This is a genomic window from Pseudoalteromonas sp. NSLLW218, from assembly GCF_015864775.1.
Taxonomy (GTDB): Bacteria; Pseudomonadota; Gammaproteobacteria; order Enterobacterales; family Alteromonadaceae; genus Pseudoalteromonas.
This window is the reverse complement of record NZ_JADYWO010000001.1, coordinates 402,758-518,100: the sequence shown is the minus strand read 5'-3', so window position 1 is coordinate 518,100 and position 115,343 is coordinate 402,758. Positions and strand designations below refer to the sequence as shown.

The window sequence follows — 115,343 nt, the reverse complement described above, 5'->3', positions numbered from 1 at the left end:
CTGTATTTTGGCCAAAACCACCGTTTGGATTAACCTGAAAACCAACTCGCGTGCTTAACAAGGTTGGTAAATCGCGTACGTTGCTTGCTTCTATTTCAGCGCGTTCAATAACACTTACACTCGCTAAAACGTCATTGATTGATTGCTCAAATTTATTAGCAGTAACGGTTATTTTTTCAATTGAATTATCTGCAGCAGACACAGAAAATGAAAGCGCAGCAGAAATAGCAACGCCTAGAGTTGTTTTATTTAACATGATGTCCCCTACCTTTGCCCACCGCAAAGATTTAAGTAAGTAAGATTGCATCAAGGCCGGTCTCCGGACTCAGTAAGCACATAAAAATATGCAATACTTTACCGTTGCGGGGGCAGTGTTGGGCTTGTAGTCATCATGAAAACTCACCAACTTCCCGATTATCTTGCTGTTAGTTTCAATACCTTAAAACCAATGCATAAGCATTAAGCAAGCACCTCAAAAATATGCGGCTATTGTGAGCATTTTGTTTACAAATGTCAACGGACGTCTATACAGCTAAAACAGTTTAACTATAAGTATTACTCAATATTAAAACTTGAAGAAACACCGTATTTATTTAGCAGGCTTTTGATCTGGAACTTAATAGCTGAAGAATTAAGAATAGCATCAATTTTAGACGCTGATATTTTGCTTTGCTGAGTATTAACTAAAAAGTGAGTATCGAAAACGGCATCGGGGATTTCACTTTTGTATAGCAAACTCATATCGAAAGCTTTTTGGTCTTTAAAATACTGGTACGCAATGCTATTTAGTACGCCAATGTTGGCACGCTTTAGTAACAACATTTTTACCACGTTGTATTCGTCTATAGTAAGGCTAACACTGTGCTCCTCACTTAAGTAATATGCATCAGTATTGTAGCCAGCAAAGTGATACGAATAGCCTAAAACCCCTACTTTTGTTAGTGCTCGTAAATCATTAAAATAAGCTTGATTTATTGCATTTTCTTTAAGCGCATATAACTCATTTTTTGTAATCATATAAAAACTACTTTGCATCACATTCGAGCGCATAGATTGCGGGATCCATTGCAATGCCATTAAGAATAGAACATCAAAATGCCCCTGTTCAACAGACTTTGATAGCCTTTTAACAGGTAAGGAATTGAGTATAAAGTTAAATTCGCTCTGTGAGTCATTCAATATTTTTATAAACTCAGGTGCAAGCCCCCGTTGTGTTTGTGCATCAATAACAATCGGGAAATAGCCATCTTCAACCAATATATTAATATCAATTGCTTTTGATAAACTAGGCTGCGTAAATAGAGCTAACAGAAATAGCAAAAATAATTGATAGGCTTTCATTTAATACCTTGTATAAAAATCACATGTAATAAATATAGTAGCTTAAATACTAAAAAGCGGATCAATCGAAGAAAGGTCTTTAGAAGGGAATATATAAAGCGGCTTTAATCAAAAGTAAAAAATCAAAGCGCGCTTTATTACAAAGCTTATAAAGCTTTATTAATCGCGGAAATTTTTAAACTGAAAAGGCTGACCTAGTTCAGCGCTGCGTACTACTTGCATAGCCTCTTGAAGATCGTCACGTTTTTTACCCGTTACACGAACTTCTTCGCCTTGAATAGCAGCTTGAACTTTAACTTTAGAGTCTTTAATGGCTTTAACTACTTTTTTAGCCATATCTTTTTCGATGCCCTGTTTTAAGCCCACATTACGAAAAACATTTTTACCTGCGCGGCTAATATCTTGAAGTTCCAAGCTTGATACATCCATACCACGCTTAGATATCTTGCTTGCTAAAATATCAAATAATTGCATAACCTGAGAGTCTGCTTCAGCTTTAAGCTTAATTGTTTTATCATTTAGCTCAATAGATGCATCAACCCCTCTAAAGTCAAAGCGGGTCTCTAGCTCACGATTTGCATTATCAACTGCGTTTTTAGCTTCGTTCATTTCTACTTCAGATACAATATCAAATGAAGGCATTGGTTTGCTCCTAACTATTTAATCTTAATTTTATGTCGCAATTATAACGCTAAAATTATAAATATTTACATTTTTCTGCATCTTGTTCAGGTGCGATACTAATTTAGTTTGATATAATCCAGTTTCTTTTTTAAGCGATTTTAGGATTTGTCGTGACAAGGCGTGTTTATCAAGCAATTTTTTTAATCAGCATAGTAGCTTTTACCTTTTTATTTGCCAAAGAAGTAAAAGGTGGCGTTGTAAATTTATTTCCTCATGTTGATAAAGTCGCCCATTTTGGGATTTTTTTTATACTAGCCATAATAATGGATAAAGCGTTTAAGCTTCCTTTATATGCGCAAATACTTTTATTGGCTGGTTATGGCGCTTCTATAGAAATAATGCAAGATGCACTTCCATATAGGCAAGCATCACTCGGTGATTTTTTTGCTGATTTTGCAGGTGCTGCAAGCTACTTTTTACTTAGAGTAATTTTTACACCTCGAAAAAAGAACCCATATGGCTAATATTTTAATTGTTGGCGATGGTGCTATTGGCTTGTTACTTAGCCATTTTCTAAGCGCGTCGCATAATGTCAGTGTTTTAACTCGCAAGAGCCCAACAAATACCCGCTTTTATAGTCGAGGTAAAAGCGCATCTAAAAAAATTGACGCACAATTTATTTCATTAAATCAGCTAAATAAAGCAGCTGAATTTGATGTTGTTTTATTTACCGTTAAAGCCTTTCAAGTACTTGATGCATTTTCACAAATAAAGCCGCTTTTACCAAATCATTGCTCTGTTGTACTTTCGCATAATGGAATGGGTAATGTTGATGAGGTAAATAGCCAACTAAGCACTCACCAAGCGCTCTACTTTTTAACTACAAGTATAGCGGGCTTTAAATCAAACCAATACATTGTGCAGCACACTGGTGAAGGGCAAAGCGTTATTGGTGACTGTAATGAATTAGCTTTTCAAAATAGTGCGCCAATAGCTGATATTTTTAAAGTAATACCCAACCTAAAGTTTACTAATAACATTCAGCAGCTTCGTTTTGAAAAACTACTCGTAAATATTGCTATTAACCCATTAAGCGCCTTAAATAATGTAAAAAATGGTGATTTACGCGCACCTAAGTACAACGCTATAATTTTTAATGCACTCACTGAAGCATGCAATATAGCAAAGGTACAAGGGCTTAATATCCCATTGATTAAAGCACTTAATACCGCTTATAAAATAATGGAATTAACGTCTGACAATTACTCTTCAATGCAGCAAGACGTAGCGCATAGCAGAGAAACTGAAATATCAGCTATATGTGGCTATATTAGCCAACAAGGTAAACTCCACGGTGTTCCAACACCTTACAATGATGAGTTACTTGCTAAAATTCAGGCAAAAAAAAGCGTGGTGTAAACCACGCTTATATAAGTTTTTTACTTTACGGACGATAAACTTTTACAGTTTCAAAGCCCTGTTCGTGCAGCATAAGTGCCTGTAGTTGGCTCATTACACCTCTATCACAATATAAATAATAGTCAGTGTCTTTTGGTAAATCACCAAACTTAGTCGCCAGACGGAAGAACGGTAAATGCACCACTTCAATACCATCAATTTCTAAGGGCGCAGCTTCTTCTTCCTCAGGAGAGCGAATATCAACTACTACAGAGCCTATAGGTAAATCAGCAACCGACTCAGCTTCTTTAAGTTCTTGCTTGGCTTCTACATCAATATCACGCACGTCCATTATACGTGCATTATTTACAACAGTATCAAGCACATCAAAGTCGAATTTTTCTTCCTCACCAAGAATAACGTCTATTTTGGCTTTAACCGTTGGCTTTTTAGAAATAACACCACAGTATTCAGGCATTGTTTCTGCCATTTCGGCTGTACCAATTTGGCGAGCAATATTAATAATTTCTTGCTTATCGTGTTGAATAAGCGGACGTAAGATAAGTGTTTCAGTAACACGGTCAATCACGCTTAAATTCGCTAATGTTTGACTAGATACTTGGCCAATACTTTCACCAGTGACAAGTGCCTGAATGTTTAACTTTTCGGCAACTACACTACCCGCGCGCATCATCATACGTTTAAGTACAACACCCATTTGGCTGTTTTCAACGTTCTCTAATATTTCAGCAACAACAGGTTCAAAATCAACCGTTACAAATTTAACTTTATGTGTAGAGCTGTATTTTTTCCATAAGTAGTAACTTGCTTGCTTAACCCCAATTTCGTGGGCTGCGCCACCAAGGTTAAAGAATAAGAAGTGTGTGCGCGCGCCTTTACGAATCATTTGGTAACTTGCTACGCCAGAGTCAAAACCACCCGACATAAGCGAAAGCACATCTTCTTGCGTTGGCAGCGGAAAACCAGCCATGCCAAAATGGGTTTGCGAAACAATGTAAGCTTTATCATCTTTTACTTCTAAGCGTATTGTTACTTCTGGGCGGCTAAGCTTTACGCTTGCGCCTTCGATATGTTGATTTAATCCACCACCAACATAACGCTCTAAATCAGTTGAGGTAAAGTCGTGTTGACCTATACGCTTTGCACGAACACAAAAGGTTTTACCTACAATTGTATGACCAACTAACGCTATTGTTTTTTGGTAGATATCATCAAGAGTTTCGAATTGTGTTTCGGTTACTTCAATAAATTGAACAATGCCAGGGATGCGTTTAAGGCTATCGATAAAATCAAGACGAACTTGTGCGTCTTCAAGTTTCGTAACAACTGAAATGTTATCCCAGTTATTTCTTACTTGTACTTTTTCGTCAACACGTCGCAATACAATTTTAATGTTATTTTCTAACACTTTAGTAAAGCGTTTACGGACCGAACGGCTTTTAATGGCTATTTCAGGATGTAGTTTGACGATAAATTTAAGCATAGTTCACTCTTAGACTGCGGGAATTCGCGCTCCCAGGCATTTGGCGCGGGATTATAGCAAAAAATTCAGCGCCTAGGAAACAACCAAGAGCAAAGGCTAAACAACAGTTGGGGCTTGTTGTGCTAATTCAGTATATTTTTCACGTAGCAGGTTCATTTTATCAATGCTTTTATCGGTACTGTACGCTCTAAATAATGTAAGTACTTTTAAAATACCATGATATATATCTTGCTCAGCAAGCGTACCACTTGGCCTACGGGCTTTAATATAAGGTGTCCAAAAACTAACCGTTAACTTTAATGTATGTGCTAAATCAATGACATCTTGCTCATCAATAGCAATCATTTCACTGTCGCGAAGTCCTAAAATAATTTTACGAACTTGCTCTAGTAATTCGAGTTGAAAATCAATATAAGCTTGTTTTAAATCAGCATCTCTAGAGAGAATATCACCGAGATTGTCGTAAAAAAAATGATAGCGCCACATCAGCTCAAATAACGAATCTAGGTAAGCCGTTAAATGATTAAAAGCATCATCATCTTTATTTATTGGTTTAAAGTGAGTATTTAAATGATCGCGATACAACGCAAAAATATGACGGATAATGTCTTCTTTATTTTTAAAATGATAATAAAGATTACCCGGGCTCATCCCTAAGTTTGATGCAATATGATTTGTCGTTATTGCACGCTCACCATTTTCGTTAAACAACAAAATACTGGTGTGTATTATTTTATCCTTGGTATTCATATGCTAATACTCAAATTATCTATAGGCTACATTACACTCAAAAGAGGTAAACAGTATAAACAAATATGAATCATTAAAACACTCCCACCATGGACTGACCTGTTTATTAAAAGTAAGTGTTTATATGGTTTTTTAGCTAGGCTGCTTTGTGGCATAAACACTGTTAAACTAGCGCTAAAATAATAAACAGTGAATATTATGAAAGTTATTGCAATTTACCCAGGCACCTTTGATCCACTAACTAACGGGCACACAGACCTTATTCAACGTGCGGCTAAAATGTTTGATACCGTATTAGTTGCTGTTGCTAATAATCCAAGTAAAAAGCCCTGCTTTAGCCTTGAAGAACGTGTTGAGCTTGCAAACACTATTTTAAACCACTTAGATAATGTTAAGGTCATTGGTTTTTCTGGTTTATTGGCTGACCTTGCGCGCGATCACAATGCTAATGTGCTTATTCGCGGTATTAGAGCAGTCTCTGATTTTGACTATGAATTTCAATTAGCGAATATGAACCGCCGCCTAAACCCTGATTTAGAAAGCGTATTTTTAACACCCGCAGAGCAAAATTCATTTATTTCATCAACACTCGTTAAAGAGGTAGCCCGCCATAATGGTGACGTAAGCGAGTTTGTAAACCCTGTAATTGTTAAAGCTCTAAAAACTAAACTGGGCTGTGGTGCCCAATAACACTTCCCGAATTAGCACATAACTTGTATGCGCTAATTCGGCTTTTGTATAGATGATGATTTTAATTTTTCAATTAACCAAACAAGTTTTAGCAAATCTTTATTAATAATTAGTATTAGCGCCATAGTGATATCAATAACAGGCATAAGAAAACCATACAGCATCCACAACCACCAAAAATCCCAATTGCCATAAAGCGTATTATCAACATACATACCCATAAACAGTGAGGCATTGATAGCAAGCCCTACAATAAGATAATAAAATCCGTACGGTATTTTACGACCTAAAAAAATACGCCAAATAAAAATAACGGCAATTGTTAGTACATCAAATATAAATAACTTTAAATGCGGAGCCGCAGTAGTTATGTCCATGAATAAACTAAATGTATACGAAGCCATCATAATAAAAGAAAGGTGAACTCGGCTTTTATCTTGCTTATTAATAGCAGCTGATAAAGTGAATAAAAAAGCAAAAACAAAAAGCCATGTAATAAATATTCCAAAATATTCGTTAACTGAATTTAATTGCCAAAATAGCTCCTCCATTTTATTCAACCTTTTGATGAGTGTTTTTTCTACGATTAAGTAAATACCGTTTTAATGCAACCAAACCTAAAAAGTCTTTATTAATTAGGAGAACTAAAAGCATCATTAGATCAGAAATTATTTGCCCTATTGCATATAAGGCCCAAAACCACCAGTAATCTAAATTCCCTAAAACAATACTGTCGTAGTGCATTCCAAAAAAAACAAATGCGTTAAAGCTAAGTCCAACTAAAAGATAATAAAAGGCTACAGGGAGGTTTTTACCAAAATAGATCCGCCATAAAACCAGAAAAAATATAGTTATAATATCAAATATAAAAAGGGTCAAATGGGGTGTATTGCTCAAGGGATCCATAAAAATACTTGAGGTGTAAGATACCATCATAATGAATGCAAGCTGTGTGCAGCTATTGTCAGACTTGTTAATGCTTGCAGACAAATTATATAAAAAAGCGAGTACAAAAGACCATGTAATAAAAATAGTTATATAGTCGTATAAACCAGCCAGCTGCCATAAAAAATCAAGCATTGCGTGACCTTTTAAATTTTTCAGTTAAAAATTTAGTAAGCTTAACTAGACCTAAAAAATCTTTGTTAAAGATAAGCGCTAATGGCATTATCAAATCTGTAAAGTACATACCAAATACATAAACGTTCCAAAACCACCAATAATATAGAGTACCTAAAATCTCTATATCGTAATGCATAGCTAAAAATAAAGATGCATTAATACTCAGACCAAACACAAGATAATAAAATGCGTTAGGAATTGGGCTTTGGCTGTAGTACCTAAACGTAAAAATAATAATTAGAGTTACAATATCGAAGTAAAAATAGTTTAAGTGAGACACTATAACCATATCGAACAGTGTACTTAAGGTGTACGAAATCATCATAATACCAGAAAGGTACATTGTATTTTTATAGGGACTGTTTATGCTTGCTGACAAATTATAAAGAAATGCAATTACAAAGAACCATGTAATAAAAATACCTACATAATCTCTAATCGCTACCAGATCCCACAGTATGTCAGACACTAACTATCCTCTTCAAACTCGTAATCAAACCATTTCTAAATTTCATTAAGTATAAAAAATCTTTGTTTATAATAAATATAGCTACCATTATAAAATCAACAGCGTTGACCCCTATCGCGTAAGCATTACAAAGCCACCAGTAGCTTGTATTATTTGATATATAGATGTCGTAATGCATGAGAAAATGTAGAGTTGAGTTTATAGCTAAACCAGTAATAATATATAGATAGGTAATACCATCATGCCAGAGCCGCCTAAGGGAAATAATAACTAGGAGAGTTAAAATATCGGAAAACAAAAAATCTAGATAAGTTACCGTATCCATATTTGTAAATATACTAAATGAATATGAAACACTCATAACCAAAGACAAATACATTCTTTCTTTATTAGGCTTATTAATCGAATGAGCAAGGGAGTACAAAAAAGCCATAAGAAATCCCCATTGTACAAATGCACCTATGTACAGAGAAACTGTTGGGCTAATTAAAAGTTCATTCAATATTTTTCAACTTTTTAAAGTTCAATGCAACCCCTCTTTTAAAAATGGTATTTTTATTGAATACTAGTGACAGAATCATTAAAACGTCGAACATATTTACACCGATAGAGTAAACACTCCAATACCACCAAGGCTCATAGTTATATAAGACGTATAGATCGTAATGTAATATTAAGGTGAGTACGGCATTTATTATTAACGCAAAGATGATGAAGTGAAAAGCTATAGAGCGGTGAAGTACTTTAAAGTAATGTAAAGTTAACAGAGCTAAAATTGTAATGAAATCATAAAGCGCCCAACTTAAATATAAATTTTCTAATAAGTTTATATAACCACTGGAAATATATGAGCAGAGCATAAGCGCAGATAAATAAACAGGAGACTTATTTTCTTTATTTATCGCAGAGGTCAAACAATACAGGAAGGCCATTAAAAAACCCCACTGAGTGAAGGCTTTTACATAAACCATGAGGGGTTCAGTAACGTACATTTGAGCTAGGTTACTTTATAGGTATCGTTTGACTTGAAGTAGTTGAGAGTTTTATTTTTTAATTTATGAAGACCGAGAAAGTCTCTATCAACGATAAGAGCTACAACCATTAGTAAGTCATTTGCTGTTACAGTAAATGTATATATATCCCAAAAAAGCCAAGGTTGTTGGTTATTATATATAAATACATCTAAATACATAAATGCAGCTAAAATCATATTCATCGATAAGCCAAAAATTAAATACAAAAAAGAAGCTGTTGTTTTACTAAATATCTTTAAAGCAATTATAAGAGATAAAATAGTAATAAAATCATGTAATGCCCAATCAAGATATGTCGTATTATAGTAAGATATCCAAGTAAAAAAATAATCGGTGGCAGTATATGAAGCCATCATTATAAATGAGCTGAATAATAAAGTAGTTTCTCTTTTAACTCCCAAGCTATAAACAAATAAATTGAAGAAAAAAGCCATCAAAAAAGCCCACGTAACGAGGGCTGATAGAGAGAAGTAACCAAAAAATTCAGCTAAAAACATTTATCACCTTAATAATCATTTAGGGCGAGGTTTCAAAATTGTATTGCCACGCTCTAACTCAGCACCACTAACGGCTCTTGCTTCTTGAGAGATACTCACTGTATCAGATTGCAGGGTTTTAGGGCTAGCAGTTTGTTCCATTGCAGGCTTTAATTGTTGTGTTTTGTTGTATGCTTGCATTTGTATTTGGCTATTAGCTGAAACTTGCATGTGATTGATCCTCGTAAAAGTTTTAATTATATTTGGTGCAACTTTTAACCACATTATTATGTAGATAAATGCATTACCTGTTTTAAGCAGTGATAGCTATTTTGCTATCTACCCTACACAAAGCAAATAATGCGCCAACTTTTTTTGACACCTTAAAACTCACTCAAAACATACTTATATAATCAAACCAAACAGCTCCGACCAGTTTACTACAAACATAAAAAAACGCACAGGGATAACCGTACGTTTTTTGTATCCAGGGAGTTTAAGCTACGTATTTACACGGGATCTCCGCACGTGTACTTAGCTTCAAAATATATTCCATTGCTACTTCGTCACAATTTTCTTTACGAAGGCAAAGTTCACAATCTTTCATTACTTTTTCAGGCAAAGAGTCTTTGCTACAAAAAGTAAAACGTTGTTGTTCAAAAAAGTCTGGTACGCGTGTTAATACAATAACTCGGTTAAGTGCCAATTTTTTGGCTTTAGTAAGTAGGTGCTCTACAAGCTGTCTTCCCTGCCCCGACACTTTACTTTGTGGGTTTATGCCGAGTGAGCGTATTTCAGCAAGGCCGGTATCGTAAATGTATAACGACGCACAGCCCGACACTTTCCCATTTATTTCTGTTACTGCAAACTCGTTAATAGAGTGCACCATATCGCTTTTTGCACGAGGTAGGTTTTCACCTACCGTTGCCCAATGCTGTATAAGTGTGGCAATTGCTTCTACATCATCTAAATTTGCATCACGTACCGTTATTTGCTGTTTTTTTTTGGCTTCTTTAACAGCATTAGTTACTTGTTCAATAGACGTCCCACCAAGGGCCTTACGTGCTTTTATACACGCATCAATTTCAAGTACTGGGTAAACATCGTCTTCAAATACAGTGTTTACTGACTTGTACTGTTCAAGCGATAGCTCTTCAAGCGTTTTACCTTCGCTAATCGCAAGCTGTACAAGTACACCTACGATGTGATGCCCTTCTCTAAATGGCACTCCTTTAGCAACTAAGTAATCAGCAAGTTCGGTGGCATTTGCATGTCCTCCTTTTGCTGCAGCAAGTGTCTTATCACCGTTTACTTTGACGCCTTTAATACATGCTTGCGCCATATGAATACATGCAAGCCATGTTGGCATAGCATCGAATAAGCCTTCTTTGTCTTCTTGCATATCTTTATTGTACGCAAGTGGTAGCGCTTTTAACGTCATCATCATAGCGCTAAATGCACCAAATACACGTCCGGTTTTACCACGAATAAGCTCGAGTGCATCTGGATTTTTTTTCTGAGGCATGAGCGATGAGCCTGATGTTACGTTATCAGCAAGCTCTATAAATCCGGCTTCACCCGAATTATAAAAAATCAAATCCTCTGACATACGAGATAAGTGAATCATCGAAATAGACGCACAACTTAAAAGATCCAAAACAAAGTCACGATCAGATACACCATCAAGGCTGTTTTTTGTAGCCGCTGTAAAACCTAATCCGTGTGCTAATGCTTGGCGATCAATCGGATAAGCTGTACCGGCTAATGCACCGCTGCCTAATGGGCAAAAATTCATGCGCGCTTTAGCATCTTGCAGGCGGCTTTCATCACGCTCTAGCATTTCTACATATGCCATACACCAGTGGCTGAATAGTACTGGTTGTGCGCGTTGCAAGTGCGTGTAACCTGGTAATATTGTACCAAGCTCTCGCTCTGCAAGCGCTACAAACTCGCCTTTAAGCTGTGCAATAGCATCTAGTAAATGGTCAGCCGTATCACGGCACCATAATCTAAAGTCGGTGGCAACTTGGTCATTACGGCTTCGGCCTGTATGTAATTTTTTAGCTAAATCACCTACTTTTTCGATTAATGCAGCTTCAACATGTGAATGAATATCCTCTGCACCTGAAGTAGCTACCGCTTGTGGATCTGCTTTAACTTCTTCAAGCAGCTCATTTAATGCAGCCACTAATCTTGTGTGCTCATCACTTGAAAGTACACTTACCTGTTCAAGTGCACCAGCCCATGCCACAGAGCCAATAATATCTTGCTCTGCTAACTGGTAGTCAAAGGGAAGAGAGTCGTTAAATTGCTTAAACGCCTCATCTGGACCCGTAGAAAAACGTCCGCCCCATAATGCCATGAAATCTCTCCAAACCCTGTAGTGCCCCTTTTATAAGGGGCTATAAATAATTTACTTTTTAGCCAATGCTGAAATTCTGCTTGAAAGCGAAAATAAACGAATAAAGCCTTCAGCGTGTGATTGGTCGTACACATCATCTTCGCCAAATGTAGCAAATGCTTCGCTGTATAAGCTATTTGGTGACTGCTTTTGAACTGCAGTTACTTGGCCTTTGTATAGCTTAAGTACCACTTCACCTGTTGCCACTTTAGAAAGTGCTTCTGCACCGGCTAAAATAGAATCTTTAAGAGGCGTAAACCAACGGCCGTCGTATACTAAATGTGAAAACTCACCACCGAGTACTTCTTTCCACTTACGGCTTGCTTTATCAAGCACTAGCTCGTCAATGGCTTGAAGCGCTGCCATAATGACTGTGCCGCCTGGCGTTTCATAACAACCGCGTGACTTCATGCCAACTAAACGATTTTCTACAATATCAACACGTCCAACACCATGAGGCGATGCAATATCGTTTAATTTAACCAAACAATCATAAGGTTTAAGTTCTACGCCATTTACAGCAACCACTTCGCCTTCAACAACTTTTAATGTTACTAGTTCTGATTTATCTGGAGCTTGCTCTGGAGAATTAGTCCAAGTCCATACTTGTTCAGTTGGTTGACACCATGGGTCTTCAAGCTCACCACCTTCGTGCGAAATATGCCATGCGTTAGCATCACGGCTATAAATTTTTGTAGCAGATGCTGAACACGGAATGTCACGCTCTGCTAAGTAATCAAGTAATGATTCACGGCTCGATAAGTCCCACTCACGCCATGGCGCAATTACTTTTAAATCAGGGGCAAGGGCCGCAAAACATGATTCAAAACGAACTTGGTCATTACCTTTACCAGTACAACCATGAGAAAGTGCATCAGCACCTACTTTACGCGCAATTTCAACTTGTGCTTTAGCAATAATTGGGCGCGCCATAGACGTACCTAATAAATAAGTGCCTTCGTAAATTGAGCCTGTTTTAAGCGTTGGGTAAATGTAATCACTTACCATTTCATCTTTTAAGTCAACTACGTAACATTCAGATGCACCAGAGGCAATTGCTTTAGCTTCTACGCCTTCAAGTTCTTCAGCGCCTTGACCTACATCAGCAACAAACGCGATTACTTCACAGCCATAGTTTTCTTTTAACCATGGAACGATAGCCGACGTATCAAGACCACCAGAATAGGCTAAAACGACTTTTTTAATTGAACTCATAGGTGTTCCTTAACAAAATTTGGATTTAGTAATGTAACTAGCAGAGCATTTTGCGCATGCATGCGATTCTCTGCTTGTTGAATAATTTTAGATGCTGGACCATCCATTACCTCAGAGGTAATTTCAAATTCACGGTGTGCCGGTTGGCAATGTAATACCGTAGTCGCACCAGTTTGATCTAGCAATGCCTGATTTAATTGATAAGGCATGTATTTTTCTTTTACTTGCTCAAGCGGCGTTGTATCACCCATTGATACCCATGTATCTGCGTATACAACATTTGCACCAACCGCAGCTTCAACTCTATCGCTCACCATGACTGATGCGCCATTCATTGCTGCAATTTGTTCAGCTTTCTTAAGTATTTGCGAATCTGGCGAACATCCTTTTGGGGTTACAGCAACAAAGTCAGTACCTAGCGTTGCAGCAAGTAACATCAATGAATGAGTCACGTTATTGCCCTCTCCCAAGTAAGCTACTTTAAGCTCACTTACATCACCATGTACTTCTTGAAGTGTTAAAAAATCAGCAAGAGCTTGGCAAGGGTGGTACAAGTCACATAAGCTATTAACTACAGGTACTGATGCATATTCACCTAACGTAGTTAATGTACTGTGTTGATTAACACGCGCTACAATACCGTCGGCCCAAGTAGAAATATTAAGTGCAAAATCTTTAATTGATTCGCGTGCACCCATAGCACCATTTTGCTGATCTAAATAAACAGCATGGCCGCCAAGGCGATTAATGCCTATATCAAATGATAAACGTGTACGTAAACTTTGCTTTTCAAACAATGTTACGATTGATTTTCCTGATAATACTTGGCTGTATTTTTCTGGCTTTGCTTTAATATCGCGCGCTAACTTTAATAAATTAAGTGCGCCTTCTTTGTCTAACTCTAAACCCGTTAAAAAATTCTCAAACATAATAAACCTATGGTGTAATCTTTGTTCCGACATGCTCACCTTGTAGCAGAGCAGTTAAATTTTCTGGCTTTTGCCAGCTGGAAATATACACACCGCGTCGTAAGTGTTGGGCAGCGTGAAGACTGGTCTTAACTTTGACCTCCATCCCGCCCACAATTACTCCATCTGTAATTAAAGTATCAATGTGTTTTGTGTCAAGTTGATGTAACGGCTGTTTATTTGCATCAAGTACCGCTTCTACATCTGTCATAAAAATAAGTTCTGCATTTAAATCACTAGCAATAGCCGCTGCAGCTTCATCTGCATTTACGTTATACCAAAGCCCTTGTTCATCAAAGCCGATAGAGCTAACAATAGGTAAACGACCTATTTTAAGTAAATCACTAATTATAGAATCGTCGTTGCTTTTGCACTTACCTACTAAGCAAAGCGCTTTTAGCTTTTGAGTAGCAGTCACACCCGCTTCAAAAAGGCTTAAGCCAACAGGTTTATGCCCTGCATTAATCGCTTGAGTCATTAATTGTTTATTAGCACAACCTGCAAGTGCCCCAACTATATAAGGCATTTGCTCTGCTGGACTAATACGTAAGCCTTGGTGTTTAGCACTAGCAAAACCGGCTTGCTTTAGCCATGTATCAACTAAAGAGCCACCACCGTGCACAATGACAAACTCATTATTTTTTTGCTCATTGAGTACATCAAATAACGCTTTTGCTGCATTTTCTGTATTAAGTACTGCACCACCGAGTTTAATAACCCACGTTTTTTTACTCATTTAAAACGCCCCTTTTAAGCCGGTCGTGTGCTCTAAATTCATAGAAATATTAATACATTGCAAAGCTTGACCAGCAGCACCTTTTAATAAGTTATCAATCGCAGACATTACAATTAACTGCGTGCCTTGTTGTTGCCAACCAATATCAACAAATGGCTGCTTAGCTACACCTTTAATTGAAGGTATTTTATTGCCTAACAAACGAATTAATGGCTCGTTAGCAAGTACTTGATAAGCCGATGCAACGTTTTCCTTGGTAACGCCTGGCTTAAGTTGTACATAAATAGTTTCTAAAATACCGCGCGGGAAATTACCTAAATGCGGTGTAAATAACACTTTGTGGCCAAGGTGTTGTTCAATTTCAGGACCGTGGCGGTGGTTAAACAAACCATAAGGTGCAAGCGATACCTCACAAAAATGTGTTCCTACACTCGCTTTACGCCCGGCACCCGTAACACCCGATACGGCATTAATAATAATACTTTCACTGCTCAATAAGCCTGCTTTTTTAAGCGGTTTAAGTGCATTAAGTGCGGCAGTTGGGTAACAGCCTGCAACAGCAATTAGCTTTGCGTTAGCTATAGCATCACTGTTCCACTCTGCTAAACCGTAAGCCGCTTCATTTAAAAGCTCTGGGTGTTGATGCTCAAAACCATAGTAAGTAACGTAATCATCATTACTTGCTAGGCGATAACCACCAGACAAATCAAATACTTTTTTACCCATAGCTAAAAATTGAGGCGCTAAATCAACACTTACTTTATGATCGGTACATAAACATACATAGTCAGCATCATTTTGAATGTCATCAAAAGCTGATGCACTAAGAGGAAGTAAAGGACAATCTAGTAAGCCAAGGTGCTCTGGATATAAATCACTTAGTAATTTATTTTTATCTAAGCTACCCTCAGATACATAACAGCCTGTTAAGGTAAGGTTTGGATGATTAGCAACTAAGCTTGCTAACTCTGCGCCGCTGTAACCGCTTGCGCCAATAATAACTACATTCATTGATTACTCGTTATTTTTAAATTTACTGCTAAATATATATGTTGTTCGCTTAAACTAGCTAAAACGCTAAATTAAGACTTAATTTAATGAATTTGTAGATTATCGTCGCATTATTTTCATAGCTTTACTTTAATATATTTATGCTTAAAAAGTGAATTGATATTCATCATAAATACTTTTATATTGTTATGCAATTAAATTGAATAATAATTTTGGATTTTTTTATGCCTTTGCCTTCGTTTATTTCTATGTATCAACAATTGATTGCAGCCCCTTCTATTAGCGCAATTGAAGACAACCTGTGTATGAGCAATAAAAACGTAATCGAACTCCTTGCAAACTGGTGTGAAACACTTGGTTTTACGTGTGAAATTATTGAACTAGAAGGTAGTAAGGGCCGCTTTAATTTATTAGCAAAACGCGGGAAAGGCGATGGCGGATTAATGCTTGCGGGCCACACTGATACAGTGCCTTTTGATGACAGCCGCTGGAACCACAATCCGTTTAAACTTACCGAACTCGACAATAAATTGTACGGGCTAGGAAGCATTGATATGAAAGGCTTTTTTGCTTTTGTATTACATGCGATTAGTGAGCTTGATGAAAAGCAGCAAACTCAACCTATTTTAATACTCGCCACTGCCGATGAAGAAACAACTATGGCAGGTGCACAGCAAATATGTAAGCACCCTAATTTAAAACCTGCGCGCTGTATAATTGGCGAACCTACTGATATGACTCCAGTATTTATGCACAAGGGCCATATGAGTACAGCAATAAGAGTAGTTGGTCGCTCTGGGCATAGCTCAGATCCCGAACGTGGCCTTAACGCCATTGAAGTAATGCATAAAGTGATTACAAAATTGATGTTCTTAAAAGAGCAACTAAAGCATAAGTATTCAATAAATCACTTTGAAATTCCTTATCCAACATTAAATTTAGGTAATATTCATGGGGGCGATAACGCGAATAGAATTTGTGGTTGCTGTGAAATGCATATAGATATGCGCCCATTACCGGGTTTAAGCATTAAAGAACTACAAGCATTAGTGCACGATGCAACGAAAGAAATTAATGATCAATACCCTAACGCTGTGAGTGTTATTGATTTACACGAACCCATTCCGGCATTTAGTGGCAGCACCGACAGTGCTTTAGTAAAAATGGCTGAAAAAATAGCGGGGCAAAAAGCGGTCGCGGTAAATTACTGTACTGAAGCTCCTTTTATACAACAACTTGGCTGTGAAACAATTGTAATGGGTCCAGGCTCAATTAACCAAGCGCATCAACCTGATGAGTTTTTAGCGATGGAAAAAATAAAACCATCACAACAAATAATCACCGATATTATTAAAGCTAATTGCTTTAGCTATCAGGGTCACTAGCTGCTTATAACAACACAAATAATAAAGGCGCCAATTGGCGCCTTTATTAGATAATACCAATTCCATTAAGTATGTGATCTAAATTTTACGCCGAAAAAACAATTCAGTTCTAGGCGTAAATTGATGTAAATGGTTGTTCCCTTTGCGAAATTTACAACAAAGAAATGGGTTGTTTTAGCAAGTAAAATAGATCAGCTATTTATTGGAGTTGGTATAATTAAATACTAATATTTAATCACCTTTAACTTCTAAATTAATAAACTTAACTAGCTCTTCAGGTTGCCCTACTAGCATCATAACTTGTTGATTAATTTCCATCATGGTTTTACCTTCAGGTAGCTTTGCAGATACGCTAAATGAATTTAAACCTTTAGCAAAGCTAGTTAAAGCTGCGGCTATGTCTTCAGTAACAGGCGCTTGTTGCAACTGTTGCTCTAGCGTCATTTCCATCTGCTCAAGCGTCATACCTTGCTTTTCAAGCTCGCTTGATAATAAATCTTTTAGCTTACCTTGATTATTTAAAACAAAGCTAACATTACGTGGCTCTAACTTACTCATTGCTTGCACAACAAGTGTTTGCTGCTGCAACTCTTGCTCGTAAGTAAGTGGCTGGTTACCCGCTTCTTGCTGTGCTTTACTAATCGCCAATGAAGCATCCATTAATGCTTTTGAATTAGCCAAGCCCATATCCATATTAAAACTAACAATATCTTTTGCATCAAGCTTAACCACAACATCACTGTTGCCAGACTCTTCATCGTAATCAAGTGATGAATGTAAATCGTAACTTGCCGACGCTAGCATTTCGTTTGTATCTGCAGGTAATTTTGAAACAAAATCTTGATCAAACTGAAAGCTTTTTACATCAAATGATGTATGCGGTGATATTTTATCTGGCTCGTAACCAGTTATTTCAATGCTTTGAATATTAGCAACATTGTCACCCTCAGGGCTTATTACTTCCATGTTTGTTATTTCTACGCTTTTTGAAATAACACTTGCCGATAAACCAGCGTATTTAAATGTAGCGCCAGTTTGATCGCTTACTAAAGCAAGTTGCTTATCTACTTCTGCACGCACTTCTTGTGTAGCTACATAATTTGCATAGCTCACGCCACCAACGCCCGCAGCTACAATTGCTGCAACTATTACTAACTTTTTCATGTTATTTCCTTATTCTATTCTTTGTGTAAACCGAGTTTTCTTAAGAGTAACATTACACATTAACACCCGTAAGTGTTAATTAATTAAACTAAGCAACTCATGTACTGTTTTAACTGGCGTAATTTTAGCACCAAGCCCTTCCATTGATTTATGATAATTACGAAATGGAATATATATTTCAGTAAAACCATGTTGTGCAGCTTCTTTAACACGTGGTACACCACTGTCGATTGGGCGTACATCGCCGTTTAAGCTAAGCTCACCCATAATACACGTGGTACGAGGTACAACAAATTCGTTTAAGCTACTAAGTAATGCGGTAACCAATGCTAAATCAATACACGTTTCTGTTTCATCAATTCTTAAGCCGCCAACAATATTAAAAAAAGTATCGTGAAATATTTTAGTTTTAGTGTGTTTGCGTAATATACCAGTCAGCATTTTTATACGGTTCATATTTAAACCAACACAAACACGCTGCGGAAATTCTGCCTCGGTTTCGGTCGTTAAACACTGAATTTCGAGCAATAAATTACGATTGCCTTTACGAATACAGGTAATTGTAGACCCTGGTGAATCGGTTGTAGAACCCGATAAAAATATTTCACTTGGATTATCCACGCTCAACATCCCACGTTCACACATTTTAAAAATGCCCACAGTATCAATATCACCAAAGCGGTTTTTATTTGCCCTAAGGGTTCGAATTTGCCCATCATTGGTATCTATGTGTAAAAGCGCATCGACAATATGTACGAGTGTTTGAGGGCCTGCTATTTCGTTATTTTTATTTACGTGAGCAATAATGAACATGGTTACATCATTTTGCTTACAGTATTGAGTTAACGCTTGGGCGGCACTTTTTACTTGCGAAGGCGAACCTGGGCTACCATTTGCTGTATCGGTTACAACCGCTTGAATAGAGTCGATTACTGCAAACTTAATTTTATTTTTCTCGAGCTCTTCAATAATAGTTTCAACACTGGTTTCTGAAAGTAAATAAAGCTCGTCAGGGTTATAGTTTAACTTTAAACGATTTACCCTGTTTTTAAACTGAGATAAAGACTCTTCTGCCGTACAGTAAAGTGATGGCATACGTTGTGACATTCTCGCCACTAGGTCAGATAGCAATGTTGTTTTACCAGCACCTGGATCACCTGAAATTATATTAACAGAGCCGGTAGTTACACCACCGCTTAGCACACGATCGAGCTCGCCAATTTCTGTCAGCTGTTTTTCTGCCTCTGACGTAGCAATATCATTAATTTTTTTAGAGCCGCCACCAGCACCGCCAGCATAACCGCCTACATTTGCTCGAACTGACGCTTTTTTACTTTGTCCTGCTGAAGGTTTAAATTCTGCTAATGTGTTCCATGCACCGCAGCGGCACTGACCTTGCCAACGAGGGTAGTTCATGCCACATTCTGTACACACAAACTCTATTTTTGCCGCTTTAGTCATTTATAACTTTACCTACTATTCTTTAATTTTGAAAATACTTACCATTAAGCGCATATTTTGCCATTTCAAGCATTTACTTAGCAACAAACTCTTGCCTGCGTAAAAATCTACCGTCACAATCATTAAATACACATGGTGTTTCTTTTTAGCTATAATTTAGGGCATACTTTTTGCTTTGAAATAGTTTAAAGTAATTTGCCAATAAAATGGCAAATAACACATAAATAACAAGAGCTAAACGGTAGTTACTCAAATAATCGTACCTATATTAATAACATAGCGCGATTTAACGTTTATTGAATTTCTAATAAATGGACTTAACAGTATACCTACTTTTTCAATTAGACGGTGATGGTTTTATAAATGGCTGATGACATAATGCTCAAACACGAAGACCTCGTGAATGAGTTAAAAACATATTTAGGCAATGCTAAATTTGACCTGATTTTCAAATCAAAAACCGCTGGGTTAACCAAACCTGAGCAATTTTTGATGAAAATGGAAATGTCACGCTTATCTCAGCCAGTGGCACGTTTTGTTGATCTTCGTGGATTAGTAACAGGCCAAGTAAAACCGTATGAGCATAACGGCAAACAACACTTTATGGATGACACTGCCATTGAAGTGTTTGAAAAAGCGCTAAAACAGCATGGTGAATACACCTTAGCTGTTTACGAAGCTGTTATGAATACAGAAAATAATCACCGCGTATTACAAAAACAAGCCGCCGAAAAATCAGAATTACAAGAATTAGAAAATAACTTAAGCACTGAAGTCATTAAGTTTGCCTCTTACGAGAGCCGCCGTGAAGAGCGGATGAATTACTCAATAAAAGTAACTATTGATTACAAAGATAAAAAGAACATTGCAGCTAGCACCTCAGATATATCTTTGAGCGGCTGTAAAGTTAAGCTTGCAACACGCTACTCTATAAAAAAAGGCGAGCTAATTGCAATGCGCTTAGTTGGCCTTGAACAAGACTTTGAGCTTGGCTTAAAAAACGGTATTCAATACGAAGTTGTTGCCGTTGAAAATATTTCTCGTGAGTTTAATCATATTCGCTTAAAACGCACTTATATCGAAAATAACGATGCCTTTAATGACTTTTTAGAAAGCTTTATTCACGGTAATAAACGTCGTTATAAAGTGAATTTAGATAACACACTCGATGCTGTAGTATCAAAAGGATATGAACAATACTACATTCCTCGCGTAACGTCTTTATATGTATTTTTAAGCAAAAAAGATGATCAATATTATCCAAGTCTTAGCCTTACTACTGAAAATAATATTTTTATCCAACGCTATTTTACCGATGAAAGAAAAATACCGTGTTTGTACAATGTACTTAACCATCAACGCATTACACAATTACTAACCCAAATTACTGCGGTCAAAGAAGATTATCTTTATACATTTACTCATGTATCATCAGGTAAAATTTATTACTACTCAGCGACACGTACCGAACTAACTAATAGCCCCAAGTTACGTGATCTATTTTTAGGTTTTGGTAGCCAAAAAGAGAGCTGGAAGTGTTTTAAAATACAAATAATGCCAAGCCATCCTGATGACTCTTTTATACCCCTTTCACTACCTAATAGTGCTGGTGAAAATATAGAAAAACTCAATAAGCCGCCATCACCTCGCGTAAAGGGCCTTATAAAAGACGTTAAATATATTGTAGTACTAACAAGTATCGGCAATAAAACAGAGCAAGCGAGTTATAAACAACTTACTTTTGACAAAGCGTTAGTAAATCAGCTTAAGCATTTTGGCCACGCAAAACACAAAACGCCACCTTATTTAGACATTGTGCCACTTGAATACGTAAATTTACGCTCACATAAGCGCTACCTTTATAAGACACCAGTTAGCATCACAATTAATGGTGAAGTATTTAACGGTTATACACGTGATTTTTCAGTGATGGGTTTACAGTTAGAGTGCGAGCAACCTGCTACATTCAAAAAAGGGGATATAGTACTTTTAACATTTCCTGAGCTTCAAAAAATAACTAAAAAGCATAAACTTAGCGAACTAAAGTACGAAGTAATGGCTATTAGTAAGTCATTCACTACTATTAACCTAAAAGCGAATCGCATTGCTGAGTTACCCCATGCTGGCGTAACCTTTTTCACTCAGTTAATAGAAGGTAATAAAGACAAACTTAAAGTATCTGAAGAAGGCGCTAAAGTAGAAGGCTTATCTACCGCGCTTAGAAATATGGTGACGAAAAGTGTATGCCAATTTCCACTGTATTTACACAAGGAAGCTGCACACTTTAAAACGGGTGCAATTGGTTATGGTTTATACGCAAGCCCTCTGCATGTTATTTTACAAAACTTTGGTTTATTAAGTAACAAAACTGACTTTTCGAGTATTCTTACCGAAGAGCAAATTATTAATGTTATAACGCCTAATATAAAAGATCGCAGTCGCCAAGATGCACCGCTTGCTTTCACAATCGCGATTAACTTCGACCCTCGTAAGGGTAACATTGAAGAGGCCATTGTTAGCCAATGCACTTTAGGCGAAGACTACTCAAGCTTTTATAAACAAATTAGTAAAGACATTACATCGCAACTTATATTTGTAATGCGTTTATATATTTCGCGCACAGGTCGCCCTGACACTGACTACCTCTCTAATGAGCTAAAATACGTAAGCCAATACGCAATGCACAAAGCAAAAGATTTAGAAGAAGCCTTATGGGCTGTTGCGGGTGTGGGTGACGTAGTAGATATAACTGAAGAAGCTTTAAGCCATTTAGAACTTAAAAAAGAGCAAGTTGAACAAATGGGCCGCCGTAAGCTAATTTGGTTAAACCGCTTACGCTAAGCGGTTTAACTTAATTTATTTTAAAGTGTTGGTTGTTTTTCTAACGGAATAGCCAACATATACAGCAATTGCAATAATGACCCTTCACAAATAGCTGCTTGCGCTTGCTCAACTACTTTAGGTTTACCATGTACAGCAACACCAAGGCCTGCTTTTGCCATCATTACTAAATCGTTTGCGCCATCCCCAATAGCTACAGTTTGTGTTTTTTTAAGCCCTAGCTTTTGCTGAAGCGCCTCTAAAATAACCGCTTTTTGCTGCGCGTCTACAATTGTACCCAGTACCTTACCTGTTAATTTATCGTCTTTAAATTCAAGTACATTAGCGTGTACTTCATCTAAATTAATAAGCTCTTGTACGCGCTCTGCAAAAGGCACAAAACCTCCAGAAGCTATTGCTAAATACCAATTATGCTGCTTTAAAATTTGGCATAATGCTTTAATACCAGGCATTAAAGGCAATGCATTTTTTAGCTCTTCAATTAAGCTTTTTTCAATACCTGTAAGCTTCGCTACACGCTGATTTAAGCTCTCGCTAAAATCAAGCTTACCGGCCATAGCAAGTGCGGTTACAGAGGCAACTTCATCGTATACATCTGCAAGGCGTGCTATTTCGTCTATGCACTCAATAGTTATTGCAGTTGAATCCATATCCATAACCAATAAACCAGGCTCATATAAATTAGGTGGAGTAGCAACTTGCACTAATTGGCAATCTAGTGTGTTTGAAAACTCTTGTAGCACTAACGGGTTTATAGCTCGCTCTGCATTTTGCGCGTAAAAACACAATGCAGGTGCAAGCCCTAAATCTGGTTGATATTGGCATATAGCAGTGACGGTTTGGTTATGCGTAGCTAAAAAATCAATAATGCTAACAATGTGTTTTTCTTCAAAATCACCTGCAAACGCGATGCTGAATAACCCTAATGCTTTATTGGGAATATAATCAAGAAATGTAAATACACCATCACTAAAGCCAAACCATTTATTTAAAGTTAAGTGTTGTAATGGCTGCTCAGCAGTTGGCTGTGCCATGTTGATTTGCGACATGGGTTCTCCGTGTTTATTTTTATTTTCCTGATAGTTGGCATATCAAAACTGGTATTCTCAACACTAAATTCGCCATCAGGTGGGGTTTAAGGTTATAGTTAGTGTAGTTGTAACATCAAATCAAAATGCTGTCAGCAGCATAAACGGTGACTATGAAAAATAACCATATTAAAAACCCTATTACCGCTTCACAAAGAAAGCGACTTGTTCGCTTAATACTTGCGGCTGGCTGTTTTGTATTACTAAGCTGGGTAGGCGTTAATAGTAGTTTTCAAAGTCATCAATTGTTATACGATAGCGCCGATAGCACTGCAAAAAGCCTCACTCAATTTATGGCTTTAAATGTTAAAACGCCGCTCATAGAGAAAAATAAACCACAACTCAACGCCATTTGTAACGATATAAGTAAAGATGAGTTTGTGCTTTCTGCGACTATTTATGATCAACAGGGCATTTTAATTGCCAGTAGTGACAATTGGCAATCACACCATATTTATGGACAGCTTCCCGAATCAACACCGGGTATTAGTAAACTAAAAACACCTTTTATGGAACCAGTAATAAGCGATGATGACCGCCCTATAGGCTTTGTGTCTGTTACTTATTTAACTCGCGCTGCAATATCCGACAGCCATAATCATTTTCATGACTTAGGTCGGCAGGTACTATTAATGCTAGTGATTGCGTGTATTTTTACGTGGCAGCTAGGACGTGGATTAAAACGTTGGCAAGTAAATCGCTATATGCAAAAAACATCTGAACAAGAATCGTAAAGCTGCTTTGCAAGCGTCCCTCTTTCACTATATGGCTTTAAATCACATAACGCGTTAAATACATCAGGTATATGCAGCGGTGTGTTTATTTCACCTTGGTAGCCACTTAACGGCATTGAAGGTGAGTCGGTTTCAAGCACTAAGTTATCTGGCTCAATAGCAGCAATAACAGCGCGTGTTTTTACTGCGCGATCATAGGTAATAACACCGCCTACACCAAGTTTAAAGCCGTGTTTTATATAATACTGCGCTTGTTGGATTGATCCCGAAAATGCATGAATCACCCCGCCATTTTTTGGCTTACACCGTTTAAATGATTGCGCAATTAAATCGTGACTTTGTCTGTGATGTACAATAAGCGGTAAGCTTAGCTCGTTAGAAAGCCTTATTTGCTGTTCAAATAAATAAGTTTGTTTAGAGAGGTTTTCAATACTTCGATCAAGCCCGCACTCCCCAATAGCTACCAGTTGGCGCTTATTTTCAGTCGCAAAATCAAATAACGCTTCTATGTGCGATTCTTTATGTTGTTCTAAAAAATAAGGATGTAGCCCAGCGGCTATTTTTATACTTGGGTAAGTTGCTTTGAGTTTTATGAGGGTATGCGATTGAGCAAGCGTAATACCTGGCACAACAAACTGATTAACTCCCTTTGCTACACACTCGTTTATGAGCGACTCACGATTCGAATCAAACTCGCTAAAGTCGAGATGGCAATGAGAGTCAATAAATTGCACGGTTACTTACTCATCTATTTATTAAGGGTTTAAGCGCGTAACTTGCCAGCTGTTATCTGCTTGGCGCTGATACATAAAACGGTCGTGCAAACGATGCGCTCCGCCTTGCCAAAACTCAATTTTAGTGGGTACTACACAATATCCGCCCCAAAAATCAGGAAGTGGTATTTCACCTTTAGCAAACTTGTTTTTCATATTGGCAAAGGTTTCCATGAGTACTTTACGTGATGACACCGGACGACTTTGCGCTGATGCCCACGCGGCTAATTGGCTTTCTTTAGGACGGGATAAAAAGTACTTTGCCACAGCAGAAGTCGGTAAGGGTTTAGTCTCGCCATACACAATAACTTGGCGCTCCATGTGATGCCACGGAAAGTGCAAGGAAATTTTATTATTACCTTTAAGCTCTTGCGCTTTACGCGAGCCGGTATTAGTAAAAAACACAAACCCGTTATCATCTAAATGTTTTAAAAGCACAATACGCTGTGAAGGCTGACCGGTTTCATCAACGGTTGCTACAACCATTGCTGTTGGATCGGGTAGTTTGCTTGCTACCGCATGCTCAAGCCACGTTTCAAACTGCTTAAACGGATCATCTTGCAAATTATCTTCGCTTAACGCGTCTTGCAGGTATTCACGGCGGATATCTTCGAGTTTCATAACAAGTCCTTCTCTGTTTATTAAGCGTATGTGGGTAGGTAAGATCAGGCAATTAATCGTTATAAGAGCAAAAATAAAAGTGTTTTGTTTAATGTTGGGTTTCGTTTCACTCAACCCAACCTACAGTGCCAGAATATATATCTGCAAGTGTAGGAGTGCTAGCAAGGCGGTAAAACTATTTATGCCAAGGAGCATAAGGTTTGTATGTGACTTAGGCTAAATAGTTTTACCAACGCAGCTAAAGCGAACTACACGCAGCAGAAGGTTCACCAAAGTAGTTTAGCCTAAGACAAGACGTCCAACCCGACTTATCCCTATGAGCATACGGTTTGTATGCGATTAGGGTAAGTTGGGGTGGATAACGCAGTATTAGGTTAAAATACGACGGTGATTACATTTGCTCCATAACTTCAATGCCAAGTAAGTCTAATCCCGTCTCTAATGTTTTAGAAACCAAATTACACAGCACTAAACGGCTATCGCGCACGCTTGGCTCTACGCCTTCTTTAAGTACTGGGCAGGCTTCGTAAAATGTCATGTATAAGCTTGCTAACTCATATAAGTAACCACATAGTACGTGCGGTGTTGCCTCAGAAATCATTAAATCAAGTACTTCTTCAAGCTGTAGTAGCTTAAGTGCTAGTGCTTTTTCTTGAGGCTCAACAATTGCTACGTCTGAATTTAATGTAGCTGCATCAACGCCTGACTTACGGAAAATACTGCGGATACGTGTATAAGCATATTGTAAGTAAGGGGCTGTTGCGCCTTCAAAGCTTAGCATGCTGTCCCAGTTGAATATGTAATCGCTGGTACGGTGCTTAGAAAGGTCGGCGTATTTAACTGCGCCAATACCTACTTTACGGGCAATTTCGCTGCGATCGCTATCACTTAAATCCGATTCACGTTCAGCTAGTTTTGCAGCTGCACGGTTGATTGACTCTTCTAATAAGTCAGCAAGTTTTACTGTGCCGCCAGTACGTGTTTTAAATGGTTTGTTATCGGCGCCCATCATCGTGCCAAACGGGCAAAACTCGTAACTTGTTTCGTCTCGTAATAAACCTGCTTTACGCGCTGTTAGCTCTACTTGATTAAAGTGTAGGTTTTGACGTGCATCTACAAAAATTAAGATGCGATCGGCACCTAATTTATTTGAACGATAATCACATGCCGCTAAATCTGTTGTTGCATATAAAAAACCACCGCCAGATTTTTGTACGATAAACGCAGATGGTTCGCCATCTTTGTTAGCTAGCTCATCTAAAAACACAACTTGCGCGCCTTGCGACTCTACCGCAATATTTTTATCTTTAAGTAGGCTAATAATATCGTTAAGCTCTGCGTTGTACGCGCTTTCAGCCATAATATCGGCTTGCGTAAGCGTTACATTTAAACGTTTGTATACTTCTTCAGAGTGCTTAACTGAGGTTGCTATAAATAGTTTCCAAAGCTTTTCACAGTGCGCGTCGCCACCTTGTAATTTAACAACGTAATTACGGGCTTTATCTGCAAAGCCTTCTTCGTCGTCAAAACGTTTTTTAGCATCGCGGTAAAAGGTTTCTAAATCGGCAAGTGCAACAGTATCTAAATCTACACCTTGGCTAATTTGATCTTCTAAATGCGCGATTAACATACCAAATTGCGTGCCCCAATCACCCATGTGATTTTGACGTACAACCGTATCGCCTCTAAATTCAAGCGCACGTACAATTGAGTCACCAATAATGGTTGAACGTAAATGGCCTACGTGCATTTCTTTAGCAAGGTTTGGTGATGAGTAATCCACTACCACTTTTTGTGGGTTAGCGTGCTCGTTTACTGCAAGCTTTGCATCGCTATTAGCTGCTTTAACACTTTGCGCTAAAAACTCTGGCTTTAAATGAATGTTAATAAAACCTGGACCCGCAATTTCAGTTTTCTCTGCGATATCGCTTACATCAAGGTTATCTATAATTTTTTGTGCAAGCTCTCGTGGGTTGCTTTTCATTTTTTTAGCCGCGCCCATTGCTGCATTAATTTGGTAATCACCAAATTGTGGACGTGTGCTTTGCGTTACTGCTGGGTTTGTGTCTTCAGGTAAGCCTGCGCCAGCCATAGCGGCAATAGCTTTTTCGATTAAAATAGTACGAATGTTCATTATATTATTTACCTTTGTAAGCCCGCCTAAGCAGGCTTTCAGTTAACTTTAGTCGGTCAATTCTAGTTTTCGCGCGTGTGGTTAAACGTTACTTCTGGATAACGCTCTACCGATAAATTAAGGTTTACACGGCTCGGCGCTATGTAAGTTAAGTTATCGCCCCCATCGAGTGCTAAATTGCTTTCGCATTTGCGTTTAAAGTCTTCAAACTTTTTAACGTCACTGCACTCAACCCAGCGTGCTGTATTTACGTTTACACCTTCGTAAATAGCATCTACGTTATATTCAGCTTTTAAACGCGCTACAACCACATCAAACTGAAGTACACCTACCGCGCCCACAATTAAATCGTTGTTTATAAGCGGTCTAAATACCTGTACAGCACCTTCTTCAGAAAGCTGTACTAAGCCTTTTAATAATTGCTTTTGCTTAAGCGGATCGCGAAGACGAATACGACGAAATAGCTCAGGCGCGAAGTTAGGAATACCACTAAATTTAAGTTTTTCGCCTTGCGTAAACGTATCACCAATTTGAATTGTACCGTGGTTATGCAAGCCAATAATATCGCCAGCGTAAGCATCTTCTGCTCGCTCACGATCGCCCGCCATAAAGGTTACCGCATCAGAAATACTCACCTGCTTACCAATACGCACGTGGTTCATTTTCATGCCCTGGCTGTATTTACCCGATACAATACGCATAAATGCAATACGGTCACGGTGTTTAGGGTCCATGTTGGCCTGAATTTTAAATACAAAACCGGTAAAATTCTCTTCTGTTGCAACAATAAGTCTGTCTTCGGTTTCGCGTGGTAATGGCGTTGGCGCCCATTTAGTTAAACCATCTAAAACATGGTCAACACCAAAGTTACCAAGTGCAGTACCGTAATAAACTGGCGAAAGTTCACCGGCTAAAAACAGATCTAAATCAAATTCGTTTGATGCACCAATAACAAGCTCAAGCTCATCGCGTAATTGCGCAGCTAAATCTTCGCCAATCGCAATATCTAACTCTGGGTTATCAAGTCCTTTAATAGTGCGAACTTCTTGAATTTTATGACCTTGACCTGTTTTGTATAAAACAGCTTCGTCATTATGAATATGATAAACACCTTTAAACTCTTTACCACAACCAATTGGCCACGTAATTGGAGCACAGGCTATATTTAGCTCTGTTTCAACTTCGTCCAATACTTCCATTGGGTCACGAATATCACGGTCACACTTGTTCATAAACGTAACAATTGGTGTTGTACGCAGGCGCGTAACTTCCATGAGCTTACGGGTACGGTCTTCTACACCTTTTGCCGCATCAATAACCATTAAGCACGAATCTACCGCTGTTAGCGTTCGGTAAGTATCTTCCGAGAAATCTTCGTGTCCTGGCGTATCAAGTAAGTTAACAAGCGCATTGTTATACGGGAACTGCATTACAGAGGTAGTAACCGATATACCACGCTCTTTTTCCATTTCCATCCAGTCAGATTTAGCATGCTGATTAGAACCACGCCCTTTTACAGTACCGGCTCTTTGAATAGCTTGTCCGAACAACAATACTTTTTCGGTGATAGTTGTTTTACCAGCATCCGGGTGAGAGATGATAGCAAAAGTCCTTCGCTTGCTGATTTCATTGATAATAGTTTGGTCTGCCATTAATAAATTCTTTTAGTTTGATGCGGGGTTGAATGCATTTAAATAAGCGCTTGCGAGTAAACCCGTAATGTTGATCGTAATTAACTACTATTTCCGCTGATTTAAACGTTATAAACAGCTGATAATAAAACGCCAATAGCTAATTTTTTAATAATGACAATTGTAACAGGAGTCGGTATAAAAGTGTGCTATCTAACTTAAAAATTTCTTGGCTTTATAATGAAGAGATATGACTAGAAATATTTGAAATATGGTCAGCAATTAAATTACAGACCATTTTATAATTGTTTAAGCGATGATTCGTTGCTTTTTAAGCTTATTTTCACCGAGGAATTTATATAAGTATTTTATTTCACAACCTTAGATAAATTAGACTCACTAGTTAGCACGTACTCAACTCTAAATTAATAATTACTTAGCGCTCACCTAATACTTCAAAATCGTCACTTTTTAACTTTGCTTTTCCATCTGCTGCAACAACCCAATGTTCGCGATGAACAACACCATGCGCTTGGTTCATTGTCCATTTAGCTGATAAAATATAACCATCATCACCAAGCATTTCCCATGTTACATCAGTGTATTGCACATTTTTAAAGCCTTGATCCATGCTCCCTTGCCAAAAGCTTTCTATTGCAACCTCTCCTTTAAACATACCAAATGGGCGAGCATGCATTTCACAATCAGAAAAATACTGTTGCGCGCAGCCTTTTGCATCTTGGTTATTAAATGCATCCTGCCAATCCGCTATCCCTTGTTTGCATTTTTGAAGTACTAATTCGCTATTCATAGATCACCTGTAGTTAATAAATTACGCTTATATTAGCCATATCTTTTAACACTAAAAACAAAGATAATAAAAAATACAGTTTAGAAAAACAGAACAATAAATATGAGTAAATTTAAACAAATGTCGGTGTTTGCAAATATTATTGAGGCAGGTTCTATATCTGCCGCAGCTGATAAGCTTAATGTTTCTAAATCGGTAGTAAGCCAGCATTTAAAAGCGCTAGAGCTAGAGCTTGGGGTAACCCTTTTAAAACGCACAACGCGTAGACAAGCATTAACGGCAACCGGCGAGCTGTTTTACATACAATGTAAAGAGTTAAATAATATCGCGACTACGGCATGGGATACCGTAAAAACTCAACAAGCAGAGCCTACTGGCAATATAAAGATAACCGCCCCAAATGCATTAATGGAAACGCTTATTACCCCTGTTATTGCTAACTTAATGAATCAATACCCCAAATTAACGCCAGAGCTTGTAAGTGCCGATCAGCATATAGATTTTTTAGATCATAATATTGATCTCGCTATTCGAGTGGGTCCCTCAAAAGACAGCGCCCTAAAACAAAAGCGCATAGGTAGCTTTACTGACAGGCTGTGTATAAAAACAGGAGTAATTAAAAGCCCTAAACAGCTAGAGTCTAAAATATTAAATGCAACGCCTTACATCGCTAATACTTGGCAAGGGTTAAATATAGATCACACCTTTAAAAATAAACATGGAGAACTACTTCACTTCAGTACCCAAGCTCGTTGCCTTGCAAACTCTTTCCATAGTTGTTTATCGCTTATAAAAGCAGGAGCTGGAATGGGGCTGGTACCGGATTTTTACTTAAACTTAGTAAAGCCATCACTTGAGGTAATTAACCCCGATTACTCACTTAGTAGTAAAAGTATTTATGCATTAACGCCCTACACGCACAACATGCCAATCTCTGTAAAAATATGCATTGATGAAATAACAAAACACTTAAACAAACTTACAACTTAAGTTTAATAAGCGTTACTCCACTTTTTTAAATATATTAAGCATAAAAAGTCACTTTTACATGCATAAATATTGTAAAATCTATTCAAACACTAAAATACCATTTCAATAATACGTAACTTATTAAATTAAAATAACTTAATTATACAAATAAGTAGCTAATCTCAACTAAATACCGCGCAATTAATGGTTACATTTCAGCCATCAAGACCGCTATAAGCTTGTTTAATAAAGCCGTAACGCATATTATTGGTAGATTGCATGGAGGATAAGTCGCTTGGTCATGAAAACCAGTAAGTTAAGTATTCGATTATTATGGTATATAACACCCCTTGTTATTCTACCGCTGCTATTTTTAGGTGGCTTTACGCTCACCAATGTAACTAATTCAACACAAAAACAAGCTGATTTAATAATGAGCCGTTTTGTTGAGCAACAACAGCAAAAAATATTTAACTATATCGACTCTTTTCACTCTACAGCAAAACTACTTTCAACTTCGCCAGTACTTAGCGACTTTTTAGCAAACGACATTCGTGCCAACGGTAACCACACCCGAAAACTTGGCGCGCTTATGGATGTATTTGCCAGCTACAGTGAAGCTTATCCAGATATTATTAGTATTAATTTAGTCTCTGCCAGTGGGAAAAGTGATGCTTACTACTCTAACAACCTAACTACTGCACCTAAAAGCTATCCATTTTTTAATCAAGTCTTGCAAAGTAATTTAAGTAAACAGCAATTTATGATTCAAAAGGATGACGGCACCACTAGTTTGTATTTTATTCAACGAATTTATAGTGTTGATTACTATTTAAAACGCCCACAGCAACTTGGTTTTATTGTAATACATATAGAGCCTTCGATACTTAACTCCAGTATTTTAGAAGCCCCATATAACAACACGCTTAATTTGATGTTAACCAAAGACGGTAAGATATTATTTAGCTCTGACTACAACATGCGCGGCCAATATATAAGCGAATACGAACTCAACCAAATCCACGACCTGGCCGATATAGGCATGCTTTCGACCATTGAGCTCTCAAGTATAGATAAAATTGAGCGTATGATTTTTGCAGTACAAATGCCTGGCGGATATTATTACGTATCTACCATTCCAAAAGGTGTGCTTTACCAATCAGGCAAAGCTATAAGTTTAATAACGGGCTTAATTGTTATTATTTCAGTGATCACTCTACCAATATTAATTTTTGTAGTGGTGCGTAATTTATTACTTAATCCAATTGAGTTACTAGGTGCAGCGAGTCATCGTGTGGGTGATGGTGATTTGTCGGTGCACTTACCTGCGCACACTAATGATGAAGTGGGTGTTTTATTTAACGACTTTAACCACATGGTTAATCAAATAAGGCATTACCAGCAGCAGCTTGAAGAATATAAGCATCATCTTGAGGATAAAGTAGAAAGTCGCACCCAAGCACTTGAAGCTATGAACAGTCAACTTGAGTTGGCTATTGGCCAAGCTGAGCAAGCCAATCAACTTAAGAGCCGATTTTTAGCTAACATGAGCCATGAAATACGCACGCCACTTACTGCTATTATGGGCTTTACAGAACAGTTGCTACACAATGGCAAGGTTGAGAACGATAAGCAACATCTCAGTACTATTTTACGTAACTCAAAACACTTATTAGAGCTAATAAATAATATTTTAGATTTATCTAAAATTGAAGCCGAAAAGCTAGCTGTTGATTTGTCAGCATTAAACGTAGTGCAGCTTGTACACGACATTGAATCAATTATTCAACCACTGGCACAAGAAAAACAATTAACCCTTAATATTGACTATCAACTACCGCTACCTCGCACTATTTATAGTGATGTGACTCGCTTAAAACAAATACTTATAAACATTGCCAATAACGCCGTTAAATTTACCGAAAATGGCAGCGTGTCTATTTGTGTGCATTATTTACAAGCAAGTCAAAAGCTTGAGTTTGTAATTAAAGATACCGGTATTGGTATGTCTGAGCATCAAATAGAGCGTGTATTTAAACCGTTTGAACAAGCTGATGCAACAACTACACGTCGTTTTGGTGGTACAGGTCTTGGGTTGTGTATTTCTAAAAATTTAGCACTGCTACTTGGTGGGGATGTAAATCTTGAAAGTGAAGTGGGTGTTGGTAGTCGCGTTACAATTAGGGTGGCGTGTCAGTTATCTGATGATCAACCCATGCTTGAATTTTTAACGCAAGACAGCCAGTTAATACCAGAGAAAGACCCTCTATTATCATTTGCCAGCAATAGCTTCGACGCCAATATATTAGTTGCTGAGGATAACCCAGATAACCAATTATTAATTAAATTACTACTGCAAACCTGGGGTCTTGAACCCGATATTGCCAATAATGGTGCACAAGCCGTAGAAATGGCACTCGTAAACGACTACCAACTTATTATTATGGATATGCAAATGCCTGTAATGGGCGGGTTAGAAGCGACTAAAATGCTTCGCCATGCCGCGTATGATGGCCCTATTATTGCCCTTACTGCCAATGTAATGAACCACGATATAGGGACTTACCTAGAGGCTGGTTGCGATAAAGCACTTGCTAAACCCATTGATAAAGATGCTCTGGAAAATGTACTCGTGAGCTACCTGCATCTTGAAAAAGATAATCAAAATAAATGGGATAGCCTATTAAAAAGCGAAAAATTCCAGCAAATTGCTGATAATTATTTAGCTAACTTACCTACATATTTAAAAGAAGTTAAAGCTCTGCAACATTGTGATGATTGGGAAGCATTAAGAGGTGTAGCGCACAGTATTAAAGGTAGTTCTGGATGCTTTAACTTTGATGAAATTTACCATAGTGCAGCGGCACTTGAAGAGAACTTAAAAAGTAACAATAAAGTGCCAAGAGACGAGCTGGTAAATGATCTAATAGCAGCCATTGAGCAAGCAATTAGCGACAAAGTAACCTAAAAGCAAACTTACAAAATACATTACTTTAGCGACTCTGTATTTTAAATGCTAATTACCGACTTTAATTATGAAAAGTTTAAACCTAGCGCCATACCCATTAAAATAGCGTCTTCAAAGCCATTTTTAGCAGGGTTATCACTTGGGTAGTAGTTTTTACGCACTGACATCTCAGCAAAGCCTGCGCGCTCGTACAGCGCAATAGCACGCGTATTTGATTCGCGTACTTCTAAAAAGAGGTTTTCAGCACTTTGCTGCTCACCATATTCAATAAACTGCGCTAACAACTGCCTTGCAATACCCTTACCCTGGTGACTTGGTGTTACACAAATATCCATAAGTGTAAAATCAGGCCCTGCTTTTTCACCAATATAAAAACCAATCATGCTCGCATCATCAAATGCGGCAACATTAAAATAGCGCCCGCCTATGCATGAACTCATTGTATTTAAAGTCCACGGATGGCTATGACACGCTGTTTCGACGGCCATTAATTGAGATATTGCAGTTTCATCTACTGGTTTAAAGTTTATCAAGGTGTTCACTCATTAAAGCCCATAAAGCACGCTTTTCAGAAGCGTTGAGCTGTGGGGTTGGCAATGTAAGCTCATTATCGTTTAATTGCATCTCACGGCCCTGTACAACGCTATTTATAATAATAGGCTCGGCACTGAGTTTAATGTCTGCAAGTAGTTGCTCATTTAGCGTTAAAGAACTAGCTATCGTGCTTTGCGATAAAGTATTAGCTTGATCATTTGCTTGAGAACAATAATGTTGATTGAGTTCAAGATTTTCTATATCAAAAATAGCTGCGTAACGTGGATGCATAACAACTCAGTAGATTAGACATTTGAACAATATAAGAAGTAATAAAAACGATGTAAAGAAGAAATGGCAGGGGCGGAGAGATTCGAACTCCCAACCATCGGTTTTGGAGACCGCTGTTCTACCAATTGGAACTACGCCCCTGCAATGACGACGAATTATAGAGAAGTTTCGCCAAAGGTAAAGAGAAAAATCACTCTTTTAGCTCAACTGCTTTTAAAATAAACAAAACGGTGGATTAGCATGCTAATTCGCTGTTTTATCTACTGTAGTAACACAATAAATACTTTTATTTAGCGCTCTGCCCAGCGAGGGTTATTAAGAATAGACATCATAGAAACATAAAGAACATCAGTTCCATGCAAAAAGTTGGTGACAAAAACACCTAAAGTAACTGTCATTACTGTTTTATTAACTAAATAAAACTTAGCAGATGAGTAAACATACAAACAAATCAATAACATTGATAGCATTTATGATACAGTTTTTCCTCCAGAAGATCCGCGCTTTATCTCTAAATTGCATATTTCATCATGTATCTTATTCACGCGGGTTATACACAATACCAATATGGAGGAGTTTTACTATTCGCTTTTGCGGATGGTTTACACCATGTTATATGAAGTTTAAATCAAAAAAATATAGTATCGATTCAACCGATTATCAAGTAGGTCAAGATAACGTCAGTAAATGGGGGATGGATATTCATAGTAATGTGTTTTCTATTTCAATTGGCTTATCTTTACTTTTCATAATAACTTTACTCGCCTTGCCACCTAGCGAAACAAAAGACGCTATTAACACGATAAAAAATGCTGCACTCGTAAATTTTGATTTCGTATTTATGTGGGGGGCAAATATACTCCTGCTTTTTGCTATCGGCATTGCAGTATCTCCGCTTGGAAAAATTCGCTTAGGCGGCGATAAAGCAACAACCGACTACTCTACCCTTTCTTGGGTTTCAATGTTATTCGCTGCTGGCATGGGCATAGGGCTTATTTTTTGGGGTGTTGCCGAACCAACCGCATTTTATACAGACTGGGCAGGTACTCCTCTCAATGCTGAACCATTTACCGAGCAAGGTCGAGAAATTGCCTTAGGTGCAACGGTATTCCATTGGGGTCTTCATGCGTGGGCGATTTATGGGATGACCGCATTATGCCTAGCTTATTTTGTTTATAATAAAGGCTTACCACTTTCAATGCGCTCTATATTTTATCCACTTTTTGGGGATCTAGTATGGGGGAAACTAGGCGATGTTATAGATGTAATGGCTGTTTTAGTAACTCTATTTGGTTTGGCTACATCACTTGGTCTCGGTGGTTCGCAAGCAGCAAGTGGGATAAGCCATGTTTTAGGGTTTGAAAATTCGCTACTATTGCAACAAGGCATCATTTTACTGATTATGGGCTTAGCCATTTTGTCGATTATACGTGGTATGGATGGCGGCGTTAAACTGCTTAGCAACATTAATATGGGCATTGCTTTTGTGTTTCTTGCTCTAATTGCTATTTTAAATTTTACTACCGTACTTGATTCTGGCTACACCGCAGTCGTCGGCTATGTAAAAAATATTATACCTTTGAGCTCAAGCACAGGCCGAGAAGACACTGAGTGGCTACATAGCTGGACTGTATTTTACTGGGCTTGGTGGGTGGCTTACGCACCTTGCTTTGGCATGTTTGTGGCACGTATCTCTAAAGGCCGCACCATACGAGAGTTTTTAGTATACGTATTACTTATCCCAACGCTTGTTACTACAGCCTGGATGTCGGTTTTTGGTGGGATAGCTATCGATCAGGTTATAAATGAAATTGGAGTGCTAGGCGCCGATAAAGGTATTACTGATGTATCACTTAGCTTATTTTATATGTTGGATGCATACTCTTTTAGTACAGTGCTTTCGCTTTTAGCTATCGCGTTGATTATCATCTTTTTTGTAACGACTCTAGATTCGGGCTCTATTGTGATAGATAGCCTTACATCAGGCGGTAAACTTGAAGTACCAATAAAACAAAAGCTAGTATGGGCTAATATTGCAGGTATTATTGCAATGCTAATGCTCTGGATTGGGGGTACTGAGTCTATTCAAGCACTACAATATATAACGATCATTGCGGCGCTCCCTTTTACGCTTATTTTATTACTTGGCAGTATTAGCCTTGTAAAAGGACTAATGACAGAGCTAGAAACACACAAGTAAAAACCTATCAGCACGAAGCTGTAGTCGTAAAAAAGCCCGTTTTATAAACGGGCTTTTTAATGAGCGACTATAAACTGACTAAAATAAGCTTATACGCTTAGCGTTATTCCCACTCAATAGTTGCCGGTGGCTTACCAGAAATATCGTAAACTACACGTGAAATACCATCTATTTCGTTAATGATACGGTTTGATACCACACCTAAAAACTCATATGGTAAATGTGACCAGCGCGCAGTCATGAAGTCGATTGTTTCAACACAACGAAGTGATACAACCCAATCGTACTTACGTGCATCGCCCATAACCCCTACCGATTTAACAGGTAAGAATACAGTAAATGCTTGGCTTACTTTATGGTAAAGCTCAGCTTTGTGAAGCTCTTCGATGAAAATCGCATCAGCGCGGCGTAATAAATCACAGTATTCTTTTTTGATTTCGCCAAGTACACGCACACCTAAACCTGGTCCAGGGAAAGGGTGACGGTAAAGCATGTCGTACGGTAAACCTAGCTCTAGGCCAATTTTACGTACTTCATCTTTGAATAATTCACGTAATGGCTCAACAAGTCCCATTTTCATGTCATCTGGTAATCCGCCCACATTGTGGTGAGATTTAATAACATGTGCTTTGCCTGTGGCAGATGCCGCAGATTCAATAACGTCTGGGTAAATTGTACCTTGCGCTAACCATTTTGCATTTTTAAGCTTTTTGGCTTGCTCATCAAATACATTAATAAACGTGTGACCAATGGCTTTACGCTTATCTTCTGGGTCTGACTTACCAGCAAGATCATTTAAAAACTGCTCTTCGGCTTCAACTTTAACAATGTTTAAACCAAATTTATTACCAAACATGTCCATTACTTGTTGGCCTTCGTTTAAACGAAGTAAACCATTATCAACAAATACACATGTTAGCTTTTCGCCAATTGCACGGTGAATTAGCATAGCCACAACCGATGAATCAACACCACCAGAAAGGCCTAAAATAACTTCGTCATCACCTACAGTTTCTTTAATACGCTCGATAGCATCATCGATAATTTTTGCAGCAGTCCACAACTTTTCACAGCCACAAATATCAATAGCAAAACGCTCTAATAAGCGCTGACCTTGATGCGTGTGCGTCACTTCTGGATGAAACTGTACGCCGTAAAAACGTTTTTCTTCATTAGACATTGCAGCATGTGGACAAGTAGATGTTTTAGCTGTTGTAGTAAAGTCAGCTGGAATATCCATTACTTTATCGCCATGGCTCATCCAAACGTCAAGTATGCCGTTGCCGCCATCTGTAATATGGTCTTCAATTGCATCAAATAATGCACAATTGCCCACTTTTTCTACTTGTGCGTAACCAAACTCTTTTTTATCTGAGCTGTGTACGTTTCCGCCTAGTTGAGCCGCCATTGTTTGCATACCGTAGCAAATACCTAGTACAGGCACGCCTGCATTAAATACATACTCAGGAGCGCGCGGGCTGTTTTCAAGCGTTGTTGATTCTGGGCCACCAGAAAGAATAATACCTTGCGGGTTGAACTCGCGAATTTGCTCTTCAGTCACATCCCATGCCCATAGCTCACAGTAAACACCAATTTCGCGGATACGGCGCGCGATCAATTGCGTGTATTGTGAACCAAAGTCTAAAATGAGAATTCGTGAATCGTGAATATCTTTGCTCATGGAGTATCTCGTAAAGTCTGATGCTAAATGTCATTTGTTAATGTAAACGACTAAAAAGAGGGCTTGCAAAGCAAGCCCAGTATATTAAATTAATTACGCTGCTTAACCTAAGCGGTAATTTGGTGCTTCTTTAGTGATTTGCACATCATGAACGTGCGACTCACCCATACCCGCTGAAGTAACACGTACAAATTGTGGTTTTGTATTAAGCTCTTCAATTGTTGCACAACCAGTTAAGCCCATAGCACTACGTAAGCCACCTACTTGCTGATGAATAATCGTTGCAATAGGACCTTTGTAAGCTACGCGACCTTCAATACCTTCAGGTACTAACTTGTCTGCTTCGTTTGATTTTTGGAAGTAACGATCTGATGAACCTTCTTTTTGATCCATCGCGCCCAATGAGCCCATACCACGGTAAGATTTATAATAACGGCCTTGGTATAATTCAACTTCACCTGGTGCTTCTTCAGTACCAGCAAGAAGTGAACCCACCATTACACACGATGCACCAGCAACAAGTGCTTTAACAATATCACCAGAAAAACGAATGCCACCATCAGCAATAACAGGAATGTCGCGACCCTTTAAGCCTTCAACAGCATCTGAAATAGCTGTAATTTGTGGAACGCCACAACCGGTAACTATACGTGTAGTACAGATAGAACCTGGGCCGATACCTACTTTAACTGCATCCGCTCCCGCATCAGCAAGTGCAATCGCACCTTCAGCTGTTGCGATGTTGCCTGCGATAATTTGTAGGTCTGGGTATTCTTTGCGAGTTTTAGTAACACGGTCAATAACACCTTGAGAGTGACCATGCGATGTATCGATAAGTAAAACATCAATACCCGCTTCTACTAATGCAGCAATGCGCTCATCAGTACCTGCGCCAACACTTACAGCAGCACCTACACGTAAACGACCTTGGTCGTCTTTACATGCGTCAGGTTTGTCTTGGGCTTTTTGGTAATCTTTTACTGTGATCATGCCTTTAAGTTTAAATTCATCATCAACAACTAAGATTTTTTCAATGCGGTGTTCGTGCATTAAGCCTAAAATTTCTTCGCGAGCTGCGCCTTCTTTAACGGTAACAAGCTTTTCTTTTTTAGTCATAACGGTAGAAACAGGCTGTTCAAGCTTAGTTTCAAAACGCATATCACGACTAGTAACAATGCCTACAAGCACATTGTTGCTATCGGTAACCGGAAAGCCTGAAAAACCTTTTTCGTGCGAAAGTTCAATTGCATCTGCAATTGTTAAATCGGCAGTAACCGTTACAGGGTATGAAACAATACCTGCTTCGTAGGTTTTAACTTTACGTACGTTTTTCGCTTGTTCTTCAATAGTCATGTTTTTATGAATAAAACCAAGACCACCTTCTTGCGCAAGGGCAATAGCTAAACGAGCTTCTGTAACAGTATCCATAGATGCTGAAATAAGCGGCAAGTTAAGTTTGATACCACGCGTTAAGCGAGTTGAAATATTTGCCGTGTGTGGCAAAACAGTAGAATGACCAGGTACTAAAAGTACGTCATCAAAGGTAAGAGCTTCTTTAGCGATTCTAAGCATTTTGGCAACTTCTCACATGTGGATCTAAGATAAGGAATTGCGGCCAAATTTTAACAGCGTTGTTGGCATGAGTAAATAATATTTCGCAAATATTTATGATAAAGTAGCCCTATAAATAGATTTAGGTTGTTTTTTATGTTTTCACCGTCCTCAAAAGCAGTTTACACCGTGTCACGCCTTAATAGAGAAATTCGCACGCTTCTTGAACAAGGGTTTGCATCGCTTATATTAACCGGCGAAATTTCGAACTTTATTACACCAGCATCTGGGCATTGGTATTTTTCGTTAAAAGACGATAAAGCACAAATTAAAGCCGCTATGTGGCGCGGCAACAATCGCAACCAAAGCTACCGCCCTGCCAATGGCGCACAAGTTACAGTAAAAGCGCGTGTATCGCTTTATGAACCTCGCGGTGATTACCAGCTTATTGTTGAGCATATGGAACCCGCAGGCGAAGGTCAGTTAAAGCAAGAATTTGATGCGCTTAAAATGCGCTTAGCCGCCGAGGGATTATTTAGCTCAGTTCACAAACAACCATTACCGCAAAATATTAATCGTATTGGTGTTATTACCTCAGCAACCGGCGCTGCTATAAAAGATATTTTAACGGTACTCAAACGCCGAGCGCCGCAGCTAGAGGTCATCATTTACCCTGCTATGGTACAAGGCAAAGAAGCGCACGTGCATTTAATTAACCAAATTGACTTAGCCAACACACGTGACGAAGTAGACGTACTTATTTTAGGACGCGGCGGTGGATCACTTGAAGATTTATGGTGTTTTAATCACGAACAGCTCGCCCGCGCTATTTTCAAAAGTGAATTACCGATAGTAAGTGCGGTAGGCCATGAAATAGATACAACTATTAGCGATTACGTTGCTGATGTTCGTGCAGCGACCCCATCAGCCGCTGCAGAGCTTGTAAGCCCAAATACACAAGAGTTACATAACAAGGTAACGCAATTAGTTAATCGTTTATCCAACGCGTTTAAGCACGATATTGCTGAAAAACGCGCACTTGCAACGCAGCTACAACATCGCCTTAACTTATGCCATCCGCGTAATCAGCTTAATCAAAAATCACAACGTTTGGATGAGCTAAGCATTGCGCTGCAACAAGCTATGCGTAATCGTTTATACCAGCAAGAACGCACACTCAATAACTTAACGCCGCGTTTAATGCGCCAATCGCCTGATAAAAAACTCGCTACAGCAAGCCATCAACTTTCGCAATTACAAGCTAGGCTAAACCAAGCTATACAGCATCAATTACAGCAAGCTAATAATAGCTTGGCATTGCAAGCAAGTAGGTTAGATTCGGTAAGTCCGCTTAATGTTTTAGCGCGCGGTTATAGCATCACTAAAACACAGCAAGGGAAAGTAGTTAAATCTGTGGATAAAATTAAAACAGGCGATGTTTTAATTACAGAGCTCGTTGATGGCTCTATAGAATCACAGGTTACTTAAAGCTCGGTACTTAGCAACAATTTAAGCTCGCTATCGCTAGATGTAGAGGTAGTGCTTTTAAATTGCTGCCAAAATTCCTGCTTCATCAACTTGTCGTTTAGCTCTCGCCATTGAGCACTGCCAAATGTATCGTTATCAGCGGGCGCGGCTAGTTCAAATTCACATACCGTTGTTTTACATTTTGCGCTAACAATATCAGGCATAATTGCCAAATCAGCTGTTAATAAAAAATCTTGTAATGCCATTTCAGTACGATAAGCCCATTCTTCGTCACGCGTTTGCTTTTCAAATTTATCACGTAAGACCTTCTCAAAATCTGAAGGGCCTCTCATTTGCTTTAAAACGCTTTTAAGCGTCGCTTTCTGTTCGGCGAGTTGCTGCTTAAGCTGAGTGACTTGCTCTTCTAAAGGTAGCTCATCAAGCATTTGGGGTTCTAAATCGGTTGGAGACGTGTCTTCAGCGGGCTCTGTATTAGCTACTTGCTCAGGTACTACAGAGTCTGCATTACTTAATACCTCATTACTTTGTTGTTCAGTATGAAGCTTTTGCTGTTTTTCATAACTTGGCTGCGACTTAACAGATTCTGGATGACTTGAAGCTGCATTAAAGTAGCTCCAAGTTAAACCTACACCCGCAATAAACCCAATCCCTAGAGCCAATAAACTATTTTTGTTCATGTTAATTCCTTTTAAGTTTTATTATTTTTCATTACCTATAGCATTGCACTCGTGTGCGATTCGTTTTCAGGCTCAGGATTTGCTAAAAAGTTTTGGTTCATACTTTGCGCCGGACACTCACAATCCGGTCGACCAATAATTTTAGCGGGTACGCCAACAGCGGTTGTGTGTGGTGGAACATTGCTAAGTACAACTGAGCCCGCGCCAATTCGTGCGCCCTCACCTACTTCAATATTACCCAGTACTTTAGCACCCGCGCCAATTAATACGCCCGCTCTAATTTTAGGATGACGATCGCCCTGCTCATTGCCTGTACCGCCAAGCGTTACAGATTGCAAAATTGATACGTTATCTTCAATTACCGCTGTTTCACCAATAACAATACCGGTTGCGTGGTCAAACATAATGCCTTTACCCACTTTACATGCTGGGTGAATATCGACCCCAAACACTTCAGAGTTACGGCTTTGAATAAAGCGTGCTAACTCTTTGCGATTTTGTTGCCACAAACAATTAGCCAAACGGTGCGCCTGAATAGCATGAAAACCTTTTAGATTTAATATAACCGTAAGATAGGTTTCTGATGCAGGATCGCGGTCTTTTACCGCTTTAATGTCCTCAGCAACAAATGAGAGCATACGGTCACATTTTACAAATGCTTGGTCGAACAGCTCTCGGATAGTGAATGCAGATACAACCGCATCAGCCAACTTATTAGCAACAATAAAGCTCAATGCCGAACCTAAACAATCATGATTCAAAACACATGAATAAACATGACTTGCTAATAATGGTTCACGTTTTACTACATCGTTAGCTTCATCGCGAAGCTGTTGCCAAATTGCATGACGCATAATACTGCACTGCCTTAAGTTGATATAAAATAGCCTTTTCCCAAGTCTAACGGATTTAGCCACTAAGGTGTTAATCCCTTAGTTATTTGTTCTGGTTATTAGATATAACTAGGGCGTGTTGATCTTTGGTGATTGGATTTGCAGCTGTATATTTGGTTTTTAGGCAAGGCAGAGCCTATGTAGCGTGGTTACTCCCCATAAATAGGCGATAACGCAGCATAAAGACCAAACATGCGCTGCCCTTTGGGTTCTTTCTAGGGACGATTAACTCTTTGTTGCTCGGTTTTTACTTAGCCCACTAGGTTACAAACCTCGCGCCGCGATTAAATCGACCCTAGATTGAACAAATTTCAATCCACAGAGTTCAACACGCCCTAGCACCCAGAAATGATATTTTAAATACATACCCACTTTTTAGATTAAGTTATACGACAGTTGCTAAAATTTCCAATACATACTTAAAATACAATAAATTAATAAAAATCAAAAGCTAACAACATATGACAGCTCACCTGTCATATGCCAATATAGCTACTGGCGTACCGCTGACGGCGTAAAAAATAAAAACAAACGCTAAATTAGCATCATCAACTCAACAAGGATAACGATGATGAAAAACGATATATTAAATACAAGAAAATTAGGTTACAAATTTTACTTTCAAGATGGCGATGATCAAATAGCGTGTTTTGGTAGCTACTTTACAGGGAAAGAAGAAGTATACGTAAATGATGAACTTATAAGTAATAAGCGTAACCAAAGGATTCACAGTGGCCATCAATTTAATATTGGTGACAATGATTTTAAAGTAATGTTTGAAATGCGTAATATTTTAACTGGCAAGTTAGAGTGCTCACTTTATAAAAATGGCCAATTTATAAAAAGTTATGAACAATCATCATTATTAAATAACCCAAAAACTTCGTTAAAAGTGCTTTTTGGCTGCTTTTTTGGAGGCCTAGTTGGTGGCTACTTGCTAATTATAATTTTAGAATTCTTGATTGGGAAGCTTTAAAATGCAACTTAATCCTAAAACAATAAAAGAACTTAGGCAGCAATTTAATTGGACGCAACAGCAACTTGCTGATGCCTGCGATGTAAGCTTGAGAACAATCCAACGGGTAGAAAAAGAAGGCGCGGCATCAAAAGAAACCACAATGGCTTTATGCGCGGTTTTAGAAGTACGCCAGGGTAAATTAATTAAGCTTGATGAAGATACAACACCTCTCGGTGGTGCAACAACTTTAAACAAGCACACTATAACCACGGTGTTAGCATTGTCATCAGTAGTCAGCTTCATATTAGGCATGATAACTGTTTTTTTTATTATGAAATAAAGAGCTACAGCAATATCAAAATATAAGTCGAAAGAGCTACGTGGCCACATCACTTTAGTTGTAATAATAAGTGCAATGATACTTTTTGGGTTAGGTGTAAAAATTGGTTCAATACTATATCCAACACCATAAAAAATGCCCCAATATATGGGGCATTTTAATTATCTTAACTTATATAACTATTTAAACCTTCATTGAAAGACTTTATCGACTTTCATCACTTCAATATTTTTTGCAGGAATGGCTAATTTGTAATCAGCAATTACTTTATCCTCAGCAACCAACTCAGCAGGTTTATTAGTGTTGTAAACCATTGGTGATGTTTGCTCAGACGCTAAACGTTTTTGCATATCAGCACCGTCTGCAGTTATAAACACATATTGAACATTGTCTGTTTGTAAGTTTTCTTTAATAACGCGATTTACATCAGCAACGCTTAGCGTTTTAAGTTTATTAGTAACGTAACTTACAAAGCTATCTGTGTTGTAAAATTCGCTATCAAGTGCGTAACCTAATTGGCGATTTTGACTTGCGACCATTTGCGGCACAAAGTTAATTAAAAAGTTACGCGTTGCTTCAAAGTCATCTTCGCTCATACCATTTTTAATTAGCTTATCTAGCTCAAACAAGGCTGTACGTGTTGCAAAGTGCGCATCGTTATTAGAGCGAAGTGGGCGTAACCACACTTGAAAAATTTGCTCAGAGCGCCCTAGGTTTGCATCAGGCTTGGTTTGAAACATACCACGTGGAAAATATTCAATGTATGCGTAATCGCCGTAGTTCATGCCGCGAGTTTCACGAATGCGCTCATATAAAAAGCTGTTAGAACTACGGTGCTCACCAAAGTACGAACGCACAAGCCAAAGGGCTGTCCAGTCTTCGCTACTTCTTATTGTATCAATAGGAAAACCAAACGATACCGCAGTCGATTGTGCCGATTTTTCTACAATCGTTGCATGATGACCTTTAAGCACTGGCGCATCAGGAATACTTATACGGCTTTGCTCACCTTTTGGTAGCGTTGCAAAATCGCTCATCATTTTAGCTTTAAGTTTTACAGGCACAGCCCCAATTAAGCCAACCGTGAGTTTTGATTGCGTAAGCTCGCTGTTATAAAACGCTTTAACATCATCCAGCGTCAACGCTTCTAAATCCGAAATATCACCGTAGTTGTAACTTTCATAAGGGTGATTTTTGTAAAGCGCACTGTATAGCACTTCTTTGCCTAGCTCTTCATCGTTAGATGCTTTTAAGCCTGACTTAATGCCGTCGATCATTTCTTTTTTAAGGCGCTTAAAATCGTCATATCTAAAACCTGGATTTAGTAATTGATCGCTCACAAGTGTATACCACTGCGCCGCATTATCTTTATGAATACGCCCTTGAAACGACAGCATTTCTTTATCTATTTGGTAGCCAAAGCTACCCGCAAGCGGATAAAGTGCTTTTTGAATATCTTTATAGCTCGTCGCCTCTGAGCCACCTTGTGCAAGCATAGCCGCAGTTAACGCAGCAACACCTTTTTTACCTTGTGGGTCGGCAGCCGCACCAGTATTGAATAAAAAGTTAACATCAATTAATGGCGAGCTATTCGTTTTATCAAGCACTTTAAATACAGGTGCCGCAGGTGCTTGTTCAAGCTTTGCAGTAAGCGTATTTAAATCAACTTCTTGCTTAAAACCTGGGGCTTTATCAAGTGCCGACATTGTTAATGTGGTACGTGCGTTATCAGTAAAGTATTTATTAGCAACGGCTTTAATATCTGCGCTGGTAATATCATCTGCCGATTTATATAGCTGGTTTATAACCTCAGGATCGCGCTCAAAATGCATGTAGCTGGCAAGGGTTGATGCAATCGCTTGCGATGAGTCTAAGCCATTAATAAAGCTGTATTTAAGGTTCGATTTTAAATCACTCAACTTTTGCTCATCAACAAGCTCAGTGCGTGCTTTTGCATAAGTTCGGTTAATCGCATCGCGTGCAGTGGCTAAATCGTCTGCGTTTTCTACTTTAACAAATACGTGTAATAAACCCGGATCTTTAGTCTCTGGGTTATAGGTAAACATTTGGCTGGCAATTTGTTTGTCGACCACTAGCTCTTGATATAGATCTGAATTATTTGAAAAATAAAGCTGTGAAATTAAATCAAGTGCCGCTCTGTCCTTTTTAGCAGGCTCCCACGCAGCGCCTTTGTACGATACAAGTAACCAATGCCCTGGTAGTGCTTCATCTTGCTGGTGCAAATATTTTGGTGCTTGTTGAACAGGCTCTGCTGTAATGTCAGCAACATAGTTACCTTTTTTCCAGCTTCCCCAATGCTTTTTAACCATTGCCATTGTTGCTTGTGGGTCTACATCGCCCACGATGACAAGTGACACATATTCAGGCTTATAAAACTTAGCAAAAAATTCTTTCCCGTACGCCATTTGATCAGGCATGGCTTCTATGTCTTTAAAAAAGCCCATAGTGGTGTGTTTATACGTGTGCTTATCAAAGGCTTCTTCGCGTACAGCACTTAATAATTTACGAATTGGGCTCGCGTTGTTTTTTAAGTACTCACCTTTTACCGTTTGTGCTTCGGTTCTAAATTGCTCTTTGGTGTAGGTTAAGTTTTGAAAAATATCAGCTTCAAGCTCAAGTACTTTATCAAGATGCTGCTTTGAAAAGTTTAAATGGTAATTTGTGTAATCGTTTGTTGTATAAGCGCGGTTATCAACACCTGAATTTTTTAATATGTCTGAATATACGTCTTCAGGGTATTTTTGTGAGCCTTTAAACATCATGTGTTCAAAAAAGTGAGCAAAACCTGTTTTGCCCTCTTCAACTTCGTTACGCGATCCAACCGATACCGGAATTTGCAGCGACACTACATCAGGGTAATCGGTTTTAACAACCATGACACGTAAGCCGTTTTCTAGCTCTTCAATTAAATAATCTTGCGAAAAAACACGATCATCAGCTTTATTTACTTGTTCTTGTTGTGCTGTTGTTTGCGTGCTTTGGTTTTGTTGCATGGCGCAACCCGTTAACGCCAGCGATACCGCTAAGCTAGTTGCTAATAATTTAAATTTCATTGTTGTCCCTTTTTAAATTGAGCAAATTTGTTGTTAGATTTAACTCTTTAATTATGCCCCAAAGCCAATAAATATAAGAGCCCCAAGGGAATTTATTATGTAAACAACTGTGTCATTTATAAATAATGGGAACAATTGTGTATGAATAAAAGTCATGTTAGTTGAAAAATTTTCACTAAATAAATCTATCTAGACGTCTAAATGGCTGCTATATTAAATCCATCAAAACGCACTTGGCTGGAATGAGGATTATGGCTTTATCATTAAAAGAGAAAATAGAGGACACCAATCAAGGTGTTTATCTTATTGGTACTACCCCGCCTAAAATAGGCACCGATAAAGCGCAATTAAAAACTATTGCAGAAAAGCTATTAGGTCGCTTACACGAAATTGAATACGACGGCGTAATAATTTACGACATTCAAGACGAAAGCAGTCGAACTAATCAAGCGCGCCCGTTTGCGTTTAAACAAACCGTTGATCCGCGTGAATACAGCCATTTACTACGTGATTTATCTGCACAAGATGTAATTACTTATAAAAGTGTGGCGCAGCGTGGCGTAGGCGAATTTAAAGATTGGCTAAGTGAAACTAAAAACGACTACGATTTACAAAATGTAGTTTTAGTAGGGAGCCCGTCATCGGTAGGCGATATAAAGCTAAGCCTGCCAGATGCGTATAAAGCATTAGCTGAGCAATCAGATGATTTCTTTTTAGGGGGCGTTACGATTGCCGAGCGCCATTCAAGTAAACGAAATGAGCACGAACGATTAATAGAAAAAACAGCACAAGGTTGTCAGTTTTTTATATCGCAAGCTGTTTACGACGCACAAGCGACTATAGAGCTAATTACTAGCTACGCACGTACATGTAAAGCACAAGGGATTACACCACAACGTATTATATTAACGTTTACCCCGTGCGGCGGCGAAAAAACCTTAGAATTTATGCAATGGTTGGGTATCTCAGTGCCAGAGGCAACTAAATGGCGCATGCTTGATGCAGACAATACATTAAGCGAATCCGTCCGTATTTGCCGCGAGAACCTCGACTTAATACTTAAAAGCTGTGCACATTTAGACGTGCCGCTGGGCTTAAATATTGAAAGCTTAACAAACCGTAAAGAAGAAATTGATGCATCAATAAACTTATACCGTTTATTAAAAGCCATTATGGAATTGAACCTTGCGGAAAAGCTAATTGCTTAGAGCTTGAGCCTAAACTAATTCACACCCTTCTTGGCAAGCCTAGTGGCTTGCTTTTTTATGTCCGTTCTTTGAGAAATGAATTAATAAATACAAGTAAAGATTTGCAGCTTAAGCTATTTATTAAAGCTATTTTTGGTTATTACTCTCAAGCCTTTTTAAGGCAAACCCCATAGAGGAGCACATAACACCAAAAATTATTCCCTCATTAGATATAAATCTAATGTTAGGGAACGTTTCAAATAAGCTTATTATTGCTAAGGAAAAAATAAAACCTATCGCAGAAAAACTAGCCAAGTTTGTGTGGCATGAGTCATAACGAACTTCCTTTTATTATTGTTCTTTTTTAGCTAGCTTATACGCTTGTTTATTTTTATACATTGCCTGGTCTGCATCATTTAATAGCGTTTCAAAAGGCTGCTTTTGTTTGTTAGTAAAGCTATAACCTATGCTGAGCGATAAATCGCACACGTTTACTTTAAGTAAGGCTTTTGAATACTCGGTCGAAATTTTATTCATAATATAGTTAATTTTACTTTTATCGCTTACTTGCATTACTGCAACAAACTCATCGCCACCTAAACGCCCTACTATATCGGCATCTCTTAAATGCGTTTTTAGCGTATCTGCCAATATAATCAATGCTTTGTCACCCACTTCATGTCCGCAAGTGTCGTTTAATTTTTTAAAGTCGTTTATATCAATAAACAAACAACACACGTCAAAACCTAAACGTAGCGCTAAGTTAAGCTTTTGCTGAGCTAGTAAGTTAAGTGCTCGGCGATTATAAATATTAGTTAATGAGTCTAACATGGCTATTTCACGCATTTGCTCATAGCTATAAACAAGCGCTAAGTCGTCTTCAATCAAATCGCGTAGCTGTTCTATGAGTTCAAAGTATTCATCGGTATAGCTTGTTATTTTAGTGTCTTTTAAACATAACGTGCCAAACACTTCGCCTTCAGGCCAATGAATGGGTAAACCTAGGTAGGATTCAACACCGTCTTCAACGACTTCTGACAGGGTATTCCATGTATCGTTATTACTTGCATCATTAACATATAATGTATTGTTAGTTTCAGCTACGTGGCGACAAAACAGAGGAGTTTGAGGAGGGAGTATAGGGTTGGTCTCAAAGTTAGATCCACCCTCGTTACTTCTAATAACAACGCGATAGCCTTTGCTTGTTGCCTGAACTATATAACCAGACGGGGCTGAAAAAAGCCCCGTTATAAGATCAATTGTTTTTTGCCATTTATGCAAAGATATTTGGCCATCAATACCAGAAAATGCCCATTGATCAATTTCAAACATTGCTTTACCTCGGCTGCTTAGTAGCTCCAGTATAGGCAAAAAAGCAAAGTAAAAGCTATTATTTACGACGTCTACTTGGCTCTCTTTTACCAGTGATGCGTTTTTTATCGCGATCTTTTCGCGACTTATTGGTGTTTTTACGATTGTCTTTTGGCTTTTTATTAGGATCTGGCTCGTAACCTTCTAACCACTGCGGCGTTAGACGAGTATCGAGTAATACTTCAATTTCTTCTAGCAGCCATTGCTCATCAAGACTTACCAGCGACATAGCAAGTCCTTGTTCACCTGCACGACCTGTACGGCCAATACGGTGCACGTAATCCTCGGCAATGTAAGGTAGTTCAAAGTTAATTACGTATCTAAGTGTTGAAATATCTAAACCACGCGCAGCTACATCGGTTGCAACAAGTACGCGTGTAATACCTTCTTTAAAGTTTTGTAGTGCGCGGTCGCGCGCGCCTTGTGATTTGTCGCCATGGATTGATTCGGTTTTTAAACCGTCTTTACACATTTCTTTAGCGAGCTGATCAGCCATTTGTTTTGTGCGAGTAAAAATAAGCACTTGTCGCCAGTTTTTCATGCCAATCATGTGCGATACAAGTTCGCGCTTACGATCCTCATCTACAGCGTAAATAACTTGCTCTACTTCAACTGCGGCTGAGTTACGTTTATCAACTTCAATTAGCTCTGGGTTTTTAAGTAGTTTTTTACTGAGTTCAAACACGCTGTCATCAAACGTAGCTGAAAATAGTAAAGTTTGGCGATCGCCTGGGATATGACGCAATATACGTCTAATTTCATCAATAAACCCCATATCAAGCATGCGGTCAGCTTCGTCAAACACTAAAGAGTCTACGCTTGAAAGTACCACACTGCCTTTAACTATATGATCAAGTAAACGTCCAGGTGTTGCCACTATAACTTGGGCTGTTTTAAGTGCTTTTATTTGTGGACCAATACTTACGCCGCCATACGCTAAAGCACCATTAATGTTAGTGCCTTGTGCGTACTTTTCAAAGCTGGCAAATACTTGCTGAGCAAGCTCTCGTGTTGGCGTTAAAATTACAACGCGAGCAATGCCTGGCTCATCTTTTTTGGGGGTATTTAAAAGCTTATGTAACAGCGGTAAAACAAAAGCAGCTGTTTTACCCGTACCTGTTTGTGCACTGCCCATTACATCACTTCCGGCTAAAATAGGCGGAATAGTTTTAATCTGAATTGCGGTAGGCTGAGTGTAATTATTTTGCTCAATCGCAGTTAATAATAACGGGTCGAGATTAAGTGATGAGAACGTAGTGGCAGACATAGGCTTAGCTTTAAAATAACAAAGAGCGCTATTGTACGCATATTACTGTACTGCGTAAATTAACCAGTTCAGAAAAGTATTTAATCGTAGTTACTCACTTTCGCTTTAGCGCTAAAACAATAAAAAAACCAATAAAAAAGGCGCTAAATAACAGTTGTATTTAGCGCCTTTTATAATTTTCTGTAGCTTTAAGCTGGCTTTAGTGTCGCTTTACGTTCGTTGTAAAACGCTATTAAATCGTCAACTGTTGCTTGGCAGTATTCGCGTATACCCGAAACCACCATGTGCTTTTCACCACTACCCACTTTAACGCCGTTTTCCAACAGGTTAAAACGTAGTGTGATTTTTCCGCGCTTACCGGCATACTCAAAACTAGGCTCTGCAAACTCAAGTTCTGGTTCTGTAATATCAAGATTATCAAGATTGATAAGCATTGATTCGTAAATCACCATCGGACGAGCAGGGTTTATCATTACCTCTTGCTTACCCATTAATGGAATAATTACATGCGGAAAAGTAGTACCAGAAAACTCAACATAATTTTTTATAAGACTATTAGTTAATGCTGGGCATTGGCTGGTTTTACCGCTGCGCTTTACCTTTAAAATTACTTTTTCGCCATTGGTAACATCAAACTCATCAGCTCCCTCAGGAAAATTAAGTTTGGTGTTTTCATCAACCATACCAGCAAAAGTAAATTCCATTTGTTCACTAATACCGTAGCGGTCTAGTACCAATGAAAAAAGTAAGTCTCCTGGCGCGCAAAACTTTTTGGCATCTTTGTCGTGAAGTGGATTGTAATCGTCAGCAACGCATTTAGCGAATCGACAACCCTGCTCACGAGAGATAGAAACATAATCAGCATGCTGCTGAAAAAAAGGACTTAACATAGTTTGTTCACTGCTTAAACTGCTTATAACCTATCTATATTACCAGAAAAAAAATATTGAGAGGTCGAATCTGTTAGATTAATGGCTAAATAAAACAGAGCAATAAAAAACAATGACTTTTTATTTATTAGCGCTATCAATTATATGTGTTTTTCCGTACTGCAAAATATCAATAATGCGGCAACCCCTTTGGCACTACTTACTAGCTTTAGGTGTTGTAAGTGCGTATTTTCAAGGTTATATAAATTTATATGCTCTGCTGTTCACTGGGCTTTACGTTGTTTTATACTACTGTGTGCAAAATACAAAGCGGGCAATAATACGCGCTATATTAAGTACTGTTTTTATAGTTTCCTCATTGGCATTAGCGCTTCATTGGGTGCCTGGTTTTAGTAACCTCCCTATTGTTATAGACGAGCGTATTACAAGCGATGCGATTACTTTTACCCTTTATGCTAATTTTGATAAAGCTATGGCTGGGTTATTTCTTTGTGCTTACTTTTTTTCAAACCTAGATTCAAATAAAAAGCCTTTAAAAACAGACTCTAATAAAGCGGGCTCATTAAACGTTAAACAACCCATTTTTATAATTATTGCTACTGTTTTAGCTTCGCTCACTGCGGCTTTAATGCTTGGACTTGTAAGCTTTAACCCAAAAGTGCCCAACTTTTGGTTAGCCTTTATTGCTATTAATCTTTTATTTACCTGTGTAGCTGAGGAAGCTTTGTTTAGAGGATTACTACAAACTAAGCTTAGCAAAATAATTACACCGACCCGTTTAGCAATACTTGCCCCTGTAATTACTGCAGGTATTTTTGCTTTGGCACATTTTGCAGGAGGGTTTAACTATGTATTGGTTTCGTTTATTGCAGGCTTAGGATATGGCTATGCTTTTTATAAAACGCGGCGCTTAGAGTGGGCTATTTTATGCCATTGGTTAGTTAATGTTTGTCACTTCTTTTTGTTTACTTACCCTATGCTCAGTAAAATCTAAATACATTTACAAATGCTAACAATTTACTCAGCAGTAAACATTGCCAGCATTTGATTTTGTTAGTAATTTACTACTTTAAATAAATTAAAGGATTAATGAATATGCTACGTTTTATAGCAACAATAACTGTGCTCGCCACAATAACGGGTTGTTCAAGCATGACTTATCATACAGATATAGACAACGGCGTTTTATCTCAAGAAATTGGCACCTACGTTAATAAAAGAGATTTACAGCAATTTTATAGCGATCAAGAAGCTCACGAAAGTGGCGCAACACTTTTAGGCCGAATAGAAGCTGAAAGCTGTGATGGCGACGGTAGAGGTAAAAATAATGTAAGCTACAATCGCTCTAAATCAAACGCGATTGATTTACTTAAAGCTGATGCCATGCGCAAAGGTGGGAATGCTTTTACTATCAATTCTTGTAGTGAAACCTCTGTATCGTACTGCGACCTATCTGTTTTATGCACCGGACAGGCCTACGACTATTAATAACTTATATATTAAGCGCAAAGCTCAGTAGCACACGCTTTCCAGACTCGATTTTAGATACGCTGTGTTCGTACTTATCGGGTCTGAATAAATACACGCGATTAAATAAATTTATAATGCATTTTGAACATTTAAATACCCCACCCGCTTTAGGTTTTTCTAATACAAAGTTGAGCTTGTAATAGCGCCCTTGCTGCACAGGGTCAATATGGTTCATTACGCTGTGATTAGTTGGGTAAGTAACAAGGTTTATCGAAAATGTATTACTGCTAAAAATAGCTTTGTTTTTAACGGTTGCAATCATACTGCCTCCTATGAGTTTATATGCCGCATTGTAGCATTTAGTAAATTATGAATGCTTAGGCTAAACAATATCAAAATACGATGTCATATAGCTAAACAGACTGAAACAAAAAAGCCGAGCTTAATAAAGCTCGGCTTTTAATACTTTTAACAACTAACTATTGAGCCGTTATTATTAAATACTATGCGCTTGGGTATTCGCGGTACGCACGTTCTATATTTTTAGCCTGCTTTTTAGAAATACCTAAATGAGCAAGCGCTACACGTAAACGGGCGCGTGATAGGTCAGAGCCTAAAATTTCCATTGCATCAAGCACTGACGTACTTGATGTTTTGCCAGTAATTGCGACAAATATTGGCTCTAAAAAGTCTTTAATTTTTAACTCATGGAATGTTGCAACTTCTTTTGCGATTGCAAAAATAGCGGGTTTTTCAAAGCTACGCAAACCTTCAAGCTGCCATACAAAAAATTGTAGCGCTTGGCGAATTACGTTTTCGTCTGCTTTGCCGGCTGTTAATAACGCAGGATCGTAAGTTGGAATTCCGCCTACAAAGTGCCCTGCTAGTTCAACCATATCCGACAGTGTATTAATACGTGTTTTAACTTCTGGTAATATTTTAGCGAGCATTTCGCCGTTAAACTTCCAATCAACAAAGCGCTGAATTAACTGTTCGTCGGTTAGGTTTTCGCGGATCCACATGCCGTTTAACCAGCTTAGTTTATCTACGTCAAATACCGGACCACCAAGCGATACACGCTTCATGTCAAAGTTTTCAATCATTTCATTAAGTGTGAATTTTTCACGCTCATCTGGCATTGACCAACCCATACGACCTAAGTAGTTAAGTACGGCTTCTGGCAGGTAACCCATTTCTTTATAGTAATTAATAGACGTTGGGTTTTTACGCTTAGACAGCTTTGATTTATCTGGGTTACGTAGTAATGGTAAGTGACCAAGTACTGGTGCTTCCCAACCAAAATCTTCATACAGTTTTAATAACTTAGGTGCTGAGTTAATCCACTCTTCACCACGGAAAATATGACTAATTTCCATGTGGTGGTCGTCAACTACGTTCGCTAAAAAGTACGTTGGGAAACCATCTGCTTTTAAAAGTACTTGCATGTCTACGTTTTCCCACGGGATCTCAATTTCATCACGTAGGTAGTCGTTAAACTTAAATGTGCCTTCGCTTGGGATTTTCATACGTATAACGTAAGGTTTGCCTTCAGCTAAGTTTGCTTTAATTTCTTCATCTGTATGGTTTAAACCACGGCCGTCGTATTTAGGGCGTAAGCCTTCTGCCATTTGCTCTTCACGCATTTGATCAAGCTCTTCGCTTGTTGCAAAGCAGTAAAACGCTTTACCATCGTCAACTAACTGATGCGCGTACTTTTTATATAAATCGCTACGCTCAGATTGACGGTAAGGACCAAATTCGCCACCCACATCAGGACCATGATCCCACTCAAGCCCTAACCAACGTAGGCTATCCATAATCGCAAGTTCAGACTCTGGCGTGCTACGTACTTGGTCTGTATCTTCTATACGAAGTACAAATTCACCGCCTTGTTGTTTAGCAAAACAGTAGTTAAATAAGGCGATATAAGCGGTGCCAAGATGCGGGTCACCAGTTGGCGACGGGGCAACACGGGTGCGAATTGTCATGGTATATTCTCTTTAAATAAGTGAGATAGTAAAAGTGGTTTATGCAGCTACTTTGTTTAAATAAGCAATAATATCGTTTGATTCATACAGCCATTGTACTTGGCCATTTTGCTCTATACGCAGGCAAGGTACTTTAACTTTGCCACCTTGCTCTAGTAGCTCTTGACGATATTGCTCATTGTCTTTTGCATCACGCGTTTCTATGTTTAAGCCTTCGCGTTTAATGGCGCGACGTACTTTTACACAAAACGGGCATGCTTTAAATTGATACAGTTTAAATTGTGAGGTTTGCTGATCAAGCTGTGCTTGCTCGTCGCTTGCACGCTTTTTACTGCGAGGAGTAAATACAAAATTAAAGAATAAGATTATACAACCTAAAAACCAACGAACTAATTTCATGTTCTGTGCTCTGCTTACAACAATTTAAGGAGCCAGATTTTAGCACAAATTTACAATCAAAAAAGTGTAATACTCCGAGAATTACACTCAAGTAATTTAATTTACTAAAAGTGCTTCTATAGCAATACCATATCATCCCTATGAAGTACTTCTGCGCCACTATCGTAATCGAGTAATTGGCCTATTTGACTAGAGTGCGCACCCTTTATTTTATTTACCTCAACGCTACTAAATCGCGTTAAGCCCCGTGCAATCACTTGATTTTTTGCATCTATTAAATCAATTAAATCACCGCGTTCAAAATTTCCAAATGCATTAGTAACGCCTTTAGCGAGTAAACTTGCGCCTTTATTTTGAAGGGCACCAATAGCACCCGTATCAATAACAATTTGACCGGTACTTTTAGGCCCGGCTAGTAGCCATTTTTTACGGCCATCTTTTGGGGCGGTGAGTTTTAAAAAACGCGTGCCTGGTAACTCGTCACTCATACATTTTAAAATAACGTTTTTACCTGCACCTTTAGCAATAATAACTTCAACGCCTGCGCGCCTTGCAATATCGGCGGCTTGCAGTTTAGTTGCCATACCGCCGGTGCCTAAATTTGTGCCACTGCCACCAGCAAGTTGGCGAAGTTCATCGTTTATATGTGTTACTTCGCCAATGAGGGTGGCATCGGCGTTTGTGCGCGGATCGCTGGTAAATAAGCCTTCTTGATCGGTAAGTAGCAATAATTTATTAGCATTAGCCAAAATAGCGACAAGCGCCGATAAATTATCGTTGTCGCCTACTTTTATTTCACTGGTAGCGACTGCGTCATTTTCGTTAATGATGGGTACAACGTCGTAATTTAATAACGCATTGAGTGTATCGCGGGCATTAAGGTAGCGCTCTCTGTCGTCTACATCAGCGCGAGTAAGCAGCATTTGTCCTACATTTATCCCATATAAACCAAACAAGCTCTGCCAAATATGAATGAGTTGACCTTGTCCAATTGCAGCAAGCATTTGTTTATCAATTAAGCTTCTGCCACAGGGTTTTAAGAGTTGTTCGCGCCCAGCAGCTACCGCGCCGCTCGAGACTAAAATAACGTGATGTCCCAGCTTTTTAAGCTCGCAGCATTGGCGTACTAATTCAACCATGTGCGCTTTATCTAGTTTATCGGTGCCGCCAGTAAGTACGCTTGTACCAAGCTTTACAACTATTACCTGTTCCCTTTGCATGTGCTTTTTACTAATCATTAATTAAAGATGAATTAATTTATACCAGCTCGGTATTTTTGAACAAGTTAAAAATATTCATGCTAGGATCTGATTTTATTAAATTATATAAATTACTCTCTATGCCTGCCAGTTTGTGTTTAATTATTGCCACCTTTTTATGGGGCAGCTCTTTTATAGCGCTTAAATATGCCATTGCCATTTACGACCCTGCCTTGGTAATATTTTTACGCATGCTCACCACGTTAGTTTTATCGCTTTGCTTATGGCGCTACGTTATTCGGTTTGAGTATTTAAAAGGTGACTGGAAATATTTAGTGGGTATGTCACTTGCTGAGCCTTGCTTGTACTTTTTATTTGAAGGCCATGCAATGGAATATACATCAGCCTCGCAGGCGGGTGTTATTGTGTCGTGCTTGCCTATAATTATTGCGCTGCTTGCCTTTTTATTACTTAAAGAATACATAAGCAAAGCCATTGTTGTTGGCTTTACGCTGTGTATTGGCGGCAGTATTTTACTTACGCTTCTTTCACCCAATTCTGAGCAAGCACCTAATCCGTTACTAGGTAACTTTTTAGAGCTGATGGCTATGGTGTGCGCTGCATTTTATACCGTAAGTATTAAACATTTAGCTAATCGCTACTCCCCCCTTACTTTAATTGCTTTGCAAGGTATTAGCGGTAGTTTGTTTTTTGCGCCATTTTTATTTTTTATCGACCTACCAAGCGAAAATCAACATGACCTTACAGCGCTTATGAGCATTTTATATTTAGGCTCGTGTGTAACCCTTGGCGGCTACGGCATGTACAATTATGCTATTAGCAAAGTATCGGTATTAACCGCGGCTGCATACTCTAATTTAATTCCTATTTTTACACTTATTTTGTCAGCTATTATTTTGGGCGAAGTGCTCAACGTCTGGCAATGGCTGAGCATATTTGTGGTATTTATTGGTGTAATGGTAAGCCAGCGCCATCAAGAACTTGTGGTTGACATACCACTTAGTGAATCGGGTGAAGATATTTGCGCAGATACAAGCAATCTTAAATCAGTACCCGAGGCAAGCGAATCAAAAGGGTAACAGGTAAGCAAATACAGCCCAGGTGTTTGTAAAAATGAGTTTTGGGATTGATGAATAACCTCAATCCCCGTTACTTTATAATGTTGTACCTCCCCACTTTGTAACTGCAAAGTAAACTCATCACCCACTTTGGCGTGTTGTAAAAATGCAAAATGGGTGTCGTTATGCCCTGCTATTAGCGCGCCTTTGTTGTTACCAAACTCTTTACCACCAAGCGCCCCTGCGGGTAAAAATTGGCTTGGCGCAAATGCTAAGTTACGCCCGCTTGCTCCTGCCAATACACTTAAAGTTTTATTGTGGCTTGGCCAATTAAGCTTTGCAGTAACGTAACTGTCTGCGTAATACCACGGTTTTACTTTAGTGCCGGGTGATTTAAGCGCCTCTTGCCATGCTTGCTCAATTAACACTTGAGCAAGCCACGCTTTTGCCTGCATATAAGTGCCGTGCCCAAATAATCCAAGCCCAGCTATTAGTAAGCCCGCGCTTAGCCACTTTTTCATTTATGCTCCCTACTTAATTTAAGCCCTCGGTTTATTTTAAGCGCGCCAAATCCTAATAATAAAATACAGCCTAATACTATATGCAGCCTGCTTTGCCCATCGGTTTGTGGTAAACGCATTGCCATACCTTGCGGTACTGCATTAGTAGCTTGCGCCGTTTGCTCTGCCACTTCTTTTATTTGAGTTTGTTCAATCGCTATAAAAGCAGTAAACGGGCTAAGTAATTGATGAGTAAGTGCGAGCTGCTGTACTTCATCTTTAACTGTATTTTGCTCGTTGTATAAAAGTAATGACTTAATTTTTTGTCGTGCCCACAGTTTTGCTATACCTTTTGCATCTGAGCTATTTTGTGTACTTAATTTAATACTTAAAGGCCCTTGTGCAGTTTGCCCAGCAAGTACCACTCTTTTAGTATTATTAAGTTTTATAGCGACCATAATAGGCTCACCAAAATATAAATCAGGTAGTGGTGATGGCCAAAAATCTAAGCTGTTACCGCTTTCATCGCTTAGCGCCAAATTAGTAATAGCCGGATGTGCAAGCTTATCAAACAACTGCTGCATTTTAGGTTGCACCTCGCTTGTGCTGCCTATAAACGTAAATGAGCCTTTGCCTATATCTGCCGCTCGGCGCATAAAAAAGCTGTTAGGTGCGCTGCCAATACCCACTGTAAATAAGCGGCTATCGCCTAATTTACTTTGAATATTTTTAAACAATACGTCTTCATTACTTACGCTGCCATCGGTTAAAAATACAACTTGGCGTACAAAACCATCAAACTCGCTGCCATCAAGTACGGCATTAAGGGCACCTTGTATTTCAGTGCCGCCGTCGGCTTCTAGGCTATAAATAAATCGCTCTGCACGGCGTAAATTAAAGTCGCTGGCTATAAGTGGTTTATCGCTCATTGGAGTCACTATGTTATCAAAACCAATTATGTTAAAGCTGTCGTCGCTATCAAGTAATGAAAGCGCATAAAACAAGGCTTTTTTAGCTTGCTCCATAGATTGCCCGTGCATAGAGCCTGACGTATCAACTACAAATACCATTTCGCGAGGTAATCGCTGAGTTTGTGTAAAGTGATCCCCTGGTGGCATTAGCATAGCAAGCCCGTATCGGTCACCATTTTCAAACTGCTGAGTAAAAAATGCGGCTTGAGCTTGCTCTTTTTGCAGCGGTTTAAACTCCAGTACAAAGTCGCGATTAACTGCATTTTTCTCATTTAACGCTATTTTATATTGCCCAAACGCGGTGTTTTGCACATTAACATTATGAAATTTAGAATTGATATCCACCAGCTCTAAGCCCACGTCTATATCAATGTTTAAGCTAAATTGGCTACTTGGTGCGTTATCAGTTTGAGTACTATTTTGAGTGATGTTTTGAGTGCTGTAAACAGGGCTCAACCATCCCGTTGGGAGCGGATTAACATGCGTTTGGTTTTGAGTATTAACTTCAACTTCACCACTAATCGCGTGATAACGCGGTGTAATGGTAGTAGGAAACCTAATAGCAAATGTGCCGCTGCTGTAATCTATAATTTCTTGATATTCAAGATCAATAATTACTTGCTCACCAGGGCCAATGTTTGCCACATTCGTAATAAACATATTGGCGCGTTGCTGGCGTACAAAGGCCGCTTGCTTACCTGCTTTTTTAGCCTCCTCGTATTTTTTTTCAGCTTCCACTTTTTTATCAATTTGGCCTTTAATGACTCGCTCACCTATACGCATCGTCATGGCATGTACGGCGCTTTCATCTGGCAGTGGAAAAACATAGCGCGCATTAACCGCAAACGGGTTTTCGTTTTGATAGGTCTGCGTTACTACAACATGATTAATCAGGCCGGTTAAGGTCATATTAGCGTCGCTTTTTAATATTATTGCTGGCCCTGCTGACGCACCATTGCTATCAAAAAGCTCTAACTTGGGTGATTGCGCATGGCTTTTAAAGCTCGCTAACAGCACAATCACTATGAATATAAAAATGCTTACTTTAGTAAGCATTTTGGTTGGTTTACTCAATTTAAACATAAATCACTCCATCGAACGCTTAGCTTTACTTAGATTCAGTTAGTTTTAGTTACTCGCCGTTTGGCCATTTACACTATTCATTGAGCGAGTGGTAAGCGTTACGCGTCTATCAAAAAAGTTGTCTTCCACCGTGTTGCTGTTAGCCAACGTTTGCTGCTCGCCAAATGCCTGCGTGCTTAAGCGCTTATGGCTCACACCGTGTTTTATTAAATAGCTTTGCACAGCATTTACACGTGCTTTAGAAAGTAAAAGATTTGCTTGCTCATCGCCGCGCTGATCGGCAAAGCCACTTAAATCAAGTGCGAGTTGTGGTTGGTTGTTTAACAAGGTAATGAGTTGATCTAACTGCAGCGTAAAATGCGGGGCAATAACACTTGAACCTGTTTTAAATTGTACCGTCATCGCCAATAAGTTATTAATTTGAACTTGAGTTAACTGCTCATTTTGATTGGCAAGCACTTCTAGCTGTTGCTCTAACATATTATTGTGGTTAAGCACGTGTTGGTAATCGCTGGTTTTTTCTTTCATAACCGTAATGGCACGCTCTTGCTCTGCAATTTTGTTATCAGCTACTTTTGAATCACCTATTAAGCCACCGGCAAATGCCCCAATAAACGCACCAATTGGCCCGCCCACTACGCCGCCAATAATAGCGCCTGCACCTAGCCCAATAGCCGTTTCTTTATGGGCTTCTTTTGATGGCGAGTTAGATGTTGAGGCAATTGCTGGAGTACAAAAACTAGCAACCAGTGTTAATGCAATTAATGTCTTCTTCATGATTTGATCCTTAAACTTACTTTTTAATTTGTGACGTTTTGTTTTGATGGCTGTATTAAAACAAGCTCAAGTGGCAATAAAGGGGATCAAAAATGGCAAACTGCTGAGCAATTGTGGCAAAAAAATGGCAATTGCCTTTTTAAGCGTACTTAGCTTAAAAACTTCGATATAGTGCACAGCAGAGCCGATAGGATAATGATTAAGATGAAAAAAATAGCCATCGTTGAAGATGAACCCGCAATCCGCGAAAACTACATAGAAATGCTGAGCGCACAGGGCTACCAAGTAAGTGGCTTTGCCGATCGCGCTTGCGCAGAAGCTGAATTTAAAAATGCCCTGCCCGATTTAGCCATTGTTGATATTGGCCTAGGCCATGAAATAGATGGTGGTTTTTTACTGTGCCAAACATTGCGATCGCTTTCTAAAACACTGCCTATTATTTTTTTAACCGCCCGCGATAGCGAAATAGATACCGTATGCGGCCTGCGCATGGGCGCCGACGACTACCTAACAAAAGACATAAGCTTGGCTCACTTGGCTGCACGTATTGGTGCGCTGTTTCGCCGAATGGAAGCACTTGAGCAACCCGCTGATGCAAACGCACTCATAACACGCGGGCAATTAACGCTCGACACACAACGTATGCAGGTATTTTGGCAACAACAATTAGTTGATTTAACCGTAACCGAATTTTGGATGCTGCATTCACTCGCCCAGCGACCAGGCCATGTTAAAAGCCGTAACGAATTAATGAGCGATGCTAAAATTTATGTAGACGACAGCACCATTACTTCACACGTAAAACGTATCCGTAAAAAGTTTATAGCACTCGACAGCGCCTTTGATTGCATAGATACCGTGTATGGCATGGGCTATCGGTGGGAACAACACTAATGCTACGATTTGGTCTGCGCAGTAAATTTATATTACTTTCATGTTTTTTGTTTTTGCTGCCGTGGCTTGGCTACGAGTACGTATGGGAAATGGAAAAGTTTTTACGCCAAGGCCAAGAAAAAACCCTCGTAGGCACTACTCGCGCACTTGCTACTGCACTACATGAGCGCCCCGCATTATTTGACGAGCAAACCAACTTTTTAGACCAAGTAGTAAAAGGCCGCGATTTATACGCTTATAATCTTAAAAATCCTATTCAGCTCGACGGTAAACTTAACGATTGGGACAACTACCAACCGCTATTTTGGCATTACGACAAGCGCTACTTACAAAAAACAGATAACAAACATCAAGCCAGTGACTTATCGTTTGATCATATGGTGGGAAAGTTTGATAACTACTTATACGCCGCATTTAAAGTCACCGACAATACCCTTATTTATCGCGCTAAAAATAGCTTAAGCATTACTAATAACGATTATTTACAAATTGGCCTAAAAACGCCTGACGGCCAGTTTAATACTTACATTATTGCGCCACGCCAAAACGGCTGGGTTAATGCGTTTGATGCAAAAACCAAAACCCCTTTTACAAAAATTCAGGGCTATTTTGAAAGTACCAAATCTGGTTATAACGTAGAGCTGCGTTTTCCTATTAACATGCTGGGCAACAAACTTGGCTTTGCCATTGTTGATGTTGATAATAAAGAGGCGTTGTTAGAGCCTAAAATAATGTCGACCTCAAACTTAAATAACCCAAACGATTTAGGCTCGGTACTCGTACCTTCCCCAGAAATTAGCCGTATTTTAAAAGGCATGGGCCACAGTGGTAGCCGCATTTGGGTAGTTGATAACCATCATCGCGTACTTGCACAATCGGGTACTATTCAAAATGCAGATGGCGTATGGGCTGATGGGCTTACTAACCAAGCACCTAAAACTTGGTGGCAGCGCTTTGAGCAAAATTACTTACACCCAATTTACTATAAAATATTAACGCGCCCCGAAAATGAGTTTTTAGATACCCTGCACGATGTAGCTTCTATGCAGGGCACACATTTAGCTAAAGCATTAAAAGGGCAACCAGCATCGTCTTGGCGCTTAACTCCCGACAGCAAAGCTGTTATTTTATCGGCCGCTTACCCTATTTGGATCCAAGACCAAGTAATTGGTGCAGTAATAGCAGAGGAAACCACTAACGGCGTACGTACGCTACGTAATAAATCGCTCGAAAAACTGTTCAACGTTATTTTAGCCGTAATGCTAATTGGTACTGTCACCTTGTTCTTTTTTGCCTCGCGTATATCGAACCGAATTAGGCGACTGCGCGATACAGCTGAACAAGCAATTGATGCACAAGGGCGTGTTACCGGCAGTATTAATTACAGCGATGCTAACGATGAAATTGGCGATCTGTCTCGTAGTTTTTCAAACATTGTTAGTCGACTTGGTGGCTATACCGATTACTTAGAAAATATGTCGTCGCGGTTGTCACATGAGCTGCGCACGCCTGTTGCCGTAGTGCGCTCGTCACTCGAAAACTTACAAAGCTTGCCACAAAACGAGCTGAGTCAAAAATACCTCGATCGCGCCAGTGAAGGCGTTGAACGCTTAGGTAAAATAATAACCACCATGAGCGAAGCCACTCGCCTTGAGCAAAGTATTCAAAGCAACGAGCCTGAGCCTTTTGATTTACAAAAAGTCATAAATGGCTGCATGCAAGGCTATCAGCTTACTTACCCAAACCAGTTATTTACGCTTGATGTATGCAAAAACAAATTACCTATGCAAGGTGCTCCGGAGTTTATAGCTCAGCTACTTGATAAGCTTATTAATAACGCGCTGGAGTTTAGTGAAGCCAATACGGCTATTAATGTAGGCCTTAAACAGAGCGAAAATAAAGCAACATTAACAGTGAGTAATACAGGCCCCGCATTACCCGAAGGATTAACTGAGCATATTTTTGACTCTATGGTGTCGGTACGTAGCCAGCAAATGCAGCAACAGCCACATTTGGGGTTAGGTCTTTATATTGTAAGGCTGGTGTGCGACTACCATAAAGGCAGTGTAACAGCGCAAAATGACGAGCAAGGTGATGGTGTCGTATTTACCGTAACGCTGCCGTTAGTTACTGGCTAAGTCTGTATTTTTACCATTATATTTATAGCTACAGTCTTATATGCAAATAGTAAGTACACAATAAATTAAATTCAGCTGTATATTTTTAGTTAAAAATAGTTACTTTAATTTACCTTAACTCCATATAAATTAACAAATAAACCCCTCTCATCCCTCAAAACCTGCCGGTTACAATTTAGTACAACTTCAAATGTAACTATTCACTTTTAATTCAGTCGAATGACCATACCCTACATCATATTAAAGTATTAAATTGAAGGAATACTCATGAAACCATCACTAGAGCGTGAAGAACTAGACTTTATTTTTGACTTATACAGGCCCTCTAAAAAACCTAAGTCTGAAAATGTAAAACCAAAAAGTACAAACTACAAAGAGCTAAGAAAGCACGACGCGACTAAAAACCAAGGCGTATCGCACTACTTAGTCTAATTTTATTGCGCTTGGGACTTCTCATGTTTTAAAAATGCTTTAATGCAGTTTATTTCTGCAAGTTTTACTTCTTCGCCTATTTCAGGGCCTTTTTTGCCATTTTTAAGTGCATTTTGCACTACCAGTTTCTTATCCATTTTTTGCAGTTCAGTATGAATTGCTCGCAGCTTAGCTGCTTGCGGATATGGCTTATCTACCAGTGTTTCACCACGCCCTTGTGCATCGCATTGGCATGCTTGGGTAAACGCTATAAAACGTTCTGGGTGTACCAACGCATTTAAGTTAGTCACTATTAGCTTGTGAATAGTTTGCGGCCTTAACTGGTCAATCGTGTGGCACAGGGTATGATTATCACTGGTGAGCACGCCAACATCACGAAAACGATTAGGCACTTTTAACCGCTCACAAAACGCTTCAATAACTGCAACACCTTCGCGTTCGTGCCCACGTAGGTTCCCATACTTTTTAAAGCTAAGCGCTTTTCCAAAATCATGGGTTAGTGCAGCAAAACGTGCTTCCAAGTTAAAATTTAAATCGGCAGCACGCCTAAGTACCAGCATAGTATGTACAAATACATCCCCTTCAGGATGATGGTTTGCTGGTTGAGGTACGTTAACCATGCGCTCAAGCTCTGGAAAAACACCTAAGCCTTGCAGTGCTTCAAAATAAAGCTCAGGGTACTTTTCACCCAGTGCTTTTTCGGTTTCAAGCCACACGCGCTCTGGTACTAAATGATTTAGCTCACCTTTATTTTTAAGCTCACGCATTAGTGCATACGTACTTGGGTGAATACGCCAATCACTGCCATAGCGCGCTAAAAAACGGGCAATACGCAGTACTCGAACAGGGTCTTCTACAAATGCCTCTGTGGTGTGGCGCAGTGTTTTATTTTGTAAGTCAGTTTGGCCATTAAACGGGTCAATAATATTACCGTGTTCATCAAGCGCCATTGAATTTATGGTTAAATCACGCCTTGCTAAATCTTCTTCTAGCGTTACAGTTGGGCTGGCATCAACCACAAAGCCTGTATAGCCCTTCCCGCTTTTACGCTCCGTGCGCCCGAGTGCATATTCTTCTTTTGTTTTTGGGTGTAAGTAAACCGGAAAATCGCTACCTATTGGTACAAAACCTAGCGACTGCATTGTGTCTGGCGTTTCACCAATCACTACATAATCGTTATCTTTTGATTTTATATTTAGCAGCTTGTCGCGAACTGCCCCACCAACGAGGTAAACTTGTTTTAAGTTACTTTTCACTTTATTCCCATAAACATTAATAAAATTGTTTGATGTTAATCATAACATTAATTAAAAAATTCTGCGGTGTTTGCCAAGCTCAAGTAAGCTCATTACAATGGCGCATTATTTTCAGCTATAGCCTCACAATTAATGAAAAACCATTCATCAAAAAAAGAACTTATGTTACTACCCATTTTATTAGTGGTTATTTTAATGTGTGTGGCGGGTCACTTTTTACTACAAGCAAATTTTCAAGACAGTAATGTGGTTGAATACATGTTAGCAGCACTGCCGTTTGCTATGTTTGGATTGGTTATTGTAGCGTTTAAAATGGCGGCTAAAAGCGAAAAGGATGAACAAAACGAGCAGGACTCTTAATCCTGCTTTTTGGCTGATTTAAAGTACGTGGTAGCCAAACCAGTCTGGCTTTATCGGCTGCGATATACCGCTGGGCGTGAGTTTAATGCTTAGCTGGCTATCGAGTAAATCAATGGCAAAGCAATCGTCTACGTCATGTAAATCATCTTTATGAATATGGCTAAGGCCTGCAAGTAAATCGTTTTTAGCACGCTCTTTAGCTTCATGGCTACTACTTGCAACATACAACGCAAAGTCGTGTTGCTCAGCCATAGAATCACTTCTGTAAGCGCCTAAATTTACAAAATAGAGTTGTTTATTTTGCTCCACATAGCTATCGACTACTTCTACTTTAAAGCCATCAATATGATTAATTGCCATGTAACTATCCATGTGAACACTACTTCTGTCGCCTACCCACTGGCTTTTTAACTTTGAGTAGGTTTGCTCTATATTCTCCCCTACAACAAAACGAATATCATGCATTTCAATGTGGCAACCTCGAATCCGGCCACCTAAATAAACCATAAATAACTGCATGCTTTTCCTTAACCTAAATTATCAACATCAATATTATGCTTTTTAATCAACTTATAAAAATCTGAGCGGTTACGTTTAGCAAGCTTAGCGCCTTCGGCTACGTTACCACCTGCCATTTTTAAAGTGTTAATTACATAGTCGCGCTCAAACTCTTTTTTAGCGTCGTTTAGTGATAATGGTTCTACATTTGTTTCGTTACTATTTAGCGCTGCTAACACTAAGTGCTCTGAAATAACATCGCTTGGCGTTAATGCTACAACCTGCTCTACTACGTTTTGTAGTTGGCGGATATTACCTGGCCAGTCGTAACGCACAAGCGCATGCATCGCATCGCTTGCAAAGTGTTTTTCAATTTGCTTCATGCGCTTAGCAATGCTTGCACTAAAATGCTGTGCTAATAAGCTTATATCTTCGCGGCGCTCACACAGTGGCGGTAATTTTAAATTAACTACGTTTAAGCGATAGTATAAATCTTCTCTAAATTGCTGGCTTAAAATAGCTTCAGGAAGATTTTTATGTGTTGCCGATACAATACGTACATCAATTGCTATTTCTTCTTGAAAACCCACCGGGCGAATTGTTTTTTCTTGTAATACGCGCAGTAACTTAACCTGCAAGTTAAGCGGCATATCGCCTATTTCGTCTAAAAATAACGTGCCGCCCTCAGCTTGTTGAAACAACCCTTGGTGATCTTTAATTGCGCCTGTAAAAGAGCCTTTTTTATGACCAAATAATTCGGACTCTAAAAGCTCCCCTGGTACAGCGCCGCAGTTAATTGCAACAAAAGGTCCGTTACTTACATGGCTATGTTGATGAATCGCCTGTGCGAGTAGCTCTTTACCTGTACCACTAGCCCCCGAAATCAATACATTAACTTGTGTTGGCCCAAGTAGTTTTACTTGCTCAAGCAAGTGAAGCATTGTGCCGCTACGCGTAACTATATTACTTTTAGGTGCGGCTTCATCAGCGTTAACACCGTGAATTTCTATCGCTTTAGCAAGGCTGTCAAATAGCTCATCTTTATCTACAGGTTTAGTTATAAATGCAAAAATGCCCTGCTTAGTTGCCTCTACTGCATCAGGAATTGAACCGTGCGCTGTCATCATAATGACAGGTAATGCAGGGTAGCGGCTTTGCAACTGACGATGCAGTGCCATGCCATCCATTTCATCCATACGCAAGTCGGTTATTACGGCGTCAAACACTTGGCCTTTAAGTATTTGTAGTGCGGTTAAGCCGCTTTCACAGGTCGTTACTTCGTATCCTTTTGATTCGATACGAATAGCGAGCAGTTTTAATAAGCTAGCGTCGTCGTCAACGAGTAATACTTTTGCACCTTGCACTTTAGTTGCTGCCATAGTTACTGCTCCTTAGTTTCTTCTCGTAGTAAAAGCTGCTGCTCAATTGTTGCTAACGATGAGAGGGTTTCTTGCATTTTATTGTTAAGTGCTTGCTGCTCTTTTTTAGCATTTATTTGCATAGTCACTTGCTGCTTTTGAAGCCATAAATATTGCTTTATATCATCTGGCCAAAAGTAAGCAAGATCGAGTTTTAGCAACTTAGTCATTACTGTATTTGGATCATCATTTATGTTTAAGCACATAAATTTAAAAAAGCGTTTAAGATCGTTTTCGCCTGTAAAAATATCTTTTTTTGGCACCAATTTAAATCCGCCACACTGATTAGCGTGCCATGCAATAACTTGCTCTGCTGGAGGGTAGCTAGGTTCTATTTTTGGTCTGGGTTTTGGGCTTGGTTTGCTGTTTTTGTCGTTTTTTATTTTAGTATCGACCACAGGTGCTGGTGTAATTGACACACGCTCTTCTTGCCCATTATTAATTTCACAACCAGATATAACCATGCTGCTACTGAGCACACATAAAATAGCGATTAAACGCAAGCGCATGTTAATTAACTCCTAGATTTTTTGTTATGGGAATTTTAATTGAAAACCGGCAACCATGTGGCTCGTTATGTTCAACAGTAAGTGTACCTCTTAGCTGTTCAACAGACTCTTTTACAATAGTTAAGCCCAGCCCACTGCCTTGCAGCGTAACATTTTTACTGTGTTTACCTTGATAAAATGCGCTGAAAATTTGAGTTTTTTCTTGCTCTTTAATACCGCACCCTCTATCGAGCACAGCGATACAAAGTTGATTTTGCTCAAGCGCTAAATTAATAGTAACGCTTTGCTTATCTTCTGAAAATTTTAAGCCATTTGAGATAAGCTGAATTAAAATCATCTCAATAAGCTCACTAGGTAAAGCAAGCGGTTTATTTGGTAAGTCATTTTTCCATTGCAGAGTCTGTTCACGCGCACTTAAGCGATGCTCAAAATGGCTATTTATTTTATTAATAAGGAGGCTAAATTCAACTTCGCTTAGACTGTCTTTACTGGTACGAATCGCATTATAGCTCAATAAACTATCAATCATTGTGCGAAGGCGCACCATAGATTGACTAATCAGTTCAAGTACCGCTTTTTGCTCACCTGTAATTGGGCCTACTATTTCATCAGTTAGTAAGTCAGTGCCTTCGACCATTGAAGCTAACGGCGTTTTTAGCTCATGGGTAACATGGCGTAAAAAAGTATCTTTTTGCTGCTCAAGCATATGTAGTTGCTCTTGCACCCACTGAAGCTTTTCTCCTAGCTCAACTAGCTCAGCGGAACCTTTAACTGATATTTTTTGCTGCCAATGTCCCTGTCCTAACTTATCAATAACCGTGGTTAACCCTTTTAGTCGCCCACTTATGCGCCATAAAAAACCACCACCTACAATTAAAGTAAGTGGAATAAGTGCCACCAGCCAGTTTATAAATGAGGCTTGCAGGCTTGTCAGCTCATTTTGGTTATTGGTAATTTGCGCTTCGTTTTTATCACGTAACCATAAAGTAAGTTCAGCGACTAAATCGCTCACTGGCACAAACAACTCAGCTTGTTGTTGTTTTTGCTCAACCAATTCAACATGCGCGGTTTGTAAGGTGGTATATAAGCGTTGCCATTGGTGGGTATAATCTTTATTCATGTTTACAAATTTAAGCTCATCAATGCTTTGCAGGGATGATTGCCATTTATCAACAATGAGTTTGTCGAGCGATTCACTTTTTAATACCCAGTTTTGCCTAGTGGCCCGCTCAAGACTGTTGAGTTCTTGTTTTAGAGTATTAAACGATTTAGTAACTTGGTAATTGTTACTCACAAGACTTTGAGTAATAGCTAATTGTTTGTTAAGCGCATTTAAAAATACAATCACCACTATAGAAAGCGGGAGCAACGAAAGCAGCATACTCATTGCAAATTGCCCGATTAAATTAGGCCGCCAGTTAAGCATTGCTTGGTATTTTTTAGCTATAGTTACTGGCATTTCGTTTAGTCCTTTTAAATTAAGCGTTCTATTATTAAGTGCTTACCTTATACACTAGCTGAACCAGCAATTATATTTAATACGATTAACAGCCAGTGCTACAAAAACAATGTGTCGCCAAACAGAGACAGTGTAAGTCATTGATTTTAAAAGCATCTCTTTAATCTCGCTACATAGTGTTGCAAAAGACATACAAAAATTACAATAAACCCCGTAAAAAATTCTCACTCTCCTCAAGTTAAAACGCTAAGCATTTGAAAATTAATAATAATTATTATTGGCATCATTTTTGTAATGCTGTTACTAACTTTAATCAATAAGGAAATAATTATGAACAAACGCATTTTAGTAGTTTCATCATTACTAGCTTTAGGCTTTTTAGGCGCTAACGCACACGCAATGGACGTTCACGCGACTTTTAACGAGCTTGATAAAGACAGTAACGGTACATTAAGTGAAGCCGAAGCAGGTGAAGATGCCGTTTTACATGAGAATTTTTCTCAAATTGATACCAATCAAGATGGGCAATTGTCGCTAGATGAATTCAAAAAATTTATTCAATAAACTCATTTAATAAGGAACGTGATTATGAAACAACTTATAGCCGCTTTTTCATTAATGTTTTTAGCAATTAGTGCCACTGTAATTGCATCCCCAACAAACGTGCGCTTTGCTCATTTAGATAAAGATATGGATGGACAAATATCAATTGTAGAAGCAAAGGAAGACAAAGAAGTAATGAGACAATTTGCCGACTTAGATGAAGACGGTGATGAAAAAGTCTCAAAAAAAGAATTTGAAAGCTTTAAACCTTAATCAGCAATTACTGATTAAGGTTTACTTAAGCTTGTTACAGGTAAACTGAGCTTAAAAGCATTTGCCATAATCCCTGAGGGAGTGTGTAAAAGGATTTAATGTTGGGAGTTAAATTACGGCAAGTGCTTTTTCCTTTTTACTTTGTTTTAGTCACGAACTTTTAATACATCTTTTGGAAGGAACACCATGAAGATACTTCCCCTTGTTATAAGCATTTTAATGCTATTAAGTTTTGATGCCGCGGCACTTGATGTAAAGCAACGCTTTGATCACCTAGATAGCGACAAAAGTGGCTATTTAACACACGACGAACTTGATCCCCAACCACAACTTTTAAACACCTTTGTAAAATGGGACAAAAACCAAGATAACCAAATTTCGCTAGTCGAATTTAAAAGTTATCTAACTAACAACCTTTACTAAGTGATTTGTATGAAAAGTATTAGCTATATAACGCTGCTGGCGTTTAGTATTTTTAGCACATTTAGTTTTGCCGCAAGTAACGATATTGCAAAGCAATTTAAAAAGCTAGATAGGAACAAAGATGGTTTCTTATCACGTTCAGAAACCGCTATAGATCCGGCTTTGTGGTCACGATTCTCAAGCTACGATAGTGATAAAGATGGCAAGTTAGCACTAAATGAATATGGCTTATATGCAAGTAAGTAGTTTTATAGCTAGGTAAACAAGCACCTAGCTTATTATATTTATATCTATTAATTACGTTCAGGCTTTATTTTTAGAACAATGCGCCAAATACTCTGCATCAGTAGGTTTTGGGCTCACCATAAAATCCATTTTGAGATAAGTTAGAATAGGTTGCTTACTCGTATTTTCAGTTGTCGCTTTCCAGCGCCATAAACCCACAGCAGCAGCTGCATTATTATCAAACACACCCTCAGGGTAGGATGCAATAACCTTATACCCTTGGGCTTCACCTTGTGAATTAATTAACATAGCAAGCTCAACACAACCTGAAATACTTTTCTTTGCAGCTTCTATCGGATATCGCGGCTCTACTCTTTTAGCAACATCCCAGTATTCACCTGCCTTACTTCGCAGTTCAGGACTCGATAAATCAATAAAACTCGGCATTTCATCGTTTACTTGTTGATCAGACGTTGAGCCACAGGCTGTTAGCATCATGCTCAACGGGAGTAATAAATAGAGAGCTTTCACAGTATTTCCTTATTCTTGATGCTTATTTAGTTATTTGTAATATCCGTATTAAACTCATACCCATCAGATTTTATAAAGGTTCGATCTAAAACGTTACACACACTTAAAGTAACTTTAGAGTGAGGTAAATAAGTACTTTGTTCAAACCTTATAATCTTTCCCGTTACTTGAAATGTTTCATCAGTAGGAGGTTTTTTTAATTTTACCTGTTACTTGAAATGTTTCGCCAGCCGGACAATTTTTTAAATATTTTTTACCTACTGGTATTGAATCAATCATAAAATCAATTCTGATATGAGTAAGTACAGGTTGTTTAGCTACATTTACGTTAGTAGGTAGCCAGGCCCATGTATTTAAAGATTGCGCTGCGGCTTCATCAAATAACCCCTTAGGGTATGAAGAAGTTACTTTATATCCTTGCGCTTTACCCTCAGAATTAATAATAGTCATGAGTTCTACACAACCAGCAAGACCTTTTTTTGCAGCAGCTATTGGATATCGTGGTTCTGTTCTTGTGGAAATATTCCAATAGTCTTTCACCCTGTCGCGCAGCTCAACACTTGATAAATCTATATAATCGCGTATTTCAGCATTTGATACATCAGTATGGTTTAGCTTTTCTACACTTTTATCTGCAGTAGGTATCGATCCACATGCCGCAAGTAATGAAGTTAATGGGAGTAATAAATAGAGGGCTTTCATAGCGTTTCCTTATGCTTTATTGATTGTTTTACATACTAAACAATCACATCAATTACCTATTTTGTAAACAGTTAATATAGAGAAAAGCCTTAAAATGAGGTCTATCAATTCATTGGTATTATAAAATCAAGTTTGTTAATGTAAGTAAATTAACAATAAAAATTAAGTAACTATGCCACTCAAAAAAATAATCAAACCACTCATACTAGCCAGCCTTTGCGCTAGTTCTAGTTACACTCTCGCACAAACAAAAGTAATTTATAACGCCAATGGTTATACCCCTTTATACAAAGGTGAAGTACAGCAGTTTTCTACCCTCGTTATTAAAAATGGCAAGGTAGTTAAGCTCGGTAGCGAAACACTTAAAGATAGCTACCCAGATGCCAAGCTAATTGACGCGCACGGTAATACCTTATTACCTGGCTTAATTGATGCTCATGGGCACGTTATTGGCCTAGGAGATAATTTATCGCAACTTGACGTACGCGGCGCAAAATCGGTTGATGAAGTAACAAATAAACTAAAAGTATTTGCCGATAACAAACAAGGTTGGATTATAGGGCGAGGTTGGAACCAAGAGCTTTGGGCTGATACACGCTTTCCTACGGCTAAAGATTTAGACAAAGTAGTGAGCGATCGACCTGTGGTTCTTTCGCGGGTTGATAGTCACGCCATTTGGGTTAATTCAAAAGCGCTCGAACTTGCTGGGATTAACGCCCAAACAAAAGCGCCCGAAGGCGGTGAAATAATTAAAGACGAATTTGGTAATCCTACAGGTATTTTTGTAGATAAAGCAGAATCGCTAATTACCCAGCATATGCCAGCCCCTTCAAAGCAAGATATAAGTGACTCACTAGATGCAGCAGGTAAGCATTTATTAAGTTTAGGCATTACCTCTACTCACGATGCAGGTATTGATAAAGCCACATGGGAGGTTTACAAAGAGCGCGGCGACCTTGGTAATTTACCGCTACGTATTGTGGCAATGTTAAGTGGTGCAAGCCCTGATTTAGATACAATGTTAAAGGCAGGCCGATACCACGACAAAAATGACTTTATGGAAATTCGCAGTGTTAAAGTTTACGCAGATGGCGCACTTGGCTCTCGCGGAGCTGCTCTGATTGAAGAATACGCAGACAGACCTGGTCACCATGGTTTAATGCTTGAAACACAAGAAAAACTCGAAGCGCTCTTTACACAAAGCTTTAAAAGCGGCTTTAGCGCAAATACCCACGCCATTGGCGATAAAGCAAATAAAGTAGTACTTGATGCCTATCAAAATGTGTTTAAAAAAACGGGCGGTATATTACTACGTAACCGAATAGAGCACGCACAAATTGTAACGCCTGAGGATATCCCTCGCTTTAAAGCGTTAAAAATAATCCCTTCAATGCAGCCAGTACATGCCACTTCTGATATGCATATGGCAGAGCAACGCTTAACTGAAAAACAATTAAGCGGAGCCTACGCTTGGCAAACATTTTTAAAGCAAGGATCGGTTGTTGCAGCAGGGTCTGATTACCCTGTAGAGCTTGCAAATCCATTTGATGGTTTGTATTCAGCCATTACACGCATGGATCATAACAAACTACCTGAAAACGGCTGGCGCGCAAGTGAAGTACTAAGCCGCGAAGATGCATTACGTGCATTTACTCTCGGTGGCGCTTATTCAGCTCATCAAGAATTTAAGGTGGGTAGTTTAGAAAAAGGTAAATGGGCCGACTTTATTTTAATTGATAAAGACTACTTTAAGGTGCCTGTTGACGAGATATACAAAACAAACGTCCTGCAAACATGGGTAGCGGGAATAAAACGGTACGAAAAAACCAAAACAGAAAATACTATCGATAAATAAAACCAAAAAGGGTTAACGCAAGTTAACCCTTTTAGTTTGCTATGATAAAACATGTTTAGCTAAACATGTTTTTCACATCTTTTAGCATATCGTTGTATTCATCACTTGTGAATAATTGCATTGACGGTATTACACCTTTATCTATATATGTTTGCAGCGCTGCTGACTTATCAGAAACCTGTAATGTTCCCTCTAAAATAGCGCCTACTCGAATAAAGTCTACGTAACTAACTTTATCAGGTTTGTAACTTGGATCTGCCCAGCTTAGAGCTACATCAACAAACTCTTTAGGAAACTCCCACGCTTGCATGATGGATGAGCCAATTTTTCCACTCAGTTTTTGAATTGCGTGAGCTAAAAAGCTTGGATTAGCAAACACTTCAGGGTGGCGCTCAGCTTCAGTTAAAATTGGTAATACACCAATATTATAAACAAGTGCTGCTAATGTAATTGAATCACGATTTAATGAAGTGTGTTTATTGTTTTTTAAGTAAAACTCCATGAGTGTTATTGAATGGCTAGCAACGGTTAATGTTTTTTGCCAAGCCTTACCCATGTAGCCTTTAATCAGCTCATTGTTTGATACAAATAATTGCTCCATGGCCATAGCCGTTGCAATATTTTTAATTTGGCGCAACCCAATACGAGTCACCGCTTGTTGTAAATTAGATACTTTTACAGAACGTCCCATAATCGCACTATTAGCTACTTTTATCATACGAGCTGAAAGCGCTGGGTCTTGTGAGATTACATCTGACATTTGCATTAAGTTCACATCAGGGTTATCTGCAGCTTGGCGAACCTTAATCGCTACTTCAGGTAGCGTTGGTAAAACCAAAGTATCGTTATTTATTCTATCGACTAGAATCGTTAATAAAGCGTTTTCTGTAGACATAAAGCTGCCGTCCTTTTGTGTTCAGCCTGTAAATTAACTGCAAACTCAGGCAGTTAATTTTCGTATTAGTAATATAATTAGTATTGTCTAACTTACCGATAAAGTTAAGAAAATTATAGAAGTTTATTTTATTTATAATGCTTTACCGCTCATGCTTGCCTTACAACGCCAAATACTTGCTATTTACTATTTAGTTTTGCTTTAATGCACTCACGATAAGGAAGCGTTTGTACATATTTAGTTATTTAACTAAGCAGTACAAGTTATTAAACTTACTTTTTTAACAGGCAATATAATGATCTTAAATAAAATTAGCCAAGCAATTATGCTCTCAGGTGTCGTTTTTCTTAGTGCATGTTCTGAACAAGCACCGTCTTCTACCGACAATACAGCCGTAGAGCTTGCTCAAAAAAGCAGTGCACAATCAGGCCCTGAGCTTATTAATACAGATAAACAACGTTTAGATATTTATACCGACTTTAGCCTAGAGGCTGACCTTTCGCATTTGAGTGATAACCAAAAAGCGATGGTGTCTAAGCTTATTGATGCTTCAAAAGTGATGGACGAGTTATTTTGGAAGCAATCTTTTGGTGAGAATAGAGATGCGTTTTTAGCAAAACTCAATGATGAAAAAGTCCGCAAATTTGCCGATATTAACTACGGTCCATGGGATCGCTTAAATGGCGATGAAGCATTTTTATCTAGCTATAAAGAAAAACCTCTTGGTGCACAGTTTTACCCTGCCGACATAACTAAAGAAGAGTTAAATAATGCAGACGTTGAAGACAAAACAGGGCTTTACTCTATAATCAAGCGTGATGAGCAAGGCAAACTTTATAGCGTACCTTACTCTAAAGAATACGCTGTTGAGCTTGCAAAAGCCGCTGACCTTTTACGTGAAGCAAGTAAACTTGCTGACGATAAAGAATTCGCTAATTACCTAAATCTACGTGCTGATGCCCTACAAAAAGATGATTTTCAAGTGTCTGATTTTGCGTGGATGGATATGAAAAACAACCCTGTAGATGTGGTTATTGGCCCAATTGAAACTTATGAAGATCAATTGTTTGGTTACCGCGCAGCGTATGAATCTTACGTACTAATTAAAGATTTAAAATGGAGCGAGCGTTTAGCTAAATTTGCAGCTTTTTTACCTGAGCTTCAAAAAGACTTACCTGTTGATGCTAAGTACAAACAAGAAGTACCGGGTTCTGACGCAGACCTAAATGCATATGATGTTGTTTATTACGCTGGGCATTCAAACGCGGGTAGTAAAACAATTGCAATTAACTTACCAAACGATGAGCAAGTGCAACTAGAAAAAGGGACTCGTCGTCTGCAACTTAAAAATGCGATGCGAGCCAAGTTTGATAAAATTTTAGTGCCAATTTCAGAACAATTAATTGTACCTGAGCAGCGTAAACACATTACCTTTAACGCATTTTTTGCCAATACTATGTTTCATGAAGTGGCGCATGGCTTAGGTATTAAAAATACACTTACGGGTAAAGGTACTGTTCGCCAATCACTACAAGAACACGCAAGTGCACTTGAAGAAGGTAAAGCCGATATTTTAGGTCTCTATATGGTTGAACAGTTACTTAATAAAGGCGAAATTACTGAAGGTACCCTTGAGGATTACTACACAACGTTTATGGCCGGTATATTCCGCTCAGTTCGCTTTGGTGCATCAAGCGCACACGGTAAAGCTAACATGATTCGTTTTAACTTTTTTGCACAAGAAGGCGCATTTTCTAAAAATGACGAGGGTTTATACCGCGTAAACATGGAAAAAATGAGCATTGCAATGGCCAAGCTTTCTCGTCTAATTTTAACCTTACAAGGTGATGGCGACTACGAAAAAGTAGATCAACTAATCGCAACGCATGGCGATATTAAAGAAGAACTAGCTAAAGACTTAGAAAAACTAAGTAAAGCAAATATCCCTGTAGATGTAACGTTTAAACAAGGTAAAGAAGTACTAGGGCTTAAATAAGTTTAGTCAAACTTAGCTAAACCCTAAATAAGCGTTGCAGCTTAAAACTGCAGCGCTTTTTTTATCTCTGTAATTTGTACATCAGTATAAGGGACTGCAGGAAATTTACCCCAAATTGGCGCAGGCCAAGCTGCATCACTCGTAAAGCGTGCAATATGGTGAATATGTAATTGCGGCACCATATTACCCAAAGCAGCTATGTTTAACTTATCAGGGCTAAACACATCCATTAATAATTTACTTAGCTTGGCTGACTCTTTTAAATACACAATTTGATCACCCTCAGATAAATCAATTACCTCTCTTAAGTCAGCCTGCCTTGGTACTAATACAAACCACGGATACTGACTATCGTTTAATAAAAGTACTTTACACAGCGGCCAATCTGCAAGTTCTATACAGTCGCGCTTAAGCTCTGGCGCAAGTTCAAATTTAGGGTTCGTCATAGTTATATCCTACTTTGTCTTTAATAATCGCCACTTTATAGCATTTAGTTGCAGTTGCACACGCTTGGCTTTAACATCAAAGCAATATTTATAATAAGCTAAGGCAACCTTGTGCTAAAAAAAATAAAACACCTCTCACTAGCCCTACCATTAATGGTTGGCGCTATTAGTGTTCAAGCAAAACCTTTATCGTTGGAGCGTATTTTTGACGATCCGAGCCTTTCAGGTAAATCACCTGTACAACTTAAATTTTCGCCTGACGGCAGCCGTGTAACTTACCTGCAAGGTAAAAGCGATGACTACAACCGCTACGATTTATGGGAATATAATTTAAAAGATAACACCAATCGTGTGCTAGTTGATTCGGCAAAATTATTTTCAGGCCCAGAAAACCTATCAGATGAAGAAAAAGCCCGCCGCGAACGCCAACGTATTTTTGGTAAAGGCATACTTGAGTACAAATGGTCTAAGGACGGTAAAGCACTTTTATTTCCACTGAACGGCGACCTTTACTATTACGATTTAGCCTCAGGTAAAAGTAAAAAGCTAACCAATACTGAAACATTTGAAACCGATGCACGCTTTTCACCTAAAGGTAATTATGTATCATTTATTCGTGAACAAAACCTTTATGCTTTAGAGCTTGATTCAGGAAAAGAAATTCAGCTTAGTAAAGATGGCGGTGGCGTAATTAAAAATGGTATGGCTGAGTTTGTTGCTCAAGAAGAGATGAGCCGCATGACGGGTTACTGGTGGTCAGGGGATGAAACTAAAATTGCCTATACCCGCGTTGACGAAACCCCAGTAAAAGAAGCTATCCGTAACGAAATTTACGCTGATGAAGTTAAGTTATTTAACCAGCGCTACCCGTTTACAGGTACCGACAATGTTAAAATTCAACTCGGTGTGGTTAAACTAAACGACCAAAAAGTAGATTGGATTGATTTAGGTAAAGATGAAGACATTTATATCGCGCGTGCTAAATGGCTAAAAGACGGCAATACACTGTCGTACCAATGGCAAAATCGCTCACAACATAAATTAGAGCTTCGTTTTTATAACAGTGAAACTAAAGCACAAAAAGTAGCACTAACCGAAAACAGCGAAACGTGGATTAACCTACATTTTGATCTTGAGTTTTTAAAAGACAAAAAACATTTTGTATGGGCATCTGAGCGCGACGGTTTTAAACATTTATATCTGTATCGCACAAACGGTCAACTTGTTCGTCAAATTACTTCTGGCGATTGGGCTGTTGATAGCTTAAAAGGCATTGATGAGAAAAAAGGCATTATTTACTTTGCTGGTCGTAAAGACACTCCTCTTGAAAGCCATTTATACAGCGCGCCTTTATTTAAAAAAGGCGATGCCAAACGTATCACCGAAAAAGGTCAGTACCATAATGTTGTGCTAGCAAAAGACAGCAAAACCTTTATCGATAATAGCTCATCTGATAATAAACCAAACTCAGCAGCGCTTCGCAAAGTAAACGGCGAGTTTATTACATGGCTTGAAGAAAATAAGCTAGATAGTAATCACCCGCTTACCCCTTATTTAAGCGATTTAACAAAACCAGAATACGGCACAATCAAAGCTGAAGATGGTCAAGTTATGCACTACCGTTTATTTAAGCCAAGTAACGTAACCGATGGTAAAAAGCATCCTGTTATTGTTAACGTATACGGCGGCCCGCATGCTCAGCGAGTAACGAATAGCTGGCGCAGTAAAAACTTGTACTTTCAGTACATGGCGCAACAAGGTTACGTAATTTTTCAACTCGATAACCGTGGTTCGTACAACCGTGGTAAAAAGTTTGAAGATGCAATTTATAAACACTTAGGTGTAGTAGAAGTTGCCGATCAAATTAAAGGCGTAGAGTTTTTACGTACACTTGATTACGTAGATCCACAGCGTATTGGTGTTTATGGCCACAGCTACGGTGGCTACATGGCACTTATGACTATGTTTAAAGCGGGCGATTACTTTCAAGCGGGCGTATCGGGTGCTCCAGTAACCGATTGGGCTCTATACGATACCCATTACACTGAGCGCTATTTAGGTCATCCTGATACCAATGCTAAAGGCTATGAGGACAGCGCAGTATTCCCCTACGCAGATGGCTTAAAAGGTCCATTAATGATTTATCATGGAATGGCTGATGACAACGTGTTGTTTACGCATTCAACTAAATTATTTAAGCAACTACAAGATAACGAAAAACAGTTTGAAATGATGACCTACCCAGGCTCTAAGCACAGCCTACGTGGTAAACAGGTGCAAACACACTTACATCAAACAATTACAAACTTTTTTAATCGTCATTTTGATGTTAAATAATTAAACTATTTTAAAAATAGATAAAGGCTGATTGATAAATCAGCCTTTTTTTGCATTATTACTCGTCGGACCTAGATTAAACTCTCTTTTTAGCTACGCTTATCCTATGCGCTAAAGCGCACACTTTTTGAGGATAAATGTATGCCTAGTCTACGTAGTTTCAGTATATTCCAACGTTTCTCGCTACTTATAGCAATTGTGGTGTTTGGGCTTATAGCGCTTAGTATAGCCAGCTTAACTCACCAATATAGCTCTCTTAAAAACGAGCAGTATCTAAAAACACAAAACGTAGTAGAAACTGCTTACAGTATAATCGAGCACTTTTATGACCTTGAGCAAAGTAATTCACTTACTCAACAACAAGCTCAATCGCAAGCACTTAATGCAATAAGAGCAATGCGCTACGACAAAACCAATTACTTTTGGATTAACAACTATCAGCCCACAATGGTTATGCATCCTATAAAACCTGCGCTTGAGGGAAAAGATTTAACTAATAATAAAGACCCCGATGGCAAAGCATTATTTGTTGATATGGTGAATATAGTTAAACGTTCTGGCGAGGGGTTTATTCCTTATAAATGGCCAAAACCTGATAAAGAAAAACCAGTTGAAAAAATCGCATTTGTTAAAGGTTTCAGTCAATGGCAATGGATTATTGGTTCAGGTGTTTATCTAGACTCAATTGACGCAGCATTTAGCGAGCAGCGTAATCTTATAGTTATCAGTGCTACAATTATGATTATTGCTGTTATTTTACTTAGTTACTTTATAGGCAAGAGCATTTTAATACCTACTCGTTTAGCAGCAGATATGATGAAAGATATTTCACAAGGCGAAGGTGATTTGACCCGCAAATTGAGTGAATCTGGAAATGATGAAATATCTGAACTATCACGCTCGTTTAATTTATTTGCTTTAAAAATGCGAGAGTCACTTGCCCATGTATCTCAAAGCGCAAACGACGTAAGCGAGCATGCGCATACAGTTGATGAATCAAGTAGAACAAGCCACTCATTTATTGAGCTCCAAAACGATAGCTCAACCCAAGTTGCAGCTGCCATGGAGCAAATGACTCACCAAATACATGATGTAAGCCGTAACGCCGAAGCCGCAGAGCAAGCAGCTAAAGACGCAGCACAAAATGCATCAACAGGTAAAAACGTAGTTGCTCAAACAATTACAGCCATAGAAACACTCTCAAGCAACATAGAAACGGTCAGCCGTGTAACAGAAGATTTAGCCAACGAAAGCCACAATATAGGCTCTGTACTTGATGTAATAAGAAGTATATCTGAGCAAACAAATTTACTGGCATTAAACGCTGCCATTGAAGCTGCTCGCGCAGGTGAACACGGAAGAGGTTTTGCAGTTGTTGCTGATGAAGTTCGCACACTTGCAAGCCGTACAGGGCAAAGTACCGACGAAATTCAAACCATGATCACTAAACTACAAGAAGGTGCAAAAGCAGCAGTAGAAGCAGTTAAATCAAGCCAAGCACTTTCGGTTTCTACCGTAGAACAGGCGTCATCAGCCAATACTTCGCTTAATGAAATAGAACGACTTGTTTCAATTATTACCGAAATGAACAGTCAAATAGCACGTGCTACAGAGCAACAAACTCAAGCTGCTGATGAAGTTAATTTACGTATTAATGAGCTATCTCAATCAACTGAGCAGTCACTCAATAATACTAAACAGCTTACCAATGCTAGTGATAACCTTAAACAAAGTAGCCAAGAGCTTTCGAGCGTAGTTAATCGTTTTAAATTAGATTAATCGATAGCATTGTCATAAAATGCAAAAGCCCTGAATTAACAGGGCTTTTTTATCACATATAAACTTTTAGCTTACAAACAGTAACGTGCAAACAAGCTCGTTACTGATGCAGCCGTTGGCTTGCCATGCTGCCAATCACCGCCTTCAACACCGCTACCAGCAATATCCATATGAACATAAGGTAGTGGCTGAACTGAATCGTTACCGTGCTTATCAAGCCCACCAACGATAGCCATAAAGGCCATTGGGAACTGATGACCACGAGCTGTAACAGCCGATGCTGCGTTATTGCTAGATAAAACATCGTCAGCTAGCGTGCGTGGTTTAATAAAGTCGTAATCTTCGCGACGTGAACGCGATACTTCTGCACCATCAGCCCACAAATCACCAAGATCAGCTATTTGACGTGAAACACCTGCGCTACGAGCAGGGCCATTTTCAACATACGCACCGTAAGGACCCATCGCACGTGCCGCGTGACCCGTTAATGTAGCTACAGTAAATAACGTTGGATTGACCTCAGTTTTAGCTAAATCTTTCATTTCGCTAAGCAGGTCGCCCATTGCTAAGCGCCCTTCTGCATCGGTATTACCAATGCGTACACGAATACCTTCGCGACTAGTAATAATTTCATCTGGTACAAAACAATCCGAGCCAATAGAGTTACGAACAACGGCTAAGTACGATACTACTTTAACGCCTTTAGGCTGATAATCCGCAACAGCTTTCATAAAGCCCGCAACAGAAGCTGCGCCGCCTTTATCACGACTCATGCCTGCCATATGGCCGCCTACTTTTAAATCTGCACCGCCTGTATCGTATACAAGGCCCTTACCTACAAACATAAGCGTGCGAGTAATTTCGCCCTCTGGTACATATTCAAGCTTAACAACACGTGGGTGATGGCGCTCAACTGCATATGATGCACGCGCAACAGTGCTTAGCATTGGGTAGTTTTTATCAATAGCTGCAATATCATCAATTACGTCAACCGCAATGTTTGAGCCTTTAAATAAGTCAACGCAGTAATCAGCAAAACGTGGTGGAGCCATACGCTCAGGTTCAGTGCCACATAAATCACGCGCGGCATATTGGCCAGCTGCAATTGCATTAACAGCTTTGATTGTTTGCTCACTTGCGCCAACTAAACCAATTTGAGTAATAGGTTCAATACTTTCACCGTGATATTCACGCGCTTCTAATGGCTGCCATAAGGCTTGGCAAGCGCCTAAATAAGAAACTTCTAAAGCGTGCTGATAACGGCTGTCGCCATTTAAATTTGGTAAAAATAATGCAGGATTAACACTACCCGACGCTTTTGCTTCGTTAATTGCTAATTTAGCAGCATCAAAATAACGGCGAACATCATCGTAATCTCTATTTAACGGACCAGTAGGCGCAAGTACAACGCGCTTGTTTTCAATTACTAATAAAGTAACTTGTTTACCAATGCGAGAATCAACGTTTGCTTGGTCTAAAATAGCATCACGTAATGAGTTATTTGGTAATAAAGAAAAGTCATCACTAATAACAATAAGCGCATCATGTGATGTGCATTTAAGGCTCGCACTAACCGCTTGAGGGTATGCCATAAATAAAGTCCTGTTAGAAAACATAGGCCTCTATTATCGTCGATTTAAATATTGAAGACCAGCTAGGTGCGATGAGCTAATTACACAACTTGTCAATAAATGGCAACTTGGAGTTACAGGCTTTACAGCTTAATCAAGAATACTCAGTTGAAAGTTTTGATCTGGCTCACTTTTAATGCCAACGCCTATGCCAAGTAATCGAACAGGCTGCTGTAAACCTCTTTGATAAGCCTTGGTAAGTAATTGAACAAGTATTTCAGTGTTTAGTTCGTGGTATGCCTGGTCGGCTGAGGTTACTACAAAATTTGCAAACTTCACCTTAACACTCAGTTTATTAATACGGTTTTGTAATTGTTGCTTATTAAGCCTTAAAACTAATTCGTCTAACAATTTTGGCAGCTCATCTAAGCACTCTTGCAAACTTGTTTTATTGTATTCGTAGGTATGTTCAACACTCAGCGATTTTCTTATGCGATCTGTCGATACTTTACCAATATACTCACCTGCACATTTTTGATAAAGCGATACACCAAAATTGCCTACATGTTGCTGCATCCAATTTACGCCCTTTTCACGTACATCTTTGCCGGTATATAAGCCTTTTAAATTGAGTTTTTCGAGCGTTACTTTACCTACCCCCGGAATTTTCCCCAGCGGTAATTGCGCTAAAAAGTCATCGACCTCATGAGGCAAAACGACAAATTGACCATTCGGTTTTTTTTCGTCGCTGGCTATTTTGGCAATGAACTTAATAGGCGCAATTCCTGCTGATGCAGTTAATCCTGTGGCACTGTAAATATCGGCTCTTATTTGCTGTGCAATTAGTGTAGCACTGCCTTTACAAGCGGTGCTGTCTGTTACATCTAGGTAGGCTTCGTCAAGGGAGAGAGGCTCTATTAAGTCTGTATAGCGGCTAAATACTTCGCGTATTTGATTTGAAGCTTCTTTGTATACAGCCATGCGCCCAGGAACAATAACTAAATCGGGGCATAATTGTTTAGCATGATAGTTCGACATAGCCGATCGTACGCCATATTCTCTCGCTATATAGTTAGCGGTTGAGAGCACGCCTCGTCGGCTATTGCCTCCAATAGCAAGCGGTACACATGCAAGTTTAGGATTATCTCGCATTTCTACTGCTGCGTAAAAGCAATCCATGTCTATGTGAATAAACTTCTTCATCACCACAACACAACACAACTGTTTATTTATACAGTCATTATTATGTAATCACTTGTGATAAGCAAGCCTAGGGCCTGTTTATCTTTCGAGGTTAAATTTGCAGCAGTATGTTTGGTATTTAGGCAAGGCAGAGCCTATGAAGTGTGGTTATTCCCCATAAATAGGCGATAACGTAGCACAAATGCCAAACATACGCTGCCCGAAGGGTTCTGCCTAGGGGCAATTTACTCTTTGTTGCTCGGTTTTTACTTATTCTTACAGGGATGTAAGTCAGTAGAATAACGCAGGAGCAGTTATCGAGCCCACTAGGTCACAAACCTCGCGCCGCGATTAAATAGCCCCTAGATTGAACAAATTTTAATCCTGAAAGGTCAACAGGCCCTAGTTAGCGATTAAAAAAAGTGCTTATTATCTTCTGGCTCTTTATGACCACGTAACCAAAACATAACTTCGAAGAAAAACCCCGCTAACATTAAAATAATAGCGCCAGATTCATTACCCATTGCGTAGCAGGTAAATGAGGCTATAAAAACCAAACAAGCTAAAGACCAATTAATTATATTGTGCATACATACCTCTGTGTGTGTTTTTGTGTTTGTGTTTGTCTGTGTAATTTAACTGTAGACCTAAAATTAAATAGGTACAATCATCTTATAAAAAAACATGCTATTAATTACCTTGAGCTCACAACTCCATATTGATAATCTAAATACTTTAAAATTAAGGGCCAATAAATAATGCAAACGTTTAAAGATCAGCACCCTATCCATACCGACATCACCGTAGCGTGGGCTGATATGGATGCACTACAACACGTAAATAATGTAGTGTATTTACGTTACTTTGAAATAGCCCGAATCGACTTCTTAAATAAAATAAATCTGTTCGATACAATAAGCTCTAATGGCGTAGGTCCGGTAATAAGCGAAAACAACATTCGTTATAAACGCCCAGTTACTTTTCCAGATACGCTTACAGTCGGCGTTACTATTTCTGATATAAAAACAGATCGATTTGTTATGAATTACACCGTATTTAGTCACGCGCAAAACGCTATAACAACAACAGGCACTTCAAAAGTGGTTATGTTTGATTTTGAAACAGGCCAAAAAGCACCAATTGCAGAGCCTCTTTTATCAGCGTTAGTTAGCTACTCTCAATACGATCAATAAGGAATTCTCATGCAATACAGCGCACTTGGCAGCAGTGGTATTAACGTTTCAAGAGTATGTTTAGGCAGTATGACTTGGGGTAAACAAAATACTCAAAGCGATGCTGATGAACAAATAGCCTACGCGCTAGAGCAAGGCGTAAACTTTATTGATACAGCCGAAATGTATGCTGTGCCTCCTTCTCCAGAGACCTATGGCAAAACCGAGGAAATTATTGGCGACTGGCTATCGCGTAATCAGCAAAAGCGTGGCGATGTAGTACTTGCCACAAAAATTGCAGGCAATGGATTATCTTGGGTACGTGATGGCGGTAATATTACTCGCCAAACAGTAATAGAAGCCGTGGACGACTCACTTAAGCGTCTTCAAACCGACTACATTGATTTATATCAGCTGCATTGGCCAAATCGCTCTACTCCACACTTTGGCAGACAATGGCCTGGCACACTTAAATTTACCGACGTAAATACACAAGAACACCAAGCTAGTATGCTTGATATTCTACAAGGCCTTAATGAATGTGTTAAAGCAGGTAAAATTAAGCACTGTGGTTTATCTGACGATACGCCATGGGGTATAAGCCAGTTTTTAAGCTTGGCCAAAGAGCATAACTTACCGCGCATGGTATCTATTCAAAATGAGTTTAGCCTAGCGCACGCTAAAGACTGGCCGTATTTAATAGAGCAATGTGTACACGAAGATATTGCCTACTTACCGTGGTCACCTTTAGCCGCCGGTTTATTAACGGGTAAATACCTAAATGGTGCTCGCCCAGAAGGCTCTCGTTGGACCTTCATGCAGCGCAACGGTATTTTTAGAGATACACCAAACGCAGAGCAAGCAACTAAGCAGTATGTTGAACTGGCTCATGCAAACAATATTACTCCAGCACAACTAGCACTCGCATGGTGTAACCAAGTAGATGGCGTCACATCTTCAATTATTGGTGCAACAACCATAGCCCAATTAAAAGAAGATATTGATGCATTTAACATTACATTAAGTGACGAAATCCTCAGCGAAATTAATACTATATTTAAAAACTATCCAATGCCTTATTAAGCGTGTAGCAGTTAAAAAGCAGCCTTGCATAAAGGCTGCTTTTAACTAAAATATTTGACCCTACAACAACCAACACTATACTTTAATTAAGTTTTATTAATTCAACGAATAATTATCAATGCTGAAAAATGGATACTATGCATTTTGCTTATTAATTGTATTTAACGCACATGCCGTTGAGCAGAAAGTACAGCCTCTAGAAGAGATTATTTGGCTGCAAAGTTACACGCCCCCTTTTCATATAGCTAAGAGCGAAAGTGCACCACAAGGTGGAATTTGCGACAATCTAACTGAGCAACTAATCAGAACCATAACTGATGTAAAACATACTCGCTTAATAGTCCCTCAGCAGCGTATAAATAAATATTTAAATGAAGGAAAAAACGTATGTTTCCCATGTGTTATTTATAAAAAATATAATAACCAACTACTTAACTACTCAAATCCAACAACGGTATATCCTCCATTTTCAATTATCACGACAAAAGAGCTAAAGCCACAATTAGAAAAAAAGCACGGTTCACCTATTCATCTTATTAATTTATTAACTGATCCCCAATACGTATATGGACAAGCCGCTGCACGTAAATTTACAACTGAAATTAATACTATTATCGAAAATACAAAACGAGATAAAGAGTCATCGTTAAGTTGGAGCAGTGAAAACGAAAGTCAGGCTGTTATAGCGCGTTTGAGTCACGGATTTTTAGACTATTCAATTGATTACCCGTTTATGGCCGATTACTTTAATAAGCAAGGCGAATTTACGAATATAGAGAGTGTACCAATAGAAGAAAATGATGTTCAATTTATAAGAGGAGCAATAGGCTGTGCGGCTAACGCCCCCAATAATTTTGCAGAGCAAGCGCTCAAAAAAATTAACCGTTCACTAAAAAACAACGTACTACAATCACCTGAGTACCAACAAAGTCAGCATACTTGGCTTAAAACTACCTTTACCGACTTTGATAAACACTACCAACAGCAAGTCATTAATTTTTACTTACTTTCCACTGATGCTCAAGTAAACACTGATCATTAGCATAAAGTGCAACAGCAAAAATACTTTTAGCCGTTACCTCACCTACGCCCGAAGGTGTGCCTGTCATTACTACATCACCGTCCTCGAGGCTCATAAATTCATTAATCTCTTGTAAAATCGAGTCAGGATTATGTAGCATAAAATGAGTATCACCTCGCTGAATCACTTCATTATTAATTTTAAGTTCAAACGTAAAGTGTTTCATAGCATCAGTTAGTTCGACAAAGTCACTTAAAATAACAGAGCCATCAAACGCTTTAGCACGCTCCCATGGAAGCCCTTTATTTTTTAATTTACTTTGTACTGTGCGCTTAGTTAAATCTAAGCCCAACCCAACACCTACAAATTTTTTATCTTTAATTACAAAGCATAACTCGGTTTCATAATGCAGCGTATCGCCGTTATGAGCTGCAAGTAACGTATTAGTAATTGCGCTATTTGGTTTGTTAAATAAAACCATTTGATCTGGCGTTTCGTTATTTAGCTCTGCAATATGTGCGGTATAGTTACGGCCAACACACACTACTTTTGATGGTATTAATTCTTCAGATACTAACTTTATTGAATGCATATAAATAATGTCTCAGTTATTGGACCTGTTGACCTTTCAGGATTAAAATTCGTTCAATCTAGGGGCTATTTAATCGCGGCGCGAGGTTTGTAACCTAGTGGGCTCGATAACTGCTCCTGCGTTATTCTACTGACTTACATCCCTGTAAGAATAAGTAAAAACCGAGCAACAAAGAGTAAATAGCCCCTGGGCAGAACCCTTCGGGCAGCGCATGTTTGGCATTTGTGCTACGTTATCGCCTATTTATGGGGAATAACCACACTACACAGGCTCTGCCTTGCCTAAATACCAAACATACTGCTGCAAATTTAACCTCGAAAGATAGACAGGCCCTAGCTAATAAGCGTTTCAAGTAAGCTCAAATTAATAGGTTTAAGTAAAACTCGGTCTATATTTAAATCTTTTATTTCTCTAGGATCTGGCTCTGCACCACTTACAATTACCAAGCGAAGCTCTGGATATCGCTCATTAATTTGCTGGCCTAAATCAGTGCCACGTCCATCGGGTAAATGCATATCTAGCAATACTTTATTAAATTGCTGGTCGTGATTAAGTATTTGTAAACATTGCGCGCAACTTGACGCAATCACCGTCTCAACACCTAAACTTTCTAAAAGTAGCTGCGTAATTTGCGCTGCATCGTGATCGTCTTCTACCAGTAAAAAACGTTGTTTTTTCTCGGTTAAGCCATTACTACAATGTATATTTTTAGCTTGCGGTGCATGCTCCGGCGCGACTAAATAATCTTGCAGGCACTGGTATAAAGCAGCGCTATCAACGGGCTTTGGTATTACATCGTTAAAGCCAAGGGCTGCAAGCTCTTCGCGTATCCCTTTCATTGTAGCTGCCGTAAGCGCAATTATTGGGCCTTTGTAGCCCATTTTTCTGAGCTCTATGGTAGCTTCCTTGCCGCCCATTACAGGCATATGAATATCAATAAAAATAATATCGTAAGGCGCTTTATACGCATCTGCAATACGCACTTTTTCAAGTGCTTGCTGCCCATGTTCGGCGTAATCTACGCGCGCACCACAGGTACTGATCATATGCCCTACTAACATGCGTAAATCACGTAAATCATCAACTACTAATACTCGCCCATGCACTTTGCATGGGGCCGATTTACTTTGTAGTTGTGGAACGCTGCTAAAATTAAGTACTTGTCGTTCTACTTCGCTAATATCACCTGGATACACCGAAATCGTAAATGTAGCACCCTTGCCAATTTCAGAGTGCAAACTAATATTACCGTGCATACGCGCTAACAACTCAGCACATATTGCCAAGCCAAGGCCTGCACCACCTACAGAGCGTGATTCCACATCGGCTATCTGCTCAAATGGCTTAAATATTAGTTCTTGTTTTTCAGGGGCAATGCCCATGCCTGAATCTTTAATGCTAAAAAATAGCATTTCATGATCATCAACCCACTGCGTCCACGCATTAACAACAATTTCGCCTTTATCGGTAAATTTAACCGCATTGTTTATTAAGTTTATTAAAATTTGGCGAACTCTTGTTGCATCCAGTCGTGCAACTAAGGGCAATGGCTGTTGAGATTCAAAACGCAGTGTAAGGCCTTTATCAAGCACCGATACACGCATTAAGGTGTATACATCGGCAAGCATGCTATCAAGGTTAACTTCGCTTAAGGTCAGTTCGAGTTTATCGGCCGCTATTTTAGATAAATCGAGCACGTCGTTTAACAAGCTCAATAAATGTTTACCATTTCGATAAATAACACCCAATTCATTTTCTGCTTGCTGACTAAAATCGCTCTGCATTAATAATTCGGTGTAACCTAAAATAGATGATAGAGGGGTTCTTAATTCATGGCTCAAATGAGCTAAAAAGCGGTCTTTTGAACGATTTTCAGCTTCGGCTTTTAAACGTTCAACTCGCTCGCCCTCAACATCTTTACGAGCAAGTGCATAACGAATAGCACGTGCAAAACGGCTCGAACTCATTTCTGTTTTTATTAAGTAATCTACTGCACCGGCGTCAAGCGCTGCCGAGTCTAACTCATCGTTTGACTGCCCGGTAAGCATAATAATTGGGCCGCTAAAGCCATTCGCAATGGCCTCTTTTAATACATCTAAACCATTAGATGCACCCAAGCGGTAATCAAGCAGGCAAATGTCGTGCTCATTTTTACTAAGCGTTGCAATTGCCTGCTCTGGGGAGCTTATCCATTGAATGTTAAACGTGTGTGAATCCAATTGGTCCAGATAGTCGCAGGTGAGTATATAATCATCTTCATCGTCCTCTACAAGCAGCAACTGAGTCACTTTATCTAACATACAATCTCCATTAATCGTTAAATGTTGTCGGTAGCTCTACAAACTCTACCCAGTATTTTCCTAGCGTTTTCATCAAATCAACCAAACCATCAAACGTCACTGGTTTTGTAATATAAGATGCAGCACCTAAGTTATACCCTTTAACCATATCTTCTTCTTGCTTAGATGTAGTTAAAATAACAACCGGAATTCCCTTTAAATTAGGGTTCCCTTTTATAGCTTCAAGCGCTTCACGGCCATCCATTCTTGGCATATTTAGATCAAGTAATATTAATCCTGGTCGCGGCGACACTGTTTTATCTTCAAACTTACCTTTACGTTCTAAATATTCAAGTAACTCAACGCCGTCTTCTACAAAATGAAGCTCGTTAAGTACACGGCTTTCGGCAAGGGCATCTTGTGTTAACAAACGATCATCTTCATCATCGTCTGCCATTAAAATAGTAATCGGTTTTACTTTTGAATAGGGCATTTAAGCCTCTCCTTGCAATGTGAAAAGCGCAGCTTCCACAGGTAGTTTTATAATGAAGGTTGCACCTTCACCGTCTTTACTTTGGGCTGTAATTGTTCCGCCATGGCGTTCCACAATACGCCTACATACAGAAAGGCCTATACCCGTACCTTTATATTGTGAGCGGCCATGTAAACGTTGAAACGGTACAAATATTTTATCGGCATAGTCTTGTGAAAAACCAATACCGTTATCTTCTATAGTAATAACTTGAAAGCTTAAATTAGCATTATGATCCTCGCTAAAAATGTCTTCATGCTGGTAACTAATTTTTATATGTGGACTTACATCTGGGCGTCTAAATTTAACAGCATTCGACAACAAGTTTAAAAACAACTGCTGCATTTGGCTCTTATCAGCCTGAATAACTGGTAAATCCTCTACATCAACTTGTGTATTAGACTCGCCTATCGCAATTTCTAAATCACTGAGTATATCGGTTACAACGTCGTTTAAATTTGTATCATCAAAATCTTTACCACGGGTGGTAATACGTGAAAACTCTAATAAGTCGTTTATTAAATTAGACATGCGTTGCGCCGCATTTTTCATGCGTCCAATATAATCAATACCCTTTTCACCAAGCTCATCTTTAAACATGGTTTCGAGTCGGTCACTAAATGCCTGAATTTTCCTAAGAGGCTCTTGTAAGTCATGGCTTGCAACAAAAGCAAATTCCTCAAGCTCTCGGTTACTTCGGCTCAGTTCATCAGAATACAAAGTTAGCTCTTGTGTACGCTCAGACACTTTAGTTGCTAATGTTTCGTTTTGTTTTTCAAGCTCAAAGCGATACCGTGCCGCATTTCTTAAATTAAGCCGCGTCATTACAAACATACCTATAATAAGTAATATGCTTGTGACTGCTGTAATAGCAAACGTGATTTTAGCTTCATTCTTAATTTGCGCTAACTTTGAAAAATGGCTCACTTTAAAGAGTAATTCACGGTCTTGAATTTCATTAACATACTCTCTAATTTGCTTATAAAGCTCCCTGCCTTTATGTGTATTTAACACATACAATGCACGCCTTTCTCTATCATCAAGTGCCAGGTTTACGGTTTGTTTTAGCTCTTTAATTTTACTATCGACAAGTACAAGCAACTGAGCAATACGCTCAGCCTGACCGTCAATTTCAGAGTGCAACGACTTAACATGCTCTGTCTGCGCTTCAATTTGCCCAACAGCATCGTAGTAAGGCGTTAAATAGTCAGTCTCTTCTGTTAATAAATAGCCACGCTGGCCTGATTCAGCCTGCACAATTGACAAATGTAGTTGCTCAATTGCTGTTGTCAGCATATTAGTGTTGTCTAAACTTTTTTGGGTTTGTGTTAAACCTTGAATCGTATTCAATGCTAAAAATGCGTTACCCACAATAATACTCAACACAACAACTATAAAAGCTGCCCAAGTAATATTCGCTTTCCCTTGATGTTCTTGTTTGCTCATTTAGCTTCCCGAATTAGCGTTTATACAACACTTAATATTTATTGAGAGTCAGTTATTTTTTGTAAACTTTCACTGCATTGTTGACAGTTGTTAATAATCTTATCAAGTGCATCTAGCGCTTTATCTTTTGGCATATCGTTTTCGAGTACCAACTTAATAAGCTCTGCATTCATCGATATACGATTAAGCGGCGCTCTTGCATCGTGTACTAATTTGTTTAGCTGCTCTGTTTGGTTATCGGATGTCATGCCCTTCCTCAAATCTATTTGTATTCGCCAATACCGCCATATGCATTAAGGCGGTTATAAAGTGTTTTAGTACTAATACCCAGCATTTGTGCAGCAAGCGTTTTATTACCTTGCACCTTATCAAGCGTTGCATGAATAAGTTCTTTTTCAACTTCTTCAATAGTTTGCCCTGCTGATACTGGCTTATCTGCAGTTTGGTTATTAACACGTGAAAACGGCGACTCTAAGTTATCAGGTAAAATAATATCGCTAGTTTGCGGGTCACTCATAATGAATGCTCGGTGTATTGCGTGGCGAATTTCGCGCACATTACCTGGCCATTCATAGCTTTGCAGTTCTTTAAGCTGTGCGGGTGTCCAACTAAATGCGGTACCGTTTTCATCATTAAGCTGATCTAAAAATGCTTTCGCTAATAAAGGAATATCTTCTTTTCTGTCGCGTAGTGGCGGTATATCAATAGGGAAAACAGCCAACCTAAAGTAAATATCTTCACGAATAATATTATTTTGCGCTAAATCAGTAAGCGAGCGGTTAGTAGCCGAAATAACGCGACAATTGGTTGGTATTTCTCTGTTACCACCCACGCGTGTTACTTTTTTAGTTTCAAGCACTCGCAGTAAATTTGGCTGCATATCAATTGGCATTTCGGTCACTTCATCTAAAAACAAAGTACCGTTATTTGATTGCTCAAATACCCCTTCTTTGCGGGCTATAGCGCCGGTAAAGGCGCCTTTTTCATGGCCAAATAATTCACTACCTATTAATTCTTTTGAAAGCGCACCACAGTTGCTCGCCACTAACGGGCCTTCGCACTGGCTTGCGTTATGAATAGCCTGAGCTACAACTTCTTTACCTGCACCACTTTCACCCATCAACATCACGTTAGCATTTGTTTTAGCTACGCGTTCAATCATGTTGTATAGCTTGTGCATTACTTCTGACTCGCCAATTAAACCACCAAAGTGACGCGTTATACCGCCCGACTTTGCTTTTTTAACTGCTTTTTTAGGGCCATTTAAAACCAGTTCTAAATCTTCGCGTTGTAATGGCTTTAATAAATGCCCTACATTTGGCTCACACATCTCAGCTAAAATGCCTTTAACTGAAGGATGACCCGATATAAGTGTAATTTTTGGAGATTGCCCAATCGTTTTTAGGTGATCAAGTAAGTGCAAACCGCTACCATCAGGTAACATAAAATCAAGCAGCACATGGTCAAAGGTATTATTTTCAAACCATTGATGTGCTTCTTTTAAACTGGTGGCGGTGCTTATATTGTGGCCGAGGAATTCGACTATGTGGCATACAACGTCACTAAACTCGACGTCATCGTCTACTAAAAGTATGTCTAACATGATAAATCCCTATGCTTTTTTTCTTATTCTACGCATCCTAAATATTAATTTAAAGGCGCACCTAGAATCTAATTACTTAAATAGTTAAGTAATCCAATACTATCTATATTACTAACTCAATATTTACGTATGCTTAAAAAAAACGATCACAAATTACGAAAAATAATTAAAATCGTTTCTATTTATAGAATGGTAGCAACTGTTATCATTAAAAACCTAAAAAAGGAGACGAAATGCAGCAATTAAAAACCTTAATACATTCAGGTATTAATATTGACCAAGGCAGTCAATTTACCCGTTTAACGGCTCGCGCCATTGTTATTAAAAATAATAAAATACTTTTAATGTATACAAACCGCTATGAAGACTACAGTTTACCTGGTGGTGGAGTAGATGAAGGCGAAAGTATTGAGCAAGGTTTGATGCGTGAACTAAGCGAGGAAACCGGTGCACAAAAAATAAGTGTTGTTAAAGCCTTTGGACTCTATGAAGAATATCGCCCTTGGTATAAAGACGACTTTGATATTATTCATATTAAATCGTATTGCTTTGTATGTAATATTGCCGACGAGTTTGGCAAAGCACAGTTAGAGCATTATGAGCAGCAAAATGGCATGACCGCTAAATGGGTTGATATTAACGACGCAATTGCACATAACGAGCGCACACTTGCTAATAGTGAAAAACAAGGACTCTCCATTTTACGAGAAACCTACCTATTAAAACGTATTGCTAGAGAACTTCTATAAGTTAAATAAACATGAGCAATCACCCTTGTAACTTTTGCATAAATCAGAATTTTTTACTGCCTTGGATAATATATTTACAGTAGTAAAAAGTTATTAATAGAATAAAAATAAGAAATAGACTTTATATTTCAATAGCTTGAAATTAATTAGCATTGCTTTTTTGATATTGGCTTTTGTTTTGCACCCTTATAGATAATTAATTTGTAAGGAGATAGAAATGAGTAACACAGTTAAAACGATTAATCCGGCAACTGAGCAAACCATTGAAACCTATACGCTACTTTCTCAAAAAGAAGCTGAACAGGTAATCGAAAAATCTCACGAAACATACTTAAAATGGCGCTTAACGTCGTTCACTGAACGTGCGAGATATCTTAATAAGTTAGCCTCACTTTTCGAAGAGCAAAAAGAATCTATTGCAAAACTCATGACCGAAGAAATGGGTAAAGTATACGAGCAAGGCTTTCAAGAAGTTGAACTATGTGCAGCTATTTGTCGTTACACCGCCGAAAACGGCCCACAAGTACTTGCTGACGAAGAACGTGATATGGACGGCGGCCGCGCAATCATTAGCTACCAACCAACGGGCGTATTATTAGGTATTCAACCGTGGAACTTCCCGCTTTATCAAGTAATTCGTTACAGTGCTGCCAACATCATGGCGGGTAACACAACCGTATTAAAACATGCTGGTAACGTCTTTGGCATGGCTGAAAGAATTGAAGAGCTATTTAAACAAGCTGGTTTCCCAGAGTATTGCTTTAACAATTTACTTATCGACGGCAAAACCGCCAGTTCTCTAATTGCACACAAAGCAATTAGCGGCGTAACCTTTACGGGTAGTGATGCGACAGGTAAAAAAGTAGCTGAAGAAGCGGGTAAACACGTTAAAAAGACAGTGTTAGAACTTGGTAGTAATGACGCTTACTTAGTACTCGATGATGCCGATTTAGAGCTTGCAGTTAAAACCTGTGTAACAGGTCGCATGATCAATAACGGCGAAACGTGTGTTTCAGCTAAACGTTATGTTGTTGTTGAGTCACTTTACGATGACTTTAAAGCGCAAATTAAAGAGCAGTTTGATGCCATGAAAATGGGCGACCCAATGGCAGATGACACAGACTTAGGTCCAATGGCCCGTGAGGATTTACGCGACGGTATTCACGACCAAGTAATGGAATCAGTTAAAGCAGGTGCAAACATAGTAACGGGTGGCGAAATACCATCGCAAACAGGTTACTACTACCCACCAACACTACTTGATAACTTATCGCCTGGCATGCCTGCGTACGATGACGAACTATTTGGCCCAGTAGCTTCGCTAATAAAAGCGAAAGACAACGACGACGCAATGCGCATCGCCAACGACTCTCGCTACGGTTTAGGCGGTGGTATTTTCTCTAAAGATGAGAAAAAAGCTATTGAGCTTGCTAAAAAGCACTTTGACACAGGTATGATCAACATTAATGGCTATGGTTTAGCACAGCCTAACTTACCGTTTGGTGGTGTTAAAGGCAGTGGCTATGGCCGAGAGCACGGCGGCTTTGGTATGCGCGAATTTGTGAATGTTAAAAGCATTATGATCGCTAGCTAATTTAGCTGCATAAATGAAATAAGTGTTTTAAATAGATATTTTTAATACCTGTTTAAATACAAAAACTACTAAGCCTAAAAGTGGGTAACCGCTTTTAGGCTTTTTTATGACTTTTAGAAAGTAATTTTCAGGAGACAGTACTTAGTTTTTAGTAAGAGATAGAACCGAGTTTTAGTAAGAGATAGTACCGAGCTTTTAGTAAGAGATAGTACCGAGTTTTAGATATATTCGTAGGTGCGATTTTACTTCGCGCTTTTAAGAATTAAATATACTTCAAAATAAAAAGTTACAAGCTAACCATTGCTACTTCATTAAGTTTTAATAATTTAAAACTCACTTCACAATTTAGCTTATTTAATAAAAATGTAAGCACGCTACCTTTGTCGCTATTTTAAATTGCGCTTACAAACCTGTTAGCCGTGTATTTAAAGACATAAACATAGTGAGGACTATTACAGAAAAACATCACAAATATGATGCTTAAACAGAGCTAGAGCAAGTACTATTAAGCCCAGAGCTAACTATTGATATCTAGAAGCTAATACCTGAAACCTAACAGACAAAAATGAGCGATAACTGGTCATTGAGATTGGCTAATTATCGTAGTTAATTGATTGGTCAAAGTGCTCTTTGCGCACATATTCATGAAAATGAGCTGCGCGCATATTTTTCTATTTAACTTTACTTTAAAGTTTTAGAAAACTTAGTGATAGTAATGCCTTAGGTTATTTGTTAAAACTATATAAAGTAGATAAATGAGCGTTAACTCGTCAGAAATATGCGCGATGAGCGCACTATTAAATTGTTGAACTAAGCCGCTACGCGGAGATCCTATTCTGACCATTTGAGCCACACTTACCTTGGGGTTATCCCATATTTGGAGGTAAGTAATGAATACACTCATTGAACAAGTCAAAACTGAAATAGCCTATCGTGGTTATTCACAAAGTACCTGTAAAAGCTACTGCGAGCATTTACTTAAACTCAGCCATTATTTTAATAAACCACTCGATTTAATTACTGATGATGAGCTGAATATCTTTTTTAAAGATCCCGCTATTCGAAAGCTCTCCAGAGCGAGTCAAAAAATACAAATAAACAGCATTTGGTTTCTGTTTAAGAATATTTTACATCGCCCACTGAACTTAGACATAGCCTTGCCTAAAGCAAAACCTCGGGCACCCACTTATTTATCGCGTGATGATATTCGACGACTTATAGAAAGTTGCACGGATATGCGCTTAAAAACATTGATAGTGGTGTGTTATGGATGTGGTTTGCGTATTGGCGAACTGCTGCGCATCAAAGTGCAAGACATCGATGGACAGCGTAAAACCATTTTAATTGAACATGGTAAAGGAGATAAGTCACGCTATGTTGTTGTATCAGATAGCGTGCTAAATCAATTACGTTGCTATTGGAAAATGTATCACCCAACGGGCTGGATGTTTTATTCACGATGGTTAATGGATAAACCCATGTCACCCTCAAGCTTCAGAAAGGCATTGAAAAACATGCACAAATGTGTGGTTTAAAGCACTGTAATCCACATGTATTACGCCATGCTTATGCAACACATCAACTTGAGTTAGGGATGCCGCTTCATCAACTTCAACATCAGCTTGGTCACAGTGACATTAGAACCACGCAAAGTTACTTACACTGGTTACCTGAATTAGGGCATGGTGGTATTGATTTACTCGCAAGTTGGGGAAACCAATGAGCGGCTTGCATCTCGCTGATATTTTGAATTCTGGCCTTGGGAATTATCGGCAGCACCACATAATGAGTTATCAGCAGTTACGAGTCTGCCAACACCTTCAATCATGCAGAACGGGACAGCTCGGTTATCAAGCATGGCAATGTGATAACTGTAGTGAAGTACAACAAATTGGATGTAGCTGTCGAGATCGGCATTGCCCACGTTGCCAAGGTATGGCAACGGCTAAATGGGTGCAAAGACAACAAGAGGATTTATTATCGTGTCGCTATTTCCACCTTGTTTTTACGCTCCCGCATGAGTTAAATATCATTGCGCACTACAACCCAAACGCGTTGTATCAATGTTTATTTAAAGCCGCATGGCAAACGCTGTGTAAATTTGCGAAACGAAAGAGGCATGGCCAGCTAGGCATGACAAGCGTACTGCATACGTGGGGGCAGAACTTGAGTCAGCATATCCACCTGCATTGCTTGATACCCGCAGGTGCGCTTGATAAAGCGCACTGGCATGAAATAGAAAAAGGCTATTTATACCCCGTTAAAGCATTATCAACAGTGTTTAGAGGGAAAATGCTCGCGGCGCTCAATGAATGCGATAGTTCATTCGCGAAAGTAAGCACACCAACCAAATGGTGTGTGTATAGCAAAGCCTGTTTAACGTACAGTGAAAAGTTAGTCAGTTACCTTGCACGTTATACCCGAAAAGGCGTGATGTCAGAATCGCGATTAGTGTCAGCGACTGAAGAAACAGTGAGCTTTAAATACCGCGATTATGCAGATAACAACCGCGATAAAGTCATGACTCTGAGTTGTGATGAATTTTTACGGCGCTACTTACAACATGTATTGCCCAAAGGGTTTATGCGCATTCGCCACTATGGCTTTTTAGCTAATGCGTGTCGCAAGCGAAAGTTAGGGTTAATAAAGGCTCAAGTATCAGCATCCCCATGCAAAGCGGTGAAGCCGAAGGTAGAGCAAGAACGATTAATACCCCATTGGTCTTGCCAGTCATGCAAGACGGGTACCTTACGATTTATTGGTGTGATGAATTTAGATGAGGCGACAAATAAAATAGCGCGAACGAGTTAGCAGCCTTGCTTGCTGCATCAAATCAATAAGTTAACCTGCTTAATTGCTCAGGCTAATAGCGACTGTGCGAGCGAAAAATATCCTTGCTTAACGGTTAAACATTCGGTTTAATGAATAGATAATAAACGCTGAGCAATGCAGGGAAAGCTTAAATTATAATAGGTAAGCTTATTAAATTAGCTGATTTAGCTAGAGCCTCTAAAAAGCAAATTCCCATAGCATAAACAACACCAACTCTGACACACCGAGCAGGTAGCGCCTCAGTCCAACAAGCGATTATGCAACACAAACTGCGTGTCGCATAAATACTAAAGTGTTATACGAATAGGTGTTCCAAATGGATTTAGTCGCAATAATTAGCACTTCAGCTCTTGTTACTGCTGTAATCAATGTTATTGGCGTTTTTTGGATCAAGGAACGATTGAAGCAATCAATTAAGCATGAATACGATCAAGATTTAGCAAAGCTAAAAAGTGAACTTGAATTCGATTTAGATAAACAAAAGAAGCTGTACGAAGGTAAATTATCTATTTATAAGAAATATTATACTTTGATGGATTCTTATACTGCAAAATCACGTAAAGCACTCTTTGATGGCTTTCAAACTGGAATTATTGATGTTCTAAATGATCCATCGGATAGTAATACCACCGATTACATTCGGAATATGCTTGCACTTCAAGGTGATGTATCAGAGATATTTCTCACTTTTAAAAATGAAATTAATGGGTTAAGACTTGAGGCTGGAGAAAAGCTCCTCAAACTGCTAGATGAGTATGTTATTTCTTTAGAAATAACCCAAGAAAAAACGGTTGAGTTCCTACAATGGATGAACGCCAATGCAACAAAGTTCATTACAAACCCTGAAGAGACTAATAGAATTTCCCAAGAATATATGGCTACAGAGTTAAATGGGGAAGGAAAGAAACTTATTGATTTACAAAATCAAATATTCTTAGAAATGCGTAACGAATTAGGTATCGTATAACAAGTTGCTTAAGTTCGTTCGTAAACTCACTGGGACAATTAACAGTTGGCTTGGCGCTTCGCGCAAGTTTAGCCAACTGTCAATTGCCCCTTAGCAAAGCGTTATGTGCTTATCGAATAATAGCCTATACATGTAATTTTGGAGACTAAAGATGGTACCTGATCCGGAATCAAATAAAGAAAATGCAATTGCATTTTATAGGACAGCTTATCTTGGATATCCATCTGAAGCTGTGGAGAAGTATGTAGGCTCGGAATACATCCAGCACAATCCAGTAGTAGGTGATGGTAAGCAGGCCTTTATCGAATATTTCGACGAAATGGCAAGAGACTACCCGGAAAAAGAAATTGAATTTGTGCGGGTAATTGCGGAAGGCGATCTGGTAGCTCTCCATACCCACCAGACTTGGCCAGGAGACGAGCAGTATGTAACTATGGATTTTTTCCGCTTTGATGACCAGGGGAAAATCGTCGAGCATTGGGATTCGATCCAGGAGGTACCAAGTGAATCTAAAAATGGTAATCCCATGTACTAAGTCAGCACATAACAAGTGACTATGGTTACGACCGTCCGCTCATGGCACATTAAAGCCCTTGGAATTGAGCCTGAAACTGATTTTGATCGCTCGAACTAACAAGGAGCTTATTTGAGTTAATAAATGACAAAATTAACATATTATAAAAATTTATCTTTATCAGTTATTTCCATCGCATTAGGCCTAGTCATCGGGTTTGTAAATCTAAATCAGGTTAATAGTGGCTTTCCCTTTAAAAGTGACCTTGTAGAAAAAAGTGGTCTTGTTGATTGGGTTCAAGCACATGATTATGGAATACGCTTCGGGTTTGTTAATGATCCAATGAATTTTAATTACCCGTCAAAATCAAATGGGCAAGGCATTGTTGAAGAGTCTCTTTTGAAATCAAAAGATCAGCTTGTTACTATTTTATTTGAGGCTTCTGATACGCATTCGCCAATCTACTCTTCGAAGATATATCATAATTTTTTTGAGTTAAAAGTGAATGGACTGCTTGTTCGTTCTTATGAAGAATCTGAACAAGCTTGGAAGTCAGACAACAAGTTGACACCTTTTATTGTTGCTCTATTTTTAATTGGAGGAACATATATCTGGCGCAAAACAAAAAAAGAGTACAAATATACTCGATATTGAAGCACAGCTAACTCTCACATCATCAGGCCAAAGGGTTCTAATCTTGACTCCTCATATCACGATTCATCAATGTCTGCTCGTACAATCTCCTGCCACTCGAAACCATAAAATATTGATAAGGTATTTTACTGTGTCGGATGGCGCTTCGCTTATCCGACCTACATTGGCACTGATGAGACTATCTAATTTGATCAAATCTGATTAATCAAACCTGACAGTTCAAGTTAAATGTATTCAACTAATAACTAGAAGCTGACAACTAGCGTCTCTCACTCCTTTTCAAACCTCGGCACTTTTCGCTTATCAGCCTTACTCATTGCGAGCTCTTGAATTTCTTCTTGCTTTAGTTCTTCAGGTTTATCTTCTAGCGACTCCTGATTAGCATTCTCAAAAGAAAGCTCAGTCAGTAGCGCAAAGTGATCAGAGCCATACTTAGCTAAGCGCTTAATACGTTTTACTTTAAAACCTTCGCTGTGAAATAAGTGATCGAGCGGCCAACGCATAAAAAAGTAACTTGCATGAAAGGTGTTATAAAAACCACGGCCTTTTCGAGGGTCTAAAAAGCCACTTATCTGCATAAACAAACGGGTGCTACGCGACCATGCTACGTCGTTTAAATCACCGGCAACGATGGTAGGTCGTGTTGGGTTTTTAAGTGCTTTAGCCACCATTATTAGCTCTGAGTCGCGCGGACGCGATGAGTCTTCTTCGGTCGGGCTTGGCGGTGCTGGGTGAATAAAGTGCCCTTGCATTTGCAGGCCTTCATCGTTTTCAAACAGAATATGAATTGAGGGAATATCTTCTTCTATGAGCTCACATATTTGTGCATCGAGTATTTTAAACTTGCTGTATAAGTGCATGCCGTAACGATTATCTTTAGGGCATTCTATGTAATACGGGTAATTTTTTTTAATGACTGATAATTTATTTTCCCACCAGCTGTCACTTTCAAGCGTGATAAGTAAGTCGGGTTGGTGCTCATCTACAAGGCTAATTAACTGCTCACTTTTGTGGTTCGACATGAGTACATTTGCCGACATAATCCTTACGCTATGATCTATGTGCTTTGGTGCGCTTTGCACTTCTTTTTTAGCAAGCCATGTATACGGGTAAATCCATTTACCTTGTAAAACCATTATAAGTAATGAGGTTAAGGCTATAAATACATAACCTATTGCGCTACTTTGCCATAATAAAAACAACGAAGTAACGGCTACAAAACTGGCAATATAAAATACCTGTAAGCGCACAAAGTCGCAGCTACGCACTAAGTAATGCTGGCTGTACGACATAGGTAATAAGGTAACCAGTAAAAAAAAGCCAATAATTATAGCCAGCGCAATGAGCATTTTAATATCCTTATAAAGTTAATTTAGCGACTTAAAATTGAAAGTATTTCTCGAGTATCGTGCACCATATGGATAACTGTACGGTCTATTTCTATACTCACTGTACCATTATCTCTAGAGCGTTCAATCACTCTACCTCTTTTGTATAAATCGCGTTCTAAAAAGTCGCCTCGGTGATAGCTTTTACTTAGCCCTGGTGGCGTCCAACCTGCGCGAATTAGTTGCTTTGCCTCTTTTTTAGAAAGGTAGCCATTGTCGTTATGCTTATGCGAATGATGATTTTTGTGGCCGTGTTTATGACCATGCTTATCTTTATGTGGTTTTGCGTCTGCACTGATTGAACATAAAGTTAATGCTATTAGTGCTGTGTATATAGGTGCTCTCATAAATAATCTCTAGCATAATTAATAGCTAAAGGTTAACAAATACGGATGAACATCGTATGAAACAACTAACACCTATTTAACGTTGTTTATATTGAGTTTTACAATGGCTTCGCATAATAGCGGGATCACGTAATTTTAAATGCTTTGTTTTACGCCCTGCATGGCGCTTACGCCAAACTTTAAAACTGCCTTTTGAAATATTGTCGCGCATAAAAACCACCAGCTGCGGATACTTTAATCCGTATAGCTGCTCTATTGCCTCGTAGGGGGTTCTATCTTCCCACGCCATTTCGATAATGCGTGACTGCTGCTCTGAGTTAAACATGGTATATCTCACAAAATTTAACTTATACGCTAGGTAAAAATACTTAGATCAATGCAATTTAAGCTCAGTAACTGTATAATTAGCGTTCAGATTATGTATTTAAATGGTATCGAATTTATATTTATGCGCGCAATATTTCTGTTTTTAGCCTTAACTTTTCCCTCGTTATTACTTGCAGCGCCAAGTAAAACTCTGCGCTGCGTTACAACGCACTACCCTCCTTTTACTATTTACGATGAAAAAGCCGATACATTTACAGGTTTAGATATTGATTACATTAAGTTTATTGAAAAAAACTTAAACCTCAAAATTGACGTTGTTCATTTACCTTGGGCGCGTGTTAAAAAAGAGATGGAGCTGGGCTATTACGACTGCTATTTCTCATTGGCCAACTATAAAGAGCGTACAGAATATTTAGACTTTACTAGCGAGCCTTTGCATACCACTAAGTTTGGTTTATTCACGTTAAATGAAGATAATCTGCTTATTGATGATTTATCAAAAGCAGCTATAGCTATGTTACGCGGTGTTATTCTTCCCAAAATTATCGCTAAAAAGTACAGCCTTGATGAGAATAATCTGCTTCGTTCACTTTCAACTAAAGACACTTTTGAGCTACTTGAAAAAAAACGCGTTGAATACGCAATAACTAACTATCAAGCGGGTTTGTGGTACTCAAAGGAATATAAAAACATTTATGCTCGGCAATTAAATGAGTTTACATTTCCTACTTACATTGCTTTTAAGCGTGGCGTAATTGATACAAAATTAGTTGATGAACAAATAAAGCGTTTTAAAGCACAAGCTCAATAATTAATTCTGCACACATTAAGAGATAACCAATGTTTACAAAACTACCAAAGTGGGTTGAATATGGCGCGTTTACACTGGCATTTATAGCGGGCATAGTTAACGCTGTAGGCTTATTAGGTTTTGAGCATCAAGCCATTTCGCACTTATCAGGCTCTGTTACTTTGTTGGGTATTAAGCTAATGAGCAATACCTCAGCCGCTTTGCTGTTATTTAGCATACTCATTAGCTTTATGTTGGGCTCGGCACTTTCTGGCTTTTTACTTGCTGGGCGTTCATTAAAACTTGGCCGCCATTACGACACGCTCTTATTTATTGAAGGCGCTTTACTGTTAGCAAGTGCCTACCTACTTAATCAATCTTATGTTTATGCAATTACGCTTGCCTCTGCTGCTTGTGGGTTACAAAATGCGTTAGTCACTAATTACAGTGGTGCGGTCGTTCGTACCACACATTTAACGGGTATTTTTACTGACCTTGGTTTAATGATAGGTAAAGCACTTAAAGGTGAGCAATTTGATATGCGTAAAGGCGTTATGTTTTTACTTATTATTGCAGGCTTTTTATTAGGCGGTGTAGCCGGTTTTGTTTTATTTGAGCATTACTTAGTGCTGGCTTTGGTGTTTCCTGCTGTGGCTTGTTTTGTTTTATCAATTACGTATCGGGTTTATAGGTTACGTACGCTTTAACGCAACGAGTTTAAAAGCACATTAAAACCGCATATTATAGAGGCAATGCAATATAGATTACTTTCAAGGAATGTATGAAACCTTATTTTTTGCCGCTGTTATTACCCTTCAGCCACACTGCGTTTGCCAACAATCAAAATAACGATGCAATAGAAACCATAACAACGACGGCATCACGTATTGAAGCGCTATCTACCCCACTGCCTTTATCAATAAGTACACTAAGTGAAGCGCAGCTAAATAGCATAGCGCCTACGCATATTGAAGAAGCCCTGCAACGTGTAGCGGGTGCTAATATTCAACGCGGAAATGGCCAAGAGTATTTACCCGCGCTTCGCTCACAAGTGCTTTCGGGCGCAGGCGCTTGTGGTGGCATATTGACTCTAGAAGATGGCATACCACTCAGAGCCGCTGGGTTTTGTAATATAAACGAGCTATTTGAAGCACACAGCGAAATGGCGCAGCGCATAGAAGTACTCAAAGGCCCTGGCTCTGCACTTTATGGCTCAAATGCTGTGCATGGTGTTATTAATGTAATAACGCCCGATACCACGCAAGGCGGTGGCTTAGTTGGTTTAGATTACGGCTCGTACGGCTATACTCGCTACAAATTACGTGCAGGACAAGATTACGGCAACAGCGGTATAGCCATTAACGCAAGTATTACCGACGACAGCGGTTACCGCGACGACGAAAGCGTAGAGCAACAAAAAGTTAATATTCGCCATCGCTATTCAAATAATAATTTATTACTGACCTCAGGACTTACTTACACTAACCTCGATCAGCAAACGGCTGGATTTATTACAGGTTTTGAAAGTTACAAAGATGAAGATCTCGCGCAAAAAAACTTTGACCCAGATGCATTTAGAAAAGCACGCGCATTTAGAGCGTGGAGCAACGCAACATGGCAATTAAATAACGATGATGTGCTCTCTACTACGTTATATTTTCGCGACCAAAGCATGGACTTTTTTAAGCACTTTTTACCCGGCACACCGCTTGAAACAAACAGTCAAACAGGCTTTGGCGTGCAATCGCTTTATCAACATAATTTACAAAGTAATGTAAAAATAAACCTAGGGCTTGATGGCGAATACACGCAAGCCGATTTTACTCAAAGCCAAAATGAGCCCACGCAAGGTTCTGCATTTTTAGTCGCGACAGTGCCACAAGGCAAACATTACGATTACGATGTAAACGCTACGCTTTATGCCCCTTTTGCATCTGTAGATTGGCAATTAAATAAGTGGTTACTAACAGCTGGTGTGCGCTACGAGCATATGCAGTACGACTATACCAATAATATGCTTGCAGGTAGAACAAAAGACGATGGCACAGAATGCGCGTTTGGGGGCTGCCGATACAGCCGCCCAGCGAGTGGGAAAAATAGTTTTAGTAATTTATCGCCAAAGCTTGGGTTGAGTTATCAGTACAATACAAATAACACGCTTTATGCGAACTTTTCTCGCGGTTACCGCGCCCCACAAGCCGCTGAGTTATACCAATTACAACGCGAGCAAACGACTACAAATTTAAGCGCCGAAATAGCTAATAATGCAGAGCTGGGTATTAAAGGAATTTACGAAAAACTACGTTATGGTGTGTCGGTTTACGCTATGAGTAAACACAATACGATTTACCGTGATAGTGACTTTTTTACGGTAAATAATGGCAGCTCTCGCCATCGCGGTATTGAGCTTGAGCTTGATTACCAGCTTACAAATACACTCTCACTCAACTTTGCAGGCACGCACGCAAAGCATACTTACACTGACAACCAAGTGCTTAACGGTCTAAATATAAACGGCAACGACATAGATACCGCGCCGCGTAATATAGCTAATCTCGATTTAACATGGCAGGCACTAAACAATGCACAGTTTGCTTTGCAGTGGCATCGCGTTGGTAACTACTACACCGACCCAGAAAACTTAAATAAATACCAAGGGCAGGATATTTTAAGCCTGCGCGCACAGTGGCAAGTTACCAATAATCTTGAAGTACTTGCTCGCATTATTAATTTAACCAATGAAGCTTATGCAGAGCGCGCCGACTACACTAGTTTTACCGGCGACAGATACTTTCCTGGCAAACCTCGTAACGCGATGCTTTCGGCAACTTACACGTGGTAATGCTTATTTAAGGACTAAGCTAATTTAACTGATTTAAGTCGCTCATGTATTTCATGGGCGACTTTTTCATTACCTTTTTAAACATAGTAATAAATGCACTCACCGACTCATATCCTAATAACTCCGACACCTGCTGCACACTTTGCTTATCTGAAAGCGCTTTTAAGCCTGTAATTATATGCAATTGCGTACGCCACTTTCCAAATGTCATGCCGGTTTCTTTTTTAATTAACCGCGCTAATGTGCGCTCAGTTAATGCAAACTGCTTAGCCCATTGTGGTAATGTTTTTCGATTGTTTGGCATGTTTATAAGCTGATCGCTCATGGTTTGAATTACCTCGTTTTTAGATAATACAAAATCAAGTGGCTGTACAGGCATGTCGATAAGTTGATCAAATAACACCTGCGCCAAACGTGCTGTTTTACTATTTAAAGTATAGTGCTGATTATGCCCAGCCAACTCGCACATTAGCTCTTTAACCAGTGGCGTAATGGCTAATGTACACGTATTTAGCGGCATACCACTTTTACTACTATCAACAAATAAATGACAGAGCTTTGCGTTATCAGACGCCCTATTACTATGCACTTTTTGTGCGGGGATCCAAATTGCACTGTGCGTAGGCACCATCCACATTTTTGCCGACACTTCACAGGTTACATAACCATGCAGGGCTAAAATTAATTGCCCTTTAGGATGGGTATGCAGTGGTATTTCGTGACTTGCATGGGCATGCTCTATTTTGGCTATTATGGGCTGCGCCATAGTTTCAAAATTTTTAATGTCGTCCCAGCCAATTGCATCAAACATAGTTTTGTCTGTTTTTAGTTATTTAATGTCATTATCTCTAAATTATAGTTTTTGCTAAGCCTTTATACTAGCGCCCATTAAATATTAGCTTTAATGGCCTTCTCTTTTGTTAAATAACACACCTAAATCACGCTTTGCTGGCATATTGCTAGTACTTGGCATATTGCTTATTGCCGCCAATTTACGTGCAACATTTACAGGTATTGCACCTGTGCTTGAACAAATTATTAATCACTTTGGGTTAAGTGCTTCGCAAGCAGGTTTTTTAACAACACTGCCACTCATTGCCTTTGCGGTTATATCGCCAATGGCCGCAACTCTTGCTAAAAAACAAGGTTTAGAGCGCACCTTATTTGTCGCTTTATTATTTATACTTGCGGGAGTTGCAGCACGGGTAATAAATACCTCGGCCATGCTGTTTGTGGGTACCGCTATTATTGGTGTGGGTATTGCTATAGCAAATGTATTATTACCGAGTTTAATTAAGCGCGACTTTCCTGCAAAGGTCGCGTTAATGACTTCGGCTTATGTGCTCACTATGGGTGTTGTATCGGGCGGGTTTTCTGCTTTGGTATTCCCGCTGAGTCAGTTAAACGGATTAGGGTGGCAACTTGCGCTGGGCTCATCAGCCATTATCACTCTGGCGAGTATTATTGTGTGGATATCGCAATTAAGTAAACATACTAAACCCGCGAAAATTGCTCAGCACGCTAACACTTCAAAAAGTGTATGGCGTTATTTACTAGCATGGCAAATTACCCTACTGCTGGGCTTAAACTCGTTTTTAAATTATATAATTATTACGTGGTTACCCAGCATATTAATCGAAACCGGCCAAAGTGCTACGCAAGCGGGTGCTTATCATGGGGCTTTTCAAATAGCGACTGCATTACCAGGTTTAATATTAATTCCGCTACTTGCAAAATTAAAAGATCAAAGCGCGCTTAGCTTTATTTTAGCCATGCTCAGTGCACTTAGTGCATTGGGGCTACTTTATATGCCAAACTTTGCCTTAGTGTGGACCTTAATGCTGGGCTTTTGCTCTGGTGCATGTTTTATATTGGGACTGTCGTTTATTAGTTTGCGAACTGACGATTCGCAGCAAGCGGCCTCGCTTTCTGGTATGTCGCAAAGTGTAGGTTATTTACTTGCCGCTGTTGGGCCTATGCTAGCTGGTGCATTACACACAACGACGGGAAGTTGGAGTGCGCCATTATGGCTGTGCGCTATTGCCGGAGTACTGTGTGCTTTATGTGGTTTAGGCAGCGGTAAAAACACCACTTTAGCTAAATCAGCTAACGAGTTGCTGTAACCACGAAAACAGGCCAGACGAAGGTTTGTTACTCGTGTGTTTTTGCTCATATCGTTTATTAGTTGCTTCGCGCTGTTCACGGCGCTCTTGTGCTAAATTAGCTTTTGCGGCAAAACGTAGGCGTTGCTCCTGAGTTAGCTCATCATTAAAACTAATGGCTGTTTTTTTAACTGCTCGGCTGCTTTTAGGTGAACTACACATAATATTTCCTCTGTTGTGTAACTACTAAAATAGACAGCCTTTTAGCAAATAAAATTTCAGAAAACTTAACTTTTAATTTAAAGTGAGCCTATACACTCAACTTCTACTAAAGAATCAAGCGCTAACGCCTTTACAGCAAAAGCACTACGTGCAGGATACGGCGCACTAAAATACTGAGTGTAAATGGCATTGAATGCTTTAAAGTCGTTTATGTCGGTAAGCATAACGGTGCATTTAACTATATTGCTCATACTGTAGTTATGTTGCTCTAAAGTGCGTTTAATATTTTCAAGTGTTTGTTTAGTTTCACCTTCAAAACCACCAGCCGCTAACTTACCTGTTACAGGGTTAATCCCTATTTGCCCCGACATATAAAGCGTATTACCGGCTTTTACTATTTGCGAAAATGGTAAGTTAGGATTAGCTTTGCCTGTATTTAAAAAGTCGACATTACTGGGTTTTGCCTGCGCAAAACCAGTAAGTAGTACGCTTGCTAATAAGGCTGTTTTCATCAGTGAGTTCATCATCTGGCTTACCTTATTTTTGTGGTGTGGTTTCAAAAGCAGGAACTTCGTGTAAATTATTTAACCATGTAAGCGTTGATTGTGACCAAATTTGTGCAGACGGCTTAAACTCATCGCGCTGATCAACCGCACCAATACGCAACCCATAAACACGACCTTCTTTTTCTGCATTTGTAGCATAAAGTGTTGTACCACATGTGCCACAAAAGCCCTGCGCACGCTTGTTACCACTTTGGGCTGTTTTAACAAACTCTTTTGGCTCACCTTGGGTAAACACAACCGAGTTTGGCTCTGCAATTATAACGGCTCTAAATGGGCCGCTCGACATACGTTGGCAATCGCTACAATGGCAAACAAGTGCGTTGTTATTTTGAGACTTTGCTTGGTATTTAATTTCACCACAGTAACAGCTTCCAGTAATTTCCATTATTTAAATCCTTAATGCTTATGAAGATTGAATCGAGATATAAGACCGGCAATATCGATTCATTATTTTTAAAATATAAAAAACTGCTCGCCGGTTCATTTTTATATTCGGTTAGATTTTTAATTTTTTAGAGTGATTTTTTAAAAGTTGAGCAAGTGCTACAAACATGATCCGATGTTTTAAATAAAACAGCAATACCACGTTAAGCTAATAGCGTAACGTGGTGTGTTTAAGCTATTTTTATACCAATTCGCTTAATTAAATTGTCTATTTTGAGGTAAGAAAACCGTGTCGATAACAAGGCAAAAATTTCGTTATTTAGTTGTTCTATATGAGATATTTTTAACGAAGTTAACGTGCGGTTTAATCCCTCAAATTGATTATGTATTATTGCGAGTTGGTATTAATGTGCGTTTAAATAATCAACAGCTAAGAGGCTAAGCGCCTTAGTGCCTACTTTAAACGACGATTCGTCGGCATAAAAATAAGGTGAGTGATTACTAGCCACTGTATTTAAATCTTGCTCACTTGGTGTGCCGCCTAAAAATACAAATACACTCGGCACTTCTAATGCGTAAAACGAAAAGTCTTCTGCGCCGGTTATTTTTCCCATTTCCACTACGTTTCCATTACCTGCTGCTTTTTTAAGGCTAGGTAACATTTGCGCAGTAAGCTCAGGGTTATTAATCGTTACCGGATAACCTTCGTGAATGTGTACCTCTGCAGTTGCACCTGACGATTTAGCAATGTGCGTGGCTGTGGTTTTTATTTTTTCAAATATTTGTGCACGATTATCCATATCAAAGTTACGAATTGTGCCTACCATTTCAACTTCTTCAGGAATAATATTATTACGTACCCCACCCGCTATCTTACCAAACGAGACAATAGCAGGCTCTTTGGTAATGTTGATTTGGCGACTAACAATATGGTTAACGCCTGTTACTATTTGCGCTGCTGCGGCAATGGGGTCAACCCCAGTCCACGGTGCAGAGCCGTGTGCCTGCTTGCCATGTACTGTTATTTCAAATCGGTCTGCACTGGCCATTGCAGGGCCACTTCTATAACCAATTTTACCGCTGTGCAAACTAGATGTTATGTGTAACCCAAAAGCAGCCTCTGGTTTGTATTGTTTAAATATGCCTTCTTTAAGCATTAACTCAGCGCCACCCTCTTCCCCCTCTGGTGCGCCTTCTTCTGCAGGTTGAAACACAAACATGATGTTGCCATGCAATTCATCTTTCATATTTGCTAATACTTCGGCTGCGCCCATTAACATAGCCACGTGCGTGTCGTGCCCACAAGCATGCATTATGCCTACATCTACACCACGGTAATTAGTGGTTTTAGTTGATTTAAAATCAACATCGGCTTTTTCAGTAACTGGAAGCGCGTCCATATCTGCACGTAGCATTACTGTTGGACCTGGCTTTGCACCTTTTAATAACCCCACAACGCCAGTAAAAGCAACCCCCGTTTGTACTTCCATACCCAGCGACTTTAAGTGCTTAGCTACAATACCTGCTGTGCGGGTTTCGCGATTTCCAAGCTCAGGGTTTTGATGAAAATCACGTCGCCAATCAATAACCTGTTGCTCTACCTTTTTCACTTGCTGATCAATGTTTGCATTGGCATTAAGCGCACTAAGGGCAGCAAAGCCCAGCGCTATTGAAATTAGTGATTTTTTCATCCTGTTTGTCCTTATTATATTTATTGGTTTTATAATATTGATGAGCACGAGCCCTTATATACTATTGAGAACATAATTAGTTCGCTCTATAACTACTATTACTGAAGGCTCCACAATAATCAATCCCATTTAAGCTAGATGCCCAACTATGAAGGGCCACTTCACTTTTCACTGGTTTTATCTATTTTTAGTTTGAAGATTTAGCGCTAATAAAACCTACCACTTTTGCTTTTGTTGATTTAAAAATGGCATTTAATAGTCAACCAACGCACGTAAAGTGAGTTTTAATAAGCGCGGTGGTGGATAGAGGAAGTTAACGAGTAATAGGCTTGGTACATAATTGCTATTCAAACTATAAAATAAGAATAGCAATGTAGAACCTCCCCTCATGTTGGGGATAATTATTTAAATGCGTTCGCATTCTTAATGCTGTCAAAATCGTTAAAGCGCACGTTATGCTGCGCCATTACTTTAAGTATTTTTTCACTTAGCATTTGGCGTAAATAAAACGGCTGATTTGGCACAAAATGATGGATGGTATGCGTTTTACCAAAGTTAAAACAAAACAAGTGAAACGGCATAAATAAACGACTCGTTAGTACGTGTGTTTGTTCAAGCATATTATTAACGCCGCCATAGTAATGCATGCTTGAGGTAACAAAATTAAGTGAACTTGAGCGAATAATATTAGGCACAATAAGTACGACCATTAAAAATTCAAACACACTCATTGTACTTAACAACCAGTTAGGTGAATTTAGCGAAAGTGGTATAAATAAATCAACGATATGAAATACGATAACGCTATATAAAACAGCAAAATACGCAGTCGCTATCGGAAACCCCGCATTAAAAACACTCGAAAAACTAAAGCCATTAATTTCTTTTCTAAAACGTTTAGTAGAAATAACTAACCCTAATAGCCCATCGACAATAACTAGCGCACGTAAAAATGGGTTTTTAATACCATTACCCACCAAGCGTTCTTCAAGGTCTTGTTGTGTGCCTGAGGTTTTGTGATGATGTAAATGCATTTTACGTCGGTACCACGGGCTAATAGTATTTGGCCGCATTAACCATACTGTTAGCATCATAAAGTTATACATGAACGGCTGGTTACTAAAGTATTGTTTATGTATAAGGTCGTGCTCTAACTCATGGGAAATAGACGCAGCAATAGCCGCAAGTACTATACATACCCAAGCAGGTATGATGGCTAAATAATATAAAACACCAACACCAATTAATGCGCTAAGCGATAGCAATAAAATAATTAACCCTAAGGTATTTTGGTGTGCAAATAATGGGTGCTTCTGACGAAGTGATACTTCTTCTGCCTTAATTGCTTTAACAATCGCTTGAATGTTCTGCTTGGCACTTAATTGAGTCATGATTATTATTTATTTCAGAGTAGTCTATTAATTACTATCATACCTTAATCAAATGTATGTTAGAAATTGATAGTTAAATAGCTACCGTTGGCAGCTATTTAAAACTAAATACTACTTAGTTTTCGTATTATCAACTTCATAAATTGGATTGCCTTCAACTTCAAAGTAAGACTGTCCATAAATTAATGGGATATACCACTGAACAACTTTAACGGTAACGTTTGAAAGACCCACCGCCGAAGGTGTTTGCTCGATAGCATTATCCATGGCCTCTTTCATGTTAGATCTTCCCGTTGGAAAAATTAAAACAGTATGTTTAACATCCTTACCAATCACGCGTGTGTCA

General features: G+C 39.0%; 109 protein-coding genes, 1 tRNA gene, 1 pseudogene and 1 riboswitch (2 of these 112 running past the window's edge). Of the genes and pseudogenes, 42 read left to right on the top strand and 69 right to left on the bottom strand.

What is annotated here, in order from left to right:
• The 3 genes from I6E80_RS02365 to I6E80_RS02355 form a co-directional block, all read right to left on the bottom strand.
• A protein-coding gene (locus tag I6E80_RS02365) for a TonB-dependent receptor (protein WP_197184686.1) crosses the window boundary here: on the bottom strand, positions 1-256 show its beginning. 1,571 nt of this gene lie to the left of the window's left edge; only the first 256 of its 1,827 coding nucleotides appear in the window; the start codon lies at positions 254-256; the stop codon falls past the left edge of the window.
• A 36-nt stretch (positions 257-292) separates the two neighbouring features.
• Positions 293-457: riboswitch (cobalamin riboswitch) on the bottom strand.
• 98 nt (positions 458-555) lie between these two features.
• Positions 556-1,341 (bottom strand): ABC transporter substrate-binding protein, encoded by a 786-nt coding sequence (locus I6E80_RS02360; protein ID WP_076923582.1) that lies wholly within the window; start codon positions 1,339-1,341, stop codon positions 556-558.
• Positions 1,342-1,500: 159 nt separating this feature from the next.
• Entirely contained in the window at positions 1,501-1,983 is a 483-nt protein-coding gene (locus I6E80_RS02355) for a YajQ family cyclic di-GMP-binding protein (protein ID WP_024598605.1), read from the bottom strand.
• Positions 1,984-2,135: 152 nt separating this feature from the next.
• On the opposite strand from I6E80_RS02355, the gene I6E80_RS02350 reads away from it, so the two are divergent.
• Both I6E80_RS02350 and I6E80_RS02345 read left to right on the top strand, forming a co-directional pair.
• The gene (locus I6E80_RS02350) at positions 2,136-2,489 is read left to right on the top strand and encodes a VanZ family protein (protein ID WP_076923583.1); all 354 of its coding nucleotides are present in this window, start codon (positions 2,136-2,138) and stop codon (positions 2,487-2,489) included.
• A complete protein-coding gene (locus I6E80_RS02345; RefSeq protein WP_024598606.1) occupies positions 2,482-3,384 on the top strand; it encodes a ketopantoate reductase family protein in 903 nt (300 codons plus the stop codon). Before I6E80_RS02350 ends, I6E80_RS02345 begins: the two co-directional genes overlap by 8 nt.
• A 25-nt stretch (positions 3,385-3,409) precedes the next feature.
• On the opposite strand, the gene thiI is transcribed toward I6E80_RS02345, so the two are convergent.
• Positions 3,410-4,867 carry a tRNA uracil 4-sulfurtransferase ThiI gene (thiI, locus tag I6E80_RS02340; protein ID WP_024598607.1) on the bottom strand — a complete coding sequence of 486 codons (1,458 nt, stop codon included), beginning with the start codon at positions 4,865-4,867 and terminating at the stop codon, positions 3,410-3,412.
• Between the two features lie 96 nt (positions 4,868-4,963).
• The gene (locus tag I6E80_RS02335; RefSeq protein ID WP_007581663.1) at positions 4,964-5,617 is read right to left on the bottom strand and encodes a TetR/AcrR family transcriptional regulator; all 654 of its coding nucleotides are present in this window, start codon (positions 5,615-5,617) and stop codon (positions 4,964-4,966) included.
• A gap of 198 nt (positions 5,618-5,815) precedes the next feature.
• On the opposite strand from I6E80_RS02335, the gene coaD reads away from it, so the two are divergent.
• The gene (coaD, locus tag I6E80_RS02330) at positions 5,816-6,307 is read left to right on the top strand and encodes a pantetheine-phosphate adenylyltransferase (protein WP_197184685.1); all 492 of its coding nucleotides are present in this window, start codon (positions 5,816-5,818) and stop codon (positions 6,305-6,307) included.
• A gap of 32 nt (positions 6,308-6,339) precedes the next feature.
• On the opposite strand, the gene I6E80_RS02325 is transcribed toward coaD, so the two are convergent.
• The 10 genes from I6E80_RS02325 to argC form a co-directional block, all read right to left on the bottom strand.
• Positions 6,340-6,858, bottom strand: coding sequence for a hypothetical protein (locus I6E80_RS02325; protein WP_197184684.1), 519 nt, complete (start codon positions 6,856-6,858; stop codon positions 6,340-6,342).
• Between the two features lies 1 nt (position 6,859).
• Complete coding sequence (locus I6E80_RS02320; protein WP_197184683.1) at positions 6,860-7,387, bottom strand: hypothetical protein; 528 nt, start codon at positions 7,385-7,387, stop codon at positions 6,860-6,862.
• Positions 7,380-7,898: a hypothetical protein gene (locus tag I6E80_RS02315; RefSeq protein ID WP_197184682.1), complete on the bottom strand. Its 519-nt coding sequence runs from the start codon at positions 7,896-7,898 to the stop codon at positions 7,380-7,382. The genes I6E80_RS02320 and I6E80_RS02315 overlap by 8 nt, the downstream gene beginning before the upstream one ends.
• A gap of 997 nt (positions 7,899-8,895) precedes the next feature.
• Positions 8,896-9,429 (bottom strand): hypothetical protein, encoded by a 534-nt coding sequence (locus I6E80_RS02310; protein ID WP_197184681.1) that lies wholly within the window; start codon positions 9,427-9,429, stop codon positions 8,896-8,898.
• Between the two features lie 15 nt (positions 9,430-9,444).
• A complete protein-coding gene (locus tag I6E80_RS02305) occupies positions 9,445-9,639 on the bottom strand; it encodes a hypothetical protein (protein ID WP_197184680.1) in 195 nt (64 codons plus the stop codon).
• Positions 9,640-9,904: 265 nt separating this feature from the next.
• A complete protein-coding gene (argH, locus tag I6E80_RS02300; protein WP_197184679.1) occupies positions 9,905-11,770 on the bottom strand; it encodes an argininosuccinate lyase in 1,866 nt (621 codons plus the stop codon).
• 51 nt (positions 11,771-11,821) lie between these two features.
• Positions 11,822-13,024, bottom strand: coding sequence for an argininosuccinate synthase (locus I6E80_RS02295; RefSeq protein WP_007581653.1), 1,203 nt, complete (start codon positions 13,022-13,024; stop codon positions 11,822-11,824).
• Entirely contained in the window at positions 13,021-13,953 is a 933-nt protein-coding gene (locus I6E80_RS02290; protein WP_024598615.1) for an ornithine carbamoyltransferase, read from the bottom strand. The genes I6E80_RS02295 and I6E80_RS02290 overlap by 4 nt, the downstream gene beginning before the upstream one ends.
• Positions 13,954-13,960: 7 nt before the next feature.
• Positions 13,961-14,728 carry an acetylglutamate kinase gene (argB, locus tag I6E80_RS02285; RefSeq protein ID WP_197184678.1) on the bottom strand — a complete coding sequence of 256 codons (768 nt, stop codon included), beginning with the start codon at positions 14,726-14,728 and terminating at the stop codon, positions 13,961-13,963.
• Positions 14,729-15,739, bottom strand: coding sequence for an N-acetyl-gamma-glutamyl-phosphate reductase (argC, locus tag I6E80_RS02280; protein ID WP_024598617.1), 1,011 nt, complete (start codon positions 15,737-15,739; stop codon positions 14,729-14,731).
• A gap of 224 nt (positions 15,740-15,963) precedes the next feature.
• Between argC and argE the strand changes: the two genes are divergently transcribed.
• A complete protein-coding gene (gene argE, locus I6E80_RS02275) occupies positions 15,964-17,124 on the top strand; it encodes an acetylornithine deacetylase (protein ID WP_197184677.1) in 1,161 nt (386 codons plus the stop codon).
• Positions 17,125-17,355: 231 nt separating this feature from the next.
• On the opposite strand, the gene I6E80_RS02270 is transcribed toward argE, so the two are convergent.
• Positions 17,356-18,288, bottom strand: coding sequence for a hypothetical protein (locus tag I6E80_RS02270; protein ID WP_197184676.1), 933 nt, complete (start codon positions 18,286-18,288; stop codon positions 17,356-17,358).
• Between the two features lie 75 nt (positions 18,289-18,363).
• Entirely contained in the window at positions 18,364-19,749 is a 1,386-nt protein-coding gene (radA, locus tag I6E80_RS02265) for a DNA repair protein RadA (protein ID WP_197184675.1), read from the bottom strand.
• 363 nt (positions 19,750-20,112) lie between these two features.
• Between radA and I6E80_RS02260 the strand changes: the two genes are divergently transcribed.
• Positions 20,113-22,590 carry a PilZ domain-containing protein gene (locus I6E80_RS02260; RefSeq protein WP_170071783.1) on the top strand — a complete coding sequence of 826 codons (2,478 nt, stop codon included), beginning with the start codon at positions 20,113-20,115 and terminating at the stop codon, positions 22,588-22,590.
• 20 nt (positions 22,591-22,610) lie between these two features.
• Here I6E80_RS02260 and serB read toward each other — a convergent pair whose 3' ends face one another.
• Positions 22,611-23,639 (bottom strand): phosphoserine phosphatase SerB, encoded by a 1,029-nt coding sequence (gene serB / locus I6E80_RS02255; protein WP_197184674.1) that lies wholly within the window; start codon positions 23,637-23,639, stop codon positions 22,611-22,613.
• Positions 23,640-23,791: 152 nt separating this feature from the next.
• Here serB and I6E80_RS02250 point away from each other — a divergent pair, with 152 nt between their 5' ends.
• On the top strand, positions 23,792-24,412 hold the full coding sequence (locus I6E80_RS02250; protein ID WP_197184673.1) for an AhpA/YtjB family protein: 621 nt from the start codon (positions 23,792-23,794) through the stop codon (positions 24,410-24,412).
• Here I6E80_RS02250 and I6E80_RS02245 read toward each other — a convergent pair.
• The 5 genes from I6E80_RS02245 to I6E80_RS02225 all read right to left on the bottom strand — a co-directional run bounded on the left by I6E80_RS02245 (position 24,379) and on the right by I6E80_RS02225 (position 30,382).
• Positions 24,379-25,146 carry a TatD family hydrolase gene (locus I6E80_RS02245; RefSeq protein WP_197184672.1) on the bottom strand — a complete coding sequence of 256 codons (768 nt, stop codon included), beginning with the start codon at positions 25,144-25,146 and terminating at the stop codon, positions 24,379-24,381. The two genes, I6E80_RS02250 and I6E80_RS02245, sit on opposite strands and share 34 nt — an antisense overlap.
• A gap of 21 nt (positions 25,147-25,167) precedes the next feature.
• The gene (gene pdxH / locus I6E80_RS02240; protein ID WP_197184671.1) at positions 25,168-25,806 is read right to left on the bottom strand and encodes a pyridoxamine 5'-phosphate oxidase; all 639 of its coding nucleotides are present in this window, start codon (positions 25,804-25,806) and stop codon (positions 25,168-25,170) included.
• A gap of 391 nt (positions 25,807-26,197) precedes the next feature.
• Positions 26,198-27,940 carry an arginine--tRNA ligase gene (gene argS, locus I6E80_RS02235; protein ID WP_024598625.1) on the bottom strand — a complete coding sequence of 581 codons (1,743 nt, stop codon included), beginning with the start codon at positions 27,938-27,940 and terminating at the stop codon, positions 26,198-26,200.
• Positions 27,941-28,002: 62 nt separating this feature from the next.
• Positions 28,003-29,592, bottom strand: a complete 1,590-nt coding sequence (prfC, locus tag I6E80_RS02230; RefSeq protein ID WP_024598626.1) for a peptide chain release factor 3 — start codon at positions 29,590-29,592, stop codon at positions 28,003-28,005.
• Positions 29,593-30,007: 415 nt separating this feature from the next.
• Positions 30,008-30,382, bottom strand: coding sequence for an isochorismatase (locus I6E80_RS02225; RefSeq protein WP_197184670.1), 375 nt, complete (start codon positions 30,380-30,382; stop codon positions 30,008-30,010).
• A gap of 102 nt (positions 30,383-30,484) precedes the next feature.
• Between I6E80_RS02225 and I6E80_RS02220 the strand changes: the two genes are divergently transcribed.
• On the top strand, positions 30,485-31,372 hold the full coding sequence (locus tag I6E80_RS02220) for a LysR family transcriptional regulator (RefSeq protein ID WP_024598628.1): 888 nt from the start codon (positions 30,485-30,487) through the stop codon (positions 31,370-31,372).
• A 280-nt stretch (positions 31,373-31,652) separates the two neighbouring features.
• Positions 31,653-34,319: a sensor histidine kinase gene (locus tag I6E80_RS02215; RefSeq protein WP_197184669.1), complete on the top strand. Its 2,667-nt coding sequence runs from the start codon at positions 31,653-31,655 to the stop codon at positions 34,317-34,319.
• Between the two features lie 65 nt (positions 34,320-34,384).
• On the opposite strand, the gene rimI is transcribed toward I6E80_RS02215, so the two are convergent.
• The 3 genes from rimI to I6E80_RS02200 form a co-directional block, all read right to left on the bottom strand.
• Positions 34,385-34,852, bottom strand: a complete 468-nt coding sequence (gene rimI, locus I6E80_RS02210; RefSeq protein ID WP_197184719.1) for a ribosomal protein S18-alanine N-acetyltransferase — start codon at positions 34,850-34,852, stop codon at positions 34,385-34,387.
• A complete protein-coding gene (locus tag I6E80_RS02205) occupies positions 34,839-35,144 on the bottom strand; it encodes a hypothetical protein (RefSeq protein WP_197184668.1) in 306 nt (101 codons plus the stop codon). The genes rimI and I6E80_RS02205 overlap by 14 nt, the downstream gene beginning before the upstream one ends.
• Positions 35,145-35,208: 64 nt before the next feature.
• A tRNA-Trp gene (locus I6E80_RS02200) sits at positions 35,209-35,285 on the bottom strand.
• A 475-nt stretch (positions 35,286-35,760) separates the two neighbouring features.
• On the opposite strand from I6E80_RS02200, the gene I6E80_RS02195 reads away from it, so the two are divergent.
• Positions 35,761-37,344 carry a BCCT family transporter gene (locus I6E80_RS02195; protein WP_076923610.1) on the top strand — a complete coding sequence of 528 codons (1,584 nt, stop codon included), beginning with the start codon at positions 35,761-35,763 and terminating at the stop codon, positions 37,342-37,344.
• Between the two features lie 103 nt (positions 37,345-37,447).
• On the opposite strand, the gene guaA is transcribed toward I6E80_RS02195, so the two are convergent.
• Both guaA and guaB read right to left on the bottom strand, forming a co-directional pair.
• Positions 37,448-39,025: a glutamine-hydrolyzing GMP synthase gene (gene guaA, locus I6E80_RS02190; protein WP_024598632.1), complete on the bottom strand. Its 1,578-nt coding sequence runs from the start codon at positions 39,023-39,025 to the stop codon at positions 37,448-37,450.
• A 102-nt stretch (positions 39,026-39,127) separates the two neighbouring features.
• Positions 39,128-40,597, bottom strand: coding sequence for an IMP dehydrogenase (gene guaB / locus I6E80_RS02185; RefSeq protein WP_002958783.1), 1,470 nt, complete (start codon positions 40,595-40,597; stop codon positions 39,128-39,130).
• A gap of 135 nt (positions 40,598-40,732) precedes the next feature.
• Here guaB and xseA point away from each other — a divergent pair, with 135 nt between their 5' ends.
• A complete protein-coding gene (xseA, locus tag I6E80_RS02180) occupies positions 40,733-42,064 on the top strand; it encodes an exodeoxyribonuclease VII large subunit (RefSeq protein ID WP_197184667.1) in 1,332 nt (443 codons plus the stop codon).
• On the opposite strand, the gene I6E80_RS02175 is transcribed toward xseA, so the two are convergent.
• Together I6E80_RS02175 and cysE are read right to left on the bottom strand one after the other, a co-directional pair.
• A complete protein-coding gene (locus I6E80_RS02175; RefSeq protein ID WP_076923612.1) occupies positions 42,061-42,741 on the bottom strand; it encodes a hypothetical protein in 681 nt (226 codons plus the stop codon). The genes xseA and I6E80_RS02175 overlap by 4 nt on opposite strands.
• A gap of 35 nt (positions 42,742-42,776) precedes the next feature.
• A complete protein-coding gene (gene cysE / locus I6E80_RS02170; protein ID WP_002958786.1) occupies positions 42,777-43,595 on the bottom strand; it encodes a serine O-acetyltransferase in 819 nt (272 codons plus the stop codon).
• A 610-nt stretch (positions 43,596-44,205) separates the two neighbouring features.
• On the opposite strand from cysE, the gene I6E80_RS02165 reads away from it, so the two are divergent.
• Positions 44,206-44,610: a hypothetical protein gene (locus I6E80_RS02165; RefSeq protein ID WP_171972306.1), complete on the top strand. Its 405-nt coding sequence runs from the start codon at positions 44,206-44,208 to the stop codon at positions 44,608-44,610.
• Position 44,611: 1 nt separating this feature from the next.
• Positions 44,612-44,932 carry a helix-turn-helix domain-containing protein gene (locus tag I6E80_RS02160; RefSeq protein WP_024598636.1) on the top strand — a complete coding sequence of 107 codons (321 nt, stop codon included), beginning with the start codon at positions 44,612-44,614 and terminating at the stop codon, positions 44,930-44,932.
• A 191-nt stretch (positions 44,933-45,123) separates the two neighbouring features.
• Here I6E80_RS02160 and I6E80_RS02155 read toward each other — a convergent pair whose 3' ends face one another.
• Positions 45,124-48,006, bottom strand: coding sequence for a pitrilysin family protein (locus tag I6E80_RS02155; RefSeq protein WP_197184666.1), 2,883 nt, complete (start codon positions 48,004-48,006; stop codon positions 45,124-45,126).
• Between the two features lie 251 nt (positions 48,007-48,257).
• Between I6E80_RS02155 and I6E80_RS02150 the strand changes: the two genes are divergently transcribed.
• Positions 48,258-49,214, top strand: a complete 957-nt coding sequence (locus I6E80_RS02150; RefSeq protein ID WP_024598638.1) for a methylenetetrahydrofolate reductase — start codon at positions 48,258-48,260, stop codon at positions 49,212-49,214.
• Between the two features lie 330 nt (positions 49,215-49,544).
• Here the strand turns inward: I6E80_RS02150 and I6E80_RS02145 are convergent, their stop codons facing one another.
• From I6E80_RS02145 to I6E80_RS02135, 3 genes are all read right to left on the bottom strand, one after another.
• Complete coding sequence (locus I6E80_RS02145) at positions 49,545-50,525, bottom strand: sensor domain-containing diguanylate cyclase (RefSeq protein ID WP_197184665.1); 981 nt, start codon at positions 50,523-50,525, stop codon at positions 49,545-49,547.
• Positions 50,526-50,583: 58 nt separating this feature from the next.
• Positions 50,584-51,831 carry a DEAD/DEAH box helicase gene (locus I6E80_RS02140; RefSeq protein WP_101217537.1) on the bottom strand — a complete coding sequence of 416 codons (1,248 nt, stop codon included), beginning with the start codon at positions 51,829-51,831 and terminating at the stop codon, positions 50,584-50,586.
• A 188-nt stretch (positions 51,832-52,019) separates the two neighbouring features.
• Positions 52,020-52,721, bottom strand: a complete 702-nt coding sequence (locus I6E80_RS02135; protein WP_024598641.1) for a DUF3581 domain-containing protein — start codon at positions 52,719-52,721, stop codon at positions 52,020-52,022.
• Positions 52,722-52,896: 175 nt separating this feature from the next.
• Between I6E80_RS02135 and I6E80_RS02130 the strand changes: the two genes are divergently transcribed.
• Together I6E80_RS02130 and I6E80_RS02125 are read left to right on the top strand one after the other, a co-directional pair.
• Positions 52,897-53,715, top strand: a complete 819-nt coding sequence (locus tag I6E80_RS02130; RefSeq protein WP_231616680.1) for a CPBP family intramembrane glutamic endopeptidase — start codon at positions 52,897-52,899, stop codon at positions 53,713-53,715.
• 101 nt (positions 53,716-53,816) lie between these two features.
• Complete coding sequence (locus I6E80_RS02125) at positions 53,817-54,209, top strand: hypothetical protein (RefSeq protein ID WP_197184663.1); 393 nt, start codon at positions 53,817-53,819, stop codon at positions 54,207-54,209.
• Between the two features lie 4 nt (positions 54,210-54,213).
• Here the strand turns inward: I6E80_RS02125 and I6E80_RS02120 are convergent, their stop codons facing one another.
• The 4 genes from I6E80_RS02120 to proB form a co-directional block, all read right to left on the bottom strand.
• Positions 54,214-54,513, bottom strand: coding sequence for a hypothetical protein (locus I6E80_RS02120; RefSeq protein WP_021032137.1), 300 nt, complete (start codon positions 54,511-54,513; stop codon positions 54,214-54,216).
• Positions 54,514-54,694: 181 nt separating this feature from the next.
• The gene (gene gltX / locus I6E80_RS02115) at positions 54,695-56,179 is read right to left on the bottom strand and encodes a glutamate--tRNA ligase (protein WP_007581594.1); all 1,485 of its coding nucleotides are present in this window, start codon (positions 56,177-56,179) and stop codon (positions 54,695-54,697) included.
• Between the two features lie 39 nt (positions 56,180-56,218).
• Positions 56,219-56,578 carry a glutaredoxin domain-containing protein gene (locus I6E80_RS02110; protein ID WP_007581591.1) on the bottom strand — a complete coding sequence of 120 codons (360 nt, stop codon included), beginning with the start codon at positions 56,576-56,578 and terminating at the stop codon, positions 56,219-56,221.
• A gap of 116 nt (positions 56,579-56,694) precedes the next feature.
• Positions 56,695-57,798: a glutamate 5-kinase gene (gene proB / locus I6E80_RS02105; RefSeq protein WP_197184662.1), complete on the bottom strand. Its 1,104-nt coding sequence runs from the start codon at positions 57,796-57,798 to the stop codon at positions 56,695-56,697.
• 119 nt (positions 57,799-57,917) lie between these two features.
• Between proB and I6E80_RS02100 the strand changes: the two genes are divergently transcribed.
• Positions 57,918-58,877: a DMT family transporter gene (locus I6E80_RS02100; protein WP_024604368.1), complete on the top strand. Its 960-nt coding sequence runs from the start codon at positions 57,918-57,920 to the stop codon at positions 58,875-58,877.
• Here the strand turns inward: I6E80_RS02100 and I6E80_RS02095 are convergent.
• Genes I6E80_RS02095 through pdsO form a run of 3 tightly spaced genes read right to left on the bottom strand, consistent with a single transcriptional unit; the run spans position 58,772 to position 62,187 of the window.
• Complete coding sequence (locus I6E80_RS02095; protein WP_197184661.1) at positions 58,772-59,377, bottom strand: class GN sortase; 606 nt, start codon at positions 59,375-59,377, stop codon at positions 58,772-58,774. The genes I6E80_RS02100 and I6E80_RS02095 overlap by 106 nt on opposite strands.
• Positions 59,374-61,410 (bottom strand): marine proteobacterial sortase target protein, encoded by a 2,037-nt coding sequence (locus I6E80_RS02090; protein ID WP_197184660.1) that lies wholly within the window; start codon positions 61,408-61,410, stop codon positions 59,374-59,376. Before I6E80_RS02090 ends, I6E80_RS02095 begins: the two co-directional genes overlap by 4 nt.
• 45 nt (positions 61,411-61,455) lie before the next feature.
• A complete protein-coding gene (gene pdsO / locus I6E80_RS02085; RefSeq protein ID WP_197184659.1) occupies positions 61,456-62,187 on the bottom strand; it encodes a sortase-associated OmpA-like protein PdsO in 732 nt (243 codons plus the stop codon).
• A gap of 204 nt (positions 62,188-62,391) precedes the next feature.
• On the opposite strand from pdsO, the gene pdsR reads away from it, so the two are divergent.
• The 3 genes from pdsR to I6E80_RS02070 all read left to right on the top strand — a co-directional run bounded on the left by pdsR (position 62,392) and on the right by I6E80_RS02070 (position 65,651).
• On the top strand, positions 62,392-63,081 hold the full coding sequence (gene pdsR, locus I6E80_RS02080) for a proteobacterial dedicated sortase system response regulator (RefSeq protein ID WP_024604364.1): 690 nt from the start codon (positions 62,392-62,394) through the stop codon (positions 63,079-63,081).
• Positions 63,081-65,219 (top strand): proteobacterial dedicated sortase system histidine kinase, encoded by a 2,139-nt coding sequence (gene pdsS, locus I6E80_RS02075; RefSeq protein ID WP_197184658.1) that lies wholly within the window; start codon positions 63,081-63,083, stop codon positions 65,217-65,219. Before pdsR ends, pdsS begins: the two co-directional genes overlap by 1 nt.
• A 267-nt stretch (positions 65,220-65,486) precedes the next feature.
• Positions 65,487-65,651, top strand: coding sequence for a hypothetical protein (locus I6E80_RS02070; protein ID WP_170071758.1), 165 nt, complete (start codon positions 65,487-65,489; stop codon positions 65,649-65,651).
• A gap of 2 nt (positions 65,652-65,653) precedes the next feature.
• On the opposite strand, the gene I6E80_RS02065 is transcribed toward I6E80_RS02070, so the two are convergent.
• Entirely contained in the window at positions 65,654-66,907 is a 1,254-nt protein-coding gene (locus tag I6E80_RS02065; protein ID WP_170071757.1) for a multifunctional CCA addition/repair protein, read from the bottom strand.
• Positions 66,908-67,039: 132 nt separating this feature from the next.
• On the opposite strand from I6E80_RS02065, the gene I6E80_RS02060 reads away from it, so the two are divergent.
• Positions 67,040-67,267 carry a hypothetical protein gene (locus I6E80_RS02060; RefSeq protein WP_007581571.1) on the top strand — a complete coding sequence of 76 codons (228 nt, stop codon included), beginning with the start codon at positions 67,040-67,042 and terminating at the stop codon, positions 67,265-67,267.
• A gap of 18 nt (positions 67,268-67,285) precedes the next feature.
• Here the strand turns inward: I6E80_RS02060 and I6E80_RS02055 are convergent, their stop codons facing one another.
• Genes I6E80_RS02055 through I6E80_RS02040 form a run of 4 tightly spaced genes read right to left on the bottom strand, consistent with a single transcriptional unit; the run spans position 67,286 to position 71,151 of the window.
• Positions 67,286-67,786: a DUF1543 domain-containing protein gene (locus tag I6E80_RS02055; RefSeq protein WP_197184657.1), complete on the bottom strand. Its 501-nt coding sequence runs from the start codon at positions 67,784-67,786 to the stop codon at positions 67,286-67,288.
• 8 nt (positions 67,787-67,794) lie between these two features.
• On the bottom strand, positions 67,795-69,144 hold the full coding sequence (locus tag I6E80_RS02050) for a sigma 54-interacting transcriptional regulator (protein WP_197184656.1): 1,350 nt from the start codon (positions 69,142-69,144) through the stop codon (positions 67,795-67,797).
• 2 nt (positions 69,145-69,146) lie between these two features.
• On the bottom strand, positions 69,147-69,692 hold the full coding sequence (locus I6E80_RS02045) for a hypothetical protein (RefSeq protein WP_024598655.1): 546 nt from the start codon (positions 69,690-69,692) through the stop codon (positions 69,147-69,149).
• Between the two features lies 1 nt (position 69,693).
• Positions 69,694-71,151, bottom strand: a complete 1,458-nt coding sequence (locus tag I6E80_RS02040; RefSeq protein ID WP_197184655.1) for a sensor histidine kinase KdpD — start codon at positions 71,149-71,151, stop codon at positions 69,694-69,696.
• A gap of 330 nt (positions 71,152-71,481) precedes the next feature.
• Between I6E80_RS02040 and I6E80_RS02035 the strand changes: the two genes are divergently transcribed.
• The 4 genes from I6E80_RS02035 (at position 71,482) to I6E80_RS02020 (ending at position 72,636) form a co-directional block, all read left to right on the top strand.
• Complete coding sequence (locus I6E80_RS02035; RefSeq protein WP_024598657.1) at positions 71,482-71,715, top strand: EF-hand domain-containing protein; 234 nt, start codon at positions 71,482-71,484, stop codon at positions 71,713-71,715.
• A 24-nt stretch (positions 71,716-71,739) separates the two neighbouring features.
• Complete coding sequence (locus I6E80_RS02030; RefSeq protein ID WP_007581559.1) at positions 71,740-71,967, top strand: hypothetical protein; 228 nt, start codon at positions 71,740-71,742, stop codon at positions 71,965-71,967.
• A 186-nt stretch (positions 71,968-72,153) separates the two neighbouring features.
• Positions 72,154-72,390 carry a calcium dependent protein gene (locus I6E80_RS02025; protein ID WP_024598658.1) on the top strand — a complete coding sequence of 79 codons (237 nt, stop codon included), beginning with the start codon at positions 72,154-72,156 and terminating at the stop codon, positions 72,388-72,390.
• 9 nt (positions 72,391-72,399) lie between these two features.
• Complete coding sequence (locus tag I6E80_RS02020) at positions 72,400-72,636, top strand: calcium-binding protein (RefSeq protein ID WP_024598659.1); 237 nt, start codon at positions 72,400-72,402, stop codon at positions 72,634-72,636.
• Positions 72,637-72,693: 57 nt separating this feature from the next.
• Here the strand turns inward: I6E80_RS02020 and I6E80_RS02015 are convergent, their stop codons facing one another.
• Both I6E80_RS02015 and I6E80_RS02010 read right to left on the bottom strand, forming a co-directional pair.
• Positions 72,694-73,146, bottom strand: a complete 453-nt coding sequence (locus tag I6E80_RS02015) for an energy transducer TonB (RefSeq protein ID WP_076923628.1) — start codon at positions 73,144-73,146, stop codon at positions 72,694-72,696.
• Between the two features lie 180 nt (positions 73,147-73,326).
• Positions 73,327-73,848: an energy transducer TonB gene (locus tag I6E80_RS02010; protein WP_197184654.1), complete on the bottom strand. Its 522-nt coding sequence runs from the start codon at positions 73,846-73,848 to the stop codon at positions 73,327-73,329.
• Positions 73,849-74,020: 172 nt separating this feature from the next.
• Between I6E80_RS02010 and I6E80_RS02005 the strand changes: the two genes are divergently transcribed.
• On the top strand, positions 74,021-75,703 hold the full coding sequence (locus I6E80_RS02005) for an amidohydrolase (RefSeq protein WP_197184653.1): 1,683 nt from the start codon (positions 74,021-74,023) through the stop codon (positions 75,701-75,703).
• 55 nt (positions 75,704-75,758) lie between these two features.
• Here the strand turns inward: I6E80_RS02005 and I6E80_RS02000 are convergent, their stop codons facing one another.
• A complete protein-coding gene (locus I6E80_RS02000) occupies positions 75,759-76,598 on the bottom strand; it encodes an HDOD domain-containing protein (protein ID WP_024590070.1) in 840 nt (279 codons plus the stop codon).
• A gap of 295 nt (positions 76,599-76,893) precedes the next feature.
• Between I6E80_RS02000 and I6E80_RS01995 the strand changes: the two genes are divergently transcribed.
• Positions 76,894-78,594 (top strand): Zn-dependent hydrolase, encoded by a 1,701-nt coding sequence (locus tag I6E80_RS01995; protein ID WP_197184652.1) that lies wholly within the window; start codon positions 76,894-76,896, stop codon positions 78,592-78,594.
• A gap of 41 nt (positions 78,595-78,635) precedes the next feature.
• Here I6E80_RS01995 and I6E80_RS01990 read toward each other — a convergent pair whose 3' ends face one another.
• Positions 78,636-79,040, bottom strand: a complete 405-nt coding sequence (locus I6E80_RS01990) for an HIT domain-containing protein (RefSeq protein WP_197184651.1) — start codon at positions 79,038-79,040, stop codon at positions 78,636-78,638.
• A gap of 111 nt (positions 79,041-79,151) precedes the next feature.
• On the opposite strand from I6E80_RS01990, the gene I6E80_RS01985 reads away from it, so the two are divergent.
• Together I6E80_RS01985 and I6E80_RS01980 are read left to right on the top strand one after the other, a co-directional pair.
• Positions 79,152-81,377, top strand: coding sequence for a S9 family peptidase (locus tag I6E80_RS01985; RefSeq protein ID WP_170071749.1), 2,226 nt, complete (start codon positions 79,152-79,154; stop codon positions 81,375-81,377).
• 141 nt (positions 81,378-81,518) lie between these two features.
• Positions 81,519-83,156 carry a methyl-accepting chemotaxis protein gene (locus I6E80_RS01980; protein WP_197184650.1) on the top strand — a complete coding sequence of 546 codons (1,638 nt, stop codon included), beginning with the start codon at positions 81,519-81,521 and terminating at the stop codon, positions 83,154-83,156.
• A gap of 71 nt (positions 83,157-83,227) precedes the next feature.
• Here I6E80_RS01980 and I6E80_RS01975 read toward each other — a convergent pair whose 3' ends face one another.
• The 3 genes from I6E80_RS01975 to I6E80_RS01965 form a co-directional block, all read right to left on the bottom strand.
• Positions 83,228-84,748 carry a leucyl aminopeptidase family protein gene (locus tag I6E80_RS01975; protein ID WP_197184649.1) on the bottom strand — a complete coding sequence of 507 codons (1,521 nt, stop codon included), beginning with the start codon at positions 84,746-84,748 and terminating at the stop codon, positions 83,228-83,230.
• Positions 84,749-84,877: 129 nt separating this feature from the next.
• Entirely contained in the window at positions 84,878-85,930 is a 1,053-nt protein-coding gene (gene dinB / locus I6E80_RS01970) for a DNA polymerase IV (protein WP_197184648.1), read from the bottom strand.
• A gap of 392 nt (positions 85,931-86,322) precedes the next feature.
• A complete protein-coding gene (locus I6E80_RS01965) occupies positions 86,323-86,499 on the bottom strand; it encodes a hypothetical protein (RefSeq protein ID WP_170071746.1) in 177 nt (58 codons plus the stop codon).
• 168 nt (positions 86,500-86,667) lie between these two features.
• Here I6E80_RS01965 and I6E80_RS01960 point away from each other — a divergent pair, with 168 nt between their 5' ends.
• The 3 genes from I6E80_RS01960 to I6E80_RS01950 all read left to right on the top strand — a co-directional run bounded on the left by I6E80_RS01960 (position 86,668) and on the right by I6E80_RS01950 (position 89,206).
• Entirely contained in the window at positions 86,668-87,102 is a 435-nt protein-coding gene (locus I6E80_RS01960; RefSeq protein ID WP_197184647.1) for a thioesterase family protein, read from the top strand.
• A gap of 9 nt (positions 87,103-87,111) precedes the next feature.
• Positions 87,112-88,164: an aldo/keto reductase gene (locus tag I6E80_RS01955; RefSeq protein ID WP_197184646.1), complete on the top strand. Its 1,053-nt coding sequence runs from the start codon at positions 87,112-87,114 to the stop codon at positions 88,162-88,164.
• Positions 88,165-88,282: 118 nt separating this feature from the next.
• Entirely contained in the window at positions 88,283-89,206 is a 924-nt protein-coding gene (locus tag I6E80_RS01950) for an ABC transporter substrate-binding protein (RefSeq protein ID WP_083707536.1), read from the top strand.
• Here the strand turns inward: I6E80_RS01950 and I6E80_RS01945 are convergent.
• The 6 genes from I6E80_RS01945 to I6E80_RS01920 all read right to left on the bottom strand — a co-directional run bounded on the left by I6E80_RS01945 (position 89,157) and on the right by I6E80_RS01920 (position 95,637).
• Positions 89,157-89,777, bottom strand: coding sequence for a fumarylacetoacetate hydrolase family protein (locus I6E80_RS01945; protein ID WP_024598670.1), 621 nt, complete (start codon positions 89,775-89,777; stop codon positions 89,157-89,159). The two genes, I6E80_RS01950 and I6E80_RS01945, sit on opposite strands and share 50 nt — an antisense overlap.
• A gap of 332 nt (positions 89,778-90,109) precedes the next feature.
• Entirely contained in the window at positions 90,110-92,077 is a 1,968-nt protein-coding gene (locus I6E80_RS01940; protein WP_024598671.1) for a response regulator, read from the bottom strand.
• A gap of 10 nt (positions 92,078-92,087) precedes the next feature.
• Complete coding sequence (locus tag I6E80_RS01935; protein ID WP_002958089.1) at positions 92,088-92,549, bottom strand: response regulator; 462 nt, start codon at positions 92,547-92,549, stop codon at positions 92,088-92,090.
• Positions 92,550-94,034 carry an ATP-binding protein gene (locus tag I6E80_RS01930; RefSeq protein ID WP_170071745.1) on the bottom strand — a complete coding sequence of 495 codons (1,485 nt, stop codon included), beginning with the start codon at positions 94,032-94,034 and terminating at the stop codon, positions 92,550-92,552. It abuts the gene before it with no gap.
• Between the two features lie 38 nt (positions 94,035-94,072).
• Positions 94,073-94,282, bottom strand: a complete 210-nt coding sequence (locus I6E80_RS01925) for a histidine kinase dimerization/phospho-acceptor domain-containing protein (RefSeq protein ID WP_002958087.1) — start codon at positions 94,280-94,282, stop codon at positions 94,073-94,075.
• Between the two features lie 14 nt (positions 94,283-94,296).
• A complete protein-coding gene (locus tag I6E80_RS01920) occupies positions 94,297-95,637 on the bottom strand; it encodes a sigma-54 dependent transcriptional regulator (RefSeq protein ID WP_002958086.1) in 1,341 nt (446 codons plus the stop codon).
• Positions 95,638-95,870: 233 nt separating this feature from the next.
• Here I6E80_RS01920 and I6E80_RS01915 point away from each other — a divergent pair, with 233 nt between their 5' ends.
• The 7 genes and pseudogenes from I6E80_RS01915 to I6E80_RS01885 all read left to right on the top strand — a co-directional run bounded on the left by I6E80_RS01915 (position 95,871) and on the right by I6E80_RS01885 (position 102,947).
• Positions 95,871-96,386 (top strand): NUDIX hydrolase, encoded by a 516-nt coding sequence (locus I6E80_RS01915; protein WP_002958085.1) that lies wholly within the window; start codon positions 95,871-95,873, stop codon positions 96,384-96,386.
• 217 nt (positions 96,387-96,603) lie between these two features.
• Entirely contained in the window at positions 96,604-97,980 is a 1,377-nt protein-coding gene (locus I6E80_RS01910; RefSeq protein ID WP_197184645.1) for an NAD-dependent succinate-semialdehyde dehydrogenase, read from the top strand.
• A gap of 890 nt (positions 97,981-98,870) precedes the next feature.
• Positions 98,871-99,703 (top strand): annotated as a pseudogene (locus I6E80_RS01905) (tyrosine-type recombinase/integrase).
• Positions 99,700-100,791 carry an IS91 family transposase gene (locus I6E80_RS01900; protein WP_197184644.1) on the top strand — a complete coding sequence of 364 codons (1,092 nt, stop codon included), beginning with the start codon at positions 99,700-99,702 and terminating at the stop codon, positions 100,789-100,791. Before I6E80_RS01905 ends, I6E80_RS01900 begins: the two are co-directional and overlap by 4 nt.
• A gap of 337 nt (positions 100,792-101,128) precedes the next feature.
• Positions 101,129-101,779 (top strand): hypothetical protein, encoded by a 651-nt coding sequence (locus I6E80_RS20385; protein ID WP_231616677.1) that lies wholly within the window; start codon positions 101,129-101,131, stop codon positions 101,777-101,779.
• Between the two features lie 151 nt (positions 101,780-101,930).
• Positions 101,931-102,314, top strand: coding sequence for a nuclear transport factor 2 family protein (locus tag I6E80_RS01890; RefSeq protein WP_197184643.1), 384 nt, complete (start codon positions 101,931-101,933; stop codon positions 102,312-102,314).
• A 123-nt stretch (positions 102,315-102,437) separates the two neighbouring features.
• Complete coding sequence (locus I6E80_RS01885; protein WP_197184642.1) at positions 102,438-102,947, top strand: hypothetical protein; 510 nt, start codon at positions 102,438-102,440, stop codon at positions 102,945-102,947.
• A gap of 269 nt (positions 102,948-103,216) precedes the next feature.
• Here the strand turns inward: I6E80_RS01885 and I6E80_RS01880 are convergent, their stop codons facing one another.
• The 3 genes from I6E80_RS01880 to I6E80_RS01870 all read right to left on the bottom strand — a co-directional run bounded on the left by I6E80_RS01880 (position 103,217) and on the right by I6E80_RS01870 (position 105,007).
• A complete protein-coding gene (locus I6E80_RS01880; RefSeq protein WP_197184641.1) occupies positions 103,217-104,296 on the bottom strand; it encodes an endonuclease/exonuclease/phosphatase family protein in 1,080 nt (359 codons plus the stop codon).
• A gap of 23 nt (positions 104,297-104,319) precedes the next feature.
• Complete coding sequence (locus I6E80_RS01875; RefSeq protein WP_197184640.1) at positions 104,320-104,682, bottom strand: hypothetical protein; 363 nt, start codon at positions 104,680-104,682, stop codon at positions 104,320-104,322.
• 76 nt (positions 104,683-104,758) lie between these two features.
• Positions 104,759-105,007 (bottom strand): TIGR03643 family protein, encoded by a 249-nt coding sequence (locus tag I6E80_RS01870; protein ID WP_024598867.1) that lies wholly within the window; start codon positions 105,005-105,007, stop codon positions 104,759-104,761.
• 123 nt (positions 105,008-105,130) lie between these two features.
• On the opposite strand from I6E80_RS01870, the gene I6E80_RS01865 reads away from it, so the two are divergent.
• The 3 genes from I6E80_RS01865 to I6E80_RS01855 all read left to right on the top strand — a co-directional run bounded on the left by I6E80_RS01865 (position 105,131) and on the right by I6E80_RS01855 (position 108,641).
• Positions 105,131-105,820, top strand: coding sequence for an ABC transporter substrate-binding protein (locus I6E80_RS01865; RefSeq protein ID WP_076923778.1), 690 nt, complete (start codon positions 105,131-105,133; stop codon positions 105,818-105,820).
• A gap of 29 nt (positions 105,821-105,849) precedes the next feature.
• The gene (locus tag I6E80_RS01860; RefSeq protein ID WP_076923648.1) at positions 105,850-106,506 is read left to right on the top strand and encodes a YoaK family protein; all 657 of its coding nucleotides are present in this window, start codon (positions 105,850-105,852) and stop codon (positions 106,504-106,506) included.
• A 74-nt stretch (positions 106,507-106,580) separates the two neighbouring features.
• A complete protein-coding gene (locus I6E80_RS01855) occupies positions 106,581-108,641 on the top strand; it encodes a TonB-dependent receptor (RefSeq protein WP_197184639.1) in 2,061 nt (686 codons plus the stop codon).
• A 19-nt stretch (positions 108,642-108,660) separates the two neighbouring features.
• Here the strand turns inward: I6E80_RS01855 and I6E80_RS01850 are convergent, their stop codons facing one another.
• On the bottom strand, positions 108,661-109,452 hold the full coding sequence (locus I6E80_RS01850; protein WP_197184638.1) for a helix-turn-helix domain-containing protein: 792 nt from the start codon (positions 109,450-109,452) through the stop codon (positions 108,661-108,663).
• Positions 109,453-109,558: 106 nt separating this feature from the next.
• Here I6E80_RS01850 and I6E80_RS01845 point away from each other — a divergent pair, with 106 nt between their 5' ends.
• Positions 109,559-110,764 carry an MFS transporter gene (locus tag I6E80_RS01845; protein ID WP_197184637.1) on the top strand — a complete coding sequence of 402 codons (1,206 nt, stop codon included), beginning with the start codon at positions 109,559-109,561 and terminating at the stop codon, positions 110,762-110,764.
• On the opposite strand, the gene I6E80_RS01840 is transcribed toward I6E80_RS01845, so the two are convergent.
• The 6 genes from I6E80_RS01840 to I6E80_RS01815 form a co-directional block, all read right to left on the bottom strand.
• Complete coding sequence (locus tag I6E80_RS01840; RefSeq protein ID WP_076923652.1) at positions 110,744-110,965, bottom strand: hypothetical protein; 222 nt, start codon at positions 110,963-110,965, stop codon at positions 110,744-110,746. The genes I6E80_RS01845 and I6E80_RS01840 overlap by 21 nt on opposite strands.
• Positions 110,966-111,042: 77 nt before the next feature.
• Positions 111,043-111,492, bottom strand: coding sequence for a RidA family protein (locus I6E80_RS01835; RefSeq protein ID WP_231616676.1), 450 nt, complete (start codon positions 111,490-111,492; stop codon positions 111,043-111,045).
• 10 nt (positions 111,493-111,502) lie between these two features.
• On the bottom strand, positions 111,503-111,916 hold the full coding sequence (locus I6E80_RS01830) for a GFA family protein (RefSeq protein ID WP_024598859.1): 414 nt from the start codon (positions 111,914-111,916) through the stop codon (positions 111,503-111,505).
• Positions 111,917-112,319: 403 nt separating this feature from the next.
• A complete protein-coding gene (locus I6E80_RS01825; protein WP_165721101.1) occupies positions 112,320-113,606 on the bottom strand; it encodes an amidohydrolase in 1,287 nt (428 codons plus the stop codon).
• A gap of 401 nt (positions 113,607-114,007) precedes the next feature.
• Complete coding sequence (locus tag I6E80_RS01820) at positions 114,008-114,997, bottom strand: fatty acid desaturase (protein WP_197184636.1); 990 nt, start codon at positions 114,995-114,997, stop codon at positions 114,008-114,010.
• Positions 114,998-115,108: 111 nt separating this feature from the next.
• On the bottom strand, positions 115,109-115,343 hold the 3' portion of the coding sequence (locus I6E80_RS01815) for a hypothetical protein (RefSeq protein WP_197101207.1). It continues 128 nt past the right edge of the window; 235 of the gene's 363 nt are visible here — the last part of the coding sequence; its start codon lies beyond the right edge, outside the window; it ends in the stop codon at positions 115,109-115,111.

Coding starts and splice junctions, on each gene's coding strand:
- I6E80_RS01945 (WP_024598670.1), bottom strand. CDS start 89,777: ATGCATTCAATAAAGTTAGTATCTGAAGAATTAATACCATCAAAAGTA.
- I6E80_RS02035 (WP_024598657.1), top strand. CDS start 71,482: ATGAACAAACGCATTTTAGTAGTTTCATCATTACTAGCTTTAGGCTTT.
- I6E80_RS01940 (WP_024598671.1), bottom strand. CDS start 92,077: ATGTTAGATAAAGTGACTCAGTTGCTGCTTGTAGAGGACGATGAAGAT.
- I6E80_RS02270 (WP_197184676.1), bottom strand. CDS start 18,288: ATGAAAAAGTTAGTAATAGTTGCAGCAATTGTAGCTGCGGGCGTTGGT.
- serB (WP_197184674.1), bottom strand. CDS start 23,639: ATGTCGCAAATCAACATGGCACAGCCAACTGCTGAGCAGCCATTACAA.
- I6E80_RS01860 (WP_076923648.1), top strand. CDS start 105,850: ATGTTTACAAAACTACCAAAGTGGGTTGAATATGGCGCGTTTACACTG.
- I6E80_RS02225 (WP_197184670.1), bottom strand. CDS start 30,382: ATGAATAGCGAATTAGTACTTCAAAAATGCAAACAAGGGATAGCGGAT.
- I6E80_RS02010 (WP_197184654.1), bottom strand. CDS start 73,848: ATGAAAGCCCTCTATTTATTACTCCCATTAACTTCATTACTTGCGGCA.
- I6E80_RS01960 (WP_197184647.1), top strand. CDS start 86,668: ATGCAAACGTTTAAAGATCAGCACCCTATCCATACCGACATCACCGTA.
- I6E80_RS02050 (WP_197184656.1), bottom strand. CDS start 69,144: ATGGCAGCAACTAAAGTGCAAGGTGCAAAAGTATTACTCGTTGACGAC.
- I6E80_RS02250 (WP_197184673.1), top strand. CDS start 23,792: ATGAAAAATAACCATATTAAAAACCCTATTACCGCTTCACAAAGAAAG.
- I6E80_RS01900 (WP_197184644.1), top strand. CDS start 99,700: ATGAGCGGCTTGCATCTCGCTGATATTTTGAATTCTGGCCTTGGGAAT.
- I6E80_RS02030 (WP_007581559.1), top strand. CDS start 71,740: ATGAAACAACTTATAGCCGCTTTTTCATTAATGTTTTTAGCAATTAGT.
- thiI (WP_024598607.1), bottom strand. CDS start 4,867: ATGCTTAAATTTATCGTCAAACTACATCCTGAAATAGCCATTAAAAGC.
- I6E80_RS02205 (WP_197184668.1), bottom strand. CDS start 35,144: ATGCATCCACGTTACGCAGCTATTTTTGATATAGAAAATCTTGAACTC.
- I6E80_RS02165 (WP_171972306.1), top strand. CDS start 44,206: ATGAAAAACGATATATTAAATACAAGAAAATTAGGTTACAAATTTTAC.
- I6E80_RS02195 (WP_076923610.1), top strand. CDS start 35,761: ATGAAGTTTAAATCAAAAAAATATAGTATCGATTCAACCGATTATCAA.
- guaA (WP_024598632.1), bottom strand. CDS start 39,025: ATGAGCAAAGATATTCACGATTCACGAATTCTCATTTTAGACTTTGGT.
- I6E80_RS01865 (WP_076923778.1), top strand. CDS start 105,131: ATGCGCGCAATATTTCTGTTTTTAGCCTTAACTTTTCCCTCGTTATTA.
- I6E80_RS01995 (WP_197184652.1), top strand. CDS start 76,894: ATGATCTTAAATAAAATTAGCCAAGCAATTATGCTCTCAGGTGTCGTT.
- I6E80_RS01840 (WP_076923652.1), bottom strand. CDS start 110,965: ATGTGTAGTTCACCTAAAAGCAGCCGAGCAGTTAAAAAAACAGCCATT.
- pdsO (WP_197184659.1), bottom strand. CDS start 62,187: ATGAAGAAGACATTAATTGCATTAACACTGGTTGCTAGTTTTTGTACT.
- I6E80_RS01850 (WP_197184638.1), bottom strand. CDS start 109,452: ATGTTTGATGCAATTGGCTGGGACGACATTAAAAATTTTGAAACTATG.
- I6E80_RS01920 (WP_002958086.1), bottom strand. CDS start 95,637: ATGTTAGACATACTTTTAGTAGACGATGACGTCGAGTTTAGTGACGTT.
- I6E80_RS02110 (WP_007581591.1), bottom strand. CDS start 56,578: ATGAAATTAGTTCGTTGGTTTTTAGGTTGTATAATCTTATTCTTTAAT.
- I6E80_RS02090 (WP_197184660.1), bottom strand. CDS start 61,410: ATGTTTAAATTGAGTAAACCAACCAAAATGCTTACTAAAGTAAGCATT.
- argC (WP_024598617.1), bottom strand. CDS start 15,739: ATGAATGTAGTTATTATTGGCGCAAGCGGTTACAGCGGCGCAGAGTTA.
- I6E80_RS02260 (WP_170071783.1), top strand. CDS start 20,113: ATGGCTGATGACATAATGCTCAAACACGAAGACCTCGTGAATGAGTTA.
- I6E80_RS02290 (WP_024598615.1), bottom strand. CDS start 13,953: ATGTTTGAGAATTTTTTAACGGGTTTAGAGTTAGACAAAGAAGGCGCA.
- I6E80_RS01820 (WP_197184636.1), bottom strand. CDS start 114,997: ATGACTCAATTAAGTGCCAAGCAGAACATTCAAGCGATTGTTAAAGCA.
- I6E80_RS02095 (WP_197184661.1), bottom strand. CDS start 59,377: ATGAAAAAGTGGCTAAGCGCGGGCTTACTAATAGCTGGGCTTGGATTA.
- I6E80_RS01930 (WP_170071745.1), bottom strand. CDS start 94,034: ATGAGCAAACAAGAACATCAAGGGAAAGCGAATATTACTTGGGCAGCT.
- coaD (WP_197184685.1), top strand. CDS start 5,816: ATGAAAGTTATTGCAATTTACCCAGGCACCTTTGATCCACTAACTAAC.
- I6E80_RS02160 (WP_024598636.1), top strand. CDS start 44,612: ATGCAACTTAATCCTAAAACAATAAAAGAACTTAGGCAGCAATTTAAT.
- gltX (WP_007581594.1), bottom strand. CDS start 56,179: ATGACAATTCGCACCCGTGTTGCCCCGTCGCCAACTGGTGACCCGCAT.
- I6E80_RS01955 (WP_197184646.1), top strand. CDS start 87,112: ATGCAATACAGCGCACTTGGCAGCAGTGGTATTAACGTTTCAAGAGTA.
- I6E80_RS01935 (WP_002958089.1), bottom strand. CDS start 92,549: ATGCCCTATTCAAAAGTAAAACCGATTACTATTTTAATGGCAGACGAT.
- pdsS (WP_197184658.1), top strand. CDS start 63,081: ATGCTACGATTTGGTCTGCGCAGTAAATTTATATTACTTTCATGTTTT.
- I6E80_RS02360 (WP_076923582.1), bottom strand. CDS start 1,341: ATGAAAGCCTATCAATTATTTTTGCTATTTCTGTTAGCTCTATTTACG.
- pdsR (WP_024604364.1), top strand. CDS start 62,392: ATGAAAAAAATAGCCATCGTTGAAGATGAACCCGCAATCCGCGAAAAC.
- I6E80_RS01835 (WP_231616676.1), bottom strand. CDS start 111,492: ATGATGAACTCACTGATGAAAACAGCCTTATTAGCAAGCGTACTACTT.
- I6E80_RS02135 (WP_024598641.1), bottom strand. CDS start 52,721: ATGTTAAGTCCTTTTTTTCAGCAGCATGCTGATTATGTTTCTATCTCT.
- I6E80_RS02025 (WP_024598658.1), top strand. CDS start 72,154: ATGAAGATACTTCCCCTTGTTATAAGCATTTTAATGCTATTAAGTTTT.
- I6E80_RS02125 (WP_197184663.1), top strand. CDS start 53,817: ATGCTACGTTTTATAGCAACAATAACTGTGCTCGCCACAATAACGGGT.
- I6E80_RS01890 (WP_197184643.1), top strand. CDS start 101,931: ATGGTACCTGATCCGGAATCAAATAAAGAAAATGCAATTGCATTTTAT.
- I6E80_RS01880 (WP_197184641.1), bottom strand. CDS start 104,296: ATGCTCATTGCGCTGGCTATAATTATTGGCTTTTTTTTACTGGTTACC.
- argB (WP_197184678.1), bottom strand. CDS start 14,728: ATGAGTAAAAAAACGTGGGTTATTAAACTCGGTGGTGCAGTACTTAAT.
- I6E80_RS02070 (WP_170071758.1), top strand. CDS start 65,487: ATGAAACCATCACTAGAGCGTGAAGAACTAGACTTTATTTTTGACTTA.
- I6E80_RS02155 (WP_197184666.1), bottom strand. CDS start 48,006: ATGAAATTTAAATTATTAGCAACTAGCTTAGCGGTATCGCTGGCGTTA.
- cysE (WP_002958786.1), bottom strand. CDS start 43,595: ATGCGTCATGCAATTTGGCAACAGCTTCGCGATGAAGCTAACGATGTA.
- I6E80_RS02130 (WP_231616680.1), top strand. CDS start 52,897: ATGCGGCAACCCCTTTGGCACTACTTACTAGCTTTAGGTGTTGTAAGT.
- pdxH (WP_197184671.1), bottom strand. CDS start 25,806: ATGAAACTCGAAGATATCCGCCGTGAATACCTGCAAGACGCGTTAAGC.
- I6E80_RS02175 (WP_076923612.1), bottom strand. CDS start 42,741: ATGAACAAAAATAGTTTATTGGCTCTAGGGATTGGGTTTATTGCGGGT.
- I6E80_RS20385 (WP_231616677.1), top strand. CDS start 101,129: ATGGATTTAGTCGCAATAATTAGCACTTCAGCTCTTGTTACTGCTGTA.
- I6E80_RS02040 (WP_197184655.1), bottom strand. CDS start 71,151: ATGCCAGTAACTATAGCTAAAAAATACCAAGCAATGCTTAACTGGCGG.
- I6E80_RS01980 (WP_197184650.1), top strand. CDS start 81,519: ATGCCTAGTCTACGTAGTTTCAGTATATTCCAACGTTTCTCGCTACTT.
- I6E80_RS02000 (WP_024590070.1), bottom strand. CDS start 76,598: ATGTCTACAGAAAACGCTTTATTAACGATTCTAGTCGATAGAATAAAT.
- I6E80_RS02220 (WP_024598628.1), top strand. CDS start 30,485: ATGAGTAAATTTAAACAAATGTCGGTGTTTGCAAATATTATTGAGGCA.
- argH (WP_197184679.1), bottom strand. CDS start 11,770: ATGGCATTATGGGGCGGACGTTTTTCTACGGGTCCAGATGAGGCGTTT.
- I6E80_RS02045 (WP_024598655.1), bottom strand. CDS start 69,692: ATGCGCTTGCGTTTAATCGCTATTTTATGTGTGCTCAGTAGCAGCATG.
- I6E80_RS01855 (WP_197184639.1), top strand. CDS start 106,581: ATGAAACCTTATTTTTTGCCGCTGTTATTACCCTTCAGCCACACTGCG.
- I6E80_RS02320 (WP_197184683.1), bottom strand. CDS start 7,387: ATGCTTGATTTTTTATGGCAGCTGGCTGGTTTATACGACTATATAACT.
- I6E80_RS01885 (WP_197184642.1), top strand. CDS start 102,438: ATGACAAAATTAACATATTATAAAAATTTATCTTTATCAGTTATTTCC.
- I6E80_RS01870 (WP_024598867.1), bottom strand. CDS start 105,007: ATGTTTAACTCAGAGCAGCAGTCACGCATTATCGAAATGGCGTGGGAA.
- I6E80_RS01925 (WP_002958087.1), bottom strand. CDS start 94,282: ATGACATCCGATAACCAAACAGAGCAGCTAAACAAATTAGTACACGAT.
- I6E80_RS02295 (WP_007581653.1), bottom strand. CDS start 13,024: ATGAGTTCAATTAAAAAAGTCGTTTTAGCCTATTCTGGTGGTCTTGAT.
- radA (WP_197184675.1), bottom strand. CDS start 19,749: ATGACTAAAGCGGCAAAAATAGAGTTTGTGTGTACAGAATGTGGCATG.
- I6E80_RS01965 (WP_170071746.1), bottom strand. CDS start 86,499: ATGCACAATATAATTAATTGGTCTTTAGCTTGTTTGGTTTTTATAGCC.
- I6E80_RS02005 (WP_197184653.1), top strand. CDS start 74,021: ATGCCACTCAAAAAAATAATCAAACCACTCATACTAGCCAGCCTTTGC.
- I6E80_RS02305 (WP_197184680.1), bottom strand. CDS start 9,639: ATGCAAGTTTCAGCTAATAGCCAAATACAAATGCAAGCATACAACAAA.
- I6E80_RS01825 (WP_165721101.1), bottom strand. CDS start 113,606: ATGAAAAAATCACTAATTTCAATAGCGCTGGGCTTTGCTGCCCTTAGT.
- xseA (WP_197184667.1), top strand. CDS start 40,733: ATGTTTTCACCGTCCTCAAAAGCAGTTTACACCGTGTCACGCCTTAAT.
- I6E80_RS02140 (WP_101217537.1), bottom strand. CDS start 51,831: ATGTCTGCCACTACGTTCTCATCACTTAATCTCGACCCGTTATTATTA.
- I6E80_RS02325 (WP_197184684.1), bottom strand. CDS start 6,858: ATGGAGGAGCTATTTTGGCAATTAAATTCAGTTAACGAATATTTTGGA.
- I6E80_RS01990 (WP_197184651.1), bottom strand. CDS start 79,040: ATGACGAACCCTAAATTTGAACTTGCGCCAGAGCTTAAGCGCGACTGT.
- I6E80_RS01950 (WP_083707536.1), top strand. CDS start 88,283: ATGCTGAAAAATGGATACTATGCATTTTGCTTATTAATTGTATTTAAC.
- I6E80_RS02310 (WP_197184681.1), bottom strand. CDS start 9,429: ATGTTTTTAGCTGAATTTTTTGGTTACTTCTCTCTATCAGCCCTCGTT.
- I6E80_RS01830 (WP_024598859.1), bottom strand. CDS start 111,916: ATGGAAATTACTGGAAGCTGTTACTGTGGTGAAATTAAATACCAAGCA.
- I6E80_RS02060 (WP_007581571.1), top strand. CDS start 67,040: ATGAAAAACCATTCATCAAAAAAAGAACTTATGTTACTACCCATTTTA.
- argE (WP_197184677.1), top strand. CDS start 15,964: ATGCCTTTGCCTTCGTTTATTTCTATGTATCAACAATTGATTGCAGCC.
- I6E80_RS01915 (WP_002958085.1), top strand. CDS start 95,871: ATGCAGCAATTAAAAACCTTAATACATTCAGGTATTAATATTGACCAA.
- I6E80_RS02215 (WP_197184669.1), top strand. CDS start 31,653: ATGAAAACCAGTAAGTTAAGTATTCGATTATTATGGTATATAACACCC.
- I6E80_RS02020 (WP_024598659.1), top strand. CDS start 72,400: ATGAAAAGTATTAGCTATATAACGCTGCTGGCGTTTAGTATTTTTAGC.
- proB (WP_197184662.1), bottom strand. CDS start 57,798: ATGCAAAGGGAACAGGTAATAGTTGTAAAGCTTGGTACAAGCGTACTT.
- I6E80_RS02120 (WP_021032137.1), bottom strand. CDS start 54,513: ATGATTGCAACCGTTAAAAACAAAGCTATTTTTAGCAGTAATACATTT.
- I6E80_RS02145 (WP_197184665.1), bottom strand. CDS start 50,525: ATGTTTGAAATTGATCAATGGGCATTTTCTGGTATTGATGGCCAAATA.
- I6E80_RS02100 (WP_024604368.1), top strand. CDS start 57,918: ATGCCTGCCAGTTTGTGTTTAATTATTGCCACCTTTTTATGGGGCAGC.
- I6E80_RS01975 (WP_197184649.1), bottom strand. CDS start 84,748: ATGGCATACCCTCAAGCGGTTAGTGCGAGCCTTAAATGCACATCACAT.
- I6E80_RS02345 (WP_024598606.1), top strand. CDS start 2,482: ATGGCTAATATTTTAATTGTTGGCGATGGTGCTATTGGCTTGTTACTT.
- argS (WP_024598625.1), bottom strand. CDS start 27,940: ATGAACATTCGTACTATTTTAATCGAAAAAGCTATTGCCGCTATGGCT.
- I6E80_RS01910 (WP_197184645.1), top strand. CDS start 96,604: ATGAGTAACACAGTTAAAACGATTAATCCGGCAACTGAGCAAACCATT.
- prfC (WP_024598626.1), bottom strand. CDS start 29,592: ATGGCAGACCAAACTATTATCAATGAAATCAGCAAGCGAAGGACTTTT.
- I6E80_RS02055 (WP_197184657.1), bottom strand. CDS start 67,786: ATGCAGTTATTTATGGTTTATTTAGGTGGCCGGATTCGAGGTTGCCAC.
- I6E80_RS02335 (WP_007581663.1), bottom strand. CDS start 5,617: ATGAATACCAAGGATAAAATAATACACACCAGTATTTTGTTGTTTAAC.
- I6E80_RS01875 (WP_197184640.1), bottom strand. CDS start 104,682: ATGAGAGCACCTATATACACAGCACTAATAGCATTAACTTTATGTTCA.
- dinB (WP_197184648.1), bottom strand. CDS start 85,930: ATGAAGAAGTTTATTCACATAGACATGGATTGCTTTTACGCAGCAGTA.
- I6E80_RS02355 (WP_024598605.1), bottom strand. CDS start 1,983: ATGCCTTCATTTGATATTGTATCTGAAGTAGAAATGAACGAAGCTAAA.
- guaB (WP_002958783.1), bottom strand. CDS start 40,597: ATGCTTAGAATCGCTAAAGAAGCTCTTACCTTTGATGACGTACTTTTA.
- I6E80_RS02150 (WP_024598638.1), top strand. CDS start 48,258: ATGGCTTTATCATTAAAAGAGAAAATAGAGGACACCAATCAAGGTGTT.